Here is a 115,343-nt window from a genome sequence, read left to right as displayed (position 1 = left end):
CTGAGGTTGGCGGTCTGGGTCGCGTAGACCTCGCCCATCCAGCCGTAGTCGCCCGTGGTGTCGTACAGGACGAGGGTCTTGGCGGCGCCCCCGCCCGGCGCGGCCTTGCCGGACTTGGCGGCGGGCAGGGCGGTCACGACGGCGGCGGGCTTGATGGTCGCGGCCTCGGCGCCGACCGAGCTCAGGGCGAAGGCGCCCAGGGCCACGGCGGCGACACCGGCCGAGAACAGAGGCTTGGAGAAACGCATCAGCGGGACACTCCGATCATCGCAACGGGGGAGCTGGTGAGGCCGAGCAGGCCGGCGGTGGCCTGAGCCGTGCGGTGGGCGGCCAGGCCGTCCCCGTACGGGTTGCCGCCCGCGGTCATCGCGTCGCGGCGGGAGCGGTCGTCGAGCAGCACGGACGCCTCGGCGACGATCAGGGCGGTGTCCGAGCCGACCAGCTTGGCGCAGCCGGCGTGCAGCGACTCGACCCGCTCGGTGACGTCGCGCAGCACCAGCGCGGGCACGCCGAACGACGGCGCCTCCTCCTGGATGCCGCCCGAGTCGGTGAGCACGAGGTAGGCCTCGGAGAGCAGGCGGGACAGGTCCGGGTAGGACACCGGGTCGGTGACGGTGACCCGGTCCAGACCGGCCAGGCCCGCCTCGACCTGCGCGCGGACCGCGGGGTTGGGGTGGCTGGGCAGGATCACGTCGATGTCCGGGTACTTGGCGACCAGCTCGCGAACGGCGGCCAGGATCCGGTTGAGCGGCTCGCCCCACGACTCGCGGCGGTGCGCGGTGACCAGCACGAGCCGGTTGGTGCGGCCGGCCCGGGCGGAGGCCACGGCCTGGTTCTCGTACGGCATCTTGCGCCCGGCCACGGCGAGCGTCGCGTCGACAACCGTGTTGCCGGTGACGAACACGTCCTCGCCGGACACGTTCTCGTCGAGCAGGTTCATCGCCGCGAGCGGGGTCGGCGCCAGGTGCAGCGACGCGATCTGGGCGACCAGCTTGCGGTTGGCCTCCTCGGGGAACGGCGACTCGATGTCACCCGAGCGGAGTCCGGCCTCCAGGTGCACGACCGGGATCCGGCGCCAGAACGCGGCGAGCGCGCCGGCCAGGCTCGTCGTGGTGTCGCCCTGCACGATGACGGCGGCCGGGGGACGGACGTCCCACAGCGCGTCCAGCTGGCGGACCATCGCGGTGAGCAGCTCGGCCTGGCTGCCGGTGGTGCGCTCGATGGTGAGCGTGACGTCGGCGGTGAGACCGAACGCGGCCAGCGCCTGGGTGACCATGGCCGGGTGCTGACCGCTGGCCAGCAGCACCGGCTCCATCAGGCCCTGCTCGCGCATGGCCAGCACGACCGGGGCGAGCTTGACGGCTTCGGGGCGGGTGCCGCCGATCAGGTGGACTTCGGGGAGCGACATGGGGGGTCTCCTGGGATTACGCGGCGAGCGCGAGGGCCGGGGTGGGGAGCTCTTCTTCGGCGAGACGTTCGGTTTTGGCCCAGGCCTGGCGGCCGGTGGCCTGGCGGGCGATGGCCCGATAGGTGGCGACCAGACCCAGCAGCAGGAACGCCGGGTAGGCCAGGGCGGCGACGAGCAGCCGGGGGAGGGTCTCGTCGCGGAGCCGGTAGCGGTGCACCAGCGCCCAGACGAAGCCGGGGAACCAGGTGACGACCAGCCCGACCGCGGCGCCGGCGGCCAGATCGCGCCAGCCGGGCAGGAACGGGATCGGGTGGCCGATGGCCAGGCCGGTGACGGCGGTCGCGACCATGCCGGCCAGGACGACGGTGACCACCGCGTTGAGCCAGGGGGAGAGCAGGTAGTGCAGGACCTCGGCCAGCGAGGTCAGGCTGACCCGCTTCGAGGTGATCAGCGGGCGCAGGTAGCGGGCGCACTGCAGGTTGCCCTGGGCCCAGCGGGTGCGCTGCCGGGTGAGCCGGCGAACGTCGACCACGGCCTGCTGGGTCACCGCGGCCCGGGCGGTGTATCGGATGCCGACGCCGGACAGGTGCATGCGCAGGCCCAGCTCGAGATCCTCGACCAGGCAGGCCGACCACGGCGTGTCGCCCAGGGCGAGCAGGGCCGACAGCCGGGTGAACTGGCCGTTGCCGCCGAGACCGACGGTGTCGAGCATGTCGCGCAGGCTTTGGCAGGCGTTGACGATCGTGCCGAACTCGAGGTCCTGCACGGCGCCGAGGAGCTTGTTGCGGTTGCGGATGCGGACCTGCACCTGCACCGCGCCGATCGCCGTGTCCCGCAGCATCCGGGAGACCTCGAGCAGGATGTTGGGGCTGCCCTGGCCGTCACCGTCGATGATGCCGAGGACGACCTTGTCCGGGCTGACACCGGCCTGCGCGGTCTGCTGGGCGATGTAGCGGTACGCGGCGTTGAGGGCCTCGCCCTTGCCCTGGCGGGCCTCGGGCAGTTCGCGGCGCATGACGTGCAGTCGTGGGTGGTCGATGGCGGCGAGCACGTGCGGGGTGCCGTCGTCCGATCCGTCGTCGACGACCAGAACCCGGGCCAGCGTGTTGCCGGGCCCGCTCAGCGCCAGCGCGGCCTTGACCGTGTTGCCGACGACGACCTCTTCGTTGAGCGCCGGCACGATGATCCAGAAGTGCTCGGGGGTGCCGTCCCCGCGCTGCAGCGACTTGGCGACCAGATCCTGCCGGCGTGATGCCACGTAGCGGACGCCGATGGTCACCAGCGCCACGGTGGAGATCGGCCAGGACAACATGACCGCGTAGCCGGCGACGAGGATCAGCCACCCGTGAGTCGCGGTCATCGCCCACCTCCATACTGTCACCTTGTGTGATGTCGCCCGTCGCGGTTACTCCCGCGTTTCGGGCACATCAGGACAATATGAAGTCACGCAGCGTGAAACAAGGCTGTTGACCGGTGGGCTCGCTCATTTCGGCCAAATGGCCTAACCCAGACATCTCGGGTGGGCGCGTTCGGGTCGAAACCGGGCGGGAGCGGATCTTTGCCTGCGAAGCGGATCGGTGGCCGGGGCGACGCTTGATGTCACTCTCCGCATTGTCTACGTACGCGGACCGGAGCGGGATGGCCGTGGCTTGTCGACTACATAGCGTGGTTGTCGCGTCCGATAGCGCCGGTACGGGGGAAGGGCCGGGCGTGGCCTGCCCGCGTCCGCCGGGCGGCCGGGCGTGGGCCGCGTCGCCGGGCGGCCGGGCGTGGGGTGCCCGGGGGCGGCCGGGCAATGCAGTATGTCGATATGACGAACGCCGTCGCCGGTCGCGAACTGGCACTCCGGGCCGTGGTCGGTGTCCTGGTGGCGGTGGTCTGCGCCGCGCTGCTGGCGCAGAACTTGTACTTGCTGCTCTGGTGGTGGCCCGTCCTTTCCGGGCCCGGCGGCGTGTCGTGCGACGTGGCGCCCGGTGCCTGCTGGCGGATCGAGCAGTTGATCTGGTGGGGCGTTACCGCAGCGTCGACGGCGGTGGGGGCGGGCTGCGCGGTGGCGGCCATGCGGGGGTTCCGGCGGGCCGGCCTGTGGTGGCCGTGGCTCTACGGTGCGATGGGCCCGCTGCTGGCCGGCACGTTCGCGGCCGCGCAGATCTCGTAGCTACCGGGCGGCGGCGCGGGTCGGCCCGCGAGCGCGGATCGGCCCGCGAGGCGCGGATCGGCAGTGGGCGCGCGGGTCGGCCCGGGCGGCCCGGGCGGCCCGGGCGGGGCGGACCTGGGAATCAAACGGCGCCGTTGGCCGGCCGCCGCCGGGAGGGCGACGACCGGCCGGTGACTACCTGCGGACGATGGTGAAGCCGCCGGGCAGGACCAGCGCCCGTACGGCCGGACCCGGCGCGGTCGAGCGAGAGCGCTGCACGCCGCTGGCGTCGTAGGTCTCGACGATGGCCGGGTCCGCGCCGGCGACCGTCACGGTCACCGTCTGCGCGGTTCGGGCCGCGCTGCGCAGCAACGCCGTCGCCCGGCCGGAACTGCCGATCACATAACGCGAGATCAGCGGCTCCAGGAGCACGGCGTCGACGACCGCCTCGCCGCCGGACGACGTGGCGACCAGGTCGGTGCGACCGGCCGGCAGCTCGCCGTGGAGGGTGATCGGCAGCAGCGCGCCGGGCGCGGGGGACTTGCCCTGGGCGCCGCCGCGATGGTCGACCGTGCCCAGTTCGCGGCCGCCCGAGGCCCATCGGGTCACCGCCGCGCTGCCGGGCTGCCGGTCGACGATCGGCATCACCAGCCGGGGCTGGGCCGATGCGGGCAGGGTGAACCGGGCCGTGGCGCCGGCCGGCAAGCGGGCGTACTTGCCCTCGCTGTACTGCGATTCGCCGGTCCAGGCCGAGGCCGGCGTGACGATCGTGGCCCCACCGGCCAGGGCCGCCGACTCGGCCTCGACGGTGGTCGAACCGACCCGCTCGAGGATGCCGCCGCCCTGGCGGGCCAGCGCGGCCACGTCCGGGTACGCGTCCAGGGCCAGCATGCTGAGCAGGCCGTGGATCGTCGACTCGGCGCCGGCGTTGCGGTTGACCGTGCCGTCGGCGGCGATCCCGTCGACCGTCCGGCCGGTCGCCGGATCGTAGGCGGGGACGCCGGCGGCATTGGCGCCGAAATACCAGGACGCGACCAGGGCGGCCAGGCGGCGGAAACCCGTACGGGCGGAAACGTCGGCCACGGCGAGCAACGACTGCAGGCGCGAGTCCACGCCGTAGGCGATCTGGTTGCGGTCGATGCGGGCGGGCAGGCGTCCGTTGTCGGGGCCGCCCGAGGTGAGCAGCCACGGCGTGAACACAGCGGCGTCGGCGATGGCCGGGCGGACCAGGCGGTCGTCGCCGAGCACCTGACCGGCCCGGGCCAGCGCGGCCGGCATCTGCGAGGCCCAGGCGTGCCAGTCCGACAGCGACAGCGCCCACGGCAGGACGGCGCCGAACGGCCAGTCGCGCGGGCCGCCGCCGGACAGGGCCGCGATGCCCTCGGAGAACTGGCGCAGCGCCCGCCGGGCCGCCGCGGGGCCGGCCGAGGCGACGTACGCGGACAGGCCCAGCACGGCTTCGGCGGTCGCGTCGGCGCCGTCGACGATCAGCCACGCGGGCAGGCGCCGCCCGTCGATGACCTGATGGGTCCCGTATTTCGCCAGGACCGGGGCGAGGGCGGCCAGGGCCAGGTCGAGCCTCTCCCGGAGGAACCCGGCGAACGCGCGATCGGACCGTACGAACGCCGCGTACCCCTCGCCGAGCGCCCAGATCGCCCGGGCCAGCCAGTAGGAGGGGCCGCTGTCCGACGGATCCGGCAGTTCCACCGGCTCGGGGCTCGGATTGAACGTGCCGTCCGGCTGCATCCACAGCACGAAGTTGCCCCGGTTGGGCCCGGCCAGCGTCTGGAAGTAGGCCAGACCACGCAGCAACGCGCAGGCGGCCGCGCGGCTCGACGACGAGCCGGTCTGCTTGAAGTGCCGGATGTAGACCACGGCCGCGCGGGCGATGTCGTCGGAGTTGAACGCGCCCTGCCCGTACGTGTCGGTCGCCGCGTCGTACGGTCCGCCGCCGATTCGCCGGAACGTGCCGTCCGGGTTCGGCTCGGCGTAGGTCCACAGCACGCCGAGGCCGGCCGATCCGGAATAGGAGGCGTGGCCGGCTTGTGCGGGCGGGGTGACGGTGTCGCGCAGGAAGTCGAGGTGGGCGAGGTTGGTGAGCCGGGCCGGCGCCTTACCGAGGGCCGGCGTGGACGTCAGCCACGGCGCCGTCAGGGCTAACCCGCTGCCCAACAGTACGGATCTGCGCTTCATCGCGAACTCCTTCACTGAGATCGACCCGATCCAGGCGGGCCACGCCGATCTTGCTGTCGGCCATGCCGTAGAAGACGTAGTGGACGCCGTCGATCTCCTCGATGGCGGTGGGGAAGACGACCTTGGGGACCACGCCCGACAGTTCGTCCTCGGTCTCGGGGACGAAGATCGGTTCCGGCGTACGGGCGAGGACGCGTCCCGGGTCGGCCGGGTCGAGCAGCATCGCGCCGGCCGCGTAGGTGACGTCCTGCCCGGTCGGGTCCCAGCCCGACGGCACATAGCCGGTGACGCCGTGATGGATCAGCAGCCAGCCCTCGGGCACCCGCAAGGGCGGCGGCCCACCCCCGATCTTGAGTTCCTCGTACGGGAATTCGGGCATGGCCACGCAGCGATGGTTGCGGGGGCGGACCAATGCTCCAATATCCAAGGAAACCTCGTCGGCGGGCACGTACGAGATCCAGATGCCGGCCCGTTCGTCGGTGATCCCGGCCGGCAGGTGCACGCCCTCGCCCGGCCGCAGCCAGCCCAGGTCCCACATCGGACGGTGCAGCATGGCGTAGCTGGGCCGCCCGTCCGGGCCGGGCACGACCTCGGGAAAGAAGACCGCGTCCTTGTTGGGGAACAGGTTGAGGTCGGTGTCGAGGTCGGGCTGGTACTGGAACTGCACCGGACCGAGGCGCTGCCACGAATGCAGGTCGGCGGAGACGGCGAGCGCGAGCCGGGGGCCGAGCGGACCGAAGGCCACGTACGTCATGAGGTGCCGGCCGAGGCTGGGCACCCACGTCGTCCGGGGGTCCTCGACGCCGGCGTTGGACAGGCCGCGTTCCCAGCCTTCGTCGGGGGCGAGCACCACGCCCTGCCGTTTCACGCCGACGGGCACGCCGTCCTGGATCTCGACCTCGGCCAGTCCGACCCGCGAGACGTTGCCCTCGGCGACGAGCCGGGGCAGCAGGAACAGCCGTCCGTCGGGCGTACGGCCGCTCGCGGGGTTGAGGACTCCTTCCGCCTCGAGGGGGTTGCCGGGCTCGGGCGCCATCACGACGCCGAGCCGGGTCAGGGTGTACGGAACCATGTCAGCCAATCAGCCTTTCACGCCGGAACCGATGTCGGTGGAGATGAACTGCCGCTGGAAGGCCAGGAACAGCGCCACTGCCGGGGCGGCCAGCACGCACGCGCCGGCCAGGATCGCGCCGAACGGGTTGGCTGCCCGGGAGGACACGTTGCTGATGTAGTTGGCCAGGGAGACGGCCAGCGGTTGCATGTCCGCGTCCTTGGTGACCAGGAACGGCCACAGGAACTCGTTCCACGGGCCGATGAACGTCAGCAGGATCGCGGTCAGCAACGCCGGCCGCACCAGGGGCAGGGCGACCGACCGCAGGATCCGCAGTTCGCTGGCGCCGTCGAGCCGGGCCGCGGCGAACAGGTCGTCGGGCAGCTGGATGAAGAACTGGCGGAAGATGAAGACCGCGGTCGTGTTGATGGCGAACGGCAGGATCATTCCCAGGTACGAGTCGGCCAGTCCATAGCCGCGCACGATCAGCACGTACAGGGGCACCAGCAGCAACTGGAACGGGATCACCTGCACCAGGAGCACCACCACGAAAAGCGTGCCCTTGCCCCGGAAATGCAGGCGGGCCAGCGCATATCCGGCCAGTACGCCGAACACGATCGTGCAGAGCAGGACGCCGCCGGTGAAGATGCCGGAGTTGACGAGCGAGCCGATCAGGTCGACCCGCGAGTTGATGTCGGAGTAGTTGTCGAACGTCAGCCCCGAGGTGGGGAAGGCGCCGCCGACCGAGGTGTCGGGCTCGGACTGCAGCGAGCCGATCAGCATGTAGTAGAACGGGAGCAGGAACACCAGCGCGCCGAGGAACAGCACGACATAGCGCACCGCGGTGGGCCACTTCCGCATGTCAGTCCTTCCCCTCGACGAGACGGCGGTTGATGAGCGCGACGATCAGCACGCCGATGACCAGCAGCACGCCCAGGGCCGCCGCGAAGTCGGGCTCGCCCTGCTGCAAGCCGCGCTGATACATCAGCAGGACCGGCGAGGTGGACGCGCCGTTCGGGCCGCCGCCCCCGGTGAGCAGGTAGGGCTCGGTGAACAGGTTGGCCCCGGTGATCAGGGACAGGATCACGACGAGGGCGGTTGCCGGGCGTACGGCCGGCACGGTCACCGACCAGAACTTGTTCCACCCGTTGGCGCCGTCGACCGAGGCCGACTCGTACAGCTCCTTGGGCACGTTCTGCAGCGCGGCCAGGTAGAGCAGGATGAAGAAGCCGAGCTGCTTCCAGGTCACGAAGACGGCGATGACCGGCATGGCCAGACCCTCGTTGACCAGCCACGACGGGTCCGGTGCGAGCGGGCCGAGCACCGAGTTGACGAGTCCGCCCGAGTTGAAGAGGAACAGCCAGACGCCGACCACGGCCACGCTGGCCGTCACGTACGGGACGTAGAAAGCGACCCGCAGGAACGTCCGGGCATGCACCACCCGGTTGAGCGCGACCGCCAGCACCAGCGCCAGCGCGGTGGTCAGCGGGACGTTGATGACGAGGAAGACTCCGATGTTGCCGAACGCCTGCCGGACGGCCGGGTCGGTCAGCACGGCGGTGTAGTTGTCGAACCCGACGAACGGGTGGTCCACGATGGCGCCGGGCGCGGTGAAGAAGTAGTCGTGGAAGCTGATCCACAACGAGAACCCGAGCGGGTATGCGAAGACTACGGCGATGTAGACGGCGTAGGGGGCAGCCAGGATCATGCCCACCGGGTGGCGGCCGAAGAAGGCCGCCACTCGGTTACGCCGGACGCCGCCCTCGATCGGGGCGGTCGTCATCAGGACCCGCTGGCCAGCTCGTCGACCTTCGTCGCGGCACCCGAGAAGGCGTACGCCACCGGCTTCTTACCGAAGATCACCGATTCCGAGTACGCGTCCCGGAACGCCTGCCAGATGGCGACGGAGTTGGGCACGTTGGGCACCTCAACCGTACGGGCGGCCTGGTCGGCGAACTGCTTGTACGCGGCGTTCTTGGCGAAGTAGTCCGGGTACGCCGCCGGCAGGTCCTTGCGCAGCGGCATCTGACCGGTGGCCTCGAGCAGCTTGCTGTCCTCGTCCTGGCTGGTCGCGAACTTCAGGACCTCCCAGGCGGTGGCCCGGTTCTGGCAGGCCGAGTACATGGCCACGTTCTTGGCGTCGCTGAACGTCTTGATCTGCCCGGCGGGCTTGCCGGCCGAGGTCGGCACCGGCACCGCGCCCCACTTGACCTTGTCGCCATAGACCTTGATCGCCCACGGGCCGACGATGGCCATCGCGGCCTTCTTGTCGGCGAACGAGTCGCCGTTGTACATCTCCTTGGGCGCCAGGCCCTCGTCGTACAGGGTCTTCCAGAAGGTCGCGACCTTCTGGCCCTCGGGGCTGTTGAACTGGGCCTTGTTGTCGGCCACCAGCTGCTTGCCGTCGGTCTCGGCCGCGAACAGCGGGTAGAAGTCGAACCAGGACTGGAAGAACTCGCTGCTCGGCGCCGGATAGATGGCGGCCGGGGCGGCGCCGGAAGACTTGATCTTGCGGGCAGCGGTGAGGAAGTCGTCGTACGTGGACAGGGCCGGCTTCTCGGGGTCGAGGCCCGCCTTGGCGAAGATGTCCTTGTTGTAGAAGATCATCACCGGGTTCGACTTCCACGGCATCTGATAGAACTTGCCGTCCGGCGACTTGTACTGCTCCGCCGTGTCGCCCGTGCGGTCGGTGATGTACTGCGCGGCGCCGTCGAACTCGTCGAGCGCGACGAGGCCGCCCTGCTTCTGGAACTGGGGGATGGCGGCGGGCGCGGTGTTGAAGATCAGGCACGGCGCGTTGCCGGCCGTGATGGCGGCGCCGATGACCTCCTCCGAGCTCTTGCCCGCGGGGATCTCCTGCGCGGTGATCTTCTGGTCGGCGTGCGCGCCGTTCCACGCCTCGACCATGTCCTTGCCCCAGGTCAGCTCCTCCTGGTTGTTGGACAGCCAGATGGTGATCGGTCCGGAGGCGGCGTTGGCCTCGGAGGCGTCGCCTCCACCGCTGCCGTCGCAGCCGGCGGCGAGGGCGAGGGTCGCGGTGAGAAGGACGGCCGGGAGGGTGCGTTTCATCGGTACTCCGTTCGGCGTTTCAGACTGCGGGGGGTGCGGGCGAGGTGGACGCCCGGACGACGAGTTGTGCGGGAGGGACGGGAACGTCGTCGACCGTTCCGCCCTCTATCGATTCGAGGAGCGCATCGGCGGCCGTACGGCCCCAGAGGTAGGGGTCGGTGCGGACGGTGGTGAGGGGTGGGCTGACATATTCCGCGAGATCGGTGTTGTCGAACCCGGTGATCGACAGCTGAGCGGGGACGACGACGCCCAATTCGGAGGCCACGGACAGGCCCGCGATGGCCATCAGGTCGTTCGCGTAGACGATGGCGGTCGGTTTCTGTTCCTGGGACAGGAGCGCGCGGGTGGCCTGGGCGCCGCCGGCCGCCGAGAAGTCGGCCTCGACCACTCCGCCCGTGGACAGGCCGGCTTCCGCGAGGGCCTGGTCGAACGCCTCGCGGCGGACCCGGCCGTGCAGGAAGTGCGCCGGACCGGCCACGTGGGCGATCCGGCGGTGGCCGAGCCCGGCCAGGTGCCGGACGGCGGCGGCGATGCCCGGACGGTCGTCGACCAGCACCGCCGGGAAGGGACTGGGCACGTCGGGCCGGGCGATCGAGACGGCCGGCAGCCCCAGTTCCTCGAGCAGGGCGATGCGGGGGTCGGCGACCCGCAGGTCGAGCAGGAACACCCCGTCGACCCGGCCGTCGGCAGCCAGCCTGCGATAGCCCGCCTCCTCCTGAGACTCGGGCACCACCTGCAGCACCAGGGCCTGACCGCGGTCGGAGAGGGTGCGCTCGACACCGGCGATGAAGGCCGGGAAGAACGGGTCGGCGCCGAGCAGCTCGGGCTCGCGGGCCAGCACCAGGCCGACGGCGAAGGCCCGCGAGACCGACAGCGCGCGGCCCTGGTGGCTGGGGGTCCAGCCGAGGTCGCGGGCGGCGTCGAGGATCCGCTGCCGGGTCTCCTCGGCCACACCGGGGCGGCCGTTGAGCGCGAACGAGACCGTGCCCTTGGAGACGCCGGCGGCGCGGGCGACATCGACGATCGTCGGCCGGTCCGGTCTGGTCATGTCGCCTCCCGAGTTCGGAACCGGTCGGAAACACGCCTGTAACTAAACCGGTTTGATCCGAAACCTAAACCGGTTTGATAGATCGCACAACCGGGGGAGGGGAGATGGCCATTCGGCTGACCGGGTATGTCCGGAAAAGAAGGCAGGGCCGGCCCCTTCCCGGGGCCGGCCCTGCGAGGTCAGTGCTCTTCGGAGCGTCCCGCCGGCACCGGGACGGCGTCGCGCCCGGCCGCCGCGTCGCGCTTGTTGGCGACCATGCTGGTGATGGTGACCGTGATCAGGGTGACGGCGATGACGCCCAGCGAGGCCAGGGTCGGCACCTCGGGCAGCCACGTCCAGACGCCGTGGGCCCAGTGCAGCACGAGCTTGACGCCGATGAAGGCCAGGATGATGGCCAGGCCGTAGTCGAGGTGGCGCAGCTTGTCGAGCACGTTGCGCAGCACGAAGTAGAGCGCGCGCAGGCCCATCAGCGCGAAGGCGTTGGTTGCGAACACCAGATAGGGGTCCTCGGTCACGCCGTACACCGCGGGCACCGAGTCGACCGCGAAGACGATGTCGGTCATGAACACCGCGATCACGACCACGGCCAGCGGCGTCAGCGCGCGGCGGCCGGCCTGCCGCACCACCATCTTGCCGCCGTGGTAGTCCTTCGTGACCGGGAAGAACCGCCGGATCATCCGTACGCTGCGCATGCTGTCGATGTCGACGGCGTGGCTGTCGTCGCTGCGGGCATCCCGCAGCACCTTGACCGCGGTCAGCAGCAGGATCGCCCCGAACAGCAGGAACGCCCACGTGCCGGCCTGCAGCACGGCCGCGCCCAGGGCGATGAAGACACCGCGCAACACGAGAGCCCCGGCGATGCCGTACAGCAGAACCCGCTGAGCCAGGGCCGTGGGCACCGCGAAGGCCGTGAGCAGCAGCATGAAGACGAACAGGTTGTCGACCGACAGCGACTTCTCGACCACGAAGCCGGTGTAGAACTCGATCGCCGGGCGGCTGCCGTACGCCCACCACAGCACCAGCCCGAAGATTGCGGGCAGGGTCAGATAGAAGATCGACCAGCCGACCGCCTCGCGCATCGGCACGTCGTGGGGCCGCCGGGTGACCACGAAATCGGCCGCCAGCAGACCAACGAGAACCGCGATGCTGATCGCCCAGAGCATGGGGGATGCGACGGTCTCGAGCGGGGCAGCCAAGGTCACGCTCTGCGCCATACGGGGGAACCTCCTCGGAGATGTGCGCCATCGTCCGAGGTCTCCCTCACCTGCCTCGTCGAGGCGGGCGAACGCACGGGGGCATCCCAGATGCCCGTGATGACCGCAACGTTCCTTTTGAGGTACTCCCCTCGCCGCGAACGATAACCCACGTACCTGAGAAGGTGCTTCGGGGTCGCTGAATGGTGTTTCCGATCGTGCTCACGCCGGGGTGCGCGCCCGGTTCACGCGCCGGCGATCGCGGTGACCAGCAGTCCGCGCTGGGCGAGCCAGCGGCCGGAGAAACCGGTCAGCTCCCGGCCGCCCACCCGGGGCCCGGGCACCAGCAGCCGGGCCGCGAAGCTGCCGCCGACCGGGTCGATCGTGACGTCGGCCTCGGTGAAGTCGAGCCAGCGCGACATGAGCGGGAACCACGCCTTGTAGACCGACTCCTTGGCGCTGAACAGCAGCCGCTCCCAGCTCACCCCCGGGTGCTCGGCTTGCAGGACGGCGATCCGAGCGCGCTCATCGGGCAGCGAGACAGCGGCGAGGACATCGTCGGGCAGCGGCTCGTCCGGCTCGGCGTCGATGCCCAGAAGCGGAATCGTGGTGTGCTCGGCGACGACCGCCGCGCGATAGCCGGGGCAGTGCGTGATGCTGCCGATCAGCCCGGCCGGCCACTGCGGTTCGCCCCGCGGCCCCCGCAGAATCGGCACGGGCGGGCGGCCCAGCCGGGCCATCGCCTCGCGGGCACACCAGCGGCCGGTGGTGAACTCGAGCCGCCGCTTGCCGACCGCCCGCTCCACGATCGACTCCTCCTCGCCGAGAAGGGCCGCGCCGGGCGGATCGGTGAACGTCTCGGCCGCCGCCACACCGGCGGGCAGAATCGCCTCGATCACCGCGGACCGGGCTCGTCCTGAACGATCATGACCCGGATCGTACCGGCATAAATAACTGGCCTTCGCGCCGCGGCTCGCCATCATGAGGCCATGGCATTGACGATGCACACCGCGGCGGAGCGGCCGGACCTGCGCGAGCGGGGCATCCCGTCGGCCGAGGTCTGGCCCGAGTACAACCTGCACGGCGACCACCTCAACCAGTGGTGGGGTCACCTCGACGACGAACTGGCCGGCTACCAGTTCCTGCTGTGCGACGACGAGACCGGCGAGGTCGTCGCCGAGGGGCACACCTGCCCGCTGTGGTGGGACGGCGACGACGCGACCCTGCCCGGCGGGATCGACTCCGCCATCGAACAGAGCTTTTCCCGTACGCGGGCCGGCGAGCCCGTGAACACGCTGTGTGCCCTGGCCGCCGAGACCCCACGCGACGGCCGCCGCCGTGGCCTGGCCCGGACCCTGCTGGAGGCGATGCGCACGATCGCCGCCCGTCAGGGCCTGACCCACCTGATCGCGCCGGTCCGCCCGTCGTGGAAGGACCGCTATCCGCTGACGCCGATCGACCGCTACGTCCGGTGGCGCCGAGACGACGGCCTGCTGCTCGACCCGTGGATGCGCGTTCACGAACGCCTGGGCGCCCGGGTCTCGACCCCGCTGCCGGAGTCGCTTCTGATCACCGGAACGGTCGCCGAGTGGCAGTCGTGGACCGGCCTGGTCTTCCCTGAATCCGGCGACTACGTCTTCCCGCACGGCCTGGCCCCGGTCCGCATCGACACCGAAACCGCCCAGGGCACGTACTGGGAACCGAACGTCTGGATGATCCACCCCGAGATCACCGGCTGAACCGCGAGCTGCCGGTCCTTGTCGCCCTCAGGGTGGGTGACGTTGACATCGGCAAATGATGTTGCTGATGTGGATTGATGAAGACCGTTGGTCAGCGGCGTGGTCCTCCGGTCGTCTTGATGATGTTCGAGGCGGTCTGACCGAACGGATGATCCGGGACCGCCGGGAACGTCAATCGTTGATGGCCGCACCGCGCTGGTGGACCCAAGATCACTACCGCTAGCCTTAGCCGCCCATCACGATCCGTCGTTCCCTGAGCAAGTTTCATCAGGTTCGTCAGCACCCCCAGGAGCCCGCCCCTCCATGGCTTTCCGTGCCGCCGCCGTTGGCGCCCTCGCGCTCACCGCGATCATCGCCGCTCCCGTCGCCTACGCTCACTCCACAGCGGACGCGAGCCCCAAGCCCAGCGCGAAGAACGCGACGGGAACCACGACCAAGCAGGCCGCGTTGCCGCTGGCCGTCGGCGCCCCGGGGCAGCTGATGGACCAGCTGTCCAACGGCTGGGGCAACGCCACGATCACGCTGCTGGGCGACTCCACCGGCAACGACAAGTCGGAGTGGTTCTATCAGCTGGCCTCGTGGATCGCCGAGCGCTACCCGCACTACCGCACCACCTATCGCCAGTGGAACGACAACAAGCAGGCGTACGGGGCTCCGGCCGTGCTCAGCGAGGGCAACGGCTGGCTGACCCTGTCGTTCTACAACGGCAGCGTCGGCGGGGCCAAGGCCGGCTATGCGTTGCAGGGCAACCGGTTCGACAAGCTGACCGCGCAGGGCGGAAACCTGTTCCTGCTCAACTACAGCCACAACGAGGGCCGGGCCACCACGTACCCGACGTACGAGCGGCTGGCCTACCAGCTCTCGTCGCTGTGGCCCAGCCCGGACGTCGTGCCCGTCCTGCAGAACCCCGAGGGCTCGCCCAAGAAGAGCTCGCTGGAGCGCTACGCGCACACCGTGCGGCTGCACACCATTCAGGAGCTGGCCGAGGAGAACGGCTGGACCACGATCGACGCCCACCAGCAGTTCGCCGCGGACAAGCGGCCGCTGCGGTCGCTCGTCCCGGACGGCATCCACCCCAACGCGGCCGGTCAGGCCCTGTGGCTGAACGCCGCCAAGAGCGCCTTCATGCGCTGAGGGCGGGCGCGGCGACGCGGACGAGATCCCGGCCGGCGGCCTTGGCGTCGTACAGGGCGGCGTCGGCCCGGCCCAGCACGCCGTCGTCGTCCGGGCCCGAGGCCACGGCCACGCCGATGCTGACGGTGACGTAGCCGCCCGGCCCGTCCGGATGCGGGATCCGCAGCCCCCGGATCGCGGCACGCACCCGCTCGGCCAGCGTCGACGCGATCTCCGGGTCGGCGTCGCTCAGCACGATCACGAACTCCTCCCCGCCGTACCGGCAGGCCAGGTCGGTGCCCGCCCGGACGGTGGCGGCCAGCGCCGCGCCCACCCGGCGCAGGCATTCGTCGCCGGCCTGGTGGCCGAACCGGTCGTTGTACTTCTTGAAGAAGTCGACGTCGATCATCAGGACGGCGTACGGCAACCCGCTGTGCCGCAGCCGGTCGTGGAGCGCGCTCAGCGCCTGCTCGAAGCGGCGCCGGTTGGCCAGCCCGGTCAGCGCGTCGGTCCGGCTCAGCTCCTCGAGCTTGGTGTTGGCCTCGTTCAGTTCGCGCGTCCGCTCGGCCACCCGCGCCTCCAGCGAGGCGTACAGCATGGCGTTGTTGAGCGAGACGACCAGCTGCCCGGTGATGAGCTTGACCGCGTCGAGCCGATCGGCCGTGAACAGCCCGCTGGTATGCCGGTTGGCCAGCACCAGCACGGCCCGCAGCGTGTTGCCGTGCAGCACCGGCACGACCAGCAGCGAACAACACCGGGTGCCGTTGAGGAACGGGTCCCGGGCGAACCGGTCGTCGCGGGTGGCGTCCTCGACCAGCAGCACGTCGCGCGTGCGGATGGCGTACTGGAAGGCACTCATCGGCAGCAGGCCGTAGACCTCGGCGCCCTCGATGTCGAGTTTCACCGCGCCCACCGGGCCGCCGGGCAGGAACCACCCGCCGTCCTCGTCGCGGACCAGCAGGACCACTTCGGACGCTCCGGTCAGCGACGTCAGCTGCTCGACGATGGCCCCGCGCAGGTGGCCGAGGTCGGTGGCCGAGCTCAGCGCCTGCGACGCCCGCAGGATCGCCATCGTGTCCAGCGCGTCCGAACGCAGCGAACCGGGGCCGCGCGACCGGCCGCGGACCGCCGGTCCGGCCGGACGCAACACCGGATGCGTCGTGCGCAGAAGCGCCACCTTGGCAGTAGCGCCCCACCGCTCGTAGACGCGGAGCGCTTCGGCCAGCTGCAGCCGCCCGCCGGCCTCGAGCCCGACCGAGAAGTGCAGTTTCGCGGCCCGTTCCAGCATCAGCGCGGCGTGCCACGGCCGCGGCCGGGACTGCGCGGCCTGCACGGCGTGGTCGAACGACACGAAAGCGGTGGTGAGGTCGCCGCGCAGCCACGCCTCCTCGGCCGTCATCCACAGGGCCAGGTGGCCGAAGTTGGCCGGGCAGTCGACGGCCCGCTCGCGCAGCCAGGTCAGGCCGGCCGCGATCTCCGCCGTGCCCGGGTCGTCGGCGCGCTCCTCCAGCGGCAGGGCGTGCAGGCGGCCCGCGGTGGCCAGCGACGACAGCAGATGGGCCAGAGTGGACAGATATCCGGGCAGCACTCCGGCCGCCCGCCGGGCCTCGCCGGCGTGCCGCCGCAGCGCCTCGTCGTCGCCGGACACCGCGGCCGCCAGCGCCCGGCACAGGTGATAGACGCTGGTGGGCAGAGTCTGCGGCGGCAGCCCGGCCAGATGCGTGATCTCCTGAAACTCCGCGTCGTCGAGGCTGCCCGGTGACACGGTGTGGCCCTGCAGCGCGCGGGCGAGCTGCCGGTGCGCGATCGCCACGGCGCCGAAGAAGTCGTTTCCCGTACGGGCGTCGAACGCCAGCGCCGCATCGATGTCCGCGAGATATTCGTCCACCGTGGCCGCCGACTCGAGCCGGCCGACCAGGATGGCGTTCCACGCCGCCCCGGCCATTTCGAGATCGCCCCCGCGCACCAGGCCCTCGTAGCTCCGGCGCAGCTCGGCGATCGTGTCCTCGATCGGCTCGGTCCACACCTGCAGCTGCATCGCGAACCGGTAGCGGGCGAGCGACGTCAACGGCTCGTAGTCGCGGCTCTCGGCCACCGTCAGCACGTGCCGGCCGATCCGCGGGCCGGCCCGGTATTCGCCGGTGTTCTGCAGCATCACCAGGCCGGCCGAGGTGAGCGTGGCGGCGAGCTGCGGGGACGGGCCGTACCGCTGCCACAGGCGCCAGCTCTGCACGATCACCCACGCGCCCAGCAGCCGCTCGCCGCGCAGGAAACACATCGGCAGCAGCTTGCCGTAGAGCCGGGTCCGGGCCAGCACGGCCGGGTCAGTGATCTCGGGCCGGGCCAGGTCGGCGGCCAGGTCCAGACGCTCGCTCCAGGCCAGGATCTCCTGACCGTACGCGGCCATCCGCCGCTCGAACTCGGGTCCGGGCAGCTCGTCGCCGAGCCGGGTGAGCAGCTCCCGGCCCAGGTCGAGCGCCTCCTGCTGGCGCGAGCGCTGCGCCAGGCTGCTGAGCTGCACCACCGCGACGGCGGTCAGGCGTACGGGATCGGCTTGGACCCGGGCGACACAGGCGTAGACGGCGTCCGCCTCGTCGAGCCGCCCGAGCAGATAGAGCGCCCGGTGCCGGCGGGCACGCGCGTCGAGCAGCCCCGGCTCGTCGTCCGGTGCGCCCAGCCCGGCGTACGCGTCGATCGCGGCGGCCGCGAAACGTTCGGCGGCCTCGTGGTTGGCGGCCGCGGCGGCGCTGTCGGCGGCCACCCGGAACAGCGTGGCCATGACGCGTGCCTCATCGGGCTCGGTGACCAGCTCGGCCGCCTCCACGTACTGCTCGGCCGCGACGACCTCCATGCCCGGTTCGACGGCCAGCCGCCGGGCCATGTCGAGCCGCATCCGCCGCCGTTCCCCGTCGGACAGCCCGGCCAGCACCGCCTGGCGAACCCGCTGGTTGCGGAAGGCGGAGTGTGCCGGGGCCGCGGCGTTGCCCGGCGTCGTCGCGATGACGACCAGCCCGTCCTCGAGGGCGGGGTACATCGGCGCCAGCAGCGCCTCCACCGGCAGACCGGCCGCGCGGGCGAACACGCTGTTGAGCAGCTCGTCGTCGGGAAGCAGGGCGAGCACGGACAGCACCCGCCGGGTCTCGGGCGGCAGGCTGCCGATCCGGTCGCGCAGCACCCCGGCCACGTCGCTGCGGGAGGCCTGCCGCCGGATGAGATCGTCGTCCCAGCTCCAGCCGTCCTCGCCGAGGGTCAGCGCGCCCCCGCGGCGCAGCGCGTTGGCCAGTTCGAGAGTGTCGGACGGATTGCCGCCGGCCCACGGGTGCAGCAGCCCGGCCAGGTGAGCGGCGCCCGCCTCGGGCAGCCGCAACATTTCCCGCAGCAGGTCGCTGGAGCCCTGGGGAGGCAGGTTGTGCAGCGGCAGCACGGGCACGTCGCCGCCCCAGCGGGTCACCGCCGCGAGATCCGTCTCGCCCGGCCGGAACGTCGCGACCACCAGCACGCCGTCGATGCCCGGCTCGGTCAGGATCGCGTCGAGCAGATCGAACGAGGTCGGGTCGGCCCACTGCAGATCCTCCACGGCCATCAGCAGCGGGCGCCGGGGGCTCGCGACGGTGCTCAGCAGCTCGACCACGGCCTGCCGCAGCCGCACGCCGACCTCGGCGCTCTCGACCTCGGCGTGGTCGTCGCCGCCGAGAAGGGTGCCGAACTCGGGCAGCGCCGCCGCGATCAGGGCCGTGTTCGGGCCCAGCGCGCCGAGCAGCGACGTGCGCAGGGAGGCCAGGGCGTCCTGCGGCTCGGCGAGCAGCAACCGGCCGAGCCGCCGCAGCGCACGCAGCACCGGTCCGGCCGCGGCCCCCTGCCGGGCCGGGTCGGCGTGACCGGTCACGAACCAGCCGCCGCGCGTCGCCACCGGCCGGCGCAGGGCGTTGATCAGGGCGGTCTTGCCCGAGCCGGGCGGGCCGGAGACGAGGAGCCCGCGCTTGCCGCCGAGCACCGCCTCCTCCCATGCGGCGCGCAGCGCGACCACCTCGGCCTCCCGGCCGACCAGGGTCGACGGCGCGGTCAGCCGCAGGGGGAAGTCGCGCTCGCCCAGCGGGAACGACGTCTCCGGCCACTCCCGCATCCGGGCCAGGTCGTGGGCCAGGCCCTCGGCGCTCTGATAGCGGCGGCCGGGCTCCTTCTCCAGCAGCCGCGCGACGATCGCCGACAGCATCGGCGGGGTCTCCGGGCGCAGGTCGGTGAGCGGGACCGGAACGCGCAGCAGCAGATCGCGTACGAGCTGCAGGTCGTCGTCGTCCGGAAAGGGCGGGTGCCCGGCCACCACCTCGTAGAGGGTGGCGCCCAGCGAATAGAGGTCGGCGCGGTGGTCGACCGGCAGGCCGGTTCGCCCGGTCTGCTCCGGCGGCAGGTAGGCCAGGGTGCCGTCGATCGTGCGCAGGTCGCCGAACGCGCTCTGGTCCTCGCTGAACAGGCTGGCCACGTCGAAGTCGACCAGGACCGGCCGGCCGGAGTCGCCGAGCAGGATGTTCGCCGGGTTGATGTCCTTGTGCACGACGCCGCGCGAGTGCATGCCCGCGATGATCCGGGCCAGCCGGTGGGCCAGCCGCGGCACCTCGGACAGGCCGATCTCGCGGGCGGCCACGGCGTAGGCCAGGGTTCGCCCGCCCTCGTCGGTCAGCAGCTCGGCCTCGGGGTGCGTGAACGGGGCCAGGCCGCCGATGCCGGGCAGGCCGGCCAGGCGCAGCAGCAGGGCGTGCTCCCGGCGGCGGCGCATCGCCCCGCCGGCGCCCAGGAACTCCTTCCAGATGACGGTCGTCTCGCCGTCGGTCAGATAGAGGCGCTTGACCCGGGTGCGGTCCGTCGACGAGAGCAGGGCGTAATGGGTGCCGTCCGTGGGCAGCTCGGGCAGCGGCCGCTCAGCGCTGTCCACGCCCATCCGTCACCGTCCGCCTCACCCGTCCCGCACCGGCCGCGGGACCCCGCTACCTCCTGATCAGTCCCGGCGGCCGGTTCGTGAGCAGTTCAGGAATGCGCGCCCTCGCCGGTCGCCGGGTCGGTCTTTTCGGCCGCCGCGTCCGTCTTTTCGGCCGCCGGTTCCGGTGCGTGCCCGTCCTTCTTGCGGCGGTGGAACGTGTACGTCATCACGACCACGATCAGCGCGCCGACGATCAGGCCCAGGATGGCGCTGAAGACGGTGTTGACCAGCCAGCCGACCAGGCCGCCGAGTGCGCCGGTGGCATCGTGGGCCGCCTCCTCCACGTGGTGCACGGTCTCGTAGAGGAAATGCAGGCCCAGCTCGTCGGTGCCGACCAGCAGGATGTGCCCGCCGACCCACAGCATGGCCGCGGTGCCGACGACCGTGAGCGTGGTCAGCACCTTGGGCATGGCCTTGACCAGGCCGCGGCCGAAACCGGCGACCGCGCCCGGGCCCTGCGAGAGGCGCAGGCCGGCGTCGTCCATCTTCACGATCAGGGCCACCGCGCCGTAGACCGCGACGGTCATCAGCAGCGCGACGACGGCCAGGATGGCCAGGCGCGACCAGAACGGCTCGTCGATGACCTCGTTGAGCGTGATGACCATGATCTCGGCCGACAGGATCAGGTCGGTGCGGACCGCCCCCGAGATCAGCGTCTTCTCGTCCTTGGCCGCCTCGTCGTGCGCCTCGTGGTGGGCGATCTTGGCCCATACCTTTTCGGCGCCCTCGTAACACAGGTAGGCGCCGCCGAGCATGAGGATCGGCGTGAGCAGCCACGGCACGAACTGGCTGAGCAGCAGCACCGCGGGCAGGATGATCAGGAACTTGTTGCGCAGCGAGCCGATCGCGATGCGCTTGATGATCGGCACCTCACGCTCGGCGGCCAGGCCCCGAACGTACTGCGGCGTGACCGCGGCGTCGTCGATGACCACGCCCGCGGCCTTGGCCCCGGCCTTCGCGGCGGCCACCCCGACGTCGTCGATGGAGGCGGCCGCGGCGCGAGCCAGCACCGCCACATCATCCAGCAGGGCTACGAGTCCACCGGCCAAGGCGCGGGTCCTTTCGAAAGGGGTCGGTCAGCGTCCGTGCCGGTTCATTGTCGCGTACGACCCCCGGGCGGGGCATGTCAGGATGCGAAGCGGGTGACGAGCCCGGGGTCGCCGAACACCACGATTCCGGCAATTCCGTCGGTCCGGCAGTCGAGCACCGCCACTCCGGCCGGCCGCCCCCACCAGTGCACGACGGCCGCCGGCTGCCCGTTCGCCCCGGCCGGATCCATCCGCCACTCGCCCGGCTGCCCCACGGCCGCGGTGAGCACGGGCAGGCACTGCGCGAGCCCGTCGAAGCGCTGCCCCTCCCGCACCAGCTCCAGCGTGGCGTCGCGGCGCAGCAGGGAGGCCAGCCCGGTCACGTCGGCCGTCCGGAACGCGGTCATGTACGCCTCCAGCTGACGCTGCGCCCGCGGGCTGCGGGGCTCGGCGATGTCGTCGGGGCGGGGCGCGACCTCGGCGATCCGGGCCCGCGCGCGTTGCAGCGCGCTCTTCACGGCCCCCGTGGACAGGCCCAGCATCGCGGCGACGTCGTGGGCCGGGAAGTCGAGGACGTCGCGGAGCAGCAGGACGGCTCGCTGGCCCGGGGTGAGCGTCTGCAACCCGGCGATGAAGGCCAGCCGCAGATCGTCGCCGTGGTCCGCGTACGGCTGGAACTGGACCTGTGGTTCCCGGGCTCTTTTCTTGAGCGCCGTCAGGGCGACGTTGGCCGCGATGCGGTGCAGCCACGTGCGTACGGTGGAACGCTCCTCGAACCGGTCCCAGGCGCGCCAGGCCCGCAGGTAGGTCTCCTGCACCGCGTCCTCGGCCTCGTCCCACGAACCCAGCAGGCGGTAGCAGTGGGCGGTCAGCTCGCGCCGCAGCGGGGTGGTGGCCGCCTCGAAACCGGTCATGAGGCCAGTGTGCGGCGCAGCCACTGTCCCGCCCGCCTGATCGCGTCGTCGGCGGCGGGGGAGTGCCCGGCCGCCATCTGAAAGGTGTGCAGCTGGCCCTCGAACTCGTCCAGCTCGACCTCCGGGGCCTCCCGGGCCAGCATGCGCGCGTCGTCGCGGAGGGCCTCGTCCGCGCCCACCTGCACATAGGTCGGCGGGAGGTGGCTCAGGTCCGGATTGCTGCCCCCGTACGCCTCGGCCAGGCCCCGGACCAGGTCGCGGGTGAAGAACGGGTCGGTGCCGGTGTCGTAGCTCGCGCCCGTGGCCCCGCCGTCGACCCACGGCGAGAACAGGACCAGGGCCGCGGCCGACTTGAGATCGAGGGCCAGAGTCGCGCCGCAGGAGTCGCCGGCGACCGCCGTCCGGCCCGGTATCGCGTCGAAGACGCCTCGCACGTGGTTGAGCTGGGATGGGTAGACGTGCTCGGGAACCAGGCCGTAATCGACGACCAGCGTGTTCAGGCCCGCGGCCAGGGCGAGGTGACCGAACATCTTGCGGTGGGTGGCGATCGAGCCGCTGACGAAGCCGCCGCCGTGGATGGCGAGCAGGGTGCAGCCGGTCATGGCCTGCGCGGGGCGCAGCCACAGCCCCAGCTCGCTCGGCTCCTCGGTCAGGCCCTCGGGCTCGGTGGTCAGGGACTCCCACGCGCGGGTGTCGTCGCCGGCGGCGCGTTCCTGCCAGAGCAGGCGGTTCGGGTCGGTTGTCGTTGTCATGCCGGTACAGACCGCGGGGACGCCGGAAAGGAATCGGTATCGTGATCGGCATGCAGCCTCGCGTGGATCACGGTGTCGTGTCCGGCACGTTCAGCCTCGACGGTCAGACCTTCGACGTCGACAACAACGTCTGGGTGGTCGGAGACGAGTCGGAGTGCGTGGTGATCGACGCGCCGCACGACGTCGACGCCATCATGGCCGTGGTCGGCGACCGCACGGTCACCGCGATCATCTGCACGCACGCGCACGACGACCACGTACGGGTGGCGCCCGCCCTGCGCGACCGCACCGGCGCGCCGATCCTGCTGCACCCGGCCGAGCGCCCGCTGTGGGAGCTCACCCACGGGACGTCGGTGCAGTGGGACCGCGACCTGACCGACGGCGAGCAGATCTCGGGACTGACCGTCCTGCACACGCCGGGGCATGCGCCGGGCGCGGTCTGCCTCTACGCGCCCGAGCTGGGTTGCGTCTTCACCGGTGACACGCTCTTCCAGGGCGGACCGGGCGCGACCGGCCGTTCCTACTCCGACGCCGACCTGATCGTCCAGTCGATCCGCGCGAAGTTGTTCGTTCTCCCCGGCGACACAGTGGTGCACACCGGCCACGGCGACGACACCACGATCAAGGCCGAGCGCGACGCCCTGCAGTGAAACCCGCCTCTGAAAACTTGATTCATTCCAGAAAACAGGGCTAAGGTCTCTGCGTGACGTCCGACCTCGCAGCGCAACTGCGGGCGGTATCGTTGCGCGTGACCCGGCCCCGGCTGGCGGTGCTCTCAGCGCTTCGTGACCACCCGCACGTTGACACCGACACGGTGATCGCGCTGGTCCGGGCCGACCTTCCCACGGTCTCCCACCAGGCGGTCTACGACGTGTTGCGCGCGCTCACCGAGGCTCGGCTGGTGCGGCGCATCGAGCCGGCCGGCGCGACTGCCCGTTACGAGACCCGGGTGGCCGACAACCATCATCACGTTGTGTGCCGCTCGTGCGGCGCGATCGCCGACGTCGACTGTGCGGCCGGCCACTCACCCTGTCTTACCGCCTCCGACGATCACGGGTTCGTGATCGACGAGGCGGAGGTCGTCTATTGGGGCACCTGTCCCGACTGTTCGGAAGGAAAAGCATGAGCGACGCCCAAATCGGAGACGCAGCAGGCTGCCCCGTGGCGCACGATTCCGTGACCGCGCACGGCAGCGAGAGCGAGAACCCGGCGATCGATTCGCCGACGCCCAAGACCGGCGGCCGCCCCCGTACGATCCGGGACTGGTGGCCCAACCAGCTCGACCTGTCGGTGCTGCACGCCCACTCGACGAAGGCCGACCCGCTGGGCCCCGACTTCCAGTACGCCCAGGAGTTCGCCAAGCTCGACGTCGACGCGCTCAAGCAGGACATCGTCAATGTCCTGACCACCTCGCAGGACTGGTGGCCGGCCGACTTCGGTCACTACGGCGGCCTGATGATCCGCATGTCCTGGCACGCCGCGGGCACCTACCGCATCCAGGACGGCCGGGGCGGCGCGGGCGACGGCGGGCAGCGGTTCGCCCCGCTCAACAGCTGGCCCGACAACGCCAACCTCGACAAGGCGCGTCGTCTGCTCTGGCCGGTCAAGGCCAAGTACGGCCAGCGGGTCTCGTGGGCCGACCTGCTGGTGCTCGCGGGCAACGTGGCCATGGAGTCGATGGGCTTCAAGACCTTCGGCTTCGGCTTCGGCCGCGTCGACACCTGGGAGCCCGAGGAGATCTTCTGGGGTCCCGAGGACACGTGGCTGGGCGACGAGCGCTACGCCTCGGAGAAGACGATGGCCGAGGGCGTCGGCGCGACCGAGATGGGCCTCATCTACGTCAACCCCGAGGGCCCGCGCGGCAGCGCCGACCCGGTCGCGGCGGCGCACTTCATCCGCGAGACGTTCGCCCGCATGGCGATGAACGACGAGGAGACCGTCGCGCTGATCGCCGGCGGCCACACCTTCGGCAAGACCCACGGCGCGGGTGTCGCCGACGGCCACGTCGGCCCCGAGCCCGAGGGCGCGCCGATCGAGACCCAGGGCCTGGGCTGGCTGAGCACCTACGGCACCGGCAAGGGCAAGGACACCATCACCTCGGGCCTCGAGGTCACCTGGACCGACCGGCCGACCGAGTGGAGCAACCGCTTCTTCGAGATCCTCTTCGGGTACGAGTGGGAGCTGACCACCAGCCCCGGCGGCGCCAAGCAGTACGTCGCCAAGACCACCGACGAGATCATCCCGGACGCGTTCGACCCGTCGAAGAAGCACCGTCCGACGATGCTCACCACCGACCTGGCGCTGCGCATGGACCCGGCGTACGAGAAGATCTCGCGCCGTTTCCTGGAGAACCCGGACGAGTTCGCGCTGGCCTACGCCAAGGCCTGGTACAAGCTGCTGCACCGTGACATGGGCCCGGTCAGCCGCTTCCTCGGCCCGTGGGTGGCCGAGCCGCAGCTGTGGCAGGACCCGGTTCCGGCCGTCGAGGGCCCGCTCGTCGGCGAGTCGGACGTGACCGCGCTCAAGGCGAAGATCCTCGACTCCGGCCTGACCGTGCCGCAGCTCGTCTCGACCGCGTGGGCCTCGGCCGCCAGCTTCCGCTCGACCGACAAGCGCGGCGGCGCGAACGGCGCCCGCATCGCCCTCGAGCCGCAGCGCAGCTGGGAGATCAACCAGGGCACGGCCCCGGTGATCGAGAAGCTCAAGGGCATCCAGCAGGAGTTCAACGGCGCCGGCGGCGCTCAGATCTCGCTGGCCGACCTGATCGTGCTGGCCGGTTCGGCCGCGGTCGAGAAGGCGGCGCTGGACGCGGGCGTCAAGATCACCGTGCCGTTCCACCCGGGCCGCACCGACGCCACCCAGGAGCAGACCGACGTCGAGGCGTTCAAGGTGCTCGAGCCGCGGGCCGACGGGTTCCGCAACTACCTGCGCCCCGGCGAGAAGACCCAGCCCGAGATCCTGCTGGTCGACCGCGCGTACATGCTCAACCTGACCGCCCCCGAGATGACCGTCCTGGTCGGCGGTCTGCGCTCCCTCGGCAACAACTTCGGCGACGCGCCGCACGGCGTGCTCACCGACAAGCCGGGTCAGCTCACCACGGACTTCTTCGTCAACCTGCTCTCCCCGGGCACCCGCTGGAAGACCGCGGAGACCGGTGAGCACCTCTACGAGATCCGTGACCTGGCCACCGGCGAGGTGAAGTGGACCGCCACCGCGGTCGACCTCATCTTCGGCTCGAACTCGCAGCTGCGGGCGCTGGCCGAGGTCTACGCCAGCTCCGACGCCAACGAGAAGTTCGTCGCCGACTTCGTGGCCGCCTGGACCAAGGTCATGGACGCGGACCGCTTCGACCTGCGCTGATCCACCGAACACCCGAGCCCGGTCGCTGTCTCGGCGGCCGGGCTCGTTCGTGTCGGGGTGGTGGCTAGGCGTCGCCCCAGGTGGCGGTCTCGCCGCCGGCCAGGCAGACGATCAGGAAGCCGTCGGGGGCGGTGACCGCCCACGACTCGACGTCGGCGTGCGGGCAGATCAGCAGCTCGGCGCCGCTGGTGAAGGTGAGGGTCAGCTCGCCGGCGTCGCCCGTGCACGCGGTCACGACCTCGTCGCCGAGCAGGGTGGCCAGGTCGTCCGAGGGGTGTTCGCCCGGTTCGACCAGCACGCGGCCCGCGCCCGGCGCGGCCAGCTGCACGGCGGTCTCGGCCAGCACCTGACCGCCGCCGGTGAAGCTCAGCGCGAAGTGGTGGCCCAGCCGCAGGTACTCCAGTCGCCGGCCCGCCAGCATCTCGAGCGGCCGCCCTCGGCGCGGACGCCGCCCGGCGCTCATCTCGGTGACCATGACCGGCAACATGCTCTGCCTCCCGGGCTCGTCCGTTTGTCGAGCAGGAACGTATCCGGGGTTCTCATAACAGGGCCTTAAAGGTTCCGAAAAGATTCCTGCGGCTCCGCGGAGTTACCGGGCGGCCGCGCTGAGCAGGTCCTCGAGGCGGCGGAGCAGCTCCTGCGGATGGAACGGCTTGGTCAGGTACTCGTCAGCGCCGGCGGTGTAGCCCGACTCGATGTCGCTCTCGGTGGCCCGGGCGCTCAGCATCAGCACCGGGATGCCGGCGGTGCCCTCGCCGCGGCGCAGGTTCTCGCAGACCTCGAGCCCGTTCATGGCGGGCATGTTGACGTCCAGAACCGCGGCGTCGGGGCGGTGCGCGGCGGCCAGCTCCACCGCGGTCCGCCCGTTGCCCGCGTGCAGCGTGCGGAACCCGGCGACCTCGAGCTTCCAGGAGATCAGGTCACGGATGTCCTCGTCGTCCTCGGCGATCAGCACGACGGGGGCGGTGGCGGCGGCGTTCATGGGAACTCCTCGATCGGGGGGCGTCTCACTACTGCCGGGTAGATCGACGCCGCGCCGCCCCGGTACAGCCATCCCGCAGTTGCGGATCGGTAGCCGCACCGTACGTTTCAGGGCGACTACCGAACGTGTTGGAGGCCGCTACTCCGGCGCCGTCCACTGATAGTGCGCCGACAGCTGTGGGAGCCCTCCGGAGGACGGAGGACTCCCACGGGCCGTACGGGATCAGGCCTTGGCTTCGGCCTCGGTGTTGCTGATCTCTTCGGAGCGGTGGCGGGCGGCGGCCCGGCGGCCGGTGGTGACCAGCACCAGGCCGATGATGAGCAGCAGCGCGCCGAGGACGGCGAGGCCGATCGGCAGGTTGCGGCTGATCATCAGGACCGAGCTCTTGGTGTCACCCGCGGACTTGACGTTGTTGGCGATCGTCTCGTCGGTGTAGATGAAGTTGCCGTCCAGCAGCTGCGTCGGCGCGCCCGTCTCGGGGACCAGCGTCTTCTTCTGCTGCTCCTGCACCTTGATGAAGGTGCCCGACACCGGCTCGACCCAGATGGTGCGGACGTTGCTGTAGTTGACCTGGCCGCCGTCGGCCTCCGGGGCGAACGTGGCCAGCAGGCCGCTGAGCCGCTCCTCGGAGAAGTTGAGCGGGGTCTCCGGGATGTTCTGCTGGAACCGGTACGTGTCCAGGCCGTTGATCTTTTCCGAGCCCTGGTACTGGATCGGCAGCGCCTTGCGCAGGTCGCGGTCGAAGTACTGGTAGTCCTTCTTCTCGGTGCCGAACGGGAACTTGTAGAGCTGCCCGGCGAAGTTGACCTCCGACGGCGCGTCCTCGCCCGCGTCCTGCAGGAACTGGTCGGACCAGTCGACGGCGGCCGCGGTGTCCCGGTCGATGGCGAGGCCGGCCTTGTACTGGCTGACCATCTCGTTCGTCTCGACCCAGTTGACCGTGCCGTAGCCGTTCCAGATGACGGTGTTGTCGTCCTTCATCTCCGTGCTGGTCAGATCGATCTGGGGAGCGATCTCGGTGGTCGACCGCAGCGTGCCGGTCTGGATGGCGACGACCGGGGTGGGCACGTCGGGCCCGCCCTTGGTCTGCAGGAACTTGGCGTCCTTGGCCTCGGCGACGCTCGGACGCAGACAGTCCTCCGTCTTGTCCGGCTTGCACAGCGCCAGGTCGTAAGGCAGCCGCGCCACCGACGGCGCGACGTAGAACGCACAACCCGCCGCAATGACCACGGCGAAAACGCCGATGCCGAACAGCAAGGCACCCCAGCGAGCCCTCACGGAGCCCTCCCATCGTTATCAATCGGCCGGTATCCCCGCACGGCCCGATCACCCATAATGGGCGCAGGTTACTCGCCAGTTACATAGTTGCGCGACCCCCTTGGACGGTTTATGTCTGCGCCCGTTACCAACCGGTCCCTTCATCGACTCCCGCCACTCGATGCGGTACGGGTCGTGGGAGCGCTTGCCGTGGTCGCGCACCATGTCGGGTTCGCCACCGGGGTCAATGTCGGCAATGGACCGTGGGCCGGTTGGCTGGCCCGTCTGGACGTCGGGGTGGCCGTCTTCTTCGTGCTCTCGGGCTTCCTGCTGTACCGCCCGTGGGCGCACGCCCGGGCCACCGAGCAGCCGCTGCCGGGCGCCGGCACGTACCTCTGGCGGCGGGCGTTGCGCATCCTGCCCGCGTACTGGGTCACGGTGGTGGTCTGCCTGCTGGTCGTGCCGCGCAACTCCGACGCCTCGGCCGCGGACTGGGTCCGGCACCTGACGCTGACCCAGATCTACGAGGCGTACGGGCTGCGGCACTCGCTCGGGCACACCTGGAGCCTGGCCACCGAGGCCGTGTTCTATGTGCTGCTGCCCCTGCTGGCCGTGCTGGCGCTGAGCGGCCGGCGCCGGGCCGGGCGGCCGGTGCTGATCCTCGTCGTCTCGGCGCTGATCACCGCGACGTGGGTCGCCCTGCTGAGCGCGGGTGTGCTCTCGCTCGGCCGGAACACCACCTGGCTTCCCTCGTACGCGATCTGGTTCGGCGCCGGCATGGCCCTGGCCTCGGTGCACGTGTCGCTGAGCAACGGCCTGCTGCCCCGCTGGCGATTCCTCGACGATCTCGGCCGGGCGCCGCTGGCCTGCTGGGCGATCGCGCTCGCGGTGCTGGGCGTGGCGACCACCTCGATCGCCGGGCCGCGCACCCTGGTCGAGCCGACCGCCGCCCAGTTCGGCCTCAAGATCACGCTCTACACGGTGATCGCGGTGCTGGTGCTGGTGCCGCTGGCGTTCGGCCCCCAGACCCGGGCCAAGGTCGCGTTCGGCTCCGGTCCCGCGCGGTGGCTCGGCCTGGTCTCGTACGGGCTGTTCCTGTGGCACCCCTTCGTGCTGGAAATGCTCTACGAGGTCACCGGGCGTCAGGAGTTCACCGGCGACTGGTTCTGGACGTACCTGGTCACGCTGGCCGGTGGTCTGCTGCTGGCCTCGCTGAGCTATTACCTGATCGAGAAGCCGTTCCTGCGGCTCGGTCACCTCCGCCGGCGGCGCCCGCCCGGAAACAAGACCGAGAGCCAGAGCGCGACCGCGGCGGCCACCGCGGCGAGCTGAGGCAGCGCGGCGGTGTGCCCGGCGTCGGCGGTCACCGTGAACCAGCCGGCGATCGCGAACAGCGCGGCCGGCAGCAGGAACCGGGCCCAGCCCAGCGCCCGGCGCAGCCACTGCCGGTCGCGACTGTCCAGATGCGGGCGCAGCGCGCGCAGGGTCACCACCACGGCCAGGCCCATCGCGGTCAGCCCGGCCGCGGTGACGCCGCCGATGAGCAGCAGCGCGGTCCCGCCGATCAGCGGGGGCAGCAGCCACCGGCGGCGGCGCCGCACGGGCGCCGCGACCAGCACCGGACGGCGGGACGGGATCACGGCGGCCACGGCCAGACCGGCGAGCAGCACCGCGCCCGCGCCGAGGGCGATCCCGAAGGTCTGATCGGGGGCGAACCGCAGGGTGACCTCGCCGGCCGGGCCCGCGGGCACGATCCAGCCCTGCTGCCATCCGTCCACGATGAGCGGTCGCAGCGTCGTGCCGCCCAGCGTCGCCTTCCAGCCCGGGTTGGTGTTCTCCCGCATGGCCAGCACACGCTGGGTGGGGGAGGCGTCCAGGTGCACGCGCCGCATCGTCGAGGTCCACTTGTCGACCCGTACGGGGCTCTCCCGGCCGCTGCCGGTCTCGGCCTCGCCGCCGCCGCGGCCCGCCTCCGGTCCGCGCAGCGGGGTCAGGCTGAGCCGGAGCGGATCCGCGGCCGAGGACGCGATCGCCACCACCCGGGTCTCGCCCGTGGCCATCCGGACCGGGCCGGTGCCCGCGGGCCCGCAGAGCCGGGTCGCCACCTCGCGCCCCTCGAGCAGTTCGCGGCGGGTGGCCACCAGCGCGGTGGTCCGCTGCACGCCGCCGATCGACAGGCTCGGGCCGGTGCCGCAGCGCAGGTAGAGCTTGCGGTCCGGGTCGGTGCGGACGGGCGGCGGGTCGTCCAGGACGCTCAGCTCGCTGACGCCGATCGGCAGTTCCCGCGTGGTGTCGCGGTAGGGGTCGAGCGACCGGGACGGGAAGGCGTTGGAGAACAGGACGGTGATCGCGCCGGTGCGCAGCGGCGGGTCGAACCGCAGCGAGCCGCCGTCGTCGAGGTAGCCGGTGCGGACGCTGGTGTCGCCGAGCACGGTGACCTGCCAGACGCGGGACGCGGCGACCCCGTCGGCGAGCCGGATCCGGATGCCGTTGACCTGACGCGGCTTGAGGAAGCCGAGCCGCAGCCACGGGTTCTTGTCCTCGTCGGCGGCGTACCAGGTGGTGCCCGCGTCGCCGTCGGCGACCACGCCGGGCCGGGCCGCCGGGTCGGGCATGCCGTTGCTGGAGGCGGTCACGCTGGGCACGATGCCGCTGGTGAGCGACGCGGTGCCGCCCGGGTCGAGCATGGCGTTGAGGGCCGCGCCGGGCCGCGGCCGGGCCCGCACGGAGACCGAGTAGAGCGCGGTCTGCGGGACCTCGGCCGTGCGGTCGATGTAACCGCCGTCCTCGGAGTCGCGGGCCTTGCCGCCCGAGCAGTACGGGCGGCCACCGGCGAAGTAGCAGGCCGCGGCCGAGGGCGCGGCGCTGAACACCATGGCCGCGGGCCGGCCGGCGACCGGCGAGGACGGCACGGCCAGGGTGCGCTGGGCGACCACGCCGGGCAGGCTCAGCTCGGTGATGCCGACGCCGCCGTAACCGAGCCGCACGTCGCGGACGGCGTCCACAGTGACGCGTACGGTGTCGGCCGGAACGGTGCCGGGCAGCGGGATCGTCACGTTGGTGCCGAAGATTTCGCGGGTCACCGGCTCGTTCGGACCGACCCGCACGGTGATGCGGGTGGGCACGGAGTCGGTGCCCTGGTCCAGGGTGAGCCCGACGCTGCTGATCACGCGCTTGCCGGGCAGCTCGACCTCGAGCCACTGGCCGGCCGAGGGCAGACCGGGCGCCGACCGCCACGAGGTGCCCGGGTTGCCGTCGAGGGCCGCGAACGGCTGGTGGGCCGGGCGCGAGCCGATCAGGGCGTTCGCCTCCGAATAGGCCGAGGACGCCCGTACGGTGCTGATGCCCCGGTAGCGCACGACGGTGTCCTGCTCGTCGCCCCAGGCGGGCAGGTAGTCGCGGGCGGGGGCGCCGAGCCGGCCGTCGTCGTCTGCCTCGAGCGTGGCCGAGGCCCGGTCGGCCGCCATGCCGAACGCGACCTCGCGGCGGCGCATGCCGTCGGTCAGCACCACGGGGCCGGGGCCCAGGTCGTCCGGCCGGTCGCCGGCCAGCACCGTGGGGCCGTCGGGCAGCTTTCCGGCGGCCGCCGCGCCCAGCAGCGACTCGGGTCCGCCGACGACGGTGGTCACGCTGCTCGCGTCGTACGCGGTGACCGCCTTGGCCGGCGGCTCGACCCGCCACACCTCGAGCGCGGGCACGCGGACGTCGAGGCCGTCGTCGACGAAGACGCCGGGCAGCCCGCCGCCGCCCACCTCGGGACCGAAGGTGGCCACCGGGGCCAGTCCGGGCGACCGCGACAGCGCCTGCCGGGCCACGATCGGCTGGGTGGCCTGGGCCCGGCCGTAGTTGAGGTCGGAGCGCAGCAGCAGGTAGCGCACGCCGGAGCGGGACAGCAGGGTGGCCAGGCCGGGGGAGCCGGCGCCGGTGGACAGCGCCTCCTCGACCGCGTCGAGCAGGCGGATGGTGGCCGGCGGGGTCAGCGGGATCGAGTTGCGCACGCCCCAGTTGCCCTTCATGAGGGCCTGGGTGATCTCGTCGCTCGGCCGGCCCCACAGATATTGCGGGAACCGGGCGCCGGGCACCACGAGCACCTGCTCGTTGTCCAGGTTGCGGTCGAGCCAGGTGGTGGCGTCCTTCCAGTAGCCGGGCACCTCGGCGAAGCTGCCGGGCGGCACCACCCCGCCGGCCAGCGCCGGACTGGCCACTCCGGCCATCGCGACCAGCGCGGCGCCGGTGACGACCGCGGCGCGGGCCCGGGCCGGTCTGCGGCCGGGCTCGGGGGCCGTGCGGGCCGAACGCAGGGCCAGGCCGAGCAGATGGGCCAGGCCGAGCACCAGCGGGATCCGGAGCACGACGTCGAACTTGTGGACGTTGCGCAGCGGGGCGCCGGGCCCGTCGAGGAAGGTGCGCTGGGCGTCGGCGAACAGACCGTCGATCGCGCCGACGTGCCCGAGCCCGACCAGGGCGAGCCCGGCCAGCAGGCCGCTGACCAGGAACCAGCGGTGCGGCACGCCGCGGCGTGCCAGCCCGGCCAGGCCCAGCCCGGCGACGACCAGGGTCGCGACGACGACCGTGGTCTCGGTGGCCAGCCGCCAGCCGGCCGGCCACAGCGGACCGAAGGCGCCGGTCAGGTACGCGTGCCAGTGCGAGGCGCCGCGCAGCACGGTTGTCGTGTCGGTCGCCGCGGTGGTGACGGCGGCAGTCTCGATGTAGTCGAGGAACGGCGGGCTGTACCGGCCGAGCAGCAGCAGCGGCACCAGCCACCAGGCCGTGGCCGCGGCGACGGCGGCGCCCCAGGCGACCAGCGCGCGGAACCGCAACCGGGCCGGGCGCAGGCCGGCCAGCCACAGCACGGCCAGCGGCACCACGGCCAGCACGGCGGTCGCGTTGACGCCGCCCGCGCACGCGACGACCAGCGCCGACCGGGTGACCGCGCGGCGGATCGGCACGCCCTGGCGCAGACCGATCAGCGGGAGCAGCACCCACGGCGCGAGGGCGGTGGGCCAGGCCTCGACCGAGATCGGGCCCAGCTCGGTGAGGATCCGGGGGGACAGGGCGAACGCGACCCCGGCGATGATCCGGGCCCACGGCGTGCCGATCCGCAGCCGCTCGGCCAGCAGCACCAGACCGGTGAAGGCCAGGCTCAGCAGCAGGGCCCACCACAGCCGCTGGACGACCCAGGCCGGGATGGCGAGCAGCTTGCCGACGAGGAAGAACGGGCCCATCGGCCAGAGGTAGCCGTACGCCTGATTTTGCAATTGACCGAAGGTCCCGGCCGGATCCCACACGTGCAGCGCCCGGCTCAGCCAGCCGCCGGGATCGATCACCAGGTCCACCTTGGTATCGATGGAGGTCGACCCGGGATCTTGCAGGAACGCGAGGGCCGTCAATGCCGCGCAGACGGCCAGAAGGCGCAAACGCCAGACCGAACGCGGAACCCCATCGTCGGCTGACGATTTCACTGCCGGCCGCATGTCGCTCCCGATTGACCGTTGCGGAGTCGGCAGGCGACCCCATATCGTGACCCGACCGCGAATGCTACTCGCGAGTAGGGGTGATTGTGGACACTTTTGTCGCCGGGTCCCGGCATGTGCTGTTCCTCAACTGGCGGGACACCCGGAATCCCCAGGGGGGCGGTTCCGAGGTGTACGTCGAGCGCATCGCGGGTGAGCTCGTCCGGCGCGGGCACCGGGCAACGCTGCTCTGCGCCAAGCACCCGTACGGTGCCGCGCGGGAGCATACGGCCGACGGCCTGCGGGTGCTGCGGCGCGGCGGCCGGCACACGCTCTATCTGCGCGCGGCCCTGCTCTACCTGCTGGGTTTCCTTGGCCTGGGCCCGCTGAGCCGGCGCCACGGCCGTCCCGACGTGATCGTCGACGTCGGCAACGGCCTGCCCTTCCTGGCCCCGCTGTGGGCCCGCTGCCCGGTCATCGCGCTCGTGCACCATGTGCACCGCGAGCAGTGGCCGGTGGTGCTCGGCCCGCGCCTGGCCAAACTGGGCTGGTGGATCGAGTCGTCGCTCGCCCCGCGCGTCTACCGCCGGTGCCGTTACGTGACCGTCTCGGCCGCGACCCGCGACGAGCTCGCGGTCCTCGGCGTCGACCCGGAACGGGTGACGATCATCCACAATGGCACTCCGGACATGACGGTCACGGCCCCGGTCGCGCGTACGGCGCATCCGTCGCTCGTGGTGCTGGGTCGGCTCGTCCCGCACAAGCAGGTCGAGGTGGCGATCGACGCGGTGGCCGCCCTGACCGGCGAGCTTCCCGGAATCACCCTGGTGGTGGCCGGGCAGGGCTGGTGGGAGCCGGCGCTCAAGGACTACGCGGCCGGGCTGGGCGTGGCCGACCGGGTCCGCTTCGCCGGGTTCGTGGACGAGCCGGAGAAGCGCACTCTGCTCAGCCAGGCGTGGGTGGCGCTGACCCCCTCGCTCAAGGAGGGCTGGGGCCTGACCATCGTCGAGGCGGCCGCGGTGGGAACACCGAACGTGGCCTTCCGCGGCGCCGGGGGCGTCGAGGAATCCCTCGTCGACGGTCGCACCGGACTGCTGGCCGACGACGCCGCCGACTACACCGCGAAGGTGCGCCTGCTGCTGACCGATGACACCCTCCGGCTGGCGATGGGCGCCGCGGCCCGGGCCCACGCGGGCAGGTTCACCTGGCCGGCGGCGGGCGAGCGCTTCTCGGCCCTGGTTGAGGGGGCCACGCACGTCCCGGCGCCGGCCGGGATGGACCGGACCTACCTGGTGCCGTAGACCCCGGGAACGACCTGCGTGTCGTCGGCGGTCTTGGCCGCCTCCGACGACGAGCCGGTCAAGGTCGAGGCCAGCGCCACCGACCCGATGGCGCCGAGGGCCAGGGCGATCACCCCGGCCAGGACCAGAGGAAGGGCCTTACGCATGTGGGGACTCCTTCTGAGCAGCGACATCGACAGGCTTGCGATGTGCGCGGGACGTTACCACCTAGTAACTTCTTTGCGAAGACCCGTTCTCGTACAACCGGAGGTCGGTTCCCGCATGCACCATTCTCAATCCGGCCAGCGCGCCGGGCGGGACCGGGGCCTCCCCTTCGACGCGCTGCACCACCACCCAGCGCACGCCCAGCGTGGCCAGCGGCCGCCCCTCGGCCAGGGCCGAGCGGATCTCATCGGCGCGCCGGCTCTCGCCCGCGATCACGCGGTCGCCGACGAGCAGGCGGTCGTCGCGCACCACGTCGGCGTCCACATAGCGGGGGAGTGGATCGATAACGGTCCGGGAACGATTCCAGGCGTACGTGTGGTAGCCGGCGAACGGCAGCGAGACCACCTCGCCCGGCGACCGCTCGATCGCGCGCGCCACGACGGCGAAGTCGTCCGGATATCGGACCGGGACCAGGCGACCGGCCGCCCCGTACGCGAGATCCGGCATCACCACCAGCGGCAGCAGCAGCGCGCCGGCCAGCACCTCGCGCCGGCCCGTGCGCTCGGCGCCCAGCGCGGCGCAGAGGCACAGCACCAGCGCGTACGGGATCAGGAACTTCTGCCCGTCCCGCAGCACGCCGGCCCCCGGCACCTCGGCCACCGCCCACTCGAGCAGGCCCCGGCCGCCGGGCAGCACGGCCAGCGAGGCCAGCAGGAAACCGCCGCCGGCCGGCACCAGCAGGCGGACCGCCATCCCGGCGGGCAGCCGTTCACGCAGCCGCCCCCAGCCCGCCACGGCCAGCGCGAGCAGCAGCAGGGTGCCCAGCGGGGCCAGCGGCGACGAACGGCTGGGCAGAGTGGTCTGCGCGTTCCAGACGCCGCCGGTGCCCAGCAGCGCGCCGATCGGCCCGGTCCAGTCGGCGCCGCGCGCGGCGAAGGCGGCCACCCCGGCCGGATCGCTGCGCCCGTCCGCCTGGCTGAGCGCGGTGGCGAGCAGCCAGGGCACGTTGAGCAGGGCCGGAACCCACGAACGGCGGGGACGCAGCACCAGCACGGTGGCGAACGCGATCAGGCCACCGGTCGGGGTCACCGCGGCCGGGGCGCAGGCGGCCAGCAGCCTCAGCGTGGAGCCGCGATCCCGCCCGTCCGGCTGTTCGATCGCCGGGCCACGGTTCCGCAGGCAGACCGCGACGATCCACGGCAGGCTCCCGTACGCCAGCAGCAGCCCCCACTGACCGAGGAGCAGACGCTCGGCCAGGAAGGGCGTCCAGGCGTAGGCGACCGCGGCGACCAGCCGGGGCCCGAGCCGCTCGGTGGGCACCAGACGACCCGCGCCCAGCGCCGCCAGCAGCAGGATCGCGACCAGGGCGACGCGCTGCACCACCCAGCCGGGCGCGAGCACCGACGCCAGCGAGACCAGCGCGTCCTGAGGCACGGCCCGGGGCAGGGTGGCGCTGGGGGCGACGAGGTCGGCGCGCAGCGGCTGACGCGGGACGAACATCATGTCGTACGAGAGCACGTAGCCCGGCGCGGCGAGCGGGGCGAGGACGGCCGCGGTCACCAGGACGGCGGTCGCGGGCAGCGCCCAGCGCCTCAATCGGTGCACGGCGGCCACTGTAAACGACCAACCGGTGAGGAACAGGCGTGACCAGGCAGACGGGGATGGGGGCGGCCGGGATCTCGGTGACCGCGGCCGGGGTGCTGGCCAACCTGCTGGCGTACGTGGTGCCGGTGATCGGCGCCCGCCAGCTCACCGCGGCCGGTCTCAGCGCGCTGGCCACCCTGCTGGCGATGACCGCGATCGCCGGGGTGGCCAGCACCGGTCTGCAGATCGCGGTGGCCGTGCACCGGGCCCGGCACGGCCCCACCTCGGTGACTCGCTCGGCGCTGCTGACCGTGCTGGTGACCGCGGGCGCGCTGGCCGCCGCGCTGCCGGTGGCCGTGCTCGTGCTGCGGCTGCCCGTCCTCGCCACCGTGCTGGCCGGCGTCTCCACCGTGGGCGTGGTCGCGGCCGGGCGCTGGCTCGGCGAGATGCAGGGCGACCAGCGGTTCGTGCCGCTCGCGGTGGGCCTGGCCGTGCTGGCCGGCGGCCGGTACGGCGGAGTGGTCGCGGGCCTCGCCGCCGGTCTCGGACTGACCGGGGCCCTGCTGCTCGGGGCGGCCACCGCCGTGCTCGTGCTGCCCGTGCTGCATCTGCTGGCCCGCCGCCCGGATGCCGCCGCCGCGGGGCAGCCGCTGGCCGCGCGGGCGGTGCTGACCGCGGGCGGCGCGACCCTGGCCATGCTCGTCGTCTCGTACGCCGACCTGATCCTGGCCCGCCGGTTCCTGCCGTTCGACGCCTCCGGCGCGTACGCGGTCGGGACCGTGCTGACCAAGGGCGCGCTCTGGGCCCCGCAGGTCGTCACCATCCTCGCCCTGCCCCGGCTGGCCCAGTCCGACCGCCGCACCCTGCGGGTCGCGCTGTCGCTGGTCGCCGCGTGCGGGGTGCTGCTGATCGCGGGCGCGGCGGTGGCCGGCGGGCTGGCGTTCCGGCTGGCCGGCGGCCCCGGGTACGCCGACCTGGGCCGCTACGCACCGGTCTTCGCGGCCACCGGAGCCGTCTACGGCGTGCTTTTCGTGCTGGTCAACGCCCAGGTCGCGGCGGGCGCCCGGTGGCCCGCGGCGCCGCTGTGGGTCTGCGCCGCGATCTTCGTGCTCGCCACCTGGCTGCTGCTTCCGCACACGCTGACCGGCATCGCCTTCGGCGCGCTCGGAACCGCGGTCGTCGCCCTGGCCGCCACGTCCGTCCTGGTCGGACTGCGGTTGCGGACTGCCGTTATCGCGCCGCGACCGCGGCATGCAACGCTATCGATCGATTGATCGGGCGGACGGGGGTCACCTGGTGCGGTGGGGAATGCGGTGGATGCTCGCCGCCTGGACGGTCGTGGTGCTGCTGGGTGTGGCGGCCGCGGCTGGGCCGAGGGCCGTGCCCGTGAACCCGGGCGGCACGTCCGCGGCCGAGCTCACGGCGATGTTCCAGCGTTACGGCGACACCTCGGGCGACTGGCTCGGCGCCGACCGGACGGCCTCGGTGCCGCTGCCCGACGGACGCCGGCTGTGGCTGTTCTCGGACACGTTCCTCGGCCGCCCCGACCCCGACGGCGCCCGGCCACGCTCGGCCTCGCTGATCCACAACTCGGCGATCGTGCAGGACGGCGATCGGCTCGAGACGGTCGTCGGTGGCAGCCCGGCCCGCCCGGCCTCGCTCGTCACCACCGGCGACGACGGCGAATACCACTGGATCGGCGACGCCTCGGTGCAGAGCGACCAGGTGCAGGTGCTGGTCAACCGGATCCGCCGCACCGGGCCGGGCCCGCTCGACCACGCGCTGGCCGCCACTGAACTGGCCACCCTGGCCCTGCCCACCCTGGCCACCGGCCGGCTACGCGCGCTGCCGCTGGGCGACAAGGTGTCGTGGGGCTCCGAGGTGATGACCGACGGCGGATACACGTACGTGTACGGCTCCGAGGCGGCCGGGACGATGAAGTTCGCCCACGTGGCCCGGCTGCGCGGCACCGACCTCGGGCAGCCGTGGGAGTTCTGGACCGGCCGGGACTGGTCGCCGAAGGCCGGGGATTCGGGGCGGCTGCTCAGCGGCGTCGGCACCAGCTTCGGCGTTCGCCGGGTGGGCGACCGGTACGTGCTGGTCACCCACGAGAACAACCTGATGTTCAGCGCGGACTTCGTGGCGTACACGGCGGCCACGCCGACCGGGCCGTTCGAGGGGCCGCACTATCTGTTCCGCGCGCCCGAGGCTGAGGCCGGGCACATCGTCTACGACGCCGACCTGCACCTCGAACTGGCCCGGCCGGGCACGCTTCTGGTGTCGTACAACGTCAACGACCTCGACGAGGCGGTCGCCTACGCCGACGCGTCGATCTATCGCCCCCGGTTCTTCGAGGTGCCGTGGCCGCCCCGGACTTCCCGGCAGCTGCCCGCGGCGCCGGCCGGCGTGACCGCGGCCCCGGACGGCTCGGGCACGGCCAAGGTGACCTGGCCGGTCGAGGGCGGCCGGGACTACCGGGTGTACCGGCGCGACGTCACGGCCGGGCAGACCCACTTCGTCCGGCTGCCCGGCACCGCCCCCGGCCGGTTCGAGTTCCTGACCAACGGCCACGAGTACGAGTTCGGCGTGACCGCGGTGGACCGGCGCGGCGAGAGCGCGATGTCACCCGTGGCCGCCATGACCGCGACCGTGCCGCCGCCCCCGCCGCCCGGCCTGGTGCGGGCCGAACCCGACAACGCCGGCAAGGTCACCCTGCACTGGGCCGAGGTGCCGTTCGTGCAGCTGTTCAAGATTTATTACCGGGATCTGACCACCGGGCAGCGCGGGCGCACCGGCGCGGGGGCCTACCCCGGGCAGAGCGCGACGGTCGGGCCGCTGCGGCACGGGCACGAGTACGAGTTCACTGTGGTCGCCGTGGGCGGCGGCGGGGACAGCAAGCCTTCCCAGGGCGTACGGGCCAAGGTGGTGGTGGCCGCCCCGCCGGCGCCCGGGATGCCCAGCGCGCAGGCCCGGCCGGACGGCACCGTGCTGCTCTCGTGGCCGCAGGTCGCGCCCGGCCTGGCGTACAAGGTCTATCAGCGTGACGCCACCGCGGGCGCCACCGACTGGGGCGTGCCCGGCTTCGCGCGCACGACGCAGTTCCGGTCCCGGCCGCTCGAGCACGGGCGCGACTACGAGTTCGTGGTGGCGGCGGTCAACGACGGCGGCGAGGGCACGCGGTCGCCCGTGGTCCGCGTGCGGGCCCAGCTTGCGCCGCCCGGCGAGGCGCCGACCGGCCTGCGGGCCCGGCCGGAGGGCACGACGGTCGAGCTGTCCTGGCAGTCCCGGGACACGTGGCACTGGATCTTCCGGCGGGACGCCACCGCGGCGGAGAAGGAGTTCACCCGCGAAGAGATCGGGGCGCGGGGGCGCAAGGCGACGCTGACCAACCTGGTGGCCGGGCACGAGTACGAGTTCAAGGTCGCGGCCTTCAACCCGGGCGGGACGGGTCCGCAGTCCTCGCCCGTACGGGTGGTGGTGAACTCGGCCCTGCCGACGGACCTGGCCGTGAGCGCGACCGGACCGGGCAACGCGCGGCTGACGTGGCGCGAGACCCGGACCGATGTGCTCTATCGGATCCAGTTGCGCGACGCCACGGCCGGCGAGCAGTGGCGCACCGATCCCTTCCCGGTCGACGGCAACCGCTACGACGCCATCCTGCTGATCGCCGGGCACCGCTACGAGTTCCGGGTGCAGGTGAACGACCGCACCACCGACCCCGTCTCGATGACTGCCCGCTAGTTGCGGCGCAGGACGAGCGCGAGGTTCCAGGAGAGGACCTCGCGCGCGGCCGGCACCTTGAGGATCCACTGGGCCCACCACGGGTGGTAGCGGGCGAGCGCGTCGACGAGCGTGGCCCCTTCGGCCCGGCGGGCCCAGGCCAGGGCGGCGCCGACCGAATACGGGTGCAGGCTCTGGCGGAACTTGTTCTTCGGCGGCTTGCCGTTGCGGCGCTCGTAGCGGCGGGCCGCGTAATGCCCGCCCAGGTAGTGCCACGGAGCCGTCTCGTGACCACCCCACGGCGACAGCCACGGCGTGAACGACGCGTAGATCAGTCCGCCGGGCCGGGTCACCCGGACCATCTCGGCGAGCATGCGCGGCGGGTCGGGCACGTGCTCGAGCACGTTGGAGGAATAACAGACATCGACCGAGCCCGTACGGATGGGAAGCTCCATGCCGCTGGCCCGGAGCGCGCCGATCGCCGAGTCCTCGCCGGTGACGCCGGAGGCCAGATCGCCGGCGTCCGGCTCGAGCCGCACGTAGCGGGCGCCCGCCTTGCCGAACGCGTCGGCGAAGTAGCCGGGGCCGCCGCCCACGTCCAGCACCAGCTGGTCGCGCAGGGACCCGTATCGGGTGAGCTGACCGACCGAGTCGGCCGCGAGCGCGGTGTAGAAGCGGTCGGGATCGGTCTGCTCGACCAGGAACGCCTGGAACAGCGAGACGGATCGCTGGAGCGTGGCTTTGTGCGGCTCAACGGTCGGGGCCGTCACCGGCGTCTCCTCTTGTTCGGCGGGCTTGCCGCAATCTACCGATGAGTAACTACGGTGACAACCTCTGACGCCGTCGACGATCATCGATGCTGGAAAAGTCCCCTGTTGAGGGATGTGTTCGGCGGGGCAGTGGGCAGCTTCGCATGCCGGTACTCTTCGGCGCTCGTACTGATCATGCAGCCCGCGCTCAAGGAGCTCACCCCACCGTGACAACTGTTCGACGCCTCCTCGGCCTGGCCGCGGCGGCCGCCCTCACCGCCGCTCTCGTGCCGGCGCCCGCCCACGCCGCGCCGCCCGCGGACCCCAACGCCATCCTGGTCGCCGGCCCGGCGCCCAAGACCTTCACCGGTGTGGCGGACAAGTGGGTCAACGAGACGATGGAGGTGCGCAACGACGGCGACAAGCCGCTGCGGGTCGTGCTCCACGTCAAGACGCAGGGCCTCTGGTTCGCGTCGAGCTACATCACCTGCAAATACAACGAGAGCCTCCCGTACGACCAGATCCCGGTCGGCACCCAGGAGGCGCTCTGCCAGCCGCCGAACGAGATCGAGCCGGGCGGCTCGTACAAGTTCGGCGGAGGGATGATCCGGGTCCACCCGATGGCCCAGCCCGGCGCCGAATACTCCTACAGCTTCACCTGGTACACCAAGGAGTACGCGGACGCGCAGGGCCCGACGTGGCTCGGACGCGACAAGCTGACCCGGGGCGGCTTCAAAACCCTGCCTCTGATGACGAAGGTGACTCCGGAGACGCCGTACACCGGCGACAACAGCAGCTCGGGCAAGGTCGTCATCCCCGCCGGGGGGACCCCGCCCACGACACCGCCGGCGACTCCGGGCGCCACGGTCACCCCGACCGCCACCGTCACCCCGACCGCCACGGTCACCGCCACCGTTCCGCCCGGCGGCGGGGAAGTAGAGCCCACGAACCCCATCCCGTCCAGTTCGCCGGCCACCCCGCCGGTGACGGCGGCCCCCACCACCGAGGCCCCGGGTGGCGTCGGCGGCGGTGACGCCGGTGGCGACACGGGTGGCGGCCTGCCGCTGACCGGCGCCAACATCGCCGTCATGGGCGGGCTGGGCGCGGTGCTGCTGGCCGGCGGCGCGGTGGCCTTCATCCTGGCCCGGCGCCGGCGGACAACGTTCACTGCCTGACCCGTCTACGATCGCCGGTCATGCGTCCTCAACGGACCTTGGCCGGCGTGGCGGCCCAGGTTTGACTGGGCCTACGCCAACGGCTACGGCAAGACGTTCGACGCCGTCACCCACCGCCCGTACCCGGCCTGGAGCAACGGCCGGAGCCCGTCGCGCCCGGAATGCTCGGCCCGCCGGTGGCCGAGGGGGAGCCTCAAGGCGATCCGCCTGACCAACCAGCGCGACGGCAGCCTGGCCCTGTTCGACGGCGCCGGCCAGAAGGTGTGGAGCACGGCCACGGCCGGTAAGGGCGATTCGGACCTGAATTTGCAGAACGACGGCAATCTGGTTCTCTATCCGGTCGCGACGCCGGCCAAGGCCTCTTGGTCGACCGGCACCTGGGGGCATTGAGCGCGGCGCCGTAAAAAGAGGAGTTCACCCCGAAAGGGGACCCGGCGGCCGAAATGGCGAGCGGCGTTTTCGGAATGTTGCTTTAGCAGACCCGCGGGCCGTGGTGGAAGCACCGAAAGGCTGCTCTCGTACGAAGATCCGGTGCGCGCGCCGCATGAACGGGTCGAAACCGAATGTCCCCCCACGGGGAATGGTATTTGCGCGGCGGATGCGGCCCCCTTGTTGAGGTGCGGGCGGTCTTGTCGTGCTCGCGTCACAATCCTTGCCGGTCCCCGGCAATTGCGCTTGTCTTTGCAGATCGGCGCCAGCGGAGGCATTCCATGACGATTGATCAACTCGGATCGGGCCTCGGCGTTCTGGTCGTCGACGACATCGCGTTGCACCGGGACAGCCTCGTCCGCGAGCTCGCCACCCAGACCGGGGTCGCGTTCGTGACCGGTGCCGCCGGCGCCGTGGACGCGTTGCCCCTGCTCGGTTCCGGGCGTTTCTCGGTGGTGCTGCTGAGCATGGCCGGGCTGGAGAGCCGCGGCATCTGCCGGCAGATCGTCACCGCGGCCGACCCGGCGCGCGTGGTGGCCTACGCAGTGTCGGTCAGCGACGGCGAGATCATGACGTGCGCCGAGGCCGGCGTCGGCGGTTACGTGCTGCGCGACGAACCGTACGCCCGGATGGTGACGGCCGTGCACAGCGCCGCCCGCGGCGAGATCTGGTGCCCGCCCCCGGTGGCGGCGGTGCTGATGCGCCGGGTCGGGCCGCGCGGCCCCGGCCTCGACGTCTCGGCCGGACCGGGCCGGCTGACCGCGCGCGAGCGGCAGATCCTCGGCCTGATCGACGACGGCATGTCCAACAAGGAGATCGCCCGCCGCCTGTCGATCGAGGTGCGCACGGTGAAGAACCACGTGCACAACCTGCTCGAGAAGCTGCGCGTGCACCGGCGCGGCGAGGCGGCGGCCCTGCTGCGCAGCCACGCCCGCCGATCCACGCTCTGAGCCCCGCCTGGTACCCGGGACCAGGACGGCCCCTGGTCCCTTCTTGAGCACCTTGCTCCATTCAGCCGGAACGGCCGCGACCGTAGCGTGGGAATCCGAGAAGGAGGCCCACGTGCAACCGGTGCGAGTCCTCTTCGGCGCCTTGCCGCCGGCCCTGTGCGAAGCGGTGCGCGCGGCGGTCGCCGCCGACCACGACCTGGAGGTCGTGGGCGTCGCGGCGAAGCCGTCCGCGCTGCTGCGGGCGGCCGGCTCGCTGCGGGCCGACGTGGTCGTGGTCGCGGCGACGGGCGACGAGGTGCCGGGCGTGGCGACCCACCTGCTCGACCAGTATCCGGGCATCCGGGTGGTCGTGGTCGGACCGCACGGCGCGACGGCCCAGCTGTACGCGATGCGGCCGCACGTCGACCGGTTCATCGGCTCGTCGCCGCCGGAGCTGGTGCAGGCGGTGCGCCGGGCCTGTCACCCGGCGGCCTGACCCACCCACACGAGGAAAGAAGGCACGACATGGCGGTGAGGATCCGCAGCCTGGCCGTCGCCGGGCCGCTCTATGTGCCGCTCACCAGCGGCCGCTCGGTGCGTCTGGCCCCCGGGGCGAGCAGCACCGACCTGGACGACGTCGAGATCGGCGGCAACGCCAAGGTCGACCGCCTGCGCGAGCGGGGGCTCATCGACGTCGAGGAGATCGGCGAGGAGCGGTCCCCGGACGAGCCGGAGGCCGCGCCGGCCGAGGAGAAGAAGACCCCCCGCCGCGCCGCCCGCGAGCAGAAATAGGAGCAGCCATGGCCACGGTGAGCTATCCGGGCGTCTACATCGACGAGGTGTCCAGCGGCGTACGACCGCTGGACACCGCCAGCACCTCGACGGCCGCCTTCGTCGGCCTGGCCCGGATGGGCCCGTCCGCGGCCACCCGGATCACCAACTGGACCGAGTTCCAGCGCGTGTACGGCGACTTCCTCACCGACGGCTATCTGGCCCACAGCGTCTTCCAGTTCTTCAACAACGGCGGACGGCAGTGCTACATCGTCCGGGTGACCCACCCGGAGGCCAAGGTCGCGTCGGTCACCGTGCAGAACCGGGCCGCCACACCGGTCGGCGCCGCGGTGCGGTTCTCGGCCCGCAACAGCGGCGCCTGGGGCAACTCGCTGCTGCTCACCGTCGAGGAGGGCTCGCTCGACCCGGGCAACGAGTTCCGGGTGAGCGTGCGCCGGCAGGCCGACCCCGACGTGGTGCCCGGCGACTTCCGCGACACGGCCCCGCTGGAGACGTTCGACGACCTGAGCGTCGACCCGGCCGCCCCCAACTTCGCCGGGACCGTGCTGTCGCAGAACTCCTCCCTCGTCGACGTTACCTTCCTCAAGGACAACACGACGACCCAGCGCGGCCTGTTCCGCGGCGGCGCCAAGCCGGGGCTGCCGCTGAAGACCGATCGGGCGCTGCTCGTCAACGTCGACGGCGACGGCTTCCAGCAGATCAGCCTGCCCGACGCGGCGGCCGCCTCCACCGACGTCGCCGTGGTCGCCACGGCCCTCAAGGACGCCGTGGTGGCGCTCGCGCCGGCCAAGAAGAAGAACTCCACCGACGCGGCCGCCTTCACCGGCTTCACCTGCACGGTCGAGGGCACCGGGGACAACGCGCGGCTGCTGCTGCAGTCCGGCACCAACAAGGCCGGCTCGTCGGTGCGGGTGCAGTCCGCACCGACCGGCGACGCGCTGAGCAAACTCCGCCTGGACGCCGCGGCCGGGGCGCACGCCGAGGGCGGCGCGGCCGTGCAGCGCCCCGCGCTCGTCGAGGCGCTGCAGATCGGCGACGCAGCCAAGGCCGGAGTCGTCTCCGACGCCGTGCTCGGCGACGACGGGAACGTGGGCGACTTGTCCGAGGAGAGCTTCGCCGCCGCCTTCTCCCGGCTCGACGCCGTCACCGACGCGAGCCTGCTGGCCGTGCCGGGCGAGGCCACCACCGTCATGTACGACAAGGGTGCGGCCTACTGCGGCAACCGGCCGCTGCGCGACATGTTCTATCTCGGCGAGACCGCGTCGCACGACGAGGACGCCGGCGACGCCGAACGGTTCCGCACCGGCCTCAACGTCGTCAACTCGTACGGGGCGCTGTATTTCCCCTGGGTGAAGTCGCTCGATCCGGCCGGACGATCACGGGCGCCGGTGCTGTTGCCGCCGTCCGGGTTCGTCGCCGGTCTGTACGCCCGCACCGACGCTACCCGCGGGGTGTGGAAGGCCCCGGCCGGGGTCGGCGCGACGCTCAACGGGGTCGTCAGCCTCGCCGCCGAACTGGGCGACGTCGAGCACGGCAACCTCAATCAGCGCGGCGTCGACGTGATCCGCCGGTTCCCGGGCTCCGGCGTGGTGGCCTTCGGCGCCCGTACGGTCCACCCGCCCTCGGACACCGAATGGCGCTACGTGCCGGTGCGGCGGACCGCCATCATGCTGCGGGTCAGCGTCTACAACGGCATCCAGTGGGCGGTGTTCGAGCCCAACGACGAGACGCTGTGGTCGCAGCTGCGGCTCAACCTGGGCGCCTTCATGATGTCGCTGTTCCGGCAGGGCGCCTTCCAGGGCGGCGCCCCGAGCGAGGCGTTCTTCGTCAAATGCGACGACGAGACCACCACCGCGGCCGACATCAACGCCGGGATCGTCAACGTCAAGCTCGGATTCGCGCCGCTCAAGCCGGCCGAGTTCGTCGTCGTCAAGATCAGCCAGAAGGCCGGACTCGCCGCCGGGCAGTAGTGGCGGCAGCGGGCGGAAGGAGCGCGGAGGATGCCCCGGTTCACGGTCAACACCACCCGGTTCGACCCCTACCTCGGGTTCAAATTCAAGATCGTCGTCGACGGCCAGCCGGTCGCCGCCGTGAACAAGTGCAGCGCGCTGAAGCGGACGACCGAGGTCACGCCCTGGTACGAGGGCGGCGACTCGAGCGCGCCACGGCAGATCCCCGGCAAGACCAAATACGACCCGATCACCCTGGAGGCCGGGGTCACCCACGACACCACGTTCGAGGAATGGGCCAACAAGGTCAACAACTTTGCGGGGGACGCGGCCATGTCGCTGGCCACGTTCCGCAAGAACATCACGATCGAGGTCTACAACCAGCAGGGCCAGAAGGTGCTGGGCTACAACGTGTTCCGCTGCTGGGTCTCGGAGTACCAGGCGCTGCCCCAGCTCGACGCGGGCGGCAGCGCGGTGCTGATCTCGACGATCAAGCTGGAGAACGAGGGCTGGGTCCGCGACCCGATCACCGAGCTCAAGGAGACGTGAACCGGTGTCCGGCGGGAGGCTGCCGGGCGGCTGGTTCGACGGCGACGGGCGCCCGCATCGCGACTTCGACCTGGCCGTGCTCACCGGCCGCGAGGAGGAGCTGCTGACCCAGGCCCGCCACCCGCGACCGGCGGCGCTGGTCACCGAGGTGCTGAGCCGGTGTGTGCGGCGCATCGGCGGGATCAGCCCGGTGCCGGTGGAGGTGGCCCGCGACCTGCTCGTCGCCGACCGCCTGCACCTGCTGCTCGAGCTGCGCCGGGCCACCTTCGGCGACCTCGTGCGGGCCACGCTGGTGTGCCCGTGGCCCGCCTGCGGCGAGCGCATCTCGCTGGACTTCTCGCTGGCCGACGTGCCGGTGCAGGAACGCGAACTGGCCGGCCGCTGGCATGTGATGACGCTGGCCGACGGCCGCGAGGCCGAGTTCCGTCTGGTCACCGGGGCCGACCAGGAGGAGCTGGCCGCCCTGGCCGACCACAACGAGGGTGCGGCGCTCACCGCGCTGCTGTCCCGATGCGTACGCCGGATCGGGGCCGGACCGGTGGACGAGAAGACCGCGGCGGCCCTGCCGGCCCGGGTGCGGGCCGAGATCGAGGACCGCATGCGGCAGGTGTCCCCGGGCGTGGCCCAGACGATGGACGCCCGCTGCCCCGAATGCGGACGCGAGTTCACCGCCCCGTTCGACGTGCAGAGCTTCTTCCTGGGCGAGCTGCGCACCGACGGCACCCGGCTCTACCAGGAGATCCACTACCTGGCCTACAACTACCACTGGTCGGAGGCCGAGATCATGGCGATGACCCGCGACAAGCGGCAGCGCTACCTCGACGTCCTGGCCGACGCGATCGGGGCGCTCAACGATGCCGGCTGACGGCGGCTATCTGCTGGGCCTGCTCACCGCCGGGGGCCGGCCGGTGCGGCACCGGGCCGGGGTGCGCGAGTTGCTCGGGCTGCCCGAGGCGGGGGCGCGGATCGCCTTCACGACCCGGCCGCGGGCCGCCCGCTTCGTCTATCCGCGGGCCGGGGGCGTCGCCGCGCCTGCTTCGGCGTGGCAGGTCGAGGTGGTCGAGGATCCGGGGGAGCTGCTTCGTGAGCCGGCCGGACCGGCGTCGTGGTCGGCCTCATCCGCCGCGGAGGTGGACTTGGTGCCGCCGGTCCTCGCCTCGCGTCCGGCCGGATCGGAACGGCCCGATGAGGAGATGCCGTCCGGGAATGCCGCGGTGCGGGCGTCGTCCGGGCCGGGCGGTCCGGTCCTCGTTCGCGTCCCCGGGGTCACGCCGCGCGTTGACTCACCTCCGCCCGGCGGCGCGGACCCGTCGCCGCCACGCCTCGCGTCACCTTCGTCTGGCCGCGCGGACCTGTCGCCGCCTCGCCTCGGCGCGCCTTCGCCCGGGGTGGACTCGCCGGGGGATGAGGCTGCGGCCCCAGGTCTGTCCGCGCCCCGTACGACGGGTGAGCCTGGTTCCTCACCCGCCCGCCCGGTTGCTCTCGACGGGTCATCGGGGCGGGGGCGCGGGCAGGACTCGTCCGCCGATCGACCGGACGTTCCCCATTTCCCGCGGACGCCGCCCGGCCCGGACGCCTTGGCCGATCTCGCGGGCCTGGCCGACACCGTGGCAACAGGCGGTCTCGGGGCGAGTGGCGGTCCGGGGACAGGGACGGGCGGCGGTCCGGGGGTGAGTGGCGGTCCGGGGGTGAGTGGCGGTCCGGGGGTGAGTGGCGGTCCGGGGGTGAGCGGCGGTCCGGGGGTGAGCGGCGGTCGCCGGGCGAACGGCGAGCTTGTGGCGACCGGAAACCCCGGCGGCGAGCGCGGCCCGATCGGGGCCGGCCGAGCCGAGACCGGCCGCGCGTTCGACGTCCGTGGAGCCCGGGGAGACGGCTCCGGGTGGCCGGCCGAGGCTCGCGGCACCGGGGGAGACGGCGCCGCTGATCCCGGACGGGCCATTTCCGGCCGCCCGCTTCCCGCTCCCGCGCGCCCGCTTCCCGGCCCGGGACGCGCGCCCGCCCCTGAGCGAGGACGCCCGGCCGCTCCGGGCTTCGAAGACCCGGGGCGCCACCAGACGCCCGCGCCCCGGGTGCCGGCCCGCCGGGATCCCACGCCGCCGCCCGTGGTGATCGTGCCGCCGCCCGCTCCGGCCGCGTTCTGGGAGCGCCGGACCGTGCGGCGGCTGCGCGGCCGGATTCCGCGATGAGCGCCTCCACCGCGATCGGCATGGTCAGCGCCTCGCTGCGGAATCTGCTGCGCGGCGAGATGGACCTGACCCCGGCGGTCGACGTGACGCTGCTGGCCCCGGACGAGACGGCCGGGCAGCGCCGGATCAACCTGTTCCTCTACAAGATCACCGAGAACGTTTTCCTGAAGAACCAGGACTGGACCGTACGGGCCTCGACACCGCCCGAGCTGATCGGCCCGCCGCTCTCGCTCAACCTGTTCTATCTGCTCACGCCGTACGCGCAGAACGACGCGGTGACCGGCAACGCGTCGGCGCACCAGCTTCTCGGCGATGCCATGCGGGTCTTCCACGAGCATCCCACCGTGCCGCGCGAGCACCTGGAACCCGGCTTGGCCGATGCGCGCGAGCTGGTGCAGATCGCCGGATACGCGCCCGATGCCGAGGAACTGAGCCGCATCTGGACGACGTTCTCGCAGCCGTTCCGCCTGTCGGTGCTGTACCAGGTGTCGACCGTGCAGCTGGACCGCTCGCCCGCCACCGCCCGGCCGGTGCCGCAGCGGGTCCGGCGGATCGGGGTGCCCGAGGTCAGCGCACCCTGGCGGCCCCCCGCGCTCACCGCCATGACCCCCGGCTCGGGGCCGCCCGGCACCGAGGTGACGATCACCGGCGAAAACCTCGCCGGATGGCAGGCCGACGTGGTGACGGGCGACCGGCTCGTGCTGACCGACGCGCCGCTGACCGGTGACACGCTCGTGGCCGCGATCCCGGCCGGCCTGACGCCCGGCTTCCACGAGATCCGCGTCGACATCTCCGCGCTGTGCCGCCGTACGTTCGTCTTCGAGGTGACACCGTGACCGCCGTCGCCGGATATTCCGGCAGCCGGGCCCACCTGGCCGACGAGCTGCGGCGGCTCGACCTGACCATCCGGCGCCGGCTGGCCACCGCCGACCTGCTCAACGACCGGATGCCGCAGGGGCAGACGGCGCGGACCGTCTACATCGGCCGCGACGAGGTCGAGTGGCTGCTCGGCACCGGCGGACCGTCCGCTCCGGCCGTGCCCGAGCTCGACGAGCTGCTCGACCAGATGTCCGGCCTGATCGGGGCGCGGGTGCGGCAGGCCCTGGCCGAGGGCGTCTTCCTCGGGCTGCCCCGGCTCGCCCGCCTGTTCGGGTTGTCGGCCGAGGAGGTCGGCGCCGTGCTGATCTGCCTGGCCCCGGAGCTGCGCCGCAAATACGACCGGCTGTACGCGTACCTGCAGGACGACATCACCCGCAAGCGCCCCAGCGCCGACCTGGTTCTCGAGCTGCTGCACGACGACGAGCACCGGCGGTGGCGCGACCTGCGGCTGTTCGACGACGACGCGCGGCTGCTGCGGCTGGGCATCCTGCGGGCGGTGCCCGATCTGGCCAGCCCGTCCGGCTCCTCGAGTCTGGGCCGGTTCCTCGCCCTGGACCCGCGGATTCGCCGCTATCTGCTGGAGGAGCCCGGTCCGGGCGTCCCGGCCGACGCCGACGGCGCCACCGAGGAGGCCGACGGCCTGGCCCGGATGGCCGCCCGGCACGGGATCACCCTCGACGAGCCGGGCCCGGCGCTCGTGTTCGCCCTGCACGGGCCGCCCGGTTCCGGCCGGCGCGACCTGGCCCGCCAGGTGAGCGCTCGGCTCGGGATGCCGCTGCTGACGATGGACGCGGCGCGCTTGGACGCCGTACGGGAAAGTCGTCTGCAAGGGGCGGCCCTCTGCCTGACCGGTCTGGACGACGCGCCCGACGGTCCCGGCCCGTTGCTGTCCGCGCTGGAGGAGCTGGGCGGTCTCGCCTTCGTGATCACCGCCGAACCGTGGCGGGACGTGGCCGGGCCCGGCGAGGTGGTCGTGCACGACGTCCCGCTGCGACCGCCGGACGTGCCGCGCAGCACCGCCCTGTGGACCCGGGCCCTGTCCGGCCGTACGCCCTCGGCCGAGCCCTGGGCCGCCGAGCTGGCCGCGACCTTCCGGCTCGGACCGGCCGTGATCCGCGCGGCCGCCGCGGCCGCCGACCGCCGCCGGATGACCGCGGCCGAACCGCACGAGCTGACCCTGGCCGACGTGTTCGCGGCCTGCCGCGAGCGGTCCACCGGGCGGCTGGGCGATCTCGCCGTCGTGGTCCGGCCCACCTGCGGCTGGGACGACCTGGTGCTGCCCGCGCCGCAGACCCGCATGCTGCACGACATCTGCGCCCAGACCCGGCACCGGCAGCGGGTCTATGCCCAGTGGGGGTTCGGCACGCTCGGCGGGCGCGGCACCGGGGTGACCGCGTTGTTCGGCGGCCCGCCGGGAGCCGGCAAGACGATGGCGGCCGAAGTGCTCGCGGCCGAGCTGGGCCTGGACCTCTATCGGGTCGACCTGTCCGGGGTGGTCAGCAAGTACGTCGGCGAGACCGAGAAGAACCTGCGCCGCGTGTTCGCCGAGGCCCGCGACGGCAACGCGATCCTGTTCTTCGACGAGGCCGACGCGCTGTTCGGCAAGCGCACCGAGGTGTCCGACGCCCACGACCGGTACGCGAACATCGAGACGAGCTATCTGCTGCAGCAGATGGAGCAGTACGACGGCCTGGTCGTGCTGGCCACCAACCTGCGGCAGAACCTGGACGACGCGTTCACCCGGCGGCTGCGCTTCGTCGTCGAGTTCCCCTTCCCCGACGCCGCGGGCCGGGCCCGGATCTGGCGCACCCATCTGCCGGACGCGGCGCCGGTGGCCGCCGACGTGGACCCCGACGCGCTGGGCCGCGAGTTCGAGGTGGCCGGCGGGACGATCCGCACCATCGTGCTGAACGCGGCCTTCCTGGCGGCGGCCGACGGCCAGGTGATCGACCGGGGGCACATCCTGGACAGCACGCGCCGCGAGTTCGACAAGATCGGGCGGCTCTGGACCGGGCCGCGATGAGCGACGACCACTTCACCCTCATGTCGCCCGGCCGGACCGGCCGCACGACGTCGCCGCCGGCGCCCGCGCACAAACCACCGGAGGGGACGAGCCGCGACCGCGCGCTCGGCAACACCTACCTGGCCCGGACGACGTACACGACGATCAGCATGGAGTTCGACGGCACCGACTTGATCGTCCTCGGCGACGGCCGGGAGATCTTCCGTACGGCGGCCCAGTCCGGCCGGCCCGTGGTCCTGCGGGACGAGGACGCCAAGGCGGCCGGCGCGAACCCGGTGACCGACTCGTACATGAACGACAGGCGGTTCGCCGGGGTGAAGGACTTCGGGCCGATCCCCGAGGGCACGTACACGTTCCGGCCCTCCGGCATCGAGAAGTTCGACCTCGGCGAGCGGCTGAAGCTCGAACTGGGCGGGGTGTTCGGCGCGGGCGAGGTGACCGTGCGGGGCCGGAAGATCCACGCCGGGGACTGGGGGAGCGGCCGGGTCGCGCTCACGCCCGGACGGCTGCGGCAGGGCCCGTTCGGCGACGTCACCAAGCGCGACGGGTTCTTCCTGCACGGCGGTCTGCTCTCGGGCAGCTCCGGGTGCATCGACGTGGGCGGCGACTTCGACCGGGTCGCCGAGCTGCTCGACGGCTACGGCAAACCGGTCACCGTCACCGTGCGGTACCGCAACGAGCCGCCGGTGCCGGGCTTCCTGCAGGGCGCCTCGGGCGCGCTGGCGTACGGGCGGGCCCGGCTGGATCACGGTCCCAGCTTCGGCCTCGGCGCGGAGTTCGGGCCGGGTGGCCCGCGGGCGCTCGCCTCGGCCGGATACGACCTGGTGCTGCAGTGGGCGGGCGGTGCGCTGCGGGCGGGCGCCCGCCTCGACGTGCCCTTCACCGACCAGGCGTCGTTCGTGCGGGCCGGGGTCGGTGGCGGCCTCGACTTCCGGCTGTTCCGGCCGCTGTACGGGCGGCTCGTCGGCGGCTACAGCTGGGATCTCGGCGGCCCGTCCCCGCGGCAGGGTCCCGAGGCCGGCGGCGGCCTGCGTCTCGATCTGGGCTCCACCCAGTGGGAGGCCCTCTATCAGGTGCTGCGCCCGGCCGCCGACAGCGACCAGCAGGTCCACCAGGCACTGCTCCGGCTGGGTTTCCGATTCTGATGCCGTCCGCCCGCGCCGCCACCCACGCCGCCCCGGCCGTTCCGGCCCGCCCGGCCCGGCCCGCCCCGGCGCCGGCCGTGCTGCCCGAGCAAGCGCCGCAACGCACGCTCGGCAACGCCTACCTCGGCGGGCAGGCGACCCTGTCCGCCCCCGGCGACCAGCCCGAACAGGCGGCCCACGCGCGGGCCCGGCAGGTGCTGTCGGCTCCACCCGGAGTGTCGCCGCCCGACGGTCCGGCCGCGCCCCGGCTGCCCGCCGGGGTGCCGGCCGCGGTGGCCGAGCAGGCCGGATCCGGGCGCCCCCTCGGGCCCGCGGAACGCGCGTACTTCGAGCCACGGTTCGGTTCGGACCTGGGCGGCGTTCGGCTGCACGACGATCCGCGGGCGGCCGCGCTCGCCGACGCGGCCGGGGCCGCCGCGTTCACCGCGGGCAGCCACATCTTCCTCGGGCCCGAGGGCTCGGCGGCCGGATATCCGTTGCTGGCCCACGAGCTCGCCCACGTCGAGCAGCGGCACGAGGGACCGGTGCTGTGGCGGGCCCCCAAGTCCAAGGGCGGCGGGGGAGGCGGGGCCACCACCCGGCTCGAGGTGTGGGCCGACAGCCTGGGCTGGGCCGCGCAGACACTGGCGGCCGCGTTCAAGCAGCGGCTCGGGCTGCGCCGGCGGCTGTTCGTCGGCCTGTCGACACGCACCCTGTCGTTCTTCGACACCGACGGCGCCCCGATCGACCAGGTCGCCGTCAAGGAGGATCAGCGGTTCTCGTTCGAGCGCGGGGTCTACGTCAACGAGGGCGGGCGCCTGGTGGCGATCACCATCTTCGTGGGCCGGCCGGAGGGTCCGTGGATGCCCGAGTCGGCCAAGGGCTCGATCGTCGGTCACCGGCTTGCGGACCGCGAGAGCGGCGCGGCCTCCGCCCCGGGCGAGGAGACCGCGACCCGTAAGGAAACGGCCAAGCCGGCCAAGACGGCCAAAACGGCCGAGCCCGAGCTGTTCCATTTCGAGGACATCGTGGCCGACTCCGGCCGGGTGCGCGCGGTGCTGGCCCAGGTCGCCACAGCCGACATCGTCTATTTCGTGCCGGCCATCGAGTCGAAGGACACCCGGGTCGGCAAGGGCAGCGGCACCGGGTCGGCCACCTACACCGGACAGGTCGACACCCGCGGCGACGGTCTGCCCGCGAACGCGCCGCCCTGGCCGGTCTCGATCGAGGGCCCGAAGCTGGTGCCCACCGAGGCCAACCCCACCTACGGCTCGACGATCGACTGGGGCGCCAACGGCAACTTCTCCGCCCGCGACCAGGCGTTCGCCCAGCTCGGCGAGAGCATCCACTACCGGTGGGAGCGGTTCGACATCACCAGGTACGCCCGGGAACTGGAAGCGAAGAACCCCGGCGGGCCCGCGCGGCCGACCCTGGAGGAGCGGAAGGCCACGCTCACCGCGTCCAAGGCCGGGACGGGCGAGGACGTCACCGGCATGGGCGGCGCCCGGCACGAGTTCGCCCGCGAGTTCGAGGACTGGTGGAAGGAGAGCAAACAGGCCCGGCGCGGCGTCACCGATCCGGGCGGCGACACGCTCGGCGAGCGGCTCTCGAACTCCGCCGCCAACCGGCTGGCCCTCGAACTGGCGCCGGTGTCGTTGCTGGTCACCACGCTCGGCGCGACCCTGCGGCTGATCGCCGACCTGTTCGCCGGGCCCCGGGTGCAGCAGGAGATCCCGTTCGAGAACGAGGGTGTCTTCCTGATCCGGGTGATCACCACACCGGCGGTCAACGAGGACCGCCAGGGCAACCCGATCGTCCGGCCGCCCTCGGTCGCGTCCCGGGTCACCGAGGTCACCTCGATGGACCGTAGCGTCCGGGAGTCGCTCGACGAGCCCGGCGCCCAACTGGCCGAGCTGCAGGCGCAGATCGACCTGGCCCGGAACAACGGCGACACCGCCAAGGTGGAACACCTCACGGCACTGCTCGCGGCCGCCCGGCAGAACTTCGAGGGCACACCGCTCGAGCTGCTGCGCCGCCGGCGAGCAGCCAAACCGAACGACCCCAACGTCACCGGGTACGCCCGGGAGCAGCAGATCGAACAGCTCGACGACCAGATCGCCCTGGCCGTCCGGCACGAGCAGGAACGCACGGCCGGCGCCGGAGCCGAGCTGGCCCCGGCCCGGCGGCTCAACGCCACGCTGATCTCCGAGGTGACCGGCGAGCAGTATCCGCTGCTGCTCTCGGCCGGTCCGATGGCGCGGGACGGGGAGAAGTACCGCTGGATGGTCAGCGACGTCACCAACCGCGACGGCGAGGCGTACGTGGGGATAGCCGACACCCCGAGCGGCGCGCTGCGATCGGCGCTCATCAAGTTCGGCGGCAAGGCGGCGTACGGGAAAGGTCGCATCGGGGTGCGCACGGCGGGACTCGGCCTGGAAGCGAAGGCCGACCCCGAGATCCTGGTCGACAGCCGGCCGACCGGCTGGGCCCTCGCCGAGAAGCGCCTCGACGACCTGGTGATGACGCTGGCCGCGCTCGGCCTGTTCGTGGCCTCGGCGGGCACGGCCGGCGCGGTGGTCGGCGCCGCGGTGGCCGCCGCCCGCCTGATCCACCGCTGGCAGGCCGGCACCCTGCGGCTGGACGCGCAGGCCGTCACCGACGTGCTGGGCGTGCTCGGAGGGATCGGCGCGACCAGTCAGCTGGCGGCCGGACTGCGCGTGCAGCGGTTCGAGAAGGCGTTCGTGATCACGATGGAGGGCCGCACCACCACCGCCCAGCTCGAGGCGGCGGCGGCCGCGCTGCGCGGGGCCGAGATCCTGGCCAAGGTGGTGGCGGTGGCCAACGAGGCGGTCAACTACGGCGGTCTGCTCTGGGGCAACGTCCAGTTCCTGGACCAGATGATCTCGATCTCGGCCCAGGAGAGGTCGGGGTCGATCACGCACGCGGCCGCGCGGCGCCAGCGTGCCGGGGCGATCTCGTCGGCCGTGCAGAACAACGGTTTGCTGATCGCGGGCAACATCATCAAGGCCAAGGGCCGCAATGTCACCGAGAAGCCCCCGGCGACCGAGAAGCCGGCGGTGACCGAGAAGCCGGGTGTGACCGAGAAGCCTGCCGGCACGGAGAAGCCGCCGGTCGAGGAGCCGTTGCGCGGGGAGGGCACGCCGGCCCGGCCCGAGCAGCTGCCCATCGGCGAGCGTCCGGCGACCCTGGGCGAGCTGCGCGAGGCGCTTCCCACCGACCTGCGCGAGAAGCTGACCGTGGACCCGGCCCTGGAGGGCGACTCGGTGCTGGTCGACTTCAAGGTGGATCCGGCGACCGAGCTGATCACCGAGATCGGCATCCGCTGCGGCCCGGACGCCCGGCCCGGCACCGTCGCCCTGCACACCGGCACCGTGCGGGCGATGCAGAAGTATCAGGGCTTCTCCGGACGGGTGCAACGGGCCGTCAACTGGCTGCGCGGGCTGGCCGGGTTCGAGACGCTGCGGCCCACCGACCCGCATTTCGTGGCCTACCACGAGGTGCTCAAGCTGCCCAAGGTCGTACGGGCGCAGATGGAACGCATGGCCACGATGGATCCGGCCGCCCGCGACCTGGCCGAGGGCGAGCTGGCCAAGCTGCAGGCCGACCTGGACCGCCACCTGCGCACCCTCGACCTGGGTCCGGTCGGCGAGAACACCGGCTACGTCGCGGCCGAGGGGCTGTCGCGGGCCAAGCAGCGGCGCTACGCCGAGCTGCTGGAGGAGCTGCGCAAGTACGACCCCGGCACCGACCAGCACAGGGATGTCCGCCGGAAGATGTACGAGCTGGTCGGCGGCACGCTCGAGATGACGGCCTGGGAGAGCATCTACCGCGCCAACGTCAACCGGGCCCGCAAGGCCAACGCCGTGGTGGCCGCCGAGCACACCCGCCTCGGCTGGGGCGAGACCGAGGTGACCGTCGAGGTCGGCGGCGAGGTGCGACGGCTGGACATCGCCGACGTCAAGACCCGCCGGGGCATCGAGATCAAGGCGTACGAGACCGGCCGCATCTATGCTTCCGAGGAGATCCTGTCCGAGGTGCGGCGCGACGCGGCCCTCGTACGCCGGGGCTGGAACATCAAGTGGGTCATGATCGACACCGAGGTCAGCGCCCCGCTGCTGGAGGCCCTGCGGACGGCCCGGATCCTGGTCGAGTTCCGCGACACCGTCGGTGGCGGCACCGAGTTCTCCCGCCGCGTGCTGCCGCCCCGAAAACCATGAGGACGACTGATGGCCGAGGACGAACTGGCGGCGCTGCGCCTGCACAGCGACGCCGAATTCCAGGCGTGGCTGGCGCGTGACCTGGAGGATCGCGACGATCTCTACGAGCTGATCGGGCACGAGCTGGGCATCGGCGCCGAGTCGCTGGACGAGCTGGAATCCTTTCTGCTCAACCGGTACCCGGCGCCCGGTGACGCGCTGCGCCTCGACCAGCGCGCGGTCACCGGGGCCGCGGCCCGGCACGCCGGCCTGGTGCTGCTGCTCGCCATCGACGGAGCGAGCTGGGACATCGACCTCACCGACCCGGCGGACGCCTACTATCGGCTGCCGGTGGTGCGGCTGCCCGACGGTTCCGCCGAGTGCCCGCTGTCGCTGGTGACCGCCGTCCTCGACCGCCGCACCGGCGACTACCTTCGCGGCGTCACCGAGGCCCTGATCGAGGACGCCGAAGCCGCCGGCTGAACACCCGCGGACCGGCTGGGGACCAGGAGGTACCAGGGGCGTGCCTGGTCCCTAAGTGGGAGTCTGTGTCTATTCTGCGCCGGCCCGCCGCGCTCGTACGGTGATGCCATGAGCGACGGATTCCCCGGCAAACCCAAGGTGCTGCGGGGCGCCTTCGTCGAGTTCGGGCTCAGCCTGCCGCCGCTGTTCGTGGTCTTCCAGTACAACCCGCTGCAGCTGACCCGCAACCGCTCGCTGACCTTCGCGGCGCCCGGCACCACCGGCACGGCCGCCACCGCGACGAACCAGGCCCCGGCCGTGCCCACCCGCTCGCTGCGCCAGTTCCACGCCGGGCTGAGCGACCTGACCGAACTGCGCGAGCAGCAACTGGTGACGGTCGACGAGCAGACCATCGGCTTCGACATCCGGCTGGACGCCACCGACCGGCTCGACGACCGCAACACCATCGCCGAGCAGTACGGCATCGCGCCGCAACTGTCCACCCTGGAGCTGATGGTCCAGCCCAAGCAGGAGAGCCTGCTCGGGGCGGCGCTGAGCACCCTGCTGGGCAAGCCGGAGGGGTTCAGCTTCACCCGCGGCGAGAACCCGCCGATGGTGCTGTTCGTCTTCGGGCGCAAACGGGTGCTGCCGGTGAACATCAACTCGCTGAACATCACCGAGACCGAGTTCAGCACCGAGCTCAACCCGGTGCGCGCCACCGTCGCCGTCAGCCTCACCGTGATCGAGGGCTCGAGCGTGCCGTACCTGTACTCGAAGGCGATGACCGAGGCGATGTCGGTGCTCAACCTGGCCAACGTGGCCGAACTGACCGACGTCGTGGTTCCGGGGTGACGGCCGTGTTCGACGCGCAGTCCCGCTACCGTGACGTCCCCGACGTGGCCGTGCCCGACGCCCGGGGCCGGATGGTGCTGGCCAAGGAGCCACGGATCGTTCCGCCCGTGCCCGGCACCTTCCGGCACGTGGTGACCGCGGGCGACCGGCTCGACCAGCTGGCCTGGAAGTACTACGGGCGACCGGCCCGGTTCTGGCGGATCTGCGACGCCAACCCCGGCTTCCTGTCGCCGCTGGCGATGCTCGGCCAGGAGACGATCGGCACCGTCCGCATCCCGGTCACCATCGCCGGTGAACCGCCCTGGGCCGCGCTGGCCGAGGCTCTGCGGGCCGTCGCCGGGGTTGACCGCGTGCTGATCGACGACGGCACTCGGCTGGCCCGGCGGGAGCAGGTGGTGAACGGCGAGAGGATCACCGTCACCGTGGCCGAGCCCGACCGGTCGGTCGCCGTGACCTTCCACCGCGCCCGCATCGGGGTGGCCGCGCTGATCGCCGAGATCCGCCAGGCCGGCTTCAGCCCCGGCCCGCCGGCCGACGTGGGACAGGTGGGCCGGTCGATCATCGTGCCCGTCGCGGGCGGGGGCTGAGCCATGCCGCACGACAGCCTGCGCATCGAGATCGGCGGCGCCGAGATTCCCCGCCTGTACGACGATCTGCTGGCCCTCGAGGTCGAGCTGGACGATCAGCTCACCGGCATGTTCCGGATGACGATCGCCCTGCAGCCCCGGCCCGACGGGTCGTGGCCCTACCTCGACGACGAGAAGTTCGTGGTGTGGCAGCGGGTGAGCATCAGCGCGGGCCTGACCGGCGACATCCCGGTGCTGATCACCGGTTACGTCACCCATCTGCGGCCCGACTTCGGCCCCGGCGCCGAGCAATGTGTGCTGCAGGTGTGGGGCCTGGACGCCGGGGTGCTGATGGACCGCGTGGACCGGCTGCGCGCCTGGGCGGGCAAACGCGACAGCGACATCGCCAAGGAGATCTTCCAGGAGCACGGCCTCAAGCCGGTGGTCACCGGCACCGGCGTGGTGCACGACGAGCAGGTGTCCACGATCGTGCAGCGGGAGACCGACCTGCAGCTGCTCAAGCGGCTGGCGCTGCGCAACGGCTTCGAGTGCTGGGTCGACGGCGGCGCCGGCCACTTCGGCCCGGCCGGGCTGACCGGCCCGCCGCAGCCCGTGCTGGCCGTGCAGTTCGGCCCGGAGACCACGGTCACCCGCTTCCGGCTCGAGGTCGACGCGCTCGCCCCGGCCGAGGTGGCCATGCACCAGCTCGACCGGATCACCGGCGAGACCCTCGGCGCGACCGCGGTCCGGGGCTCGGAGAAGCTGCTCGGCGCCTCCGGCGAGGACGCGCTGCGGCCGGCCACGATCGCGGCCGGGCGGGTCGAGGTGGCGCAGACCGTCGCGACCGGGCTGCCCGAGATGGAGACGCTCTGCCGGGGCCTGCACGATCGGGGCGCCTGGTTCGTGACCGGCGAGGGCGAGGTCGCCGCCAACCAGTACGGCTGGGTCCTCAAGCCGCACGGCACGGTCACGATCAAGGGCGTCGGAGCGGCATACAGCGGGGTCTACTACGTCACCCACGTGACCCACCGGTTCACCGCCGACGGGTACCGGCAGGAGTTCAAGGTGCGCCGCAACGCGTTGAAGCCGGCCGGGGACGAACAGTTCACCGCCGCGGCGGCGGGCGGGCTGCTCTCCGTGGCGGTGGGCTTGTGATGCGGACCGGACGGGACTCCGACGAGCTCGAGCGGGTGGTGGCGTCGCTCGTCGAGCGGGTCGAGCGGCGGTTCTTCGGCAAGTACCGCGGCCGGGTGACCGACAACGAGGACCCGCTGCGCCTGGGCCGGCTGCGGGTCTGCGTGCCCAGCGTGCTCGGCCCGGACGTGGTCACCGGCTGGGCCACCCCGTGCGCCGCCTACGGAGGCGCGGCCGGGCAGGGCCTGCTGCTGGTGCCCGACCGCAAGGCCGGGGTGTGGGTCGAGTTCGAGGAGGGCGACCCGGAGTTCCCGATCTGGTCGGGCACCTATTGGACCAAGCCGGCCGGCGGCAGCGAGCTGCCGGTGCCGCACGCCGCGGACGGCACCGCGGCCGACGCCCCGCAGGCCGTCCCGACCCGCAAGACGTTCACGACGGCCAAGGGCCACTCGTGGCAGTTCGAGGACGCCGAAGGAGCCGAGGCGGTGCTGCTGCGCGAGGGCGTGAAGGGCCACCGGATCGTCCTGGACGCCGACGGGATCACCATCACCGACGCCGACGGCAACGTCGTCGTGCTCGGCGACAGGTCCATCCGGTTCACCGACGCCACCGGCAACGCGATCGAGCTGACCCCGGACGCGGTGACCCTGACCGCCAAGAAGCCGCTGACCATCGACGCGTCCGGCCAGCCGGTCCGCATCGTCGGCAAGTCGATCGCGCTCGAGAAGGGGTGACCCGATGGCGAAGGCGCTGGTGGTCAAGGACGACCCGGTCGACGGCACCGACAAGCACGACGTGCTCGGCTCGACCACGTCGAATCCGCCCGCCGTCTACAGCGGGAAGGGCGACTACAAGTACCAGGGCGCGGTAACCGGCGGGCTGAGCGATTTCGTCACCGTCGGCGGCTCCCCGCTCGCGCTGGTCACCAGCACCAGCAGCCTGCGCAAGGAGGGCGCCCTCGCACATCAGGCGCTCAGCGGCAGCGGGTACGACCCGGCCACGCCCCCGCCCAACCCGGCGACCCTCAGCTTCGTGCCGCCGGCCGGGGTCGGCGACGGCCGCCCGGGCGCCGAGGCGGGCAGCGCGCTGCTCACCGCCGGTGCCGTCAAGGCGCTGCTGCACGGCGATCCGTTCGACACCTGCGGCATCAAAGGCGGCGAGGGCAGCAGCACCGTCGCCGCCACCAAGCAGAGCTTCGTGACCTGTTCGGCCTGAACAACTTCGGTGTGAGAGGAGGCAGCCGTGCCCACCGGCTTCGGATTCCCGTTCGCGGTGTCCGCGCGCGGCGTCATCGCGCCCGACCCGGACGACGACGCCGACCTGCGCGGCCGCGTCGTGCAGGTGCTGCTGACCACGCCGGGGGAGCGGATCAACCAGCCCGAGTTCGGATGCGGGCTGTTCAACCTGGTCTTCGACCCCAACAACACGATCATGGCGGCGGCGGTGGAGTTCACCGTCGGGCAGGCGCTCACCCGGTGGCTGGGCGACGAGCTGGTCGTGGCCGGGGTGGACGTGCGCTCGCACGAGGAGGAGCTGATCGTCGAGGTCGCCTACGTGCGCCGCCGGGATCTGGTCCACCGCGCGGTCCGGGTGCAGTTCCGGTGACGGGCGGCGCCGGCCATGGCTGAGCTCGCGAGGATCGACGGCCGTCAGGTCGTCGACTACATGGCCCGGGACTACGAGAGCCTGCTGGCGGCGATGCGGCAGCGGATTCCGGAGAAACTGCCGGAGTGGCGCGGCTTCGCCGGCGAGGCCGACTTCGGCAACGTGCTCCTGGAACTGTTCGCCCATCTCGGCGACATCCTCAGCTTCTATCAGGACCGGGTGGCCAACGAGAGCTTCCTGGGCACTGCCCGCACCCGGCGCAGCGTGATCGAGCACCTGCGCCTGATCGGCTACGAGCTGGGCACCGCCGCGCCCGCCTCGGCCGACCTGACGCTGTCGGTGCCCGCGGCGGTGACCGACCGGGTGACGATCCGGGCCGGGGACGCCTTCGTCACCGCCAGCGAACGGGACCGGCCCAGCATCCGGTTCGAATACACCCGCGCCAACGACCTCGTCGTCGACTTCGGCGACCCGCGGCAGGTCACGGTGGACCCGGGCAGCGGCCGCAAGGTGTTCCACAGCGTGCCGGTCGAACAGGGCCGGACCTTCACGGCCCAGGTACTGGGCGACTCCGACGGCTCGGCCGACCAGCGCTTCCCGCTGCCGCATCCCGGGGTGGTGCTGCGGCCGCCCGGCGACGCCCTGCCCGCCGCCGTCACGGTGACCACCACGCTGCCCGACGGCACCGTGCAGGAGTGGGCGCTGCGCGAGACGCTCGCCTTCAGCCCGCCCGGCGCGCCCGACTTCGCCGTCCGGGTCGACGACCAGGACGTGGCCACCGTGGTCTTCGGCGACGACCGGGCCGGCGCCATCCCGCAGAACGGCGCCCGCGTGCAGGCCTCGTACCGGGTCGGTGGCGGCGCCGACGGCAACGTGCCCCCGGGGGCCATCGCCATCATCCTCGAATCGCCGCTGGCCTTGCTCGGGGCGGCGGTGACCAACCCGGGAGGGGCGGCCGGGGGCGCCGACCGGGAGAGCGTGGAGCACGCCGTGCGGCACGCCCCGGCGGTGTTCCGTTCGCTGCGCCGCGCGGTCACCGCGGCCGACTACGAGGCGATCGCGGCCAGCTTCAAGGGCGTCGCCAAGGTTCGCGCCGTCGCCTCCAGCTGGAACGAGGTGACCCTGTTCGTGGCGCCCGAGGGGGGCCGGCACGGCGAGCACGTCAGCGACGTGCTCGAGGCCAACCTGCGCGCCTACTTCGAGGACAAGCGGATGCTCAGCCAGATCATCGAGATCGCCGACGTCGACTACGTGCCGATCCGGGTGACGGCCGAGGTGGCGGTGGAGAGCTACTACGTCACCGAGGACGTGCTGGCCCAGGTCCGCGCGGCCGGCGCCGGCCTGCTGGCGTTCGACCGGGTCGGGTTCGGCGAGATCGTATTCCTGAGCCGGTTCTACGAGCGCTGCCAGGACGTGCCGGGAGTGCAGTTCGTCAACATCACCGAGTTCCGCCGCGGCGACAATCCGGGCGAGGGCCCGGTCGAGGCGGACGGTGTGATCACCCTCGATGCGGGCGAGATCCCGATCGTCCCCGCCGCGCGCGACTACGCGGACGGGATCCGGGTCGTCGCGGTCCCGGCGGTGCGCTGACATGCGCCTGACGACGATCGCCGCCGTGGCCCACCCCGAGGGCCACCGCATCGACCTGAGCTGGGCCGCCCCGCCGGCCGGGGTGGGCGTGCTGCTGCGGCGCCGCGAGGGCGGGCACCCGGCCGATCCGGACGACGGAGAGAAGGTCGCCGAGGGGCTGGGGCTGGCGTCCGCCTCCGACCGCGATCTCCGCGCCGAGACCGTGCACTACTACACGCTGTTCCCGTACACCGAGGAGCCGCGCACCTACTTGCCCGACCCGCGCAACCAGGTCTCGGCCACCGCCCTGGCCCCGTACGACTTCGCCGGTCTGATGTTCGGCCTGCTGCCCTCGCTCTACCACCGCTACGACGCCACGCGGCTGCCCCGGCCCGGCACGGTCGCCGCGCCGGACGAGAACAAGGGACAGCTGCGCCGATATCTCGAGCTGCCCGGCGGCGAGCTCGACCGGATGTACAGCCTGGCCCGGACCCTGCTCGACCTGGCCGACGTCGAGCGGGTCGACGGCGCGCTGCTGCCGCTGCTGGCCGAGTGGATCGGCTGGCGTACGGACTTCGGCCTGCCGGTCGCCGCCCGGCGCGCCGAGCTCCGCCACGCCCCGCGCGTCTATCAGACCATCGGCGGGCTGGACGCGCTCGCCGCCACGGTCGCCCGGGTGACCCGGTGGCCCAGCCGCACCAAGGAGTACGTCCACAACGTCGCGCGCACCAACCAGCCCGAGCGGCTGGACCTGTGGTCGCTCACGCGCGCGGCCGACGGCACCCCGGGCGAGACGTCGCGGGCCTCGGTCAATTTCGCGTACGACGGCCGTCCGGTCCTCGTGGATCCGGGCGACGGCGGCCTGCTGGCGGTCTACCACACGCATCGCCGGCACGGCTGGGACATCTGGGCCAAGCGCCACACCGCGGCCGGTGGCTGGGCGCCGAGCGCGCCACTGGTCAGCCGGCCCGGCATCGACAAGCACCCGGCCGCGGCCCGGGCGGGCGACCGGACCTGGGTGTTCTGGCAGAGCCTCGACCCGCGGCAGCCCGAGCCGCGCTGGCAGATCACCTTCGTCACCGGGGACGGCGGTGTCTGGAGCGAGCCCGGCACCTTCGGCGATGCCGGGGAGGCCGAGCGGCAGCTTCCCGTCGCGGCGGCCGACGACACCGGGATCTGGCTGCTCTGGCAGCAGGACGGGCGGGTCCGCTACCAACGGCACGACGGCCAGGACTGGCAGCCCGCCGAGCCGGCCACGCTGACCGGCGAGGAAGCCGGCGAGGACCCGTACGCGGTGGTGGCGGCCGGGCGGCTCTGGCTGTTCTGGGTGCGTGACGAGCCGGCCGGTCCGCCCGGCCAGACCCGCCGCACGATCGCCTACCGGGTCAAGCAGAGCCTGGACCCGGCCGTCGGCGACTGGTCACCGGCGCGGACCGTGCCCAAGGGAGCGGACGGCGACTACCACGACCGGTTCCCGTACGCGCGACCCGTGGCCGGCGGTGTCGAGCTGCTCTGGAGCACCGCGGCCGGCGGCGGCCCGGCCATCGTGGCGGCGACGGTGGATCCGGCCGGGAACACGTGGACGCCGCCACGGACGGTCGTTCCCGGCCCGTACGGGAACCGCGGTGTGGCCCTGGCCGGTCTGCCCGGCGGTGGGTCGCTGGTGCTGTACCGCTCGAACCGCGGCGTGCTCGACAACCGGAACGCCGGAAGCTCGACTGTGGACACCCGGTGGGAGGCCAAGCTCGCGCTGCGCGGCACCTACGACGACTTCCAGACCTATCTGCACGACGCCCGGGCCGGACGCGGCGGCAGCGACCGCCGGATCGCCCGCCACGTGGCCGGCGTCTTCCTGGAGCCGCAGGCCGCCCGGCCCGCCGTCACCGACCCCGGCGAGATCCGGGCCGCCGTGGACCGGCTGGCCGGCGCTCTGCCCGACTTCCTGCCGGCGACGGCCCGGACGGTCCTGATCACCCCGTAGGAGCGTGGAGATGGCCGATTACTCGATCACGCCGGAGCGGCTGCTCGCGGCGAGCCGGGAGCTGGGATACATCGGCCTGCACATCGAGCAGGGCGTGCCGATCCTGGACCGCGACCTCAACCTCATGCACGACCTGGTCGCGCAGACCGTCCGCGAGATCGTCACCCGCTACATCGGCGACGGCTCCCCGGCCGGGACCGGCGGTTTCGCCGTACAGGCGCTCCCGGCCGAACAGGACTTCCTGATCTCGGCCGGTCCGCAGGCCGGGCCGGGCCGCTACCTGGTCGCGGGCATCGAGGTGGTGATCGACCAGCCGGTCCGCTACGGGGCCCAGACCGGAGTGGACGACTTGACCACGCCGGAGGCCCCGCAACCCGACCCGCGGATCGACACCGTCTATCTCGACGTGTTCCTGGAGGAGGTCGACTCGGGCACCGACCGGACGCTGCGCAACACCACCGACGTCGGCGTGCAGACCTCGGTGCGGCTGCGGCCGGCCTGGGTCGTCCGGGTGGCCGAGGGCGCCGGTCTGCCGCCGGCCCCGCCCGGGCACAACCTCCACGTGCTGGCCCGGCTGACCCGCCCGCACGGCAACCCGGCCGTCACCGCCGCCATGATCAGCGACCGGCGGCAAGGCGGGCTGACCGTTTCGGATCTGGAGCGCCGGTTGCGACGGGTGGAGACGGCGCTGCTGCCGGCCTTCGTCACGCCGCAGTTCACGCCGAAGCTCGGCTCGCCCGGCGAGGAGGTGCTGATCTTCGGGACGAACTTCAACGTCGGCGCGGTCCAGGTGTTGTTCTCCGACGTCCCGGCGGCCCGGGTGACGGTCGAGTCGGCCACCCGGATCACCGCGCGGGTGCCGCGCGGGGTCGCCACCGAGGGCGTGGCCGCGCAGGTTCTGATCAGCGTCGAGAACGCGGCCGGGCGCACCTCCACCACCGCCGCGTTCACCGTCCTGCCGGTGCCCGCCTTCGCCCCGCCCGGCGCCCAGTTCGATCCGGACACGGGCGACCGGCAGACCCAGGTCACCCTGCGCGGCGCGAACTTCAACGTGGACGGGTTCGCGGTCAGCTTCGGCGGCGTGCCCGCCCCGGACGTCGCCGACCGCACCGCCCGGCAGGCGAAGGTGCGCGTCCCGCCCGGCGTCGTGCCCGTGGGCAGCACCTCGCGGACAGTGGCGATCACGGTGACGACCGAGGCCGGCAGCGTGGACAGCGACGACCAGTTCGTCGCCACCCAGGCCGTCCCGGCGCCCGCGTTCGCCGGCGCCGGCCCGCAGTTCACGCCCAAGCAGGGCAACCGCGACGAGGAGATCACCCTCAACGGCAGCAACTTCGGCTTCGCGCCGCTGACCGTCCGGTTCGGCGCCGTCCCCGTTCCCCCGGCCGGGGTCACCTCGGTCACCCCCGGCCAGATCAAGGTCAAGGTGCCGATCGTGGCGTCACCCCCGCAGCAGGTGACCATCAGCGTCGAGACGCCGGGCGGCACCGCACAGTCGAGCACCAAGTTCACCGTCACCGGTTGAGGTCACAAGGAGACCAGCCATGACATTCGAGGTCTATCCGCACGCGCCCGGCAACCCGCCGACCGACCCGCTCGAGGTGGCCAAGGGCTCCGAGCAGTCCAGCACCATCACCCAGCGCACCGGGCCGGCGGTGATCGCCAACTCGTACGTGAAGATGATGTTCATCCGGGTGGCGATGAACGGTCCCGGCCCGGCTCCCACCCTGTCCCTGCGCACCGGGCTGGGCGACGCCGTGGTGGCCACGGCCACGGCGAGGGCCGTCTACCGCGGTCCCGACCCGGTCGACTACGTCGGCGACGTGCAGCTCGTCACGCTCAATGAGGCGACCGGGGTCTGGCAGATCCGGATGGGCTTCGACGCGGACACCAGCGAGACCTGGGAGCTGGTCATCCGCAACAACGACACGGTCAACGACCAGGAGTTCACGTGGGTGGTGGCGACGACCGTGGCCGAGACCGCCCAGCCGTGGATCTCGGTCGCGCCCGGCCTGCTGCCGATCAGCTCGCTGATCAACCGGACCGGCTCCACCGACCTCAAGATCGAGCAGAGCGTGCAGGTGACGAACCGCGGCACGGCCCCGCTGACGGTCACCGCGGTCGACCCGGCGCCGGCCGCCCCGCTCGAACTGCGCACCGCGCTGCCGTTCACGGTCGCGCCGGGCAGCGTCAAGGATCTGGTCGTTCGCTACACCCCGCCCAGCTCGGGGCCCGTGCAGCAGTCGGCCACGATGACCGTCAAGTGCAACCCGCCGGACACCACCGCGGGCGTCTTCCCCGCCCACAACCAGCAGCTCAAGGTGACCGCGAAAGCCCAGGAGCTGGAGGTCGTGCTGCTGCTCGACGACTCCGGCAGCATGGCCTGGGACGCGCTCGGCGACAACCTGCCCGCCAACTCGCCGATCTCGCGCTGGGGTGAGCTCGAATCGGCCGCCAACAACTTCCTCGACCTGCTGGCCCACTTCGCCGCCGGGCGCGGCCGGTTCGGCATCGCCCGCTTCCCGGCCCCCGACCCGGCCAACCCGTCGACCTTCGACCTCGTGCCGATGACCCCCATCACCCCGGCGATGAGCACCGCCCAGACGGCGATCTCGGCCGTCGAACCCTTCAACAGCACGCCGATGGGCGACGGTCTGTTCCGGGTGCTCGGGCCGGCCGGCTACTTCGGCCCGCAGACCGACAACCGGCGCTGGCTGATCCTGATGAGCGACGGCGCGCACAACTCCGGCACGCACAACCCGCGCGAGTTCACCACCGCCGGCAACTCGCCGATCGACCGCAACATCAGCCTGTTCGCGGTGGCGTACGGGATCGACGGCCACAGCGACGTCGACCACGGGCTGCTCAAGGAGCTGGCCGACGCGTCTCTGCTCGGCCAGATCCGGCAGGTCGACACCGAGTTCGTCACCGCCTCCACCCTCGCCCTGCAACTGCGCGACACCATCAAGTCGGGGCTGACCGGCGCCACCTCGCCGCTGGACCCGGCGGCCCGGTTCGTCATCACCAGCCAGCGCGAGGCCCGGCACGACGTGGTCATCACCCCGTACGACACCCGGGCCGCCTTCGTGCTGAACTGGAACACCCCCGACTTCGGCCGCCTGCGCCTCGAACTGATCACCGCCGGGCAGAAGCGGCTCACCCCCGAGGACGTGCAGGCCGGCAGGTTCCCAGGGGTCACCTTCCGGGCCGGTGACCGCTCACAGACCTACCTGGTCGACCCCGGTTTCCTGCCCGGCCAGGCCGGCACGTGGACCTACGTGATCACCCACCCGGAAATCATCATCAACGTCGCCGACCCGGAGCGCGACGTCTTCCAGTTCGAGGACTACGTCTACGACACGGTCGTCGAGTCCACGCTGCGCCTGGAGCTGTCCACCGACCGCGACACCTACTACGCGGGCGACCCGATCACCGTCGCCGCCCGGCTGACCGCCCGCGGGCTGCCGGTGCGCGACGCCAACGTGTTCCTGTCCAACACCCGCCCCGACCAGTCGTTCACGAACTGGCTGGCCGCCCTGAGGGTGCCCGAGGACGCGCTGGCCCGCGCCCGTGACGAACTCCGCGGCAAGGACGCCGGCCCGCGGCTGATCAAGCAACGCGGCGCGCAGATCGCCGGGCTCACCTTCCCGGGCGGCCCGGCCCCGCAGACGCTGGCGATGACGGACCGGCGAAGCGACGGAACCTATCGGGCGACGGTCGGCCAGACCTCGGTGCCCGAGAAGTACACGTTCTATGTGACCGCGGTCGGGGTCACCAGCGACGGTGTCAGTTTCCGCCGGGAGGCCAAGCTCGAGACGTTCGTGCTGGTCCGGCCCGACCCCGCGTTCACCCAGGTCTCCATGGTCGAGCTGGCGCCCGGACAGGCCGCCGTGACGGTCATCCCGCGCGACCAGTTCGGCAACGTGCTGCTGGTCGACCCGGACGTGTCGCCCAGCTTCGACGTGGTGGTCAAGGACGGCACCCTCGGCGACATCGTGAGCCCGCTCGACGGCACCTACACGACGATCGTCACGTTCGACCCGAAGGTCAGCAAGAGCCCGTCCATCGGCTTCGACTTCGCCGACACGGTGGTGGTCAACCCGGTCAAGTTCAACTCGTTCGACACGCTGGTCTTCCCCGACACGGTGATCGACTTCGCCCCCGGACCGGTGACCCGGTTGAACAGCCACCCCGACCCCAGGAACGCGCTGGGCACGATGGTGCGCCGCGACCCCGACCGCTTCGTCGCGCTGGGCGCCAACGGCAAGCTCGCCCTGGGCGTCTCGGGCAAGGTGATCAAGGCGCAGGGCCGGGACGACGTGACCGTGTTCGTCGCCGACTCCCCGGAACCGCGCAGCTATCGGCTCGAGGCGCTCGGTCCGGGCGGGAAGTGGGTGAGCCTGGGCGACTCGATCGGCGTCACCCAGGCGTTCGCGCTGAAGACGGCCGGGCTGACGGCCACGGCGGGCGTCCGGATCGTCGACACCAGCGGGCGTACCCGCGACGGCGACCTCAACATGCTGGAGCTGCCCGGCGTCAACGTGCGCGGGGTCGGCTTCGTGTCGGTCGCCCGCGAGAACCAGCCGGCGCTGCGGCCGTTCCCCGAGATCCGCAAGAACGCCCGGAACCACCCGGTGAAGACCCTCCAGCACCTGCTGCGGGCCCACAAACACCAGGTCGGGGCCGACGGCGTGTTCGGGCCGGCCACCGACGCGGCGGTGCGCGCCTTCCAGAAGGAGAAGAAGCTGGCGGTGGACGGCGTCGTGGGACCGAAGACGTGGCCGGCCCTGCTGGTCACGGTCCGGCGCAACAGCAAGGGGGAGGCGGTGCGGGGGGCGCAGGAGGAAATGCGGTTCCGGCCGCCGGCCAAGACCCTCGATGTCGACGGCGAGTTCGGGCCCAAGACCGAGGCCGCCGTACGCGCGTACCAGAAGGTGATCGCGGAGGATGTGACGCCGTTCCCGGTCGACGGCATCGTGGGGCCGCTCACCTGGCAGGCGATGATCAGCGGAATGCCGGTCTGACCCGGTCGTCCGTCCCCGTTTGCCGGCGCCGGGCTCGTGTCCGGCGCCGGCCCTCGCCCGGGCTGCGGCCCTCGTCCGGGCTGCGGCCCTTGGGCCGGGCTGCGGCTCTTGGGCCGGCTGCGGTGCTCGTGCCGGGCTGCGGGCCTTGTGCCCGGCTCTGGTCAGGCCGGCGCTGGGACGTCGATCAGCTCGGACGAGGTGCGCTCGGCCGTGGCGCGGGCCCGGCTGCCCGTGGTGAGCACGCCCAGCACCAGGACGGCCAGGCCGCAGCCGACGATGATCCACCACCCGGTGTGGCTGGCCCGGGCGAACTCGGCCGCCATCGGGCCGGTCAGGCCGGAGACCACCGCGGCCCCGATCACGGCCACGCCCAGCGAACCACCCACCTGACGCGACGTCGACGCGATGGCCGCCGCCACCCCGGCCTGGGCGCGCGGCATGCCCGACACCGCGGTGTTGGTGATGGGCGCGTTGACCAGGCCGAAGCCGATGCCGAAGAGCAGGTAGCAGCCGATCAGCAGGGCCACCGGCGTGGTCGCGGTCAGGCGGGTGAGCGGCAGCATGGCCAGCGTCATCGCGGCGCCGGCCAGGATCAGGGGAAGCCGGGCCCCCCGGGTGCCGACGAGCCGGCCCGAGATCGGCGCGAAGAGGGCGGTCATGGCGGCCATCGGCAGGGTGTAGAGGCCGGCGTGCAGGGCGGACAGGCCGCGTACGTCCTGCAGGTAGAGGGTGTTGAGGAACAGGAAACCGGCCAGGGCGCCGAACGCCGACACCGCGATCACGGTCGCCCCGCTGAACGGGACGCTGCGGAAGAAGCGCAGGTCGAGCAGCGGTTCGTTGCGCCGGGGCTCGTAGACCAGCAGGCCGGCCAGCGCCGCCGCGCCCAGCACGAAACAACCGACGATCTCGGCCGAGCCCCAGCCCGCGCCGGGGCCTTCGATGATCCCGTACGTGACCGAGGCCAGCAGGATAAGCACGAGGGCCTGGCCCAGCGGGTCGATGCGGCGCGGTTTCGGCGCCCGCGACTCGGGCACGAACAGGGCGGTCAGCGCGATGGCGGCGATGCCGACCGGCACGTTGAGCCAGAAGATCGACCGCCAGCCCAGCGACTCGACCAGCACGCCGCCGACCAGCGGTCCGAGAGCCATGCTGAGGCCGACCACGCCGCCCCACACGCCGATCGCCCGGGCCCGCTCGCGCGGCTCGGTGAACGTGTTGGTGATGATCGACATGGCTACCGGGTTGAGCATCGAGCCGCCGACCGCCTGCACCATCCGGAACGCGATCAGCCAGCCCAGGCCCGGGGCGACGCTGCACAGCAGGGAACCCACGGTGAACAGGGCCAGCCCGGTCTGGAAGGTGCGGCGGCGGCCCACCCGGTCGGCGGTGCTCCCGGCCAGGATCAGCAGGCTGGCCAGCACGAGCGTGTACGCGTCGATCACCCACTGCAGACCGGCCACCGACGTGTCCAGGTCGGTCCGCAACGCCGGCAGCGCGATGTTCACGATGGTGTTGTCGAGCCCGACGATGAACAGGCTCAGACAGCAGATGGCCAGCACGAGGGCGCGGCGGCGGGGACTGAGGTCGGGCACTCTACGAGTTCTACCGCCCGGGACCCGGTTCCACGCCTGTCCGGGCAAGTACTTAACGTCACAATCTAATTCGGTGGAGCTCGCGGACGGCCATGTAGACGAACAGGCCGCCGGCCAGCAGGCCACCGAGGGCGGCCTGTCGGCTCTCGCCGTCGCGGGAGTCACTCAGCACGTAGACCGTGGCCGCGAAGCAGCCCAGCGCCAGCAGCGCCCACAGCACGGCGATCAGCCGGTGACGGCGGCTCTGCGGGGAGGCTCGGGCGCGGCGGGGCTTCGGGATGGCCTCCGGGTCGCGGGCCGGCATGGGAATGCGCAGGTGGGGCGGGATGTGCGGGTCGAGGGCCCGGACGGCGTCGGCGCCCCGGCGATAGAGGGTCGGCTCGAGCGACACGGTGGTGGCGTCCAGCCCGACGAACAGGCGACGGCCGTCGGGCCAGGACAGGACGGCGGCGCAGGCGTCCAGCCGTACGGTGGCGGAAGCGGAACGCTCCACCACGGTGATGCCCTCCGGCCCGGCCAGGACAGTTTCCGGATGCCCGGCCAGCGCGCGATAGGAGGCCCCGGCCACCGGGGCGGGACCGGTCTCGGCGGCCGGATAGTCGCTGAGGGTGTACCCGCCGTGCGCGTGCGGGGGAGTCATCAGCAGGCCGGTCCGCTCGGCCGCCCGCCCGCAGGCCACGACGTCGGCCACGGTCACCGCGGCCAGCCCGTCCGCCAGCTCGGCGGTGGTGCGCAGCGGGCGACCGGTCAGCACCTCGCGGGCCAGCCAGGGCAGCCGGGCCACGTCGACGCCGGGGTGCCGCAGCGCCTCGAGCCGCCGGGCGACCACGCCGGTCACGTCCTCCGGTTCGATCCGCCCGGCCCGTACGGCCCGCAGCACCTGCGTGAACCCGCCCAGCACGGCGTCCTGCTTCTCGGGCAGCGCGTCGGCCAGCGCCGTGATCACCGCCTGCCCGTCGCCGCGGGGGCTGTAGTCCGTGCGTACGGTGTAGGACAGCCCGGTGTCGTGGCGCAGCTCGCGGTACATCACGCGTTCGAGCGCGCCGGTGAACACGGGAGCGGCGTCGCTCTCGGCCACCACGGCGTCCCAGGCCACCGCGTCGGCCGAACCGGGGTAGGACGCCGGCAGCACGGGCAGGACCGACGACGCCGGGGGCAAGGGTTCCCGTACGCCGGAAGGAAGTCGCAACCGCAGCCCGGCCGGCACGTCGCCGCCCGCCACCCACAGAACCGCGTTGTCCCGGGTGAAATAGCGGCCCGTCCAGTGCCGCACGTCGCCGGCGGTGATCGCGTGCAGGCCCCACTCGGGCATCCCGGGCAGGCCGAAGCCGCTCGCGCCGTGCCGCCACACCGCCAGCGAGCCCGCGACACCGGTGCCATGCCCGGCCGCCTCCGTACGCAGGATGCCCTTCTCCGCCTCGAGCCGGGACAGCGGCGGCGCGGCCAGCGAGTCGCACACGAGCGTCAGGAACCGGGCCACCTCGGGCTCGGTGCCCTGCACGTGGAACGACGTGAAGGCGGCGGCGGTGGAACCGTTGTGGTGGTAGTCGCCGTGACCGAGCGGGTGCAGGACGAGATGCTCGATCAGATGCGTGATGCCGCTGCGGGGCAGGGTCTCGTCGGCCTGCCCGACCCGGAACACCAGCCCGGCCCGCATCGGCCCGTCCCCGTCCCCGATCACCGCCGGGATCCCGTCGACCTCGGTGTGCCGGATCATCGCCAGGCGCCCGCCCGCTTGCGGTGCTTGCGGATCTGCCAGGCCGGCATGCCCAGATATTGCCAGGGCTGCTTGGTGCCGACGTTGCCGAGCAGGCCGAACAGATGCTGGGCGCCGCGGTTGTCGCCGAGCAGGCTGAACACCATCGCGAACGAGCTGGCCGCCCACTCCCAGCCGTACCAGCGCCGGAACTCCGGGCTCCAGACCGACCGGTGGGCGGCGTCATAGAGCTCCGCCCGTACGGGTTCCTGGCGCAGATGCCGGGTGATGGCCCCGGCCACCAGCAGCTCCTGCTTCGTGCCCGCGAACCCCTGTTCGATGTGCGCGTCGGCCACCAGCGCGGCCTGCGGGAACCCGGGCGGCGCGGCCAGCATCGCCTCGCGGGCGAACGCGTGCGCTTGCTCCCACGAGCCGCCCCACTTCGGGCACAGCTGCTGCACCATGGACTGCTGGGCCGGCAGGTGGTGCGGGTCGGCCAGCGCGCACCGGTCGTAGCGGCGGCGCACCTCGCTCTGGCCCACCTGCAGGCCGCGGCCGGAGAGCAGCAGCTCGTGCCACACGGCCGGGTCGCGCGGATTGACGGCCGACGCCTCGAGCAGCACGGCCTCGGCCCGGCGCAGCCACTCGTGGAACTTGGCGAACTGGCGGCGGGTGACCTGCTCGGCCGCGGCGTCGGTGCGGATCCGCCAGCCCGTGGTGATCAGGTGGGCTCCGAGCATCGCGCCCGCCGTCGTGTCGGCCGGGTCGAGGCTCAGCACCCCGGCCAGGAAATCCGGCTCCTCCTGCTCTTCGCCGCAGGTGTGGATGATGCCGCTGCGCAACCCGGGCGGGGTGGCGTCGAGCAGCCGGCGCACGGCCGGCCAGTCGTGCGCCTGCATCGCGGCCCGCGCCGGGGCGAACTCGGGGTAGGCCGCGCCGGGGTCGAGGAGAACTTCGGGCCCACCGGACACGACGGCAGCCTAATCGACTGCCGCGAATCCGGGGGCCCTCATCCTTACGACCTCCGGAACACCGGCATGGTGTCGAGCGTCGAGGTGACCTGCTGGGTCGTCCCGCCGCGGTAGACCCGGCCGGTGAAGTAGTCGGTCCACCTGCTGCCCGGCGGGAACCAGACCGTGGTGGTGGCGGTCGTGCCGGGCGTGGTGACCGGGGCGACCAGCAGGTCGGGGCCCAACAGATACTGCGAACCCGCGGTCGCGTACGCCTCCGGCTCCGACGGATAGGCCAGGTACATCGGGCGGGTGATCGGCGTGCCGGTGCGGGTCGCCTCCTGCGCCGCGCGATAGACGTACGGCTGCAGCTTGGCCCGCAGTTGCAGGAACTTCTTGGCCGAGGCGTTCGCGGCCGGGCCGTACTGCCACGGCAGACGGTCGCTGTGGTTGGAGTGCAGCCGGTCGATCGGCTGGAACGTTCCGAGCTGGACCCACCGGGCGTACAGGTCGTCGGGGAGCTGGGTGCTGCCGGGCTCGGCGCCGGGCCGGGTCGACAGGCCGCCGGTGTGTCCACCGATGTCATGGCTGATCGCGGCCAGCCCGGTCGCGGCCGACTCGCCCGGCGTGTAGCCGACCTGGAACTCCAGCGACTCCCAGGTCGACACCGTGTCACCGGTGAAATGCAGGGTGGTCCGCTTGTCGGCCCACGGCCCGGTCGGCACGGCGGTCGGGCTGCCGTAGCCGCCGGCCTGCAGCGACCCGTAGGCCCGGGAGAACGCGAAGCCGTCCCGCTGGGCGTACTGCTGGTTGATCCATGCGTCCGGTGTCACGCCTTCGAGCGAGGAGCGGGAGCTGTCGCAGCACCAGTCCAGCCACCAGAAGTCCGTGCCCTTGGGCGCCATCTCGGTGTGCAGCTGGAAGTAGGCGGCGAGCTGGTCGGGATCGCCGAAGTCGAACGTGTAGCAGTCGGCGCCGCTGTTGCAGCCGGTGCGCTGCAGCTTGCCCTTGGCCGTGGCCTGTGTGCGGGCGAACCGCGGGTCGGAGCCGAGGATGCTGGGGTGCACGTTCAGGCTGGTGTGCAGCCCCTCGGCCTTGATCCAGTCGAAGAACGCCTGGGGGTCGGGAATGCGAGCGGGGTCGAGCGACCAGCCGTTCCACTTGTCCGGCGCCTTGACATCGGTGTCCACGACCAGCACGTCCAGCGGCACCTTCTCGGCGCGGAACCGGGCCACGATCTGCTGGAACTCGGCGGCGGTGCGATCGAAGTACTCCGAATACCAGACCCCGTACGCCCACCGCGGGAGCAGCTTTGTCGGGCCGGTGAGTGTGGCTAGCTCGCGCAGGGCGCGCCGGTAGTCCTGGCCGTAGGCGAAGACGTATCCGTCCTGGCCCTTGCTCGTCCGGGGAGTGACCTTGCCGGTGCCGGGCTTGTCCTTGCCGTCTGCGGGCTTGTCCTTGCCCGCTCCGAGCTTGTCCTTGCCGGCCCCGGGCTTGTAGAGCGCGGAGGCGGAATCGTCGAGCAGCGTCCAGCCGTCCTGGTAGAGGAGGCCCGGCTCGGTCAGCGCCGCGCCGTTGACGCCGTCGAGCCCGCGCCGGTAGCCGCCGAGCGGGGCGTGCGGGGCCAGCAGCGGCGAGCCCGGGCGGGTCACGGCGACCGTGTCCACGTTGACATTGCAACTGTCGTCGGCCGGGCACCCGAGGACCACCGTGTTGGTGCCGGCCTCCAGGGCGACGGGCGTTTGCACCGTACGCCAGTAATCCCACCCGCTGGTCGGCGCGAGCGACACGGTCCGGCCGTTGACGGTCATCGTGCGGGTCCGGGCCGCTTGCGCGCCGGCCTTGCCGTTGGCGTAGCGAAGCTGCAGCCGATAGGTGCCGCGCGCGGGCACCCCGGTCACGGTGATGCTGCTCGACGCCCCGGAACGTTCCAGGCCGGCCAGGAAGCCGTCGCCGGAGTAGCCGTTGTGGTCGGCCGCGGACTTCGCCCCGCCGGTCAGGGTGCCCTCGTCGGCCTCGCACACCGAGCCGAAGGCGCACGGGCGGGGCGCGGGCGGCGCCGGAGCGGGATAGGCGGCGCCCGGCTCGACCAGGGCCAGGCTGTCGATGTTCACGTTGCCGGAGTCGGTGGCCGTCCGGACGACGCTGATCTCGTGCCGGCCCGCGGGCAGGTCGAGCGGCACGGTGGCCACGGCCCAGGTGTCCCAGTTCGCCGTGGGCGGGAGCGAGAGCGTACGGGTCGTGCCGTCGACCGCGACGGTCAGCGTCCGCGTGGTGTTCTGCCCGTCCCCGCCGGTGCTGTTGGCATAGCGGACGGCGAGGTCGAGCCGGCCGCCCGCCGTCGCCGTGAACGCCAGCGTGTCACCGGTGCCACCGAAACCGGCCGCGAACCCCTTGCCCGTGTATCCGATGTGGTCGGTCGCCACCCCCGGCCCACGCAGGTCGAGCGATTCGGCCTCGCACAGCTGCCCCGCCGCGCACTCCGGCGGGTAGTGCCCGGCCCACGGCGCCGCGGTGACCGTCTGGCGGCCGCTGCGCAGCTTGATGTCGAGGTTGCTCGCCGTGAACGGGCCCGAGTTCACCTTGTAGCGCAGCGTGAGCGCTCCGGTGTCGATGGTCAGCCAGCCCTTGTCCGTACGTTTGGTGAAGCGCACGGCCCCGAACTCGTCGCGCCCGATCACGTTGAACGTGGCGGCGTCGGTGAACCGGCCGTCCGGCGCGTACTCCGTGCGGATCAGCGTCGGCGACAGCACCTCGAAGCGGGCGTGGCCCGAGGTCACCTCGGTCGACGGCCGATGCGCCTGAGCGGGGGAGGGAAGCGTCACGACCAGGAGGGCGACCACCAGCGCGGGACTTTTCTTGGGCACTTGGACCTCACAGACCACGATGAACCTCAATCGTTTACAACGTTGTCATCGGCCGGAATCAAAGTCAACTTCCCGGCGGGTCCTACACTGCGGTCACTTATGGAGACGCTGCCTTACACCTCGACGTGGCCGGCCGAATGGACCGGGCATCGCCGCCCCCGCCGCCTGCTGTTCGGAGTTCTCTATCTCGGCGCGCTAGCCCTCTTGTCCGCGGCCGGTTCCGTCTGGCAGCTGCTCTACGACGACGCCGGGCAGGCAGTCTTCTTCGGCGCCGCCGCACTTTTCCTGGCCCACGTCGCCGCGCTGTGCTTGTTCGGTTACCGCGGCGCCCGGCGCCGTCCAGACACCACAGGCGTACGCCGTACGGCCGCGGGCTTGATCTTCCGCTACGCCGCCGGAGCCACCTACCTGGTCACCGCGACGCTGGCCATGACCGCCGCCGCGGCCGCCTTATACGCCGTGGCCGCCGCGTCCGCCGGCTCGTGGCTGACCGCGGCCCTGTTCACAATCCTCGCCCTGCCGATGTTGCTGTTCCTGCTCGTAATGCTGCGGCTCGTGCCGGGCGAGCTGGTGATCGGCCCCGACGGCGTGCACCACCGAGGGCTGACGTTCACGCACTTCGTGCCGTGGATCGCTGTCACCTCGGCCACCGCCTCCTGGGATCGCGGGCCCGGCATCACGATCGGCTTCATCGGATCGCCGGACACCCGCTCGCGCGACTACCTGGGGCGTTCGATGTCCGCCCCGGAAACCGTGAGTGGTCGCTGGTTGGCGGCGGATCCGTCGTTGGCGTTGGTCGCCCTGCGGCACTACATCGGCCACCCGGAACACCGGTGGGAGCTCACCACTGCGGCTGCCCTGGAGCGCATCGCCCGGGGCTGAAACCACCGGCCGGCTTGGGGCCGCAGGGCGGCTTGAGGCCGCCGGCTGGCTTGAGGCCGCAGGGCGGCTAGGCCATCGGCTGCCTTGGGGCCGCAGGGCGGCTTGAGGCGACCGGCTGTCTTGGGGCCGCAGGCCGGCTTGGGGCCACCGGCTGGCTTGGGGTCGCCAGGCGAGAGCCCTCCGCCGTGGGCGGTTGAGCGACTCCGGCAGGCGGCCGCTCCTCCCAATTCTGCCGATTGCGTGCAGCTCACGGACCGTCGCAGCCCCGCCCTCATGATCACCTCAGCCGTCTAACCCGCCCTCCCTGGGGGCCTCCAGCCAGCCCTGATTATGGCCGACGCCGCCGGTCTTCGAGAGTGCGCCTGTGGACAAGTCGCCATTGTGGACAACTCAAATGCCTACTTGAGCACGCCTAGGATGCTTCGACCGCGACAAGACTTTCAGGCTAGCCTCCTAGGATGCTTTAGGGGTTGTGACGCGGCGGGTTGGAACGCAGCCTCGAGCACAGCTCAACCAAGGCGGCGGCACGGCGATGCCGGTCGGGGGCTGCGCCGTGCGGTGCGGCGGTGGGGTTGGACCTTGAGGGCTGCGGGATACGGGATGCGGTGGCGCTGCGCGGTGCTGTGGTGGGGTTGGACCTTGGGGGCTGCAGGATGCGGGATGCGGTAGCGCCCTGCAGTGGGGTTGGACCTTGGGGCTGCCGGATGCGGTGGCGCTGCGCGGTGCGGTGGGCGGTGGGCCTGAGCGGTGAGCGGTGTGGAACTGGGCGGTGGCGCTGCGCGGTGCCGTGGGCTTGACCGGCGCGGCGGTGAGCGGTGTGGAGCTGGGCGGTGGCGCTGCGCGGTGGCGCTGCGCGGTGCCGTGGGCTTGACCGGCGCGGCGGTGAGCGGTGGCGCTTCGCCGTGGGGTGGGCGGTGGGCCTGAGCGGCTCGGCGGCGAGCGGCGTGGGGCTATGCGCTGAGGTGGTGCGGTGAGGTGATGCGGCCTGCGCGCCTGGCGCTGAGGCAAAGCACCATGGGCAGCGCGAGATTATGCGGATCAGGCTGCCAGATGGGACTGCTCAGCGAGATGGGCAAACCAATACCTCGCCCGGCCACGGTCGGCAAGAGCCGGCAGCCTCGCCACATCTGGTTCAGGCGTGGCTGAGGCGGCCGGCTACGGCCCGATGGGCGCGCGGCGGGCGGTAATCGGCCCGCCCGCCCTCTTTCAGCGGTCCAGCAACTGAGCCAGATGCATGGCCGGCCGATCGCGCAGGTCGGCCACTTGGGTCCGGCACGAGAAGCCGTCGGCCAGGACCAACGCGTCGGGGGAGGCGTCCAGGGCCGGCAGCAGTTGTTGTCCGGCTACGGCGACCGAGACCTCGTAGTGGCCGATTTCGACCCCGAAGTTGCCGGCCAGGCCGCAGCACCCGGACAGACGGCGGACCTGGGCGCCGGTGGCGGTGAGCAAGTCGGCGTCGGCCTTCCAGCCCAGGACGGCGTGGTGGTGGCAGTGGGGCTGCGCGACCACCTCGACGCCGGACAGGTCGGGTGGGGTCCAGCCGGGGGTTTCGGCCAGCAGTTCGGCCAGCGTGCGGACCGAAGCGGCGACCGTGGCGGCGTCGGGGGAGCCGGGGAGGAGTTCGTGGATGTCGGAGCGGAGGACGGCCGTGCAGGACGGTTCGATGCCGACGATGGGGACGCCGGCTCGGGCGTCGGCGGCGAGCGTTTCCACCGTACGGGCAAGGATCTTCTTGGCCGAGTCGAGCTGGCCGGTGGTGATCCAGGTGAGGCCGCAGCAGACCGAGCCGGACGGCAGGCGGGGGTCGTAGCCGGCGGCGCGCAGGACGCGGACGGTTGCTTCGGCGACTTCGGGGGAGAACGCGTCGGAGAACGAGTCGGCGAACAGGACGACGGGGGTGCCGCCGCTGGGCGTGGGTTTGAAGGTGCGGCGGAAGGGGCGGCGGGCGAAGGCGGGGACGGAGCGGCGTTTGTCGACGCCGGCGAGCCAGAGGGCCAGGCCGCGGACCAGGGGCAGGCGGGTGCCGAGGTTGGCCAGGCGCGGGGTCCAGCCGGCCAGGCGGGCCCAGAACGGCAGGCGGCCGAGCGTGTAGTGCGAACGTGGGCGCCGCTTGCCCTTGTAGGTCTGGTGCAGGACCTCGGACTTGTAGGTGGCCATGTCGATGCCGGTGGGGCAGTCGGAGGCGCAGCCCTTGCAGGACAGGCACAGGTCGAGCGAGTCGTGGACCGAGGGGTGTGACCACGGCAACTCGCCGCGGACGACTTCCTGGAGCACCCGGGCCCGGCCGCGGGTGGAGTCCTTTTCTTCGCGGGTGGCCAGATAGGACGGGCACATCACGCCGCCGGCCGCGGAGTTGTCGGCCCGGCATTTGCCGACGCCGGTGCAGCGGTGCACGGCCTGGGCCAGGTCGCCGCCGTCGTGCGGGTAGGCCAGGGCCAGCCCGGTGAGCGGGAAGGCGGCGGGGCGCACGTCGGCGTCGACCGGGTCGGGGTCGACCAGCACGCCGGGGTTGAGCAGGTTGCCGGGGTCGAACGCGTGTTTGATGCCGGCGAACAGCGCGATCGCGTCGGGTGAGTACATGTGCGGCAGCAGTTCGGAGCGGGCCCGGCCGTCGCCGTGTTCGCCGGAGAGGGAGCCGCCGAACTCGCCGACCAGTTTGGCCGCGTCGATCAGGAAGTCGCGCATCACCTTGGTGCCGCCGGGCTGGTCGAGCGGGAAGTCGAGCCGGACGTGCATGCAGCCGTCGCCGAAGTGGCCGAAAGGCGCCGAGCTCATCCCGTACGTGGCCACGAGCTCGTCGAACCGGGCCAGGTAGGCGCCGAGCCGCTCGGGTGGGACGGCCGCGTCCTCCCAGCCGGGCCAGGCGGGGCGGTCGGCGGGGGAGCGGCCGGCCAGTCCGGCGCCGTCCTCGCGGATGCGCCACAGCCGGGCCTGGGTGGCCGGGTCGGTGACGACCAGCGCGTCGTCGGCGATGCCGGCGGCGGCGAGTTTGCGGGCCCGCGATTCGACCTCGCCGGGGTCGTCGCCGGCCAGTTCGACGAAGAGCCAGGCGCCTCCGCGGGGGAGCGGGGGAACGGCGGCGGCGCCGCGGCGGGCGCGCAGCACGTCGAGCAGCCGGGAGTCGAGGCCTTCGCACGAGGTCGGGCCGTGGGCGACGACGGCGGGGGAGGCCTCACCGGCGGCGACGATGTTTTCGAAGCCGAGGACGACCACCACGCGTACGGGGGAATCGACGACCAGACGCACGGTGGCCTTGGTGATGACGCCGAGCGTGCCTTCGGAGCCGACGAAGGCCTGGGTGAGGTCGAAGCGTTCGGGCAGCAGGTGCTGCACCGCGTAGCCGGAGACCTGGCGGCCGAAGCGGTCGAACTCGGTGCGCGCGGTGGCCAGGTGCTTGCCGACAACCTGCTTGAGGTTGTCGACCACGGGACCCTGCGGCGCGGTCGTGTCGAGTTTGTCGCCGGCCGCCGTGAGGAGTTCGAGCGCGACCACGTTGTCGGAGGTGCGCCCGTACGCCAGGGAGCGCGACCCGCAGGCGTTGTTGCCGATCATGCCGCCGATGGTGCAGCGCGGCCAGGTCGAGGGGTCGGGCCCGAACCGTACGCCGTGGGGGGCGGCCGCTTTCTGCAGGACCGCGTGCACGGTGCCCGGCTCGACCACCGCCGTACGGGCGCCGGGGTCGATCTCGAGCACCCGGTTGAGGTGGCGGGAGAAGTCGAGCACGATGCCCCGGCCGACCGCGTTGCCCGCCACCGACGTGCCGGCGCCGCGTGACGTGAACGGCGTGCCGGTTTCGCGGGCGACGGCCAGCGCCGCAGCCACCTCGTCGACGTGCCGGGGACGCACCACGGCCAGCGGCGGAATCCGGTAGAGCGAGGCGTCGGACGCATACATGCCCAGCGTACCGGCGTCGGACCGCACCTCGAGCCCGGCCTTTTCGAGCGCACCCACCACGTCGTTCATGGGTAACATGTTACTCGTGCCGATGCTGAGCCTCCCGTCCGAGGCCCCTTCCCTGGCCGACGCCGTCGCTCAGGCCGTCCGGGACGGGGTCGCCTCCGGTGAGCTGCGGCCCGATCAGACCTATTCGGTCTATCAGCTGGCCGACCTGCTCGGCGTCTCGCGCAGCCCGGTCCGCGAGGGCCTGCTGCGGCTGGCCGAGGCGGGCCTGGTCGAGATCCGGCGCAATCGCGGCTTCCGGGTGCTGCCTCCGCGCGCCCACGACATCGAGGAGATCGTCGAGATCCGCCTGGCCCTGGAACCCGCCGCGGCCTTCAAAGCCGCCCATTCCGGTACGGAGGAGGAGCACGCGGCCCTCCGGCAGGCGCTCGCCGAGATGGCGTCGGCGGCCGCGCGCGACGACGAGGCCGCGTTCTGGCCGGCCGACCGCGCGCTGCACGACCTGCTGCTGCGCACGGCGGGCAACAACCGCTCGGCCGCCATCGTCGCCCAGTTGCGGTCCACGACGGCCCTGCTCGGCCCGCCCACCACCGCGAGCGGCCGCACCCTCGCCGAGATCCTGGCCGAGCACGAGCCGGTGGTGACCGCGGTCCTGCGGCGCGACGGTCCAGCCGCCGAGGCCGCGATGCGGTCCCACCTGGAGGCGACCGGCCGGCTGCTGACGGCCCGGCTAACCTGCTTGGGCCGGTCCGGCAAGTAACGCAGGCCGTCGGGAACAGGGCCGGCTCACCGCACGTATCCGGTGAGCCGGCCCAGGTCCGCTACGGGAAGGGGTGCGGAACCCGGCGGATCTCCTCCTCGCTCAGGGGGGTGGTGCGGCCCTCGAAGCCGCGGAAGGCGGTGCGCAGGCGGGGCATCTGCAGGGCCCGCTGACGGTTCCAGCCGAAGTCGATCGGGAGCAGGCCCGGGGCCACCGCGCACACCGTGTGGATGCCCATGCGGCGCTGCTCGGGGGTGGTCTGGTCGACGATGATGACGTCGATGCCGGCGTCGGCCAGCTGGTCCACGCAGGTGGTCAGGTCGGTGCGCAGGTCGCGGCCGAGGGCGGGGGAACGGCCGTGCCCGTACGCCTCGCCGACCGTCAGGACCTCGACCGGGTTCTCGTACGACCGGGCGTGGTGGCGCATTTCCGGCAGCCCGAACAGCCGGGGGTGGTCGTCGAGCTTGCCGACCAGGTTGTAGTCGGCCGCCATGGCTTCCAGGGACTCCCGGCGTTCGCGTACCTGGCGGGGCAGGTGCGGGGTGTAGCAGAGCACCTCGGACAGGGCCGCCTCGATGGCCGCCTCCGGGTCGAGGCTCGCGCCCCCGGCGAAGCACAGCGCGCCCAGGTCGCCGTCGCGGCGGACGGCCAGCGCGGTGATGGCCGGGATGCTCAGGTCGATCCGGCTGTCGAACACGTGGGCGTCGTAGCCGAGCAGGCCCAGCCGGTCGACCATCGACCGGATCTCGGGGCGGGTCGAGGAGGCCAGGTCGATCTCCACGGTGGGCGCGTTGCCGTACCAGTTGAGCAGGAAGGAGTCGCGTTCGACGAGTTCCAGCACGGCGTGCAGGGCGGCTTCTTCGACGCACCCGCCGGAGGCGCAGCCGTTGGAGCATTCGAAGACGAAGTTGTCGTTCTCCAGGTACGAGCCGTAGTAGACGAGCCGGCGCGGCACCAGGACCGGCTCCTCACGGCCCAGCGAATAGCCCCACACCCACGGGATCGGCCGGTCGGGGTCGAACGGGTCGATCTCGGGGTCGCTCGCGTAGGCCGCGTCCGTGTAGTGGCCGAGCGCGAGCGGGTGCATGGCCCGGTCGGCGACGTCGCTGTACGCCTTGAGGATGGCCGCCTCGGGCCGCCGCGGGTGGATGCCGGCGTACCGTTCCAGGCCCTCCAGGAAGGCCAGCCGTTTGCTCGTGCCGAACGAGTTGGCCTGCCCGCTCCAGGTGATGTCGCTGAGCCCGGCGTGGCTGCGGACGAAGACGCTGCCGGCCATCGGGGCGTTGGTCGGGGACGTGACGTCGAGCCAGGTGCCGGGGCCCAGCGCGCCCGAGGCCGGGTTGGCCAGCGCGCCGGTGGGGATGGGGAAGTCGGCCGCGGCCGCCACCCGGAAGTCGGTCGGTGACTTCTTGGCCCGCGGCTCGAACGTGAGCACCGCGGCGTCGCGTGACGGCTCGGCCGGCGGCGAGCAGACCAGGCAGCGCGGCTCCGGGAGCAGGGGATAGGTGGCGTGTTCGAGGGTGCCCAGTTGCAGCAGGGTGACCTGGGGCAGTTCGAGGTCGGCCGGGGTGTGCCAGTCGCTCGGGCTCAGGGCCGCGGCCGAGGGCGGGCGCAGCAGCGTCTGCTGCACCAGCGCCCAGACCACGTCGACGAGCAGGTCGGGCAGGGTGGGCCAGGCGCCGATCGGCATGATGGTCGCCGGGCCCTCCAGGGCCTCGCGCTCCGAGCGGTTGCGCAGGCGCTGCCACCGGCTGCCCAGGCACTGCCCGCAGACGGTGTCCCGGCCGCCCCACGGGCCGATCAGAATGCTGCTCCCCCCGACGTGGACCCGGGCCCGGGAGCGGGCGGCGGCCCGCTCGCCGGGGTCGAGGATGTTTTCGCTGCCGAGCGCGGAGACCTCGATGATGCCGGAGTGGCCGGCGGCCCGCAGCCGGTCGGCCAGGCCTTCCTGGAGGGCGAGACGGGCCCGCTCGTACGGCGCCGTGACGCCGGGCGACAGTGTGACGGTCATGGGAAACCCTCGCCTCAGGAGTTGTTGCTCCAGCGGAAGTAGCGCAGAGCCACCCCGCTGAAGAGGACGGTGACGCCGGCGAAGACCGCGACGGGCAGGATCCAGCCGGCCGCCGGCATGGACTCGCCGCGCAGCCCGGCCGAGATGCCGTCGTTCATGTAGCGCAGCGGCAGGACGTTGGACACCGCCCGCAGCCAGTCGGGCATCATCGCCAGCGGCAGGAATGCGCCGGACAGGAACGCCATCGGCACCATGACCGCGTTGGCCACCGCGGCGACGGCCTCGGCGGTGTCGGCGAACGTGCCGATGACCGCGCCGATCGCCATGAACGCGACGGTGCCGAGGACCAGGAACGGCAGCGCGGCGGGCCAGCTCGACGCGAGCGCCAGGTTGAACGGCGGCAGCAGGGCCACCAGCACGAACAGCAGCGCCTGGGCCAGCGCGATGACGATGGTCAGCACCACCCGGGCCGCCATCACCGCGGGCAGCGAGGCCGGGGTCATCCGGATCAGGCGCAGCAGGTCGCTGGCCCGCCAGTTCATCAGCGTGAAGGCCACCCCGAAGACGCTGGCGCTGGCGACACCCCAGGAGAGCACGCCGGGCGCCACGAAGTCGATGTAGTGGAACGGCGTGCCCTCGACGGGCTGGCCGCTGAAGATGAGCCCGAACACGACCAGGAACAGCAGCGGGAACGCGAACGTGAAGAAGACGGTCGTCTTGTCGCGCAGGGCGACCTTGCGGTTGGCCCGCAGGAGGGCGGCGTACGGGGTCATCGGTTCTGCTCCTTGGCGATGAGGTCGAGGTACGCGTCCTCGAGTGTGGCGGCGCGGGTCTCCACATCGGTCAGGCTGATCAGCCGGCCGGCCGCGTTGAGGGTTACGGCCAGCGAGTGGGTGGTGAGGACCAGCCGGTCGCCGTCGGACTGCACCGAGCCGACGCCGTCGAGGCCCTTCGCCTCGGCCTCGCTGAGCCGGCCGGCCGGGATGACCAGGCGGTCCGGGGCGATCGACCGGGCCAGGGCGGTCGGGGTGTCCAGGGCGATGATCCGGCCGTCGACGATGATGCCGACGCGGTCGCACAGGATCTGCGCCTCGTCGAGGTGGTGGGTGGTGTAGACGATCGTGCGGCCGCTGCGCTTGAGCTCGCGCAGGACGTCCCAGAGCTCGCGGCGGGCCTGCGGGTCCAGGGCCGCCGTGGGCTCGTCGAGGAAGATCAGGTCGGGTCCGTGGGCGAGGGCGGCGGCGATGGCGAGCCGCTGACGCTGCCCGCCGGACAGCTTGGTCACCCGGATGTCGGCCGACTCGGTGAGGCCGACCAGTTCCAGGGCCTCGGTGGCGTCGCCCTGGCCGTAGAGCGCGACGACCGTCTCGAGGTGTTCGCGGGCGGTCAGGCCCGGGAAGAACGCGGCCGACTGGGTCTGCACGCCGAGCCGGGTCAGCAGCTTCGGGTTGCGGGGCGTGGGCGACATGCCGAGCACGGAGATCCGGCCGGCGTCGGCGTCGCGCAGGCCCTCCATCAGCTCGAGCAGGGTGGACTTGCCGGCGCCGTTCGGGCCGAGCAGCCCGAAGAACTCGCCGCTGTGGATCTGCAGGCTCACCCCGGCCACGGCGTGCTTGGCGCCGTAGCGCTTCTCGACCCCGGTCACCTCGACGGCGACGGGCGGCTGCGCTTCGAGCCCGACGGGCGACGACCCGGGGTGCGCGTTCGCGATTGTCATGCGGTGCCTCCGCGGCTGTACTGGACGAATTTGGCGGCGAGCACACCGCCGAGGAACAGGGCGAGCGACATGTCGGCGATCAGGACGGCGCCGTCCCCGGCCAGCGATCGGACCAGGTTGTGCACGGCGACGGCGCCGCCGAGCACGAGCGCCAGCAGCAGGGCCGGGGCGCCGATCCCGTACAAGCCGAAGATCCACCGCAGCCGGCGCGGGTAGCCGGGCGCCCGGCGGCGCAACGTCGCGAGGAGGAACTCGCGGCTCTCGTCGGCCAGCCGGATCATGCCCAGCGACGATGACAGCACCCGGTAGCCGTCCATCGGCGGCACCGGCAGCAGGCAGATCAGGATTTGCGCGAGCCCGGCCACCACGATCGCGGCCAGGACGCTGCGGGCCGCCTCGCCCAGCGGCGCGAACAGCCAGACCGCGGCGACCGGGCCGAACATCAGCAGGTTCACCCCGACGCCGGCCACCGCCACCGCCACCTGCCGGGCCCGGCTGGGCAGGAACAGCAGGTCGTCGACCTTGCAGTAGGCCAGCACCACCCCGAACCGCCAGAACACGCCGATCTCGCTGACCGTCCCGCCGCAGCGCCGCGCCACGACGGCGTGCGCGAGTTCGTGGACGACGACGGCCACCCACAGTGCCGCCAGCACCGCGAAGACGAGCGGCGGACGTTCGAAGATGGCCCAGGCGTCCCGGAACAGCGCCGCCCCGGACACCGCCGCCACACAGGCCGCGACGGCCAGCGTGAGCAGCGGGATCCACACGGCCCGGCGCAGCAGGAAGCCGAACCGGTCGGCGAACGCGCCGGGGCCGGCCAGCGCCAGCGAGCCGAAGAACACGTTTCCCGTACGCCGGCGGCGCGGCACGGTCCCGGCGGGCCCGGCGGGCGCGCCGATCAGGCCCCGGGCGTACAGCAGGCCGAGCAGTTGCTGCCACGCCGCGGCGTCCAGGCCCCGGCCGAACTGCTGCTCGTACTCGTCGCCGAGGGCCCGCAGGCTGCGGGCCCCGTCGAGGCGCGAGATGAGGAACGATTCCTTCGGTCCGACCTCGTACGACTTGTTGCCGGTGGGCTCGCGCACCAGGTGCACCTCGCGGACCCCGCGCGTGTAGGCGCGGCTGACCCGCACCGCCGGCCCGACCGCGGGGCGACTGTCCAGCAGGGCGTCGGCCGTCATCTCAGCCCACCTCCACGGGCTCGTCGGCCAGGCAGCGGGACAGCACGTGCGACAGGTAGCCCTCGTCGGTGACGGTGACCCCGATGCGGTTGTTCGTCATGTGCAGGTACGACGACAGCAGCCGCGGCATCGCCTGCTCGGGATCGGTGACGACGGCGGTCTCGGTGCCGTCGAAGTTGCTGAACTCGAGCCGGCCCGCGACCGTCAGGGCCCGGGCCCGGGAGGCCAGCTCGACGCAGTGGTCGGCCCAGGCGGCGTACATGTCCGGCAGCAGGTCGTGGCGGCCGGTGGCGATCGCGTGCCGGATCGTGGCGAACTGCGGGCCGAGCCGGGGCGCGACCTCCGCCCGCCGGGCCTCGTACTTGTCCTCGTCGATGAACTCGGTGACGCTGAACGTGCGGCTCCAGTAGTCCGAGTACGCCTGCAGATAGCGGGCGAGCCCGTCGGTGTCGGCGATGAACGCGGCCGACATGATCATCATCAGCTGGGCGCCGCTGCCCAGCAGCACCGGCCGCATGTGGTAGTTCAGCGACCGGCCGGCCTCGATGGCCAGCTCGCTCGAGTAGCGGAAGTGCCACTCGCCCAGCTCCATGCCGGCCACCCCGCCGTAGCGGCTGTACTCGGGCTCGTACGGCTGATAGGCGTACGTGTTGTTGCCCCGGATCCGCATGTTGCCGGTCCCGTCGAGATACGGGTCGCGGGTGTCGCCGGGGAACTCGACGTCCAGCATCGTGTTGTAGATGCCGCTGAGGACCGAGCCGTCGAACTCGTAGAGGGCCGGCCGGCGGCGCAGGAACCCCTCGATCGCCGCCTCCGTGCGCCGCTTCACCTCGTCGGCGGCCTCGGGCGAGGCGGGCTTGAGCCGCAGCCGGACGTGCGGGCCCTCCAGCCAGTAGTTGATGAAGAACCAGTTCTCGATGAGCCCCTCGTCGGACAGCTCGCGCACCAGCGGGCGGACGCACTGCACCAGGACCGGTGTCGAGTTGGCGGCGTAGTAGATGTGGACTGCGACCCAGTCGGCCATGTCAGGCGCCTTCCTCGTAGCGGGAGATCGTCTCGACGGCCAGTTCGGCGAGGTGGGCGCCGCGCTCGGACCGCACGTGGGTGTGCTGCTCGTCGGGCAGCATCTCGGTGAAGGTGAGCTCGGCGTCCGGCGTGAGCATGCCGTCGAGCAGGAACAGCGAGAGCTGGCTGTCGAAGTCGACGTACTGCGGCTTGCCGGGCCGGCCCCGCTCGGTGTCGCGGGCCACCTTGACGAAGGCCCGGGCGGGCAGGCCGTGCTGCCGCCGCCAGCGCTGCCAGCCCAGGAACCAGTCGGTCGCGGCGACCGTGCCGTAGCGGGGCAACCCGCCCGCCGTGACCTGCCAGGAGCGCCGGCTGAGCACGACCGGGCCGAAGCGGATCCGCGGGCGCACGACCACCCCGTCGACGGCCGGCGGCTCGGCGACACCGGTCCACAGGTTGAGGCGGGCCATCGAGGTCGGCGCCAGCAGCAGCAGGGTGCGGGCGGTCTCGGGCAGCGCGATCGGCACCAGATAGCCCAGATAGACCGGGATGACCTCGCGGTCCAGCCGCCGCGAGCGCAGGGTCAGCCGGTTCTGCCCGCCGTCGTGGCGCAGGTAGAGGTCGTCGAACGTGAGCTGCGCGCCGCCCGGCACCGAGCCGCGCTCCCCGGGGCAGACGATCTGATAGTCGAGCATCCGCGGGTGCAGGTTGAGGTTGGTCGTGACAGCGCCGCCGGTCAGCTCGGCGAACACCGCGCCCTCGGGCTGGGAACGCCGGGCCTCGTCCCGGATGGCCGCGGCCAGATCCCCGGAGGCGGCGTCCGAGCCGTAGCAGTGGGCGAACCGGCTGAACGGGAACGCGAAACCGCCGTACACCTGGTTGAGCACGACCAGCGGGTCGTCGGCGGTGTTGGCCAGCTGGAAGAAGAAGCTGTGCAGGGCCGGAGCCGGGTCGACCCCGTCCAGCGGGCCGGCGACGGCGTCGATGAAGTCGCGGTCGAGCACGATGTCGGCCGTGGGCCGGTCCACGTCGTACCGGGAACGCATCTGCTCGATGACGGCGAGCCGGGCGTCGTCGACCCGCCGGACGCCGTCGAGGTTGAGCCAGTTGTCCTCGCGGAGATAGTCGCCGTTCTCGTCGACGTGCACGCGCCGCTCGCCGGACATCTGGTACTGGTCGAACAGGTCCTCGTGGAAGTCGTGGATGAAGCCCGCCAGGTCGTGGCACTCGCCGCCGGGGCCGTACCGCGCGGCGAAGAAGCCGGTGAGGGTCAGGCGCTGCAGCACGGTGATGTCGAAGGCGGGCAGGACCCGTTCGAGGTCCATGAGCGGCTCGCGCAGCAGCCCCTCCCACCCGGCCCGGTCGAGCCCCGGGGCCGGGCCGTCCGCGCTGACGTCCTCGTACACGATGGTCTGGGGCAGGGTGGCCCCGTCGTGGCCGAGCGTCGTCTGGATGGCCTCCAGATCGGTGCGCAGCCGCTGCAACAGCCCGCGCCGCTCGGCCGACGAGGCCTGCGGGTACGCCGCGACGCAGGCCATCGGCCCGTCGAGAGCATGGGCGACCGCGGTGGCCCACGGCCGGTCGAACGCCCACAGGTGCTCGCGCAGCGTCCGCAGGGGATTGTGGCTGTGCACGTCGATCTGCATGAACGGCGCCGAGATGATGCCCAGCCGCAGCAACGCCTCGAGATAGCGGGTGGCGTCGGCGGCCGAGCTCGACGTCTCCGCGGCCAGCCAGTCCACGATCGCGCCGAAGCGCAGGCCGGGCCGGTCCCGCAGGAACACCACCAGACGCTCGAGGGCGCCGGTGCGCTGCAGGAAGTACAGGCTCGTGGTGGCGGCGTCGAAGGTGGTCGCGACCGAGTCGTCCCCGGCCGTCACCCACCGCCGCACGTAGCGGACGCGGTTCTCGTCGAGCACCAGGTCGGTGGCCAGCGCGACCGGCACGTCGGCCAGACGCCCCGGATCCGAGGTGATCATCGTGGTCAGCCGGTTGACGACCACGACGCTGATCCGGGTGTTGCTGCGCCAGTCGCCCACCTCGAGCGGCTCGTGCACGCCGGCGCCGTCCTCGGTGAAGGCGGACCGGGCGATTCCGGTGAGGGTGCTGAACGGGCTGGGTTTGCCGGCCGCCCGATAGATGTAGGAGAGCAGTGAGCGGACCGTACGCCGTTCCTTCTTCGTCGGCACCGCCCGGCCCGCGATGAACGCGTCGAGGCCGTGCTCGAGCAGCGGCGACGCCATCAGCAGGCCCTGACGCAGCGTCTCGTCGCCGGACACCCGCCGCAGCTCGGCGATCGCCCGTTCCCAGTCGGCGGCGACGATCGACTCGCCCGCGGCATGGTGCCCGTTCCACTCGCTCTGCGAGGCCAGCCAGCGCCCGTACGCCACCCCGGCGTCCTCGTCGAGTCCGCGGATGAACGCGACCGCGGCGTCCGGGTCCCCGGGCACCCGCCCCTTGAACAGCTGTCGCCGCATCGCGAGCAGCCGCTGCCGGTTGTCGTGGTCGTCGTTGCCGCCGATCAACCGGTGCAGGGCCGCGCTGGCGTCCTCACGCAGCTCGCCGGTCAGGGCCTCGGCCGCCAGCAGCGCGTCCGCCCAGTCCCGGCTGGCCTTCGCCCGCAGACGTTCGGTGGTCTCGATCGGCAGCCCGGTGACCCGCAGCATCGCCAGGTCCCGCAGTTCCCAGTGCATCCGCCGGCTCGTCGCAGCGGGATTGATCTCGACAAGAGTCATCGGCTCACACCATCTCGTAGCGGAAGTTGGCGATGCCGGGCCGATCGTGGCCGAGCATCATGATCAGCAGAGGGGTCTCGCCGGTCTGCTCCAGCGAAAGCTCCTCGTGGTACGACGCCGCGTCGAAGCCGAGCGCCACACCGCAGCCGAGCCCCATCGCCGCTGCGGCCAGATAGAACCGCTGCGAGGTGGCCCCGACGGTCGCGTTGACCAGGCGGTAGCCGCGGTCGCCGACGGCGTCGAGGACCGCGCCGACCCGGATCGCGGGCACCACGACGGCGCCGCACAGGTCGACGTTGTAGTTGGTCAGGAAGTAGTTGCGTTGCAGGAACGGGCCCGGGGGGCCGTACTTGAGCGGGGTCAGCGCGTTCGGGCCGGCGTCGTAGCGGTAGACGCCGGGCCGGAAACCCTCGACGTTGTTGACGAACACGTACAGCCGGCCCAGCGTGACGCCCTCGGCACCGGTGTCACCGACGGACGGCAGCGCCGCCCGCAGGCCCGTGGCGAGCTGAGCGGCAGTGATCGGGCGCCCGGCGGTGAAGCGGCCGAAACTGCTGCGCCGCCCGATCAGGGTGCGACCGGCGTCGGCGTCCAGCGGCAGCGGCGCGGGCAGGGGAAATGATTCGGCCGGCGGGGTCCCGGGAGCCCGTACGGCTTGGCGCAGCCGGTCGGCGTCCGGGCGGTCCGGGCTGGAGGCGGCCGTCGCGCGTTGCATCCCGACGACGGCGTCGAAGCGGACGACCTCCCGGGACTGCTCGCGCTCGGTCCGGCGTACGACGGGCTCGGGGAACTCGGTCTTGATCTCGGACGCGGGGGAGCCGGCCCGCCGGCGCAGCGGGACGACCGCGAACAGCCCCTCGTCGGTGGGGTCGAGGCCCAGCAGCCCGGCCAGGCCGGTCTCGTCGAACCACAACTCGGGACTGAGGTCGTAGCCGTGGGCGCGGCACCAGAACCGCCAGGTCTCGACGACCGTGCCGACGTCCATGGTGACCGCGTGGAACGAGAAACTGTTGTACTTGAAGGCGTTCTGCCAGTACTTGACCCCGACGATCAGGAACTGGTCGGCGTCCTCCGCACCGCCGACAGCCGCCCTCACCCGCCCGGCCACATCCCCCGTGAGCAACTGCTGCACCGCGTGGTGCCCGGGGTGGTAGTGGTAGACGCCCGGCGGCAGGTCCGCGCCCGCCCCGGCGACCAGATAGACCGACGCCGGATAGAGCCCGCCGCCCGACGCGGTTCCCCGGTGCCAGATCGCGTTCGGGTACGGCCAGAGGTCCGAGCCCGGGTTGGCCGACACCGCGAGCCGCCGGCCCAGCAGGCCGTACGAGTAACGCAGCATCGTGCCCAGGGCGTCCAGCGACAGGTCGCCGCCGGTCGCCGCGTCGCCGTACAGGCCACGCTCGACGGTCGCCCCGCCGGCGGTGACGTCCTGGCCCAGCGGGTAGCGGACGCCGCCCACGTACTGCTTCCAGCGTCGCGGCTGGTCGCCCCAGTTCGGGGTGAAGCCGATCGGCTCCATCAGGACGCGGTTGCGGTTGAGGATGTCGGTCGCGTATTTCTGAGCTTCACTCATTTCCAGCTCCTCTCAGGGGAAGGGATGCGGCACGAGGTGCAGGCCGGCCCGGGTCAGGTCCTCCTCGCGCCGCCCGGCCTCGCGATGGGCGGTGCGCAGCCGGGGCATGTGCAGGGCGCGTTGCCGCCGCCAGCCGAAATCGATCGGCAGCAGCCCGGGCACAAGCACGCTGACCGTGTGCAGATCCCACCGCCGCTGCTGGGGCATCGTCTGGTCGACCACGATGACGTCGAAGCCCCGGGCCGCCACCTCGCCGACCACCGACGCCAGCTGCGCGGACAGGTCGGCCGAACGCGGGATCGCCGAGGCCAGGTCGTCCACGGGCCGGCCGGGCCCGGGCTGGGCGAGAAAGTCCGCGTGGGCCGCCATCTCCGGCACGGCGAAGGCGATCGGGTGGTCCTTGAGGCTGATCACCCGGTCGAAGTCGCCGGCCATCGCCGCGAACGCCGGCTCGTCCTCGGCCAGCCGCCGCCGCAGCTTGGTCGCGTCGGTGGCGATCTCGCAGAGCGCGGCCCGGGCCGCCGCGGCCGGGTCCAGGCTCGCCCCCGCCCCGAAGCACACCGTGCCGGGCCCGCCGTCCGGCCGGTACGCCATCGCGCCCACCACCGGCACGTCGAACGTGACACGCAGATCGAGCAGGCGGGTCTCGTAGCCGTACAGCCGCAGCCGGTCGATCATCTGCCGGGACGCGCGGCCGGGCAGCGAGGCCGGGTCGATCGCCGGCGCCGGGGTGCCGGTGTACCACATGAGCAGGAACGCGTCCCGCTCGATCACCTCCATCAGTCCGAAGTAGGCGGCCTCGGCGAGCGAACCGCCCGACGCGCAGCCGTTGGAGTTGTCCTGCACGAAGCGGTCGTCCATCGAGGTGCCGCCGTGGTAGTAGACGAGCAGTTCGGGCACGAGCACCGGCCGGTCGTCGCGCAGCGAATGCCCCCACACCCACGGCATGCGCAGGCCCGGGTGGTAGCGGACGGCCTGCGGGTTGACCTCGTGGAACTCCTCGCCGTAGAGCCCGCACGAGGCCGGGTCGACCGCGTTCTCCCCCAGTTCCTCGTACGAGGCGTGGACGGCCGTGCGGCGAGCGAGGGGACGCATCCCGGCGAACCGCTCCAGCCCCTCGAAGACGCCGACCCGGGCGCTGAACTCGTACGAGTCGGCGTGCCCGCCCCAGTAGAGCTCCTGCAGATAGTTGCCGCCCCGCCCGGCGAACACCCCGCTGACCGCGGCCGTGGTGACCGACGCGTAGTCCAGGTACGTGTGCACGCCGAGCGCCCCGCACACCGGGTTGGTGAAGGCGTCCTGCGGAAGGGCGTACGAGGCGATCGGCCGGTGCCGGAACTGCTCACCCGGCGCCGCCCCGACCGGCCCCAGCGTGAGCCGGGCCGCGTCCGCGCTGTCCCCGGCCGGTGCGGCGCATCGCCGGCACCCGTCGTCGGGCAGCATCGGATAGCCCTGGACGCGCAGGGTCGCCGCGTCGAGCTGATACACCGTGGCCAGCCCCTCGGCGGCCGGCGGCGCCGTGCCCAGCCCGGCCACCAGCGCGGCCAGCGTGTCGGCCAGGAACGGGGTCAGCAGCGGCGACCGCCCGACGGAAGTGACCGGGCCGCCCCGCTCCAGGGCCTCCCGCAGCGCGGTGGTGCGGATCGTCTGCCAGCGGGTGGCCAGGCACCGCGCGCAACCGCCGACCGGCCCGGCCAGCACGTACCGGCCGTCGAAGGCCACCGGCAGCCCCGGTGTCTCGGGGCCGGTGGCCCGCAGCTCGTCGCGGACCCCGAGGGCGGTGACGCCGACCCGGACGGTCTCGCCGAGCCCCGCGAGCGCCGCGTTGGTCGCTGTCTGCAGCCAGGCGGCGTCCCGCTGCCAGGGCTCCCCGTCCTCCGCCGCGGCCACCCCGACGTGCGGCGCGGTCAGGGTGCCGGTCCGGGCCAGCCAGGCGGTGTGCGCGGCGGACCGGTTACCGGCCATCGTCGGCCTTGCGGTGCAGCACCTTGACGACGTGCAGGCCGCCGGAGGCCAGGTCGGGCGCGGGCACGGCCACCGCCAGCAGGTCCTCGCCGCTCTCGCGCAGCGCCTCGGTGACGGCGTCCCACGTCGTGGTGGCCTCGGCCCGGACCGGACCCGAGCCACTGACCACGACGGCGCCCGGGTCGAAGCCGGGAACGATCGGGTCACCCTGGTCGACCGGGCCGGGCCGCTCGAGCCGGACCTGCGCCTGACCCACCACGTCGCGCAGGGCGGCGATCGCGGCGTCCAGCCACCGCAACTGTCCGGAGACGGCCCAGATCGGCTGCTCCTCGCCGGCCACGGTGGCCCGGGCCAGCACAACCGACGGCCGGCGCGGATCCTCGGGGGAGACGTCCAGCAACTCCACCGAGGCGCCGACGTTGGCCGCGCTGCGCACGAGGAACGCCAGCTCCGGACCGGGCACGCCGGCCAGGCCGACCAGCCTCGCCGTCCCGCCCCGCAGCAGCGCGTCGACCGCGGTGTAGGTCAGCGCGGAGAGCGCCGCGTTCGCCGTGGCCCGGCCGGGGGTGAGCCCCGCCCCGGTGCCGGCGGTCGTGGGCACGAAGCGGCGGGCGTGGTTGGCGTCCGAACGCGACCGGACGGCCGCCCCGGGCACGGCGACCTCGCCGCCGCCGGTGAGCGAGGACGCGGCGACGGCCCCGGCCGGCACGGCGTCGGTGGTCAGGCCGCTCCACGTGGCCAGCGATGAGGCGGCGACGACCGCGGCCGTGAGCGGCGCGGCGGGTGGCAGCGGCACGACGGCGTCGACGTAGACGGCGGCCGCCGCGCTCAGCGCCGACAGCCGGGCGTTGGCCAGGTTGTGCAGGTCGAACGCCGCGACCTCGCGGAACACGCCGGGAGCGGTGGGGAACCGGACGGTGCTGACCTTCAGCGGCGACTGGGTCCACGGCTCGTCGGTGAACTCGTGGAACACGCCGGCCCGCGGGTCCACCAGGGTGGTGCGCTCGTTGAGCTCGGCCAGCAGGGCGTCGGCCACGTCGCCGTCCTGCGCGTCGTCCACGCTGAACCGCGGCGCGGGCGCACCGGCGGGCAGCCGCGGGACCGCCGGGGCGTCGACGGTGTGCCCGCAGGCAGGGTGCGGCTGGATCGCGGCCGAGGTGGCGCTGAGCGTCTCGGAATCCTGCAGGACGACCCGCCCGGCGGTGTCGGCCGGCAGCACCTCGGTGATGACCCGGAACGCCTCGAACGCCAGCAGGTTGCCGACCATCGCGGCGAGCGGGCCGGAAGCGGCCGGCGACGGCGCCAGGGCGAGTTGAGGGTTGGCCACGCCGCTCCAGAATCCGGCCGCGACCGGCTCGCCGATGCCCCAGCTGAGCCGCAGCGCCGCGCACCACCAGCAGACAGCGGAGCCGGCCGAGGCCAGGGGGCCGACGACGTTGACGGCGCCGATCGGCCACATCGGCAGCAACCGGGTGCCCTCGGGGACGGGACCGGAGGCGAGCAGCGCGGTGAGCTGCCGGGGGCCGCGGTCGTCGGCGACGATGACGAGGTCGCTGCCGGCCAGGTCGCCCCACGTCAGGGCGGCCGGCTGGGGGACGAGGGTGAGGGTGGCGGGGCAACCGCTTCCGGTCAGCGTGCCCGCCTCGGCGACGGCGGCGCTGAAGTCGGCGTGCGGCCCGGCCGGGGTCAGGACCCGTACGGTGGAAGCGCCGTTGCGGACGAGCCCGAGAGCACACCACGCAGCCGTCTCACCCGCACCGACAACGGTGATCGAGCTCGTGCGGAAGCGGGCGAAGCGCGACGCGGCCCGGCCGGCGTAGTGGTCGACATAGGCGATCTGCTCGGCGAAGCGGCCCGCGACCGCCTCGTCCAGCACCACTCCCTGCTCGCGGTCCTCGGCGACGTCGCGGGCGAAGCCCTGTTCGGTCAGCATCCGCACCAGCTCGCCGACCATCGCGCGCTGACCGGCGCCGAGCGCGGACAGCAGGTCGCCCAGCCGGTGCTCGCCGTTGAGGAACGGCAGAACCAGGGTGGCCAGCTTGTAGGCGCTGGAACCGTTGAGGTGGAACCCGCCCGACGCGTTGTGGAACAGCACGCCGTCGGGGGTCTCGGTGTAGAGGACGTCGCGGCGGACCCGGGGCCAGGTCTGTGCGAGCGTGTCAGTGGGCGGAACGGCAGTTTCGGTCACCTGGGGGCTCCTGTCGTCTCAGATGGGGTGGTCGCTGTCGGTTTGGATGGACCAGCGGCGAACAGCGAGGTCAGCCGGCGCACCAGCTCTTGCATGTCGTACTGGCCCTGGCGGCTGAGCAGGAATCCGTGCGCGGTCAGCGCATCGAGCAACCGGCGGGCCGGTTTCTGCTCCACGCCCAGCACAGCGGCGGCCTGGCCGACCGACAGCGGGTACGACTGGACCGACTGGGCGAGCTGGATGAGCGTGGTGCGCAGCTCGAACGGCAGCGAGTCCAGCCACCGCTGGTAGGTCTGGCGCAGCTCCTCGGTCAGCGTCGCCGCCGCCTCGGCGCCCGAATCGGCGGTGGCCGGTGCGCGGACGGTGAGGGTGGACGGGGTGACGGCCTCCTCGCCGCGCAGGATCGACTGTTCCAGCCGCTGCAGCGACAGGCTGGGCTCCAGCCCCAGCTCGTCGCGCAGATGGGTCTTGATGCTGCGGCACTCGTCGAGGGCGTCGCTGCGCCGGCCGGCCCGGTACAGCGACTCCACCAGCAGCTCGGCGAACCGCTCGTGCCCCCGATGGGTCAGGGCTACGCGGCGCAGCTCGGGCAGGGTCTGACGTTCCCGGCCGAGCATCAGGCAGATCTCGAACCGGCGTTCGGCGGCCCGGATCCACTCGTCGGTCAGCCGCGGCACCTCGTCGCGGTGGATCACGTCCGAGTCGACGTTGGCCAGGGGGTCCCCGGTCCACAGCGACAAGGCGTGCTCGATGATCTTCAGCTCGGTCCGCGGATCCGAGGTGTGGCTCGAGTCCAGCCACAGGGAACGGAAATGCAGAAGGTCCAGATTGGTGGAATCGACGTTCACGCGATAACCGTTGGAGACGCATTCCACCAGATCGTCGGGCAGATCGTATTTTGAGAACAGCAGGCGCAGCCGGCGGACGCAGGTCTGCAGCGCCGACCGTGACGAATACGGCGCCTCGTCGCCCCAGACGGCCCGCGTGAGCTGGCCCGCCGAGACGACCTCGTTCGCCCTGAGCAGCAGCTTCGACAGCAGCGAAGTGGTCCTCGCGGCGGGCAGGGTGACCCGCACCCGGCCGTCGCCGATCGCCAGCGGACCCAGGACGTGCAACGACAATGTGGTCTGCCGGAAATGCTCCACAGCGGTCGTCATCTCATTGATCGCCGACATGGCGTGGTACATCGGAAATGGTTCAGCCCCCGCATGAAACCTCCTTGAAGAGAATTCATTCAGCGATTTCAAGGTAGGTCTCGATCGTCCGGGGCACCTCCCCTAACCCACTGGGGCCGCGCCCCTATGGAACAGGGGTAGGGGTGCGCACGGCCGCGACAGCGGGATGACAGTGCGGTGCCGTGTCCGTGACGGCCGGCTTCTGTCTACTGAGCGGGACACAAACGCCGGACCCCGGCACAGCGGGGGTCGAGAAGGGAAATCTCATGAACAACGTGGACAACGCTCAGACGGTGCTCGTCGACCTCGCGAACGAAATCTCGAAGCTCGAGTCGGAGACCTTCGAAATCGCCGACTACACGGACGCCAGTGAGGTCATGCTGGCCGGCTCGACCTCGACCTCCAGCACCTCGACCTCGAGCAGCTGCTGCTCCTGCACCAGCTGCTCCAGCTCCAGCACGAGCTGCTTCTGATCCATCCCCGCTCGGCTCCCCACGGCTGCGGCTCCTTCTGGAAGCGCCGCTGAAACCGAATACCGCGATCGCCCTGCACCCCTGCACATGGGGGTACAGGGCGATTGTTCGTTTTCGGACTTTCCCGCTGTTCGCAGGCGGTGAACCCCCTGCCCGGCCTGCTTTCACCCCAGAACGCCGCAGCGGCCATGGTGCGGCGGATACCGGCGGCGCTAGCTTCGAATCCGTCGCCGGTCTCAGATCAGCGGAAGGCTCTACCTTTCATTTCACTGGAGGAGTGTTCGGCCATGACCTATCGATTTTCGCTCATTCTGAACCGAGAAGTGACCGACTCGGAAACGGTCGCGGTGAAGGAGGCGAGCCGGGCGGACATGTCGTTCATCAGCGACACCCTTCCGACCAACGCCGAGGTTCCGGTCACCCGTATCGATTTCGAGGACGCCGCCGCGGGCACGCTGGCCGAGGCCATCGAGGACGGCTTCACGGTCGTCAAGTCCATCCCGGAGCTGTCCATCCCCGGCCTGCGCGTGCCGGCCCAGCCCGCCGTCCCGGCCGCCGCCGAGGAGGAGGCCGGCAAGGAAAAGGCCGAGGCGACTTCCTGATCCGTTCCGCGGCGATTACCGGCGCGGAACCGAAGACGGGGCCGGATGTGCGAGTCCCCCGGACATCCGGCCCTACCCCTTTCCTGAAGCATTTACGGGCAGCAAATCACTTCCAATCTTAATTGGGGAGATGGGACCTCGATGGCTGACGAACAGCAGCTTCGCGACTACCTCAAGGTCGTGACTGCCGCATTGCGCGACACTCGCGCGGAACTGCGGTCGCTCAGGCACGAACCCATCGCCGTCGTCGGCATGGGCTGCCGCTATCCCGGTGGCGCCGACACGCCCGAGGCGCTGTGGCGGCTCGTCGCGGACGGCGCCGACGCGATCGCCGGCTTCCCGGCCGACCGCGGGTGGGACATCACCGGCCTCTACGAGACCGGCGACCAGCCCGGATCCACCACCCGCGAGGGCGGTTTCCTCTACGACGCGGCCGACTTCGACGCCGCCTTCTTCGGCATCAGCCCCCGCGAGGCGCTGGCCATGGACCCGCACCAGCGGCTGCTGCTGGAAACCTCGTGGGAGGCCGTGGAGCGCGCCGGAATCGACCCGGCCACCCTCCGCGGCTCCCGCACCGGCGTGTTCGCCGGGGTCTACTCGTCGGCCGCCGCGTACGGCAGCGGCGACCACTTCGACTTCGAGCAGGCCGCCGACCATCTGCTCACCGGCACCGCGAACAGCGTGCTGTCGGGCCGCATCTCGTTCACCCTCGGCCTGGTCGGACCGGCCGTCACCGTGGACACTGCCTGCTCCTCCTCCCTCGTCGCGCTGCACCTGGCCGTGCAGGCGCTGCGGGCCGGGGAATGCGAGCTGGCCCTGGCCGGCGGGGCCACCGTGATGTCCTCGCCGCTGCTTTTCCAGCAGTTCTCGCGGCAGCGCGGCCTGGCCGCCGACGGCCGCTGCAAGCCCTTCTCGGCCGGCGCCGACGGCACGGGCTGGGGTGAGGGCGCGGGCATGGTGGCGCTGGAACGGCTCTCCGACGCCCGGCGCAACGGGCACCCCATCCTGGCGGTGATCCGTGGCAGCGCGGTCAACCAGGACGGCGCCTCCAACGGGCTCACCGCCCCGAACGGTCCCGCCCAGCGCACAGTCATCCGCGGCGCGCTCGAGAACGCCGAACTGACGGCGGCCGACGTGGACGCGGTCGAGGCCCACGGGACGGGCACCACGCTGGGCGACCCGATCGAGGCGGGGGCGCTCCTCGACACGTACGGGCAAGCCGAAGGCCGGACCGGGGACGCGCCGCTGTGGCTGGGCTCGGTCAAGTCGAACATCGGGCACACCCAAGCCGCGGCCGGGGTGGCCGGTCTCATCAAGATGGTGATGGCGCTGCGCCACGGTGTGCTGCCCCGCACCCTGCACGCCGATCGTCCGTCCGAGCACGTCAACTGGACATCCGGGCACGTCCGCCTGATTAACGAGGACGTCGCCTGGCCGCCGCGCGAGGACGAGCGTCCCCGCCGGGCGGCCGTGTCGGCGTTCGGCATCAGCGGCACCAACGCCCACCTGGTGATCGAGGAAGCGCCGCAGCCCCAGGCTCTTCCCGCGCCGGACGGGGAGGCCGTGCTGCCCGGCGCGGTCGCCTACGTCCTGTCCGGCCGCACCCCGGCCGCCTTGGCCGCCCAGGCCCGTAAACTCGCCGACGCCGAGGCCGGTCCCGCGGCGGTCGCCTGGTCGCTGGCCACCACCCGCACCGCGTTCGAGCACCGCGCCGTGGTGCTGGACGACGCCGCCCTGGCCGCCCTGGCCGCCGGGGAACCGAGCGCCGACGTGGTCACCGGCGAGGCCCGCCCCGAGACCCGCACGGTCTTCGTCTTCCCCGGACAGGGCTCGCAGTGGATCAACATGGGCCGCGACCTGGAGTCCCCGGTCTTCCGGGCCCGCCTGCGGGAGTGCGCCACCGCCCTTTCCCCGTACGTGGAATGGCAGTTGGACGACGTCCTCCAAGGCCGGCACGGGTTCGAGGCGGCCGACGTGGTGCAACCCGCCCTCTGGGCCGTGATGGTCTCGCTGGCCGCGGTCTGGGAAGCGGCCGGGGTCGAGCCGGACGCCGTGATCGGCCACTCGCAGGGCGAGATCGCCGCGGCCGTCGTCGCCGGCAGCCTCTCGCTCGACGACGGGGCCAGGGTGGTCGCGCTGCGCAGCCGCATCCTGACCGCGCTGGCCGGGCGGGGCGGCATGATGGCCGTCGAGGCGAGCCCCGGCACCGTCCGCGGATGGCTGGCGCCGTACGGGAACCGGCTCTCGATCGCCGTCGTCAACGGCCCGACGGCCACGGTCGTCGCGGGCGACCCCGACGCCCTGACCGAGCTCGCGGCCGAGCACCCCGGCGTCCGCACCCGGATCCTGCCGGTCGACTACGCCTCGCACAGCGCGCACGTCGACGAGCTGCGCGACCGGATCCTCGACGCCCTCGACGGCATCGAACCCCGGACCGCCCGCGTGCCGATGATCTCCACCCGGAGCGGGGAGTGGCTCGACGGCGCTGAGCTCGGCCCCGGCTACTGGTATGCCGGCCTGCGCGAGACCGTCGAGTTCGCCCGGGCCGTGCGAACCCTGGGCGAGGACGGCTACAACACCTTCATCGAGGTCTCCCCGCACCCGGTGCTGACCATGCCGATCGGCGAGGAACTGGCCGACCGCGACCCCGTGGTCGTCGGCACCCTACGCCGCGACGACGGCGGCCCCCGCCGGCTGCTTGCCTCCCTGGGTGAGGCCTACGTGCACGGCGCGCCGGTCGACTGGGCGGCCGTGCTGCCCCGGGCCGAGCGGGTCGACCTGCCCACGTACGCCTTCCAGCGCACCCGTTTCTGGCCGCGCAGCGTGACGCCCGCCCGGCCCGCCGTCAGCGCCGACACCTGGCGCTACCGCACGGCCTGGGAACCGCTCGGTCCGGCCACCACCCCGGTCCTGTCCGGCACCTGGCTCATCATCACGCGGGACGGCACCGACCCCGACCCGTACTTCCGGGCCCTGGCCGCCTGCGGCGCCGAACCGGTGGTGCTCGGCACCGACGCGATCGGCCGCTCCGCGGTCGTCGCCGACCTGACCGCCGAACTCGCCGCGGCCTTCCCCGACGGACCGGTCGAACCGGCCGGCGTGCTGTCGCTGCTCGCCCTGAACAGCCGCCCGCTGCCCGGGCTTCCGGTCGTCCCGCACGGCACCGCCGCCACCCTGGCCCTCGTGCAGGCGCTGGGCGACCTCGGCCTCGGCGCTCCGCTGTGGACGGTCACCCGCAAGGCCGTGTCGGTCACCCCCGACGACGCCCCGCCGGTGCCGCTGCAGGCGCAGATCTGGGGTCTCGGCCGGGTCGCCGCCCTGGAATACCCGAACCGCTGGGGTGGCGTCATCGACCTGCCCGCCGAGCTCGACGATCACACCGCCGAGCGGCTGGCCGCCGTCCTCGTCGACGGAACCGAGGACCAGGTCGCCCTGCGCCGCGCCGGAGCGTTCGCGCGCCGGCTGGAACGCGCCCCCGCCACGGCCGGACCCGGCCGGGCCTGGTCACCGCGCGGCACCGTGCTCGTCACCGGCGGCACCGGCTCGATCGGCCCCCACCTGACCCGATGGCTGGCCGGGCGCGGCGCCCCGCGCGTGCTGCTGCCCACCCGCTCGGGACCGCACGCGGGCCTGGCCGCCCAGGCCGCCTCTGTCGCGCAGGCCGGCACCGCGGTCGAGATCATGGCTTGCGACATCGCCGACCGCGCCGCGCTGGGCGGGCTGCTGGCCCACGCCGCCGGCATCGGCCCGCGCCTGACCACCGTGGTGCACGCGGCCAACGTCTTCCACCTGACCCGCCTCGAGGACACCGACGTGACCGGGCTGGCCGGATCGCTGGCGGCCAAGGCCACCGGCGCCGACAACCTCGACGAGCTGGTCACCTACGCCGACGAGTTCATCCTGTTCTCGTCGATCGCCGCCGCCTGGGGCAGCGCCGAGCACGGCGCCTACGCCGCCGCCAACGCCCACCTGGACGCGCTGGCCGAGCGGCGCAACGCCCGCGGTGCCACCGCCATCTCGCTCGGCTGGGGCGTCTGGGACACCCGCGACTGGACCGTGCCGGACGCCTTCGGCCCGAACTCCCCGGCGACGATCACGGGGGACAGCCTCAAGCGCCAGGGCACCAGGTTCCTGCCGCCCGGCCCGGCGCTGGAGGCGATGGGCCGGGTGCTCGCCGAGGGAGCCGGGTCCTACCTGGCCCTGGCCGACATCGCCTGGGCCGACTTCGCGCCGGTCTTCACCGCCGCCCGCCGCAGCGCCCTGCTCGAGCGCATCCCCGAGGCCCACGGCGCCCTGGACGACACCACCTGCGCCGCCGGCTCCCTGGCCGAGACGGCGAACGTCACCGAGACCCCGGCCGGTGACTTCGCCGCCAAACTGGCCGCCGTGGCCGGCCCCGGACGTGACCGCCTGGCCACCGACCTGGTGCGCACCCACGCCGCCGCCGTCCTCGGCCACCGCGACGCCCAAGAGGTCGCCGGCAGCCGCGCCTTCCGCGACCTCGGCTTCGACTCGCTCACCGCCGTCGAGCTGCGCAAGCGGCTGGCCGCGGCCACCGGTCTGCGGCTCAAGTCGTCGATCGTCTTCGACCACCCCACCCCGGCCGCTCTCGGCGCCCACCTGGCCGCCACCGTGCTCGGCACCGGGACGGCCGCGCCGGCCACACCGATCACCCGGGTGGTCGCGGCCGACCCGGACGAGCCGCTGGCCATCGTCGGCATCGGCTGCCGGTTCCCCGGCGGGGTCGCCACCCCCGGCGAGTACTGGGACCTGCTGGCCGCGGGGACCGACGTGATCGGGCCCCTGCCCACCGACCGCGGCTGGGACCCGAGCCTCTATCACCCCGACCCCGACCGCCAGGGCCGCACGGTCACCCGGGCCGGTGGCTTCCTGCACGACGCCCCGCTGTTCGACGCCGCATTCTTCGGCATCAACCCGCGCGAGGCGCTGGCCATGGACCCGCAGCAGCGCCTGCTCCTGGAGACGTCGTGGGAGGCCCTGGAACGGGCCGGGATAGCCCCCGAGACGCTGCGCGGCAGCCCCGTCGGCGTGTTCGCCGGCGCCACCCTGACCGGCTACGGCGCCGGGCTTTCCGACGGCGACCCGGCGGCCGAGGGCTACCTGGTCACCGGCCACTCCAGCAGCATCATCTCCGGCCGCGTCGCGTACGCCCTGGGTCTGGAGGGACCGGCCGTCACCATCGACACCGCCTGCTCGTCCGCTCTGGTCGCCCTGCACCTGGCCGGGCAGGCCCTGCGGCACGGCGAATGCGACCTGGCCCTGGTCGGCGGCGTGATGGTGATGTCCACGCCCAGCCAGCTCGTCGGCTTCTCGCGGCAGCGCGGCCTGGCCGAGGACGGACGCTGCCGGCCGTTCGCGGCGGGCGCCGGCGGCATGGGCCTGTCCGAGGGGGCGGCCACCATCGCCGTCGAACGCCTCTCCGACGCCCGCCGCCTCGGCCACACCGTGCTCGCCGTCGTCCGCGGAAGCGCCATCAACCAGGACGGCGCCTCCAACGGCCTGACCGCCCCCAACGGCCTGTCCCAGCAACGCGTGATCCGGGCCGCCCTGGACGCCGCGGGACTGACCCCCGACCAGGTCGACGCGGTCGAGGCGCACGGCACCGGCACCCCGCTGGGCGACCCGGTCGAGGCGCACGCCCTGCTGGCCACCTACGGCCAGGACCGGCCGGCCGACCGTCCGATGTGGCTGGGCTCGGCCAAGTCGAACATCGGGCACACGCAGACCGCCGCCGGCTTGGCCGGACTCATCAAGATGGTGCTGGCCATGCGGCACGGGGTGCTGCCCCGCACGCTGCACGCCGACGAGCCCTCGCACGAGATCGACTGGGAGTCGGGCGGCGTACGCCTGCTGACCGAGCAGCGGCCCTGGACCACCCGGGCCGGCGCGCCGCGCCGCGCGGGCGTCTCCGCCTTCGGCATGAGCGGCACCAACGTGCACGTCCTGATCGAGGAACCGGCCGCGGCGCCGGCCGACGTCCCCGCCTCCAGCCCGGTGCTGCTGACCCCGCACACCGCCTGGCCGGTCACCGCCCGCGGAAGCGACGCGCTGCCCGCCCAGATCGGCCGGCTGCGCGAGTTCGCCCTGACCCCCGGCGCGCCCGGCGACGCCGAGATCGCCTGGTCGCTGGCCACCACCCGCAGCGCCTTCGACCACCGCGCGGTCGTCGTCGGCCCGGACACGATCCTCGGGGAGAGCGCCGCCCGCGACGGCCGCACCGTCTTCGTCTTCCCCGGCCAGGGCAGCCAGTGGGTGGGCATGGGCCGGGACCTGCTCCTCGAGTCCCCGGTGTTCGCCGCCCGCTTCTACGAGTGCGCCCAGGCGCTGCGCCCGCATGTCGGCTGGGACCCGTACGAGATCCTGGCCGGCGACGACCTGGACGACGCGGCGGTCATGCAGCCCGTGCTGTGGGCCGTGATGGTGTCGCTGGCCGCCGTCTGGGAGGCCGCGGGCGTCCACCCCGACGTCGTGACCGGCCACTCCCAGGGCGAGATCGCCGCGGCCACCGTGGCCGGGATCCTTACCGTCTCCGACGCCGCCCGGGTCGTGGCCGTCCGGGCCCAGGCGCTGACCGGGCTGGGCGTCGAGGGCGGCATGCTCTCGGTCGTCATGCCGGTCGCCGCCGTGCGCGAGCTGCTCGAGCCCTTCGGCGACCGGCTCGCCGTGGCCGCCGTCAACTCGCCCGCCGCGACCGTGGTCTCCGGTGAACCGGAGGCGCTGTCCGAGTTCGAGCGGGTGCTGCGCAAGCGCAAGGCGATGCGCTGGCGGGTACCGGTGACCGACTTCGTGGCCCACTCGAAGCTGTGCGAGCCGCTGGAGACGACGCTGCCGGGCCTGCTGGCCGGGATCGAGCCGCGGCCGGGGCAGGTGCCGTTCTTCTCCACCGTGCACGGACGCGTCATCGACGGCACCGAGCTCGGCCCGCAGTACTGGTACGCCAACGTGCGCAGCACCGTCCGCTTCGCCGAGGCCGTCGAGGCCCTGGCCCTGACCGGGCACCACACCTTCCTCGAGGTCTCGGCCGCCCCGACGCTGCTGACCGCGGTCGAGGAGGTGCTGCCCTCGCCGACCGTGATCGAGACACTCCGCCGCGACGACGGCGGGGCCGAGCGGCTGCTGCGCTCGTTCGGGGCCGCGTACGTCCACGGGCTGCCGCTCGACTGGACCGCCGTGCTGCCCGCCACCCGCCGGGCCGACCTGCCCACGTACGCCTTCCAGCACCAGCGCTTCTGGCCGTCGGCCCCGTCGGCCCCGGTCGCCGCGGCCGAGCCGGTCGACCCCACCGACGACTGGCGGTTCGTCATCGAGTGGGCGCACGCACCCGAGCCCGCCCCCGTTCAGCTCGCCGGCCCGTGGCTGGTTCTCGCCGCCGCCGGGCAGCCCGAGCACCCGGCCGTGGCCGCGCTGGCCGAGCGGGGCGCCCGGGTCGTCACCGTCGAGCTGGACACCGCCGAGCCCGTCCGCGCTGCTTACGCCGCCGCGCTGGGCGATGCCCGGCCGGTGGGCGTGGTCTCGCTTCTGGCCCTCGACACCGAGCCGATCGCCCCGCAATCCACCGTCAGCCGCGGGCTCGCCGCCACCCTGACCGCGGTGCAGGCCCTCGGCGACACCGGCATCGACGCCCCGCTCTGGGTGCTCACCGCCGGCGCCGTCACCACCGACCCCGGCACCTCGGCGTCCGACCCGCGGCAGGCTCCCGTCTGGGCCCTCGGCCGTACGGTCGCCGCCGAGCACCCGGACCGCTGGGGCGGCCTGATCGACCTCCCGTCGCGGTTCGACGACCGCACCGCCGCCCGCCTGGTGGCCGTGCTGGCCGCCCGCGACGACAACGAACTGGCGCTGCGCCCCGGCGGGGTCCGCCGCCGCCGGCTCGCCCACGCCCCCAAGCCGCCGCGCCCGGCCGACCGGCAGCGGCTGACCCCGCGCGGCACCGTGCTGGTCACCGGCGGCACCGGCCACATCGGCGGCCACGCGGCCCGCTGGCTCACCGCGGAGCGCGGCGCCCGCCACCTCGTGCTGACCAGCCGCTCCGGCCCGTCCGCGGCCGGTACCGCGGCGCTCGTGGCCGGCCTGGCCGCCCTCGGAGCCACGGTGGACGTCGTTGCCTGCGACACCGCCGACCGCGCGGCCCTGGCCGCCGTGCTCGACCGCATCGCCGCCACCGGCCCGCAACTGTCGACAGTGCTGCACGCGGCCGGCGCCCTCGACGACGGGGTCCTCGACCGCCTCGACGCGGCCCGGCTGTCCAGCACGTTCGACGGCAAGGCCGGCGGCGCGGCCGCCCTCGACGAACTCACCGACGGCCTCGACCTGGACGCCTTCATCCTCTGCTCCTCGATCTCGGCCACCTTCGGCAACGGCGGCCAGGGCAACTACGCCGCCGCCAACGCCTACCTCGACGCGCTGGCCGAGCAGCGCCGCCTGCGCGGCCGGCCCGCCACCTCGCTGGCCTGGGGCCCGTGGGCCGGCGGCGGCGTCGGCCAGGCCAGCGAGGGCGCCCGCCGCCGGCTGGCCCGCAACAAGTGGGAAGTCCTGATGGAGCCCGGGGACGCCGTACGGGCCCTGGCCGCCGCCGTCGAGGACCCCGACCCGCGCCTGGCCGTGCTGTCGGTGATGGCCGTCGACTTCGCCGCGATGGCCACCGCCCGCGGCCCCGAGCAGCTGCGCCACGCGCCCCTGATGCGCGACATGCCGGAGATCCAGGCGGCCGATCCGGTCGCGGCGGCTCCGGTGACCCTCGACCTGCTGGCCCTGGTGCGCGAGGAGGCCGCCACCGTCATGGGTTACGCCTCGGCCACGGTCGTCGAGCCCGGACGCGCGTTCAGCGAACTCGGCCTCGACTCGCTGACCTCGGTCGAGCTGCGCAACCGGCTCAGCACCGCTACCGGCCTCACCCTGCCCGCCACGCTCCTCTTCGACTACCCCGACCCGGAAACCCTCGCCGCCTACCTGCAATCCCAGGTCAGCGGGGTCGTCACACCGGTCGCCACCGCGTCCGCCGCCGTCGCCGGTGTCTCGGACGATCCGATCGCGATCGTCTCGATGGGCTGCCGGCTGCCCGGCGACATCCACACTCCCGAACAGCTGTGGGAGCTGCTCGACGCGGGCCGCGACGCCATCACCGGCCTGCCCACCGACCGCGGCTGGGACCTCCACGCGCTCTACGGCCCCGACCCGGCCCCCGGCAAGCTCTACGCCCGCGGCGGCGGGTTCCTGCACGAGGCGGCCGAGTTCGACGCCGGCTTCTTCGGCATCAGCCCGCGCGAGGCCCTCACCATGGATCCACAGCAGCGCCTGCTGCTCGAGGTCGTGTGGGAGACCCTGGAACGCGGTGGCATCGACCCGGCCACCCTGCGCGGCAGCCGTACGGGGGTGTTCGTCGGCGCCTTCGGTTCCGGCTACGACCACCTGACCGAGAGCGGCGACGGCCAAGCCATGATCGGCACGGCCACCAGCGTGCTCTCCGGCCGGGTGTCCTACCTGCTCGGGCTCGAAGGTCCCGCCTTCACCGTCGACACCGCCTGTTCCTCGTCGCTGGTCGCGCTGCACTCGGCGGCCCAGGCGCTGCGGGCCGGCGAATGTGATCTGGCCCTGGTCGGCGGCGTCACCGTGATGTCCACCCCGCGCGACCTGGTCGGCTTCTCGCAACAGCGCGGGCTGGCGGCCGACGGGCGGTGCAAGGCGTTCGGCACCGGCGCCGACGGCATGGGCATGGCCGAGGGCGTGGGCGTGCTGGCGGTCGAGCGGCTCTCCGACGCCCACCGCCAGGGGCACAAAGTCCTTGCCCTCGTACGGGGGAGCGCCGTCAACTCCGACGGCGCCTCCAACGGCCTCACCGCGCCCAACGGCCCGTCCCAGCAGCGGGTCATCCGCGCCGCCCTGGACAGCGCCCGCCTCGCCCCCTCCGACGTGGACGCGGCCGAGGCCCACGGCACGGGCACCGCGCTGGGCGACCCGATCGAGGCGCAGGCGCTGCTGGCCACCTACGGCCAGGACCGCCCGGCCGACCGGCCGCTGTGGCTGGGATCGGTGAAGTCGAACCTCGGCCACACCCAGGCCGCGGCCGGTGTCACCGGAATCATGAAGACCGTCCTGGCCCTGCGCCACGAGGTGCTGCCGCGCACGCTGCACGCCGAAACCCCCTCGCCGCACGTCGACTGGGCCTCGGGCCACGTCGCGCTGCTGCAGGAGCCGGTCCCGTGGGCGCCGCGGGCCGACCGTCCGCGCCGGGCCGGTGTCTCCAGCTTCGGCGTGAGCGGCACCAACGCCCACGTCATCATCGAGGAGCCCCCGGCGTTCGAGGCCGCCTCCGCCCCGGCCACGCCGCTGCTCACCGAGGGTCCGGTGGCCTGGCCGGTCACGGCGCGCAGCAGTCAGGCGCTGGCGGGCCAGGCCGGCCGGCTGCGCGAGTTCGTGCTCGCCCGCCCGGCTCTGGCGCCGGCCGACGTGGCGTGGTCGCTGGCCACGACGCGGTCCGTGTTCGAGCACCGCGCGGTGGTCATCGGCGGCGATCCCGCAAGCCTGGCCGCCGTGGCCACCGGGCAGCCCGGCGACGGCGTGGTGACCGGATCCGTGGCTCCCGGCGGCATCGGCCGCACGGTGTTCGTCTTCTCCGGGCACGGCAGTCAATGGATCGGCATGGGACGCGAGCTGGCCGAGATGTCACCGGTGTTCCGCGACCGCCTGGCCGAATGCGCCGAAGCCCTTTCCCCGTACGTGCCCTGGCAGCTGGACGACGTGCTGGCCGGCCACCACGACTTCAAGGCGGCCGACGTGCTGCAGCCCGCGGTCTGGGCCGTCTCGGTCGCCCTGGCCGCGGTCTGGCAGGCGGCCGGGATCCGGCCGGACGCGGTCGTCGGGCACTCGCTCGGCGAGATCGCCGCAGCCACCGTCGCCGGCGCTCTGACGCTCGAGGACGGGGCCAGGGTGGCCGCCCTGCGCGCCCAGGCCCTGCGCACCCTCGACGGGCGCGGCGGGATGCTGTCGGTGGCCGAGTCGGCCGACGTGGTCCGCCAGTGGCTGACCGGCTTCGAAGGACGCCTCTCGCTGGCCACGGTCAACGGGCCGCGCTCGTCGGTGGTCTCGGGCGATCCGGGCGCGCTCGACGAGTTCGCCGCGGCCTGCCCCGCCACCTGCCGCACCACGCGGGTTCCCATCGACTACGCCTCACACAGCGGCCAGGTCGAGGAGTTGCGCGACCGGATCCACACGTCACTGGCCGGGATCGAACCCGGCCCGGTCGAGGTGCCGATGCTGTCGGCCTTCACCGGCCGGTGGCTCGCCGGCCCCGAACTGGACGCCGACTACTGGTACGCCAGCCTGCGCGGCACGGTCGAGTTCGAGGCGGCCGTCCGCACCCTGGGCGAGGCCGGGTTCGGCGCGTTCGTCGAGGTCTCCGGGCATCCGGCGCTGATCGGCTCGATCGGCGACACGCTCGGCGGCGCGGCCCTCCTCACCGGCACGCTGCGCCGCAACGACGGTGGCCCGCGCCGGCTGCTGACCTCGCTGGCCACCGCGTACGTCGGCGGTCTGCCGGTCGACTGGGCCGCCGTGGCCGGTTCCGGCACGACGATCGACCTTCCCACGTACGCCTTCCAGCGCACCCACTTCTGGCCGGAGGCTCCGCGCCCGGCCGCCCTCGCCGCCGTCGACGCGCTGACCGACCTGCGTTACCGCATCACCTGGACCCGCGTCACCGACCGGCCGGCGGCCCTCTCCGGCACGTGGCTGCTGGTCGGCGCGGACACCGCCCCCGGAACCGCTGCGCTGGTCACGCGGGCCCTGACCGAGCACGGCGCGACCACGGTCGGCGATCCGGCCGACGCCGGTGAACCGCTCGCCGGGGTGGTGTCGCTGCTGGCCCTCGACGAGAGCCCGGACCGCGGGCACCCGACGATGACCCGCGGCGTCGCCACCACACTCGACCTCATCCAGGGACTCGGCACCGACGCCCCGCTCTGGGTGCTGACCAGCGGCGCCGTCGCCACCACGCCCGGCGAGGTGGTGAGCCCGGCCCAGGCGCAGATCTGGGGCCTGGGCCGCGTCGCCGGTCTCGAACACCCCTCCCGCTGGGGCGGGCTGATCGACCTGCCCGCCGGTGACTGGTCCCCGAACACCGCGACCCAACTGGCCGCCCTTCTCTCCGGCGCGGTCGGCGAAGACCAGACGGCGCTGCGTCCGCAGGGCATCCTGGCCCGCCGCCTGGTGCGGGCGGGCGCCCCCGCCTCCCGCGATGTGCGGCCCGGCCGGGGCACGGTGCTCGTCACCGGTGGCACCGGCGCGATCGGGGCCGAGGTGGGCCGCTGGTTCGCCGGTCGCGGCGCCGACCGCATCGTGCTGGCCGGATCCGAACCGCTGACCGCCGACGTGGCCCGCCTGGCCGCCGACGTCGCCGCGTACGGCACCGAGCTGGCCATCGCCGCCTGCGACACCACCCGGCGCGACGAGGTGTCCGGACTGCTGCGGCAGCTCGCCGGCGACGGCGGCCCCGAGCTGCGCAGCGTCGTCCACGCCGTCGGAGTCGGGCAGGCCACCGCGGTCGCCGACACCACCGCCGACGAGCTCGCCGCCGTGGCCGGAGCCCGCGCGGCCGGCGCCCGCTGGCTCGACGAGCTGACCACCGACCTCGACCTCGACGACTTCGTCCTGTTCTCGTCGGTCGCCGCCACCTGGGGCAGCGCCCTGGTGCCGGGCTACGCGATGGGCAGCGCCTTCGTCGACGCCCTGGCCGAGCAGCGCCGGGCCAACGGCAAGGTCGCCACCTCGATCGCCTGGGGTCCCTGGGCGGCCGGCGCGACCGCCCAGTCCTCGGTGCGGCACGGGCTCGGCGTCCTCGACCCGCAGATCGCCGTGCGGGCCCTGGGCCAGGCCATGGACGGCGGTGACGCGCTGGTGACGATCGCCGACGTGGACTGGCGGACCTTCGCCCCCGCGTTCACGATGCACCGCCCGAGCCCCTTGCTGGCCGACCTGCCCGAGGCGGCCGCCCCGGCCGCCCCCGCGACCGGCGACATCCCCGAGTTCGCCCGGGCTCTCACCGCCCTGCCCGCCGCGCGCCGACCGGCCGCGGCGACCGAGCTGGTGCGCCGGGAAGCGGCCCGGGTGCTGTCCCACGACAACGCGGGGGAGATCGACGCCGAACGGGCCTTCCGCGACCTCGGCTTCGACTCGCTGACCGCCATCGAGCTGCGCAACCGGCTCACCGCGGTCACCGGGGCCGAGCTGCCGTCCACCGTGGTCTTCGAACACCCGACGCCGGCCGACCTGGCCGCGCATCTGCTGCAGGCCATCGGCCTCGGCCCGGAATCGGTGCTCGACGACCTCGACCGGCTCGACGCCTCGCTCTCCGGGCTGCTCGAGCGGCTCGGCGGGGACGTGACCGCTGACGAGGACGAGGCGGTCGCTTTGCGGCTGGCCGGGCTCGCCGTCAAGTGGCAGCGGCTGCGCGGGGCTTCGGCCGATGGGGTCTCCGGTCGTCCCACCAGCGCTTCTGACCGTCCCACCGATGTCTCTGATCGTCTCGCCGACGCCGATGACGACGAGGTCTTCGACCTTCTCGGCAAGGAGTTCGGCATCCAATGACCGCCCGATCGAGCACCCAATCGAGCACCCCGAGGTGGACCGCGTGAGCGAGGACAAGCTCCGATACTTCTTGAAGCGCGTCACGGCCGAGCTGCAGGAGAGCCGCGAGCGCGTCCGTGAGCTGGAGTCGGTGACCGGCGAGCCGATCGCGGTCGTCGGCATGGGCTGCCGCTACCCCGGCGACGTCCGCACCCCGGCCGCCTTGTGGAACCTGGTCGCCGGCGGGGTCGACGCCATCGGCGACTTCCCGGCCGACCGCGGCTGGGACCCGGGCGGAGCGGCCATCCACGGCTACGAGACCCGGGGCGGATTCCTGCCCGAGGCGGCCGAGTTCGACGCCGGCTTCTTCGGCATCAGCCCGCGCGAGGCCGTGGCCATGGACCCGCAGCAGCGCATCGTCATGGAGATCGCCTGGGAGACGCTGGAGCGGGCCGGGTTCGACCCGCAGACGCTGCGCGGCTCCCGCACCGGCGTGTTCGTCGGCGCCAGCGCCTCCGGCTACGACTGGTACGCCCGCGAGAACGGCCACGACGAGGGCCACCTGGTGACCGGCAGCGCGATCAGCGTGCTCTCCGGCCGGGTCTCGTACGCGCTGGGCCTCAACGGCCCCGCGGTCTCGGTCGACACGGCCTGCTCGTCGTCGCTGGCCGCCGTGCACCTGGCCGCCCGCGCGCTGCGGGCCGGCGAGTGCACACTGGCCCTGGCCGGCGGCGTGATGGTCATGTCCACCCCGGTGATGTTCGCCGACTTCGCCCGCCAGCAGGGACTGGCCGCCGACGGGCGCTGCAAGGCCTTCGGCGAGGACGCCGACGGCACCGGCTGGGGCGAGGGCGCGGGCCTGCTGCTGCTCGAGCGGCTGTCCGACGCCGAGCGCCACGGCCACCAGGTGCTGGCGGTCATCCGGGGCAGCGCGATGAACCAGGACGGCGCCTCCAACGGGCTGACCGCCCCCAGCGGCCCCGCCCAGCGCCGGGTGATCCGGGCCGCGCTGGCCGACGCCCGCCTGGACGCCACTGACGTGGACGCGGTCGAGGCGCACGGCACCGGCACGTCGCTCGGTGACCCGATCGAGGCCGGGGCGCTGCTGGCCACGTACGGGCAGGGCCGGGACGACGACCGCCCGCTGTGGCTGGGGTCGCTCAAGTCGAACATCGGGCACGCTCAGCAGGCGGCCGGGGTCGGCGGGGTCATCAAGATGGTGATGGCCCTGCGGGACGGCCTGCTCCCGCGCACGCTGCACGCGTCGAACCCGTCCACCCACGTCAACTGGACGTCCGGTCACGTGCGGCTCCTGCAGGACCCCGTGGACTGGCCGGCCGGCGACCGCACGCGGCGCGCGGGCGTCTCGGCGTTCGGCGCCAGCGGCACCAACGTCCACGTGATCCTGGAGGAGGCCCCCTCCGCGTCCGAGGCGCCGCCTGCGGGTGCGGCTGCCGCTTCGCCGGCCTCCGGGCGCCCGGCTTCCATCCGGCGCCCGTCGGCGGTTTCGGCGCCGATCCTGTCCGCTCCCGTCCCGGCGTTCGTGCTGTCGGCCCGCAGCGCCGAGGCCCTCGCCGATCAGGCCGGACGGCTGCGCGAGCACATCGTCGCCCACCCCGGGCTGGACACCGGTGACGTGGCCTGGTCGCTCGCGACCACCCGGACCCGGTTCGAACACCGCGCGGTCGTGCTCGGCTGTGATCCGGCCGGGCTCGCCGCGGTCGCGACCGGTCAGCCTGCCACCGGTGTCATCACCGGACCGCCGGTCTCCGGCCGCGCGATCTTCGTCTTCCCGGGTCAGGGCAGTCAGTGGATCGGTATGGGTCGCGAGCTGGCCGAGATGTCACCGGTGTTCCGGGCGCGGCTGTCCGAGTGCGC

The 115,343-nt window shown here is 72.7% G+C and carries 73 protein-coding genes and 3 pseudogenes (1 of these 76 running past the window's edge); 39 read left to right on the top strand and 37 right to left on the bottom strand.

From position 1 onward, the window contains the following. The 3 genes in view from ACZ3I4_RS23750 to ACZ3I4_RS23740 are tightly spaced (at most 16 nt apart) and all read right to left on the bottom strand, a layout consistent with a single transcriptional unit that may run on beyond the window. Positions 1 to 248, bottom strand: partial view of a DUF2334 domain-containing protein gene (locus ACZ3I4_RS23750; RefSeq protein WP_465384189.1) — the 5' portion only. The gene continues 1,381 nt to the left of window position 1, outside the view; only the first 248 of its 1,629 coding nucleotides appear in the window; the start codon lies at positions 246 to 248; the stop codon falls past the left edge of the window. Continuing rightward, complete coding sequence (wecB, locus tag ACZ3I4_RS23745; RefSeq protein ID WP_465384188.1) at positions 248 to 1,408, bottom strand: non-hydrolyzing UDP-N-acetylglucosamine 2-epimerase; 1,161 nt, start codon at positions 1,406 to 1,408, stop codon at positions 248 to 250. Before wecB ends, ACZ3I4_RS23750 begins: the two co-directional genes overlap by 1 nt. A 16-nt stretch (positions 1,409 to 1,424) precedes the next feature. Beyond that, positions 1,425 to 2,768 carry a glycosyltransferase gene (locus ACZ3I4_RS23740; RefSeq protein ID WP_465384187.1) on the bottom strand — a complete coding sequence of 448 codons (1,344 nt, stop codon included), beginning with the start codon at positions 2,766 to 2,768 and terminating at the stop codon, positions 1,425 to 1,427. Between the two features lie 450 nt (positions 2,769 to 3,218). Between ACZ3I4_RS23740 and ACZ3I4_RS23735 the strand changes: the two genes are divergently transcribed. After that, on the top strand, positions 3,219 to 3,566 hold the full coding sequence (locus ACZ3I4_RS23735; RefSeq protein ID WP_465384186.1) for a hypothetical protein: 348 nt from the start codon (positions 3,219 to 3,221) through the stop codon (positions 3,564 to 3,566). A gap of 174 nt (positions 3,567 to 3,740) precedes the next feature. Here ACZ3I4_RS23735 and ACZ3I4_RS23730 read toward each other — a convergent pair whose 3' ends face one another. The 8 genes from ACZ3I4_RS23730 to ACZ3I4_RS23695 form a co-directional block, all read right to left on the bottom strand. Continuing rightward, the gene (locus ACZ3I4_RS23730; RefSeq protein ID WP_465384185.1) at positions 3,741 to 5,738 is read right to left on the bottom strand and encodes a hypothetical protein; all 1,998 of its coding nucleotides are present in this window, start codon (positions 5,736 to 5,738) and stop codon (positions 3,741 to 3,743) included. Beyond that, positions 5,659 to 6,810, bottom strand: a complete 1,152-nt coding sequence (locus tag ACZ3I4_RS23725; RefSeq protein ID WP_465384184.1) for a glycoside hydrolase family 130 protein — start codon at positions 6,808 to 6,810, stop codon at positions 5,659 to 5,661. Before ACZ3I4_RS23725 ends, ACZ3I4_RS23730 begins: the two co-directional genes overlap by 80 nt. A 9-nt stretch (positions 6,811 to 6,819) precedes the next feature. Then, complete coding sequence (locus ACZ3I4_RS23720) at positions 6,820 to 7,650, bottom strand: carbohydrate ABC transporter permease (RefSeq protein ID WP_465384183.1); 831 nt, start codon at positions 7,648 to 7,650, stop codon at positions 6,820 to 6,822. A gap of 1 nt (position 7,651) precedes the next feature. Continuing rightward, positions 7,652 to 8,572, bottom strand: coding sequence for a carbohydrate ABC transporter permease (locus tag ACZ3I4_RS23715; protein ID WP_465384182.1), 921 nt, complete (start codon positions 8,570 to 8,572; stop codon positions 7,652 to 7,654). Further along, entirely contained in the window at positions 8,572 to 9,858 is a 1,287-nt protein-coding gene (locus ACZ3I4_RS23710; protein WP_465384181.1) for an extracellular solute-binding protein, read from the bottom strand. The genes ACZ3I4_RS23715 and ACZ3I4_RS23710 overlap by 1 nt, the downstream gene beginning before the upstream one ends. A 19-nt stretch (positions 9,859 to 9,877) precedes the next feature. Then, entirely contained in the window at positions 9,878 to 10,906 is a 1,029-nt protein-coding gene (locus ACZ3I4_RS23705; RefSeq protein ID WP_465384180.1) for a LacI family DNA-binding transcriptional regulator, read from the bottom strand. A gap of 179 nt (positions 10,907 to 11,085) precedes the next feature. Then, positions 11,086 to 12,120, bottom strand: a complete 1,035-nt coding sequence (locus ACZ3I4_RS23700) for a TerC/Alx family metal homeostasis membrane protein (RefSeq protein WP_465384179.1) — start codon at positions 12,118 to 12,120, stop codon at positions 11,086 to 11,088. A gap of 224 nt (positions 12,121 to 12,344) precedes the next feature. After that, a complete protein-coding gene (locus ACZ3I4_RS23695; protein ID WP_465384178.1) occupies positions 12,345 to 12,998 on the bottom strand; it encodes a 4'-phosphopantetheinyl transferase family protein in 654 nt (217 codons plus the stop codon). A 90-nt stretch (positions 12,999 to 13,088) separates the two neighbouring features. On the opposite strand from ACZ3I4_RS23695, the gene ACZ3I4_RS23690 reads away from it, so the two are divergent. Both ACZ3I4_RS23690 and ACZ3I4_RS23685 read left to right on the top strand, forming a co-directional pair. After that, positions 13,089 to 13,838, top strand: coding sequence for a hypothetical protein (locus tag ACZ3I4_RS23690; protein WP_465384177.1), 750 nt, complete (start codon positions 13,089 to 13,091; stop codon positions 13,836 to 13,838). A 303-nt stretch (positions 13,839 to 14,141) separates the two neighbouring features. Continuing rightward, entirely contained in the window at positions 14,142 to 14,972 is an 831-nt protein-coding gene (locus ACZ3I4_RS23685) for an SGNH/GDSL hydrolase family protein (RefSeq protein WP_465384176.1), read from the top strand. Here ACZ3I4_RS23685 and ACZ3I4_RS23680 read toward each other — a convergent pair. The 4 genes from ACZ3I4_RS23680 to ACZ3I4_RS23665 all read right to left on the bottom strand — a co-directional run bounded on the left by ACZ3I4_RS23680 (position 14,962) and on the right by ACZ3I4_RS23665 (position 22,620). Then, positions 14,962 to 19,881: a diguanylate cyclase gene (locus ACZ3I4_RS23680; protein ID WP_465384175.1), complete on the bottom strand. Its 4,920-nt coding sequence runs from the start codon at positions 19,879 to 19,881 to the stop codon at positions 14,962 to 14,964. The two genes, ACZ3I4_RS23685 and ACZ3I4_RS23680, sit on opposite strands and share 11 nt — an antisense overlap. Before the next feature lie 92 nt (positions 19,882 to 19,973). Continuing rightward, on the bottom strand, positions 19,974 to 20,975 hold the full coding sequence (locus ACZ3I4_RS23675) for a DUF808 domain-containing protein (RefSeq protein WP_465384174.1): 1,002 nt from the start codon (positions 20,973 to 20,975) through the stop codon (positions 19,974 to 19,976). A 77-nt stretch (positions 20,976 to 21,052) separates the two neighbouring features. Further along, a complete protein-coding gene (locus ACZ3I4_RS23670; RefSeq protein ID WP_465384173.1) occupies positions 21,053 to 21,868 on the bottom strand; it encodes a sigma-70 family RNA polymerase sigma factor in 816 nt (271 codons plus the stop codon). Beyond that, positions 21,865 to 22,620, bottom strand: coding sequence for an alpha/beta hydrolase (locus tag ACZ3I4_RS23665; protein ID WP_465384172.1), 756 nt, complete (start codon positions 22,618 to 22,620; stop codon positions 21,865 to 21,867). Before ACZ3I4_RS23665 ends, ACZ3I4_RS23670 begins: the two co-directional genes overlap by 4 nt. Positions 22,621 to 22,670: 50 nt before the next feature. Here ACZ3I4_RS23665 and ACZ3I4_RS23660 point away from each other — a divergent pair, with 50 nt between their 5' ends. From ACZ3I4_RS23660 to katG, 3 genes are read left to right on the top strand one after another with little or no spacing between them, the layout of a single operon-like run. Then, complete coding sequence (locus ACZ3I4_RS23660; RefSeq protein WP_465384171.1) at positions 22,671 to 23,270, top strand: MBL fold metallo-hydrolase; 600 nt, start codon at positions 22,671 to 22,673, stop codon at positions 23,268 to 23,270. Between the two features lie 53 nt (positions 23,271 to 23,323). Then, positions 23,324 to 23,746, top strand: a complete 423-nt coding sequence (locus ACZ3I4_RS23655; RefSeq protein ID WP_465384170.1) for a Fur family transcriptional regulator — start codon at positions 23,324 to 23,326, stop codon at positions 23,744 to 23,746. Continuing rightward, positions 23,743 to 25,980: a catalase/peroxidase HPI gene (gene katG, locus ACZ3I4_RS23650; RefSeq protein WP_465384169.1), complete on the top strand. Its 2,238-nt coding sequence runs from the start codon at positions 23,743 to 23,745 to the stop codon at positions 25,978 to 25,980. The genes ACZ3I4_RS23655 and katG overlap by 4 nt, the downstream gene beginning before the upstream one ends. A 64-nt stretch (positions 25,981 to 26,044) precedes the next feature. On the opposite strand, the gene ACZ3I4_RS23645 is transcribed toward katG, so the two are convergent. From ACZ3I4_RS23645 to pgfA, 3 genes are all read right to left on the bottom strand, one after another. After that, positions 26,045 to 26,467 carry a DUF6188 family protein gene (locus tag ACZ3I4_RS23645; protein WP_465384168.1) on the bottom strand — a complete coding sequence of 141 codons (423 nt, stop codon included), beginning with the start codon at positions 26,465 to 26,467 and terminating at the stop codon, positions 26,045 to 26,047. A 102-nt stretch (positions 26,468 to 26,569) separates the two neighbouring features. Continuing rightward, positions 26,570 to 26,962, bottom strand: coding sequence for a response regulator transcription factor (locus ACZ3I4_RS23640; protein WP_465384167.1), 393 nt, complete (start codon positions 26,960 to 26,962; stop codon positions 26,570 to 26,572). Between the two features lie 222 nt (positions 26,963 to 27,184). Further along, positions 27,185 to 28,240: a cell envelope lipid trafficking protein PgfA gene (pgfA, locus tag ACZ3I4_RS23635; protein WP_465384166.1), complete on the bottom strand. Its 1,056-nt coding sequence runs from the start codon at positions 28,238 to 28,240 to the stop codon at positions 27,185 to 27,187. Positions 28,241 to 28,351: 111 nt separating this feature from the next. Here pgfA and ACZ3I4_RS23630 point away from each other — a divergent pair, with 111 nt between their 5' ends. Continuing rightward, entirely contained in the window at positions 28,352 to 29,551 is a 1,200-nt protein-coding gene (locus tag ACZ3I4_RS23630; protein WP_465384165.1) for an acyltransferase family protein, read from the top strand. Here ACZ3I4_RS23630 and ACZ3I4_RS23625 read toward each other — a convergent pair. Beyond that, positions 29,473 to 33,693 (bottom strand): alpha-(1->3)-arabinofuranosyltransferase domain-containing protein, encoded by a 4,221-nt coding sequence (locus ACZ3I4_RS23625; RefSeq protein ID WP_465384164.1) that lies wholly within the window; start codon positions 33,691 to 33,693, stop codon positions 29,473 to 29,475. The genes ACZ3I4_RS23630 and ACZ3I4_RS23625 overlap by 79 nt on opposite strands. Positions 33,694 to 33,779: 86 nt before the next feature. On the opposite strand from ACZ3I4_RS23625, the gene ACZ3I4_RS23620 reads away from it, so the two are divergent. Next, on the top strand, positions 33,780 to 34,973 hold the full coding sequence (locus tag ACZ3I4_RS23620; RefSeq protein ID WP_465384163.1) for a glycosyltransferase family 4 protein: 1,194 nt from the start codon (positions 33,780 to 33,782) through the stop codon (positions 34,971 to 34,973). Here ACZ3I4_RS23620 and ACZ3I4_RS23615 read toward each other — a convergent pair. After that, positions 34,958 to 35,119, bottom strand: coding sequence for a hypothetical protein (locus ACZ3I4_RS23615; protein ID WP_202995177.1), 162 nt, complete (start codon positions 35,117 to 35,119; stop codon positions 34,958 to 34,960). The genes ACZ3I4_RS23620 and ACZ3I4_RS23615 overlap by 16 nt on opposite strands. A gap of 85 nt (positions 35,120 to 35,204) precedes the next feature. Further along, positions 35,205 to 36,722, bottom strand: a pseudogene (locus ACZ3I4_RS23610) (MmpA family trehalose lipid delivery protein); the annotation flags it as partial. A gap of 56 nt (positions 36,723 to 36,778) precedes the next feature. On the opposite strand from ACZ3I4_RS23610, the gene ACZ3I4_RS23605 reads away from it, so the two are divergent. Further along, positions 36,779 to 37,975: a polysaccharide biosynthesis protein gene (locus ACZ3I4_RS23605; RefSeq protein ID WP_465384419.1), complete on the top strand. Its 1,197-nt coding sequence runs from the start codon at positions 36,779 to 36,781 to the stop codon at positions 37,973 to 37,975. Between the two features lie 22 nt (positions 37,976 to 37,997). Further along, entirely contained in the window at positions 37,998 to 40,442 is a 2,445-nt protein-coding gene (locus ACZ3I4_RS23600) for a fibronectin type III domain-containing protein (protein ID WP_465384162.1), read from the top strand. On the opposite strand, the gene ACZ3I4_RS23595 is transcribed toward ACZ3I4_RS23600, so the two are convergent. Beyond that, positions 40,439 to 41,191, bottom strand: coding sequence for a class I SAM-dependent methyltransferase (locus ACZ3I4_RS23595; protein ID WP_465384161.1), 753 nt, complete (start codon positions 41,189 to 41,191; stop codon positions 40,439 to 40,441). The two genes, ACZ3I4_RS23600 and ACZ3I4_RS23595, sit on opposite strands and share 4 nt — an antisense overlap. Before the next feature lie 206 nt (positions 41,192 to 41,397). On the opposite strand from ACZ3I4_RS23595, the gene ACZ3I4_RS23590 reads away from it, so the two are divergent. The 23 genes from ACZ3I4_RS23590 to ACZ3I4_RS23480 all read left to right on the top strand — a co-directional run bounded on the left by ACZ3I4_RS23590 (position 41,398) and on the right by ACZ3I4_RS23480 (position 70,615). Further along, entirely contained in the window at positions 41,398 to 42,345 is a 948-nt protein-coding gene (locus tag ACZ3I4_RS23590; protein WP_465384160.1) for a hypothetical protein, read from the top strand. Between the two features lie 710 nt (positions 42,346 to 43,055). After that, the gene (locus ACZ3I4_RS23585) at positions 43,056 to 43,724 is read left to right on the top strand and encodes a LuxR C-terminal-related transcriptional regulator (RefSeq protein WP_465384159.1); all 669 of its coding nucleotides are present in this window, start codon (positions 43,056 to 43,058) and stop codon (positions 43,722 to 43,724) included. Positions 43,725 to 43,836: 112 nt separating this feature from the next. Then, a complete protein-coding gene (locus ACZ3I4_RS23580) occupies positions 43,837 to 44,199 on the top strand; it encodes a response regulator (protein WP_465384158.1) in 363 nt (120 codons plus the stop codon). Between the two features lie 29 nt (positions 44,200 to 44,228). Next, positions 44,229 to 44,495: a hypothetical protein gene (locus ACZ3I4_RS23575; protein WP_465384157.1), complete on the top strand. Its 267-nt coding sequence runs from the start codon at positions 44,229 to 44,231 to the stop codon at positions 44,493 to 44,495. Positions 44,496 to 44,503: 8 nt separating this feature from the next. Beyond that, entirely contained in the window at positions 44,504 to 46,465 is a 1,962-nt protein-coding gene (locus ACZ3I4_RS23570; protein WP_465384156.1) for a phage tail sheath family protein, read from the top strand. A gap of 30 nt (positions 46,466 to 46,495) precedes the next feature. Further along, positions 46,496 to 46,993, top strand: coding sequence for a phage tail protein (locus ACZ3I4_RS23565; protein ID WP_465384155.1), 498 nt, complete (start codon positions 46,496 to 46,498; stop codon positions 46,991 to 46,993). 4 nt (positions 46,994 to 46,997) lie between these two features. Then, positions 46,998 to 47,858, top strand: coding sequence for a T4 family baseplate hub assembly chaperone (locus ACZ3I4_RS23560; protein ID WP_465384154.1), 861 nt, complete (start codon positions 46,998 to 47,000; stop codon positions 47,856 to 47,858). Next, on the top strand, positions 47,848 to 49,179 hold the full coding sequence (locus tag ACZ3I4_RS23555) for a hypothetical protein (protein ID WP_465384153.1): 1,332 nt from the start codon (positions 47,848 to 47,850) through the stop codon (positions 49,177 to 49,179). The genes ACZ3I4_RS23560 and ACZ3I4_RS23555 overlap by 11 nt, the downstream gene beginning before the upstream one ends. After that, positions 49,176 to 50,015, top strand: a complete 840-nt coding sequence (locus ACZ3I4_RS23550; RefSeq protein WP_465384152.1) for a Pvc16 family protein — start codon at positions 49,176 to 49,178, stop codon at positions 50,013 to 50,015. The genes ACZ3I4_RS23555 and ACZ3I4_RS23550 overlap by 4 nt, the downstream gene beginning before the upstream one ends. After that, positions 50,012 to 52,081 (top strand): AAA family ATPase, encoded by a 2,070-nt coding sequence (locus ACZ3I4_RS23545; RefSeq protein WP_465384151.1) that lies wholly within the window; start codon positions 50,012 to 50,014, stop codon positions 52,079 to 52,081. The genes ACZ3I4_RS23550 and ACZ3I4_RS23545 overlap by 4 nt, the downstream gene beginning before the upstream one ends. Further along, a complete protein-coding gene (locus ACZ3I4_RS23540; protein WP_465384150.1) occupies positions 52,078 to 53,226 on the top strand; it encodes a hypothetical protein in 1,149 nt (382 codons plus the stop codon). Before ACZ3I4_RS23545 ends, ACZ3I4_RS23540 begins: the two co-directional genes overlap by 4 nt. After that, positions 53,226 to 57,443, top strand: coding sequence for an eCIS core domain-containing protein (locus ACZ3I4_RS23535; RefSeq protein WP_465384149.1), 4,218 nt, complete (start codon positions 53,226 to 53,228; stop codon positions 57,441 to 57,443). The genes ACZ3I4_RS23540 and ACZ3I4_RS23535 overlap by 1 nt, the downstream gene beginning before the upstream one ends. A 9-nt stretch (positions 57,444 to 57,452) precedes the next feature. Further along, on the top strand, positions 57,453 to 57,905 hold the full coding sequence (locus ACZ3I4_RS23530; RefSeq protein WP_465384148.1) for a hypothetical protein: 453 nt from the start codon (positions 57,453 to 57,455) through the stop codon (positions 57,903 to 57,905). A 108-nt stretch (positions 57,906 to 58,013) separates the two neighbouring features. Continuing rightward, positions 58,014 to 58,736, top strand: a complete 723-nt coding sequence (locus ACZ3I4_RS23525; protein ID WP_465384147.1) for a hypothetical protein — start codon at positions 58,014 to 58,016, stop codon at positions 58,734 to 58,736. Next, entirely contained in the window at positions 58,733 to 59,323 is a 591-nt protein-coding gene (locus tag ACZ3I4_RS23520) for a tail protein X (protein WP_465384146.1), read from the top strand. The genes ACZ3I4_RS23525 and ACZ3I4_RS23520 overlap by 4 nt, the downstream gene beginning before the upstream one ends. A gap of 3 nt (positions 59,324 to 59,326) precedes the next feature. Beyond that, positions 59,327 to 60,457, top strand: coding sequence for a phage late control D family protein (locus tag ACZ3I4_RS23515; RefSeq protein WP_465384145.1), 1,131 nt, complete (start codon positions 59,327 to 59,329; stop codon positions 60,455 to 60,457). Continuing rightward, a complete protein-coding gene (locus tag ACZ3I4_RS23510; RefSeq protein ID WP_465384144.1) occupies positions 60,457 to 61,170 on the top strand; it encodes a phage baseplate assembly protein V in 714 nt (237 codons plus the stop codon). The genes ACZ3I4_RS23515 and ACZ3I4_RS23510 overlap by 1 nt, the downstream gene beginning before the upstream one ends. 4 nt (positions 61,171 to 61,174) lie before the next feature. Beyond that, entirely contained in the window at positions 61,175 to 61,651 is a 477-nt protein-coding gene (locus tag ACZ3I4_RS23505; RefSeq protein WP_465384143.1) for a hypothetical protein, read from the top strand. 27 nt (positions 61,652 to 61,678) lie between these two features. After that, positions 61,679 to 62,041, top strand: a complete 363-nt coding sequence (locus tag ACZ3I4_RS23500) for a GPW/gp25 family protein (RefSeq protein WP_465384142.1) — start codon at positions 61,679 to 61,681, stop codon at positions 62,039 to 62,041. A gap of 15 nt (positions 62,042 to 62,056) precedes the next feature. Continuing rightward, positions 62,057 to 63,631, top strand: a complete 1,575-nt coding sequence (locus tag ACZ3I4_RS23495) for a baseplate J/gp47 family protein (RefSeq protein ID WP_465384141.1) — start codon at positions 62,057 to 62,059, stop codon at positions 63,629 to 63,631. A gap of 1 nt (position 63,632) precedes the next feature. Next, a complete protein-coding gene (locus tag ACZ3I4_RS23490) occupies positions 63,633 to 65,591 on the top strand; it encodes a hypothetical protein (RefSeq protein WP_465384140.1) in 1,959 nt (652 codons plus the stop codon). Positions 65,592 to 65,601: 10 nt separating this feature from the next. Next, positions 65,602 to 67,116, top strand: coding sequence for an IPT/TIG domain-containing protein (locus ACZ3I4_RS23485; protein WP_465384139.1), 1,515 nt, complete (start codon positions 65,602 to 65,604; stop codon positions 67,114 to 67,116). A gap of 19 nt (positions 67,117 to 67,135) precedes the next feature. Further along, positions 67,136 to 70,615, top strand: a complete 3,480-nt coding sequence (locus ACZ3I4_RS23480; protein ID WP_465384138.1) for a peptidoglycan-binding protein — start codon at positions 67,136 to 67,138, stop codon at positions 70,613 to 70,615. A 161-nt stretch (positions 70,616 to 70,776) separates the two neighbouring features. Here ACZ3I4_RS23480 and ACZ3I4_RS23475 read toward each other — a convergent pair whose 3' ends face one another. The 4 genes from ACZ3I4_RS23475 to ACZ3I4_RS23460 are packed head-to-tail and all read right to left on the bottom strand — an operon-like array spanning position 70,777 to position 77,720. Beyond that, complete coding sequence (locus tag ACZ3I4_RS23475; protein WP_465384137.1) at positions 70,777 to 72,207, bottom strand: MFS transporter; 1,431 nt, start codon at positions 72,205 to 72,207, stop codon at positions 70,777 to 70,779. A gap of 58 nt (positions 72,208 to 72,265) precedes the next feature. Continuing rightward, entirely contained in the window at positions 72,266 to 73,924 is a 1,659-nt protein-coding gene (locus ACZ3I4_RS23470; RefSeq protein WP_465384136.1) for a peptidase M16 family protein, read from the bottom strand. Then, positions 73,921 to 74,874, bottom strand: coding sequence for a hypothetical protein (locus ACZ3I4_RS23465; protein ID WP_465384135.1), 954 nt, complete (start codon positions 74,872 to 74,874; stop codon positions 73,921 to 73,923). The genes ACZ3I4_RS23470 and ACZ3I4_RS23465 overlap by 4 nt, the downstream gene beginning before the upstream one ends. Positions 74,875 to 74,918: 44 nt before the next feature. Then, positions 74,919 to 77,720, bottom strand: coding sequence for a TIM-barrel domain-containing protein (locus tag ACZ3I4_RS23460; protein ID WP_465384134.1), 2,802 nt, complete (start codon positions 77,718 to 77,720; stop codon positions 74,919 to 74,921). A 99-nt stretch (positions 77,721 to 77,819) separates the two neighbouring features. Here ACZ3I4_RS23460 and ACZ3I4_RS23455 point away from each other — a divergent pair, with 99 nt between their 5' ends. Further along, on the top strand, positions 77,820 to 78,602 hold the full coding sequence (locus ACZ3I4_RS23455; protein ID WP_465384133.1) for a hypothetical protein: 783 nt from the start codon (positions 77,820 to 77,822) through the stop codon (positions 78,600 to 78,602). A 1,206-nt stretch (positions 78,603 to 79,808) separates the two neighbouring features. Here the strand turns inward: ACZ3I4_RS23455 and ACZ3I4_RS23450 are convergent. Then, complete coding sequence (locus tag ACZ3I4_RS23450) at positions 79,809 to 82,565, bottom strand: FAD-binding and (Fe-S)-binding domain-containing protein (RefSeq protein ID WP_465384132.1); 2,757 nt, start codon at positions 82,563 to 82,565, stop codon at positions 79,809 to 79,811. Positions 82,566 to 82,587: 22 nt separating this feature from the next. Between ACZ3I4_RS23450 and ACZ3I4_RS23445 the strand changes: the two genes are divergently transcribed. After that, the gene (locus ACZ3I4_RS23445) at positions 82,588 to 83,262 is read left to right on the top strand and encodes a GntR family transcriptional regulator (protein ID WP_465384418.1); all 675 of its coding nucleotides are present in this window, start codon (positions 82,588 to 82,590) and stop codon (positions 83,260 to 83,262) included. A gap of 61 nt (positions 83,263 to 83,323) precedes the next feature. On the opposite strand, the gene ACZ3I4_RS23440 is transcribed toward ACZ3I4_RS23445, so the two are convergent. Genes ACZ3I4_RS23440 through ACZ3I4_RS23395 form a run of 10 tightly spaced genes read right to left on the bottom strand, consistent with a single transcriptional unit; the run spans position 83,324 to position 98,791 of the window. Continuing rightward, entirely contained in the window at positions 83,324 to 85,273 is a 1,950-nt protein-coding gene (locus ACZ3I4_RS23440; RefSeq protein WP_465384131.1) for a TOMM precursor leader peptide-binding protein, read from the bottom strand. A 14-nt stretch (positions 85,274 to 85,287) separates the two neighbouring features. Then, positions 85,288 to 86,046 carry an ABC transporter permease gene (locus ACZ3I4_RS23435; protein ID WP_465384130.1) on the bottom strand — a complete coding sequence of 253 codons (759 nt, stop codon included), beginning with the start codon at positions 86,044 to 86,046 and terminating at the stop codon, positions 85,288 to 85,290. Beyond that, the gene (locus tag ACZ3I4_RS23430) at positions 86,043 to 86,990 is read right to left on the bottom strand and encodes an ABC transporter ATP-binding protein (RefSeq protein WP_465384129.1); all 948 of its coding nucleotides are present in this window, start codon (positions 86,988 to 86,990) and stop codon (positions 86,043 to 86,045) included. Before ACZ3I4_RS23430 ends, ACZ3I4_RS23435 begins: the two co-directional genes overlap by 4 nt. Continuing rightward, positions 86,987 to 88,168 (bottom strand): site-2 protease family protein, encoded by a 1,182-nt coding sequence (locus ACZ3I4_RS23425; protein ID WP_465384128.1) that lies wholly within the window; start codon positions 88,166 to 88,168, stop codon positions 86,987 to 86,989. The genes ACZ3I4_RS23430 and ACZ3I4_RS23425 overlap by 4 nt, the downstream gene beginning before the upstream one ends. A gap of 1 nt (position 88,169) precedes the next feature. Then, a complete protein-coding gene (locus ACZ3I4_RS23420) occupies positions 88,170 to 89,192 on the bottom strand; it encodes a thiopeptide-type bacteriocin biosynthesis protein (protein ID WP_465384127.1) in 1,023 nt (340 codons plus the stop codon). 1 nt (position 89,193) lies between these two features. After that, positions 89,194 to 91,908, bottom strand: coding sequence for a lantibiotic dehydratase (locus ACZ3I4_RS23415; protein ID WP_465384126.1), 2,715 nt, complete (start codon positions 91,906 to 91,908; stop codon positions 89,194 to 89,196). Between the two features lie 4 nt (positions 91,909 to 91,912). Continuing rightward, positions 91,913 to 93,481 carry a SagB family peptide dehydrogenase gene (locus ACZ3I4_RS23410; protein WP_465384125.1) on the bottom strand — a complete coding sequence of 523 codons (1,569 nt, stop codon included), beginning with the start codon at positions 93,479 to 93,481 and terminating at the stop codon, positions 91,913 to 91,915. A 12-nt stretch (positions 93,482 to 93,493) separates the two neighbouring features. Continuing rightward, positions 93,494 to 95,446 carry a TOMM precursor leader peptide-binding protein gene (locus ACZ3I4_RS23405; protein WP_465384124.1) on the bottom strand — a complete coding sequence of 651 codons (1,953 nt, stop codon included), beginning with the start codon at positions 95,444 to 95,446 and terminating at the stop codon, positions 93,494 to 93,496. Further along, positions 95,436 to 97,634 carry a TOMM precursor leader peptide-binding protein gene (locus ACZ3I4_RS23400; protein WP_465384123.1) on the bottom strand — a complete coding sequence of 733 codons (2,199 nt, stop codon included), beginning with the start codon at positions 97,632 to 97,634 and terminating at the stop codon, positions 95,436 to 95,438. Before ACZ3I4_RS23400 ends, ACZ3I4_RS23405 begins: the two co-directional genes overlap by 11 nt. Next, on the bottom strand, positions 97,631 to 98,791 hold the full coding sequence (locus ACZ3I4_RS23395; RefSeq protein ID WP_465384122.1) for an AfsR/SARP family transcriptional regulator: 1,161 nt from the start codon (positions 98,789 to 98,791) through the stop codon (positions 97,631 to 97,633). Before ACZ3I4_RS23395 ends, ACZ3I4_RS23400 begins: the two co-directional genes overlap by 4 nt. Positions 98,792 to 99,075: 284 nt before the next feature. On the opposite strand from ACZ3I4_RS23395, the gene ACZ3I4_RS23390 reads away from it, so the two are divergent. From ACZ3I4_RS23390 to ACZ3I4_RS23375, 4 genes and pseudogenes are all read left to right on the top strand, one after another. Beyond that, entirely contained in the window at positions 99,076 to 99,282 is a 207-nt protein-coding gene (locus ACZ3I4_RS23390) for a thiazolylpeptide-type bacteriocin (RefSeq protein WP_465384121.1), read from the top strand. A 287-nt stretch (positions 99,283 to 99,569) separates the two neighbouring features. Continuing rightward, positions 99,570 to 99,884 (top strand): hypothetical protein, encoded by a 315-nt coding sequence (locus ACZ3I4_RS23385; protein WP_465384120.1) that lies wholly within the window; start codon positions 99,570 to 99,572, stop codon positions 99,882 to 99,884. A 141-nt stretch (positions 99,885 to 100,025) separates the two neighbouring features. Further along, a pseudogene (locus ACZ3I4_RS23380) lies at positions 100,026 to 113,486 on the top strand (SDR family NAD(P)-dependent oxidoreductase); the annotation flags it as partial. 46 nt (positions 113,487 to 113,532) lie between these two features. Then, positions 113,533 to 115,343 (top strand): annotated as a pseudogene (locus ACZ3I4_RS23375) (type I polyketide synthase); the annotation flags it as partial.

This window comes from Actinoplanes sp. NPDC021490 (genome assembly GCF_055562135.1).
This window is presented reverse-complemented; position numbering and strand designations above follow the sequence as displayed.

Excerpts from the sequence above, each read along its gene's own strand:
- ACZ3I4_RS23625 (WP_465384164.1), bottom strand. The coding sequence starts at position 33,693 with ATGCGGCCGGCAGTGAAATCGTCAGCCGACGATGGGGTTCCGCGTTCG.
- ACZ3I4_RS23425 (WP_465384128.1), bottom strand. The coding sequence starts at position 88,168 with ATGACGGCCGACGCCCTGCTGGACAGTCGCCCCGCGGTCGGGCCGGCG.
- ACZ3I4_RS23525 (WP_465384147.1), top strand. The coding sequence starts at position 58,014 with ATGAGCGACGGATTCCCCGGCAAACCCAAGGTGCTGCGGGGCGCCTTC.
- ACZ3I4_RS23385 (WP_465384120.1), top strand. The coding sequence starts at position 99,570 with ATGACCTATCGATTTTCGCTCATTCTGAACCGAGAAGTGACCGACTCG.
- ACZ3I4_RS23440 (WP_465384131.1), bottom strand. The coding sequence starts at position 85,273 with ATGACCGTCACACTGTCGCCCGGCGTCACGGCGCCGTACGAGCGGGCC.
- ACZ3I4_RS23645 (WP_465384168.1), bottom strand. The coding sequence starts at position 26,467 with ATGTTGCCGGTCATGGTCACCGAGATGAGCGCCGGGCGGCGTCCGCGC.
- wecB (WP_465384188.1), bottom strand. The coding sequence starts at position 1,408 with ATGTCGCTCCCCGAAGTCCACCTGATCGGCGGCACCCGCCCCGAAGCC.
- ACZ3I4_RS23700 (WP_465384179.1), bottom strand. The coding sequence starts at position 12,120 with ATGGCGCAGAGCGTGACCTTGGCTGCCCCGCTCGAGACCGTCGCATCC.
- ACZ3I4_RS23720 (WP_465384183.1), bottom strand. The coding sequence starts at position 7,650 with ATGCGGAAGTGGCCCACCGCGGTGCGCTATGTCGTGCTGTTCCTCGGC.
- ACZ3I4_RS23670 (WP_465384173.1), bottom strand. The coding sequence starts at position 21,868 with ATGACCGGTTTCGAGGCGGCCACCACCCCGCTGCGGCGCGAGCTGACC.
- ACZ3I4_RS23690 (WP_465384177.1), top strand. The coding sequence starts at position 13,089 with ATGGCATTGACGATGCACACCGCGGCGGAGCGGCCGGACCTGCGCGAG.
- ACZ3I4_RS23540 (WP_465384150.1), top strand. The coding sequence starts at position 52,078 with ATGAGCGACGACCACTTCACCCTCATGTCGCCCGGCCGGACCGGCCGC.
- ACZ3I4_RS23405 (WP_465384124.1), bottom strand. The coding sequence starts at position 95,446 with ATGGCCGGTAACCGGTCCGCCGCGCACACCGCCTGGCTGGCCCGGACC.
- ACZ3I4_RS23515 (WP_465384145.1), top strand. The coding sequence starts at position 59,327 with ATGCCGCACGACAGCCTGCGCATCGAGATCGGCGGCGCCGAGATTCCC.
- ACZ3I4_RS23575 (WP_465384157.1), top strand. The coding sequence starts at position 44,229 with ATGGCGGTGAGGATCCGCAGCCTGGCCGTCGCCGGGCCGCTCTATGTG.
- ACZ3I4_RS23445 (WP_465384418.1), top strand. The coding sequence starts at position 82,588 with ATGCTGAGCCTCCCGTCCGAGGCCCCTTCCCTGGCCGACGCCGTCGCT.
- ACZ3I4_RS23565 (WP_465384155.1), top strand. The coding sequence starts at position 46,496 with ATGCCCCGGTTCACGGTCAACACCACCCGGTTCGACCCCTACCTCGGG.
- ACZ3I4_RS23390 (WP_465384121.1), top strand. The coding sequence starts at position 99,076 with ATGAACAACGTGGACAACGCTCAGACGGTGCTCGTCGACCTCGCGAAC.
- ACZ3I4_RS23415 (WP_465384126.1), bottom strand. The coding sequence starts at position 91,908 with ATGACTCTTGTCGAGATCAATCCCGCTGCGACGAGCCGGCGGATGCAC.
- ACZ3I4_RS23570 (WP_465384156.1), top strand. The coding sequence starts at position 44,504 with ATGGCCACGGTGAGCTATCCGGGCGTCTACATCGACGAGGTGTCCAGC.
- ACZ3I4_RS23430 (WP_465384129.1), bottom strand. The coding sequence starts at position 86,990 with ATGACAATCGCGAACGCGCACCCCGGGTCGTCGCCCGTCGGGCTCGAA.
- ACZ3I4_RS23470 (WP_465384136.1), bottom strand. The coding sequence starts at position 73,924 with ATGATCCGGCACACCGAGGTCGACGGGATCCCGGCGGTGATCGGGGAC.
- ACZ3I4_RS23615 (WP_202995177.1), bottom strand. The coding sequence starts at position 35,119 with ATGCGTAAGGCCCTTCCTCTGGTCCTGGCCGGGGTGATCGCCCTGGCC.
- ACZ3I4_RS23685 (WP_465384176.1), top strand. The coding sequence starts at position 14,142 with ATGGCTTTCCGTGCCGCCGCCGTTGGCGCCCTCGCGCTCACCGCGATC.
- ACZ3I4_RS23715 (WP_465384182.1), bottom strand. The coding sequence starts at position 8,572 with ATGACGACCGCCCCGATCGAGGGCGGCGTCCGGCGTAACCGAGTGGCG.
- ACZ3I4_RS23735 (WP_465384186.1), top strand. The coding sequence starts at position 3,219 with ATGACGAACGCCGTCGCCGGTCGCGAACTGGCACTCCGGGCCGTGGTC.
- ACZ3I4_RS23410 (WP_465384125.1), bottom strand. The coding sequence starts at position 93,481 with ATGAGTGAAGCTCAGAAATACGCGACCGACATCCTCAACCGCAACCGC.
- ACZ3I4_RS23660 (WP_465384171.1), top strand. The coding sequence starts at position 22,671 with ATGCAGCCTCGCGTGGATCACGGTGTCGTGTCCGGCACGTTCAGCCTC.
- ACZ3I4_RS23640 (WP_465384167.1), bottom strand. The coding sequence starts at position 26,962 with ATGAACGCCGCCGCCACCGCCCCCGTCGTGCTGATCGCCGAGGACGAC.
- ACZ3I4_RS23730 (WP_465384185.1), bottom strand. The coding sequence starts at position 5,738 with ATGAAGCGCAGATCCGTACTGTTGGGCAGCGGGTTAGCCCTGACGGCG.
- ACZ3I4_RS23455 (WP_465384133.1), top strand. The coding sequence starts at position 77,820 with ATGGAGACGCTGCCTTACACCTCGACGTGGCCGGCCGAATGGACCGGG.
- ACZ3I4_RS23495 (WP_465384141.1), top strand. The coding sequence starts at position 62,057 with ATGGCTGAGCTCGCGAGGATCGACGGCCGTCAGGTCGTCGACTACATG.
- ACZ3I4_RS23605 (WP_465384419.1), top strand. The coding sequence starts at position 36,779 with ATGGGGGCGGCCGGGATCTCGGTGACCGCGGCCGGGGTGCTGGCCAAC.
- ACZ3I4_RS23725 (WP_465384184.1), bottom strand. The coding sequence starts at position 6,810 with ATGGTTCCGTACACCCTGACCCGGCTCGGCGTCGTGATGGCGCCCGAG.
- ACZ3I4_RS23705 (WP_465384180.1), bottom strand. The coding sequence starts at position 10,906 with ATGACCAGACCGGACCGGCCGACGATCGTCGATGTCGCCCGCGCCGCC.
- ACZ3I4_RS23550 (WP_465384152.1), top strand. The coding sequence starts at position 49,176 with ATGAGCGCCTCCACCGCGATCGGCATGGTCAGCGCCTCGCTGCGGAAT.
- ACZ3I4_RS23535 (WP_465384149.1), top strand. The coding sequence starts at position 53,226 with ATGCCGTCCGCCCGCGCCGCCACCCACGCCGCCCCGGCCGTTCCGGCC.
- katG (WP_465384169.1), top strand. The coding sequence starts at position 23,743 with ATGAGCGACGCCCAAATCGGAGACGCAGCAGGCTGCCCCGTGGCGCAC.
- ACZ3I4_RS23510 (WP_465384144.1), top strand. The coding sequence starts at position 60,457 with ATGCGGACCGGACGGGACTCCGACGAGCTCGAGCGGGTGGTGGCGTCG.
- ACZ3I4_RS23480 (WP_465384138.1), top strand. The coding sequence starts at position 67,136 with ATGACATTCGAGGTCTATCCGCACGCGCCCGGCAACCCGCCGACCGAC.
- ACZ3I4_RS23395 (WP_465384122.1), bottom strand. The coding sequence starts at position 98,791 with ATGACGACCGCTGTGGAGCATTTCCGGCAGACCACATTGTCGTTGCAC.
- ACZ3I4_RS23435 (WP_465384130.1), bottom strand. The coding sequence starts at position 86,046 with ATGACCCCGTACGCCGCCCTCCTGCGGGCCAACCGCAAGGTCGCCCTG.
- ACZ3I4_RS23490 (WP_465384140.1), top strand. The coding sequence starts at position 63,633 with ATGCGCCTGACGACGATCGCCGCCGTGGCCCACCCCGAGGGCCACCGC.
- ACZ3I4_RS23485 (WP_465384139.1), top strand. The coding sequence starts at position 65,602 with ATGGCCGATTACTCGATCACGCCGGAGCGGCTGCTCGCGGCGAGCCGG.
- ACZ3I4_RS23530 (WP_465384148.1), top strand. The coding sequence starts at position 57,453 with ATGGCCGAGGACGAACTGGCGGCGCTGCGCCTGCACAGCGACGCCGAA.
- ACZ3I4_RS23450 (WP_465384132.1), bottom strand. The coding sequence starts at position 82,565 with ATGAACGACGTGGTGGGTGCGCTCGAAAAGGCCGGGCTCGAGGTGCGG.
- ACZ3I4_RS23740 (WP_465384187.1), bottom strand. The coding sequence starts at position 2,768 with ATGACCGCGACTCACGGGTGGCTGATCCTCGTCGCCGGCTACGCGGTC.
- ACZ3I4_RS23665 (WP_465384172.1), bottom strand. The coding sequence starts at position 22,620 with ATGACAACGACAACCGACCCGAACCGCCTGCTCTGGCAGGAACGCGCC.
- ACZ3I4_RS23710 (WP_465384181.1), bottom strand. The coding sequence starts at position 9,858 with ATGAAACGCACCCTCCCGGCCGTCCTTCTCACCGCGACCCTCGCCCTC.
- ACZ3I4_RS23505 (WP_465384143.1), top strand. The coding sequence starts at position 61,175 with ATGGCGAAGGCGCTGGTGGTCAAGGACGACCCGGTCGACGGCACCGAC.
- ACZ3I4_RS23585 (WP_465384159.1), top strand. The coding sequence starts at position 43,056 with ATGACGATTGATCAACTCGGATCGGGCCTCGGCGTTCTGGTCGTCGAC.
- ACZ3I4_RS23555 (WP_465384153.1), top strand. The coding sequence starts at position 47,848 with ATGCCGGCTGACGGCGGCTATCTGCTGGGCCTGCTCACCGCCGGGGGC.
- ACZ3I4_RS23420 (WP_465384127.1), bottom strand. The coding sequence starts at position 89,192 with ATGGCCGACTGGGTCGCAGTCCACATCTACTACGCCGCCAACTCGACA.
- ACZ3I4_RS23630 (WP_465384165.1), top strand. The coding sequence starts at position 28,352 with ATGTCTGCGCCCGTTACCAACCGGTCCCTTCATCGACTCCCGCCACTC.